Source organism: Chryseobacterium sp. HNCC26DJ239 (assembly GCF_057180445.1).
Window position 1 is genome coordinate 346,030 of record NZ_JBXUGJ010000004.1, and the last position, 115,343, is coordinate 461,372.

The window sequence follows — 115,343 nt, forward strand, 5'->3', positions numbered from 1 at the left end:
TTAATACAATAGATTTTGCACTTGTTTTTTGTTTCTTTTTAAAGACACCAAATAGTTTTAAAAATATGATTATCAAAACAATAAATAAAAATACTATTCCAATAACTAAACTTACTACAGTTGCTTCATCCATTATAATCTGCAATGTTTTTTGCTAACCTGAAAGATTTTTTAATATCATAAATGTAATAAAAAATCATTAACAAGCTTAAAAGCTGAATTGTTCCTAAATTTAAAAATACAATTTCATGAGGTTTTATAAAATCTAAGAAAAACCGAAATAAAAAGTAACTCAACATAAAAACCTGAAAAAGAAATCCTGAATAATATTTTTTTGTTTTCTTCAGTTTAAAAATTACAAAACCTAATAATAGTAAAAATACAATCTCGTATAATGCAACAGGGTGTCGTAAATATTGGTCTCCGAGATGCATCCCAAAAATAGAATCTGTGGGAATTCCGTATGTTTCTTCATAAACTCCAGTAAAAAAACAGCCAACTCTCCCTATAATCATAGCTATTATTAAAGGAAAAACAATCAGGTCTCCTGTACTTTGTTTATGACCAATAACCTTCTTTGCCAGTTCTACCCCCAACAAACCAAATGCTAATCCTCCCGTAATGGTATTACTTGTCCAGAACCTAATAAATGAAAAATCTTTACAAAAAAATACACTAGGTTTTTCTAAATTACCTATTATTTTTGATCCAAGTAGTGCTCCGGCGGTTGCTCCAATTAAAATAATTAAAGAAGAAGTCAACGCCATTTTCTCAGGCGATTTTCTTTTTAAATAGAAGTAAAACCTCATTCCCACAAAAATTCCTAACGACTCTGTGATAGGATGTAATAAAACTTCTTTACCAAAAATTTGAAATGTAACCGGAAAATCCATAAAGTCAAAAATAGGATATTTCATTTGATATGGAAACATTTTTTTATCCTACAGATTACACAGATAATCCCCGATTGATTGCGTAAAAATCTGTTTAAGTTTGCGAATTCATGCCCAATTTAACCATACAAATTATTTTGCAACGAATACACGAATTGATTATTTAACCATAAAATTCGTCATTCGTGGCAATTTTTATATCAATCTTTTTCCTAAATTTATTACATCAACAATATCAACCAAATTAAATGATATGCGAATAGAATATGATATAAAACTAGGCTTCAAAGATGTAATGTTCAGACCAAAACGTTCTACGTTGAAATCGCGTTCAGAAGTAAATTTAGAAAGAGAGTTTACCTTTAGACATACCAAAAAAAAATGGCAAGGAACACCCATTATTGCAGCAAATATGGATACGGTGGGAACTTTTGAAATGGCTGTAGAATTGGCAAAAGAAAAGATAATAACTGCCGTTCACAAACATTATTCTGTTGAGGAATGGACGAATTTTCTAAACGCTCAACCAGAAGAAATTTACCAATACATCGCTTTAAGCACAGGAACCGGAAAAGCAGATGAAGAAAAGATAAAAACCATCCTCGAAAAACATCCAAAAATCGAATTTCTTTGCATTGATGTTGCCAATGGTTATTCTGAGCATTTTGTAGAGTTTGTAAAGAAAGCAAGAGCCAATTTCCCTGATAAAATTATCATGGCTGGAAATGTGGTAACGGGCGAAATGGTTGAAGAGCTTCTTTTGGTAGGCGCAGATATTATTAAAGTTGGGATTGGACCCGGCTCTGTTTGTACAACAAGAGTTAAAACGGGAGTTGGTTATCCTCAACTTTCAGCAATTATCGAATGTGCTGATGCTGCGCATGGTTTGAAAGGTCACATTATTGCAGATGGCGGTTGTAAAGTTCCGGGAGATGTGGCAAAAGCTTTTGGTGGCGGTGCCGATTTTGTGATGCTCGGCGGAATGTTTGCCGGTCACGACGAAAGCGGAGGCGAAATGGTAGAAGAAAATGGCAAAAAATACAAACTTTTCTACGGAATGAGCTCAAAAACTGCGATGGATAAACATTCCGGAGGTGTTGCAGAATATCGTGCTTCCGAAGGAAAAACGGTGAAAGTTTCATACAAAGGTTCCGTTTCAGAAACGGTGAAAGATATTTTGGGTGGTGTTCGTTCAACCTGTACTTATGTTGGTGCTTCAACTTTAAAAGAACTGTCTAAAAGAACCACTTTTATTAGAGTTCAGGAACAGGAAAATCAGGTATTTAATGATTGATTTTGTTATTTAAACCTTAAAATTTGATACAGATCAGAAGATAGAGCAATTTTCTTCTTGCCTCGATAGAAGCGGCATCCTTTTTTGTTATTGCGATGGATAAAATTTTCCAACAAAGAGCTTCTTTTTGTTCGCTATAACAAAAAAGATACAGCGGATAGCGAGATGTAATTGTCTTAAAAAAACAAATTGTGATGCTTCTAAAAAACAAAAAAGACTTTCTAATTTCAGAAAGTCTTTTATATTATTAATTTATTATTAATCAATATATTACGTAAGCATACCTCCACAAACGTTTAATGTTTGCCCAGTAATGTAAGCAGACATTTCGCTTCCTAAGAAAACGCATGCATTGGCAACATCTTCCGGTTGACCGCCTCTTTTCAAAGGAATCCCTTCTCTCCAACCTTGAACTGTTTTTTCGTCTAAAGCTGCCGTCATTTCAGTTTCGATAAATCCTGGAGCGATGGCGTTGCAACGAATGTTTCTAGAACCTAACTCAAGCGCTACAGACTTGGTGAAACCAATTACACCTGCTTTAGAAGCTGCATAATTTGCTTGTCCTGCATTTCCTTGAATTCCAACTACCGAAGTCATGTTGATAATAGAACCAGATTTTGCCTTCATCATCGGCTTAATCACTGCTTTTGTAAGATTGAATACAGAATCTAAGTTTACTTTAATAATGGTATCCCAATCGTCTTTAGACATTCTTAAAAGCAAGTTATCTCTTGTAATTCCGGCATTGTTGATGAGAATATCAATTTTTCCAAACTCAGCCATTACATCGTCTACCAATTTTTGTGCAGCATCGTAATCTGATGCATCAGATTGATATCCTTTAATTTGAGTAACAGAACTTAAAGTCTCTTCTAATTCTTTAGCTTTCTCTACAGAACCTGCATAAGTGAATGCAACTTTTGCCCCATGCTGAGCAAAAACTTCTGCAATTCCTCTTCCGATTCCTCTTGTAGCTCCGGTAATTAGCGCTACTTTTCCTTCTAATAGTTTCATATATTTAAAATGGTAAATTATTTAATGTAATCAATATAATTTGCTCTGCTAAAATAACAATTTAAAACGAGCCATCATATTTCGGCAAAAATAGCATTAATATTATTTAGTACATACTATTCTGATAATAAGTATTATCTAAAATATTTTAAATCGCATTATTTACAATCAAGACAATCTCGCCTTTTAAAGTTTTGCTTTTAGAAAATTCTATTAACTCGTTGATTGTTCCTCTTTTAGTTTCTTCAAATTTCTTCGAGATTTCTCTGCTTAAACTTGCTTTTGTATGCTCTCCGAAGAATTCTTTTATCTGCTCTAAAGTTGTATTAATCTTGTGCGGACTTTCATATAAAACAATAGTTTTTTTCTCTTCTGCCAATTGTTTCAGTTTGGTTTGTCTGCCTTTTTTCTGCGGTAAAAACCCTGCGAAAAGAAATTCATTATTAGGAAGCCCAGAAACCACCAAAGCCGGAATTAAAGCCGTTGCACCCGGAAGACAAATCATTTCAATATCATTATCTGAACCTGCTTTCGCCAATAAATAACCCGGATCTGAGATTCCAGGAGTTCCTGCATCGGTAATAATAGCGATGTTTTGACCATTTTTAAGGTCAGTAATCACCTTTTCTGTCGCTTGATGTTCGTTGTGAAGATGATAAGATTTAAGCGGTTTTGAAATTTCAAAATGCTTCAAAAGAATCCCAGAAGTTCTGGTGTCTTCGCATAAAATATAATCTACTTCTTTCAGCGTATTGATCGCTCTGAAAGTCATATCTTCAAGATTCCCGACCGGTGTCGGTACAAAATATAGTATTCCGCTCATTAATTTAAATATTTGAATCCAAATAATCCTTTGTCAAAATTTACATGAATAGTATCTCCGTGTTTTACTTGATTTAAAGGTTTTTGATGATTCATTTTTCTTTTATCTTCTATTTTTTTGATTATTTCATTGTCGAAAATATCAATCATAGATTTTTGTGTTGTATCGTCTACCAATGAAACAAAATTGTTATGATTAAAAATTTCATAGACAACAATTTTCTTCTCAGTAGATTTAATTTGATTTATAAATAAAGCTTGTGTTGTGATAAAACTATTAAAAAAGATGTAAGTAAAAGCAAAAAAGAGGATTAAATTAATACTTACTTGTCCTATTAACTCTTTTGATTTTCTAACTTTTATCAATAAAAATATTAGCAAAACACCTGCAATAAAAAGATAAATCTTCCAAAAATAGTTTTCTTCAAAATATTCTATATCGCTTTTTAAATATTCAGATTTTATGAAAGGCTGCTGTACAAAACTATAAATAGAAAATACTACAAAAAAAATAGCATAAACTATTAGTTTTTCAAGTTGAAACTCTTTTCCAAAAACTCGGATTTTTCTAGTCATTTACCTCTTACGAAAATCTATTTTCCACCAAAATCCAAAGTCTTTGTGCGTATTCATCTACTTTATCCCACTTTTTGGCATAATAAAGATCGCTAAGATATTCTTTTGCAGATTCTATGTCTTTGAAAGAGTTAAGATTATTCACAACCTCATTCAACTCGCTTTGGCTGTTTCCAAAAAGTGTTTTTGTGAAAGCAATTCTGTCATTCAAATCCAATTTAAACTCTGGTTTTGCTTTTTCTGCTTCCATCGGAGTTGTTGGTAGATTGTTTTTTAGAAGAGTCCCTGTTTCTTCTTTTTTCTCTGGAATTTCTACAAGCTTCGCTTTAGGACTTGGCTCAATCATTTCTCTTTCCAAAGGATCATCATCAAACAATGTCTGAATAGCCTTTAAACCCTTAATATTTGCAAGTTTAATTTTCTTTTCCTGATGATATTTTTCTAAATCTTCGAAACTTTTATCTGAAGGATGATTTTCATTGTCTTCAAATTCTTTTTCTTCAAAATTTACAATCTTTCTTCTGTCTTCATTCGCAACCATGGTTTCTGCACTATCTGCAACTTCTTCCGCTTTTTCGCTTTTAATTTCAGCAATTACTTGGTCTATATTAGATGTTTCGCTCATCATTTCGCCTTCTTCGAAAGTATTTTTATACAAACCTTCATTTTCTTCAACCAAAATTTCTTCTACAGGATTTTCAACATCAAAAATACTTGGAATAACTTCCTTTGCTATTTCTGTTTCATTGCTAAAGTTTTGCTGAAGCTTTTCTTCTTCCTCAAAATTATTGGCAGTTGCTTCTTCCGAAACAACATTCTCAAACTCATTGATTTCATTAAGCTGATTATTAAAATCTGCTTCTTCTTCAATTGTTTCTTCTTTTTCTACATCTTTTACAATTTCTACAACATCATCAAAAATCACTTCTACAGGCTCTTCTTCTTCTTTTAATTCTTCACTAAAATTTACAACAGCTTCGTGCAGCTCAGTTTCTACAATTTCGTTCAGCTGATTATTAAAGATGGCTTCTTCTTCAAAAACCTCCGCAGCAAAATCTTCCATTTCGGCGCCATCAATTTCGTTCAGTTGGTTGTTAAAAATAGCTTCCTCTTCCACCACTTCATTTTCATTTGAAATTTGTGTTTCTTCAGCATTGTAAAAATCTAATTTTTGCTGTAAAAGTTTTAAAAAAGAAATTTTTTCGGCAAGTTCGTTCACAAGATCCTGCTTTTCGATAAGCACATTTACATGTTCAATACGGTCTAAAGCACTGATAATGTTTTTAGATTCAGAAAAAATTCTGTCCTTGAAATCCTGGATGTTGTTCATAAAAGAATCTTGTTAAAATTGTGTACTTTTGAATATCAAAAGATACGGCTAATTTAACAAATGTTTTTAGAAAATACAATTAATCATTCTAAACAGAGTGGGTGGATGGAAGTGATCTGTGGCTCAATGTTTTCAGGAAAAACCGAAGAACTTATAAGGCGATTGCGAAGAGCAGAAATGGCAGGTCAAAACGTGGAGATTTTTAAACCAAAAATAGACGTACGTTACAGTCAGGAAGACGTGATTTCTCATAATCAGACTAAAATAAGGAGTACACCGGTTTCAAATCCTAATGAGATTTTACTATTGGCTTCTCATTGTGATGTGGTGGGAATTGATGAAGCGCAGTTTTTCGATGAAGAAATCGTTTATGTAGCTAATCAATTGGCTAACAATGGAATTCGCGTGGTAATTGCTGGTTTGGATATGGATTTCTTAGGAAGACCTTTCGGGCCAATGCCAAATTTAATGGCGACTGCAGAATATGTAACCAAAGTACATGCTATTTGCAAAAGAACAGGAAATTTGGCGAATTATTCGATGAGAACTTCAGAAGGAAAAGAATTGGTGGAACTGGGTGAAACTGAAGCATATGATGCGGTAAGCAGAAGAGTTTTTGTAGATGAAGTTTTGAATAAGAAACACAATTAAATATCTTAGTTTTTACAATTTTTTATTAGATTTAATAACCGAGAAGAAAGGCACCAATGAATTACACAGTACACCAAATCGCAGAAATTACCCATGCTAAAATTATTGGGGACGAAAATCTTGTCATCAAAAACATCGCTTTTGATAGCAGAATTATCTATTCTACAAAAAATACAGCTTTTATTGCGATTAATACACAGAAAAACTCTGGTGAAAAATTTATAGAATCTGCGATAGATAGAGGGATTACTGTGATAATTTCTGAGCATTATCTTCCTCAATTTGAAAATATAACCTGGATTATTGTAAACAATTCTGTAGAATTTCTTCAAAACCTGGCTCAACATCATTTTGAGCTTTCTCATTTAAAATCCATCGGAATTACAGGAAGCAACGGTAAAACTATTCTCAAAGAATGGCTGTATCAATGTTTGTGGAACGAATTTTCTACAGTGAAAAGCCCAAAAAGTTTCAATTCACAGATTGGATTACCTCTTTCGCTTCTTCAAATAAACGATTCTCATCAATTAGGAATCTTTGAAGTTGGAATTTCCAAGCCTCATGAAATGGAAAAATTGGAAAAAATTTTCCATCCTCAGATCGGACTTTTAACGCATATTGGAACGGCACATTTAGCCAACTTTAATTCAGAAGAAGAGCTTATTGATGAGAAAATAAAGCTTTTTGCAAACTCGGAAGTCATTATTTTTAATGGAGATAACTCTTTGGTTGAAAGTAAAATAAATAAAATCTACTCAAGTAAAAAATTAATTTCTTACGGCTTTAAAGAAACCAACCAAGTCTATTTTAAAAATGTATCGAAAGACGAAAATTTTGTTGTAAAATATTTCGATGAAGAAATTTGTTTTCCTGTACATCAAAGAGATGAAGCAACTTTAACCAACGCTTTAGCGCTCGTTACGGTTTTGAAAGAATTGGGAATTGAAAACCATAAAATCGTCGAGAAAATAAATGCTTTAAAAGCTGTTGAAATGCGTCTGGAAGCGATTGAAGGAGTAAAAAATAACATTATTATTAATGATTCTTTTAATCTTGACCTCGATTCTCTTAAAACTGCCCTTCAATTTCTGAATGAATACAATAAACCTAAAAAATCTTTAGTTTTAACGGATATTGTTGGTGTAAATTCAGATTCTAAAGCATTGTATGAAGAAGTTTCAGACTTGGTGAACGAGCAAAAATTTGATTCTGTCTTTCTAATAGGACAAGAAATATCATATTTTTGTGAATTATTTAAAGCTAAAACTTTTACTTTTATTAATACTCAGGAATTAATTGATAGTAAACATCTTACAGATTTAGAAAATCAGCTAATTTTACTAAAAGGTGCAAGAAAATTCGAAATAGAAAGGCTTAAAGATATTCTTGAACTCAGAAAACATGACACCGTTTTAGAAATAAATCTAAACGCGATTCTACATAATATCAATTATCATAAATCTCTGCTAAACCCCACCACAAAAATGATGGCAATGGTAAAGGCAAATTCTTATGGTTTAGGAAGTTATGAAATTTCTGAATTTTTGCAACATCATCATATTGATTATCTTGGAGTAGCTTTTGTGGATGAAGGAGTAGAACTTCGAAAGAAAGGTATTACAGTACCCATCATCGTAATGAATCCTGAACAGCACAGCTACGAAACTGTTGTAGAATACAATCTTGAGCCGGAAATTTACAGTTTCAGAGTATTAGAATTGTTTTATGAAGCAGTTCAAAAATCTGGTTATGATAAGAAATATCCTATTCATATTAAACTTGAAACAGGAATGCATCGACTTGGTTTTAAAGATTTTGAATTAGATGAGCTAAGCGAAACTTTAGCTCAAAAAAATTTAAAAGTTCAAAGTATTTTCAGTCATCTTTCGTCTTCAGATATGCCGACGGAAAAAGAATTCACGATGCATCAGTTAAAAACTTTTGAAAAAAATTCAAATCATTTAATAGAAAAACTAGGGTACACTCCTATTCGACATATTTTAAATTCTTCAGGAATTACCAATTACACCCATCATCAATACGACATGGTAAGAATTGGCATCGGAATGCTTGGAGAATCACAAAATAGTGAAATACAGAAACAATTAAGATCTGTAGTCAGTTTTAAAACGGTAATTTCTCAAATTTCAGACGTAGAAAAAGGAGAATCAATTGGTTATAGCAGAAGATTTAAAACAAAGCATACAACAAAAATTGCCACAATACCGGTAGGTTACGCAGACGGAATTCCTAGATTAATTGGCAATCATGTAGGAAAAGTTGGCATCCATAAAACTCTTGCTCCAATTGTAGGAAGTATTTGTATGGATATGATGATGATTAATGTAGATCACATACCGAATGTAAAAGAGGGCGATACTGTAACTGTTTTTAATGCAAAACCCAGCCTAAAAGAATTTGCAGAATACTGCAACACCATCACATACGAAGTATTAACCTCCATTTCGCCACGCGTGAAGCGGATTTATGTAAAAGATTAACCTATGAGAAAGCTCCTGACGATTTTATTTGCCTTTCAACTGCTTTTGTTTCATTCGCAGGTAAAAGAAAATCTAAAGATTCCAAAAAACCCAAGAATTGGGCTATCTCTTGCAGGAGGAGGTGCAAAAGGATTTTCTCATGTAGGTGTTTTAAAAGTTTTAGATTCTCTTGGTGTAAAGGTAGACTATATTTCGGGAACAAGTATGGGAGCTATTATTGGTGGATTATATGCTTCCGGATATTCCGGAAAGGAAATCGAAAAAATTGTGATGGATACAGATTTCTATTCATTAATTCTAGACCCAAAAGCAAAACGTCAGGAAACTACTTTTTATAATAAATCCGTAGATAAATATCTTTTTTCTATTCCTATCAAAAACGGAAAAATTACACTTCCCTCTTCTATCAGTTCTGGCCAGAAAAATGTTTATCTTCTGAAAGAGCTTTTCAGAAATGTTTCTACTATAGACGATTTTTCTAAACTTCCCATTCCTTTCATGTGTGTAGCAACAAATTTAGAAAGCGGAAACATGGAAATTTTTGAAAAAGGTGATTTGGTACAATCTATAATGGCTAGTTCGGCATTTCCTTCTTTAATGGATCCAGTAAAAATCGGAGACAGTATTTATATTGATGGTGCGATGTCTGTAAATTATCCTTCAAAACCTTTAAAAGATAAAGGCATTGATATTGTAATTGGGGTGGATCTGAACCAAGATCTTTCAAAAAGAGAAGATCTCACCAATATTATTGCCATTCTAAACCAAATCATAGACTTTGGAATCAAGAAAGATACGAAAAGGCAATATCATTACACAGACATTAATATAAAACCAAATCTTGAAGGAATGACCGCTACAAGCTACGACGAGAAGAAAAAAATACTCGATAGTGGCTATGCTGAAGGGCAAAAATATTCTGCAGTTCTAGATCAATTGCCAAAAAAAGAATTCGAACGCCTTAGACAGGTCATAAACCCAATATATTCTAACGTTTATAAGATTGATAGCATTTCGATAGAAGGCGGTCATATTTACGGTAAAAACTACGTTCTCGGTAAGATGGGACTACGCATTCCATCTATGCAAACGTATGGAAGCATCAACAAAGGTTTAGATAAACTAATTGCCACCAACAATTATCGTTTTATTAATTACGATATTATATCAAATAACGAAAATAATTACTTAAAACTTTATGTAACCGAAGATGAAGCAAGACACTTTCTAAAATTTGGTCTCCATTATGATGAAGTTTTTAAGACAGGTTTACTTTTAAATTACTCAGCAAAACGATTAATCTTTAAAAACTCTAACCTTTCATTAGATGTTGTCTTTGGAGATCAGCCACGTTACTACTTAAATTATTTTATCGATAACGGATATATTCCAGGATTTGGTATCTACTCTTCCGGAACAAGCTTCGCTCTTAAAAATATAGATAATAATACAGTTGATGAATGGGAATGGCTACGAAATGAAGCCTACATACAATCTGTCTGGAAAGATAAATTTGCAATTGGCGCTGGAATTAGCCACGATTACTTTGAAGCAGAAATGAACGGAACAAACAAACGCTATAGCCGTTTTCTTAATCCGTATGTTTTTGTGAAAAGCGATACACAAGATGATAAAGATTTCCCTACAAAAGGTCTTTACCTAAATGCAGAAGGTAAGGTTATCGATTTATTAAAATCTCAGGTTGAAAAAAGACTTGTACAAATAAAAACAGATTTCAGATTCAACCTCCCTATTTCCAAAAAATTTGCATACCGACTCAATCTTTACGGAGGCATTACCATCGGCGAATATCTCCCGGAATTCTACGAATACAGATTAGGAGGAATCTTCGAGCAAAACCTCGTAAATTTTAAAACATTCTCTGGGTTTTATTTTGCGCAGCTTAATACAAATAACGTAATCTACGCATCAAACGATATTCAGTACAAAATAAGTAAAAGCTTTTTCCTAAGCGGAAACTTTACTTTTGCAAACCTTTCAGACGATATTAGTTTTGAAGATGCTGTAAAAGTAAATTACAGTTCATTAGGCGCAACCATAGGATACAAATCTCCTTTTGGACAGGTAAAACTAAACTTTGCGCATTCACTTAAAAATAATCAAAAAGGCATATTCAGTGTAATTTTAGGACACTGGTTTTAACATCATGATACAATTCTTTTACGAAAACCTTCCAGAAACAGTAAATCCTGCCTACAAAATTTGGCTTCAGGAAATCATTACAACAGAAGAAAAAAAGTTAGGAGATATCAATTACATCTTCTGCGACGACGAGTATTTGCTTAAAGTAAATCAAGAATATTTACAACACGATTACTATACCGATATCATTACTTTCGATTACGTAAAAGGCAAAACGATAAGCGGTGAGATTTTTGTATCTTTGCAACGCATTTCAGACAACGCTTCTACCCTATCAAAAGATTATGAAGAAGAATTGAGAAGAGTTTTAGCTCACGGTGTTCTACACCTTTCGGGTTATAAAGATAAAACCGAAGAAGAAGAAAAACTTATGAGAAGCAAAGAAGATTTTTATTTAGCTAAATATAAATAATCAAGAAATAATATCTTAAATTTTAAGTTTAATTTTTAGAAGCTATTTCCCGCTCTTCGCACTCGCTATTTTCTTTTTTTCAAAAAGAAAATGAGCTCAAACAAATGCTACGATCGGGGCTAAAAAAACGAGCAAACAAGCGATTTTAGACACCCAATTCAAACAATGTTTCACGTGAAACATTTGTGAAAAAGACGTAAAATTTAAGGCTTAAAACAAGCAATAAAATGATATCAGAAATATATGATGTAATTGTAGTTGGTGCAGGTCACGCAGGATGCGAAGCGGCAGCTGCAGCAGCCAACTTAGGTTCAAAAACACTACTCGTTACGATGAATATGCAAACCATCGGACAAATGAGTTGTAACCCAGCAATGGGAGGAATCGCAAAAGGACAAATTGTAAGAGAAATCGATGCAATGGGAGGTTATTCAGGAATTATAGCAGACAAATCTGCAATCCAATTCAAAATGCTTAACCTTTCTAAAGGTCCGGCAATGTGGTCTCCTAGAACACAAAACGACAGAATGCTTTTCGCAGAAGAATGGCGACTGGCTCTAGAAAATACGCCAAACCTTGATTTTTTTCAAGATATGGTAAAACAACTTATTATCGAGAATAGCAAGGTAGTAGGAGTTGTTACTTCATTAGGAATTGAGATTAAAGGTCATTCTGTGGTTCTTACCAATGGAACTTTTTTAAACGGATTAATCCACGTTGGAGACAAACAATTAGGAGGTGGAAGAATGGGTGAACCCAGAGCTTTTGGCATTACTGAACAACTCGTTTCTTTAGGCTTTGAAGCTGGAAGAATGAAAACAGGTACTCCACCAAGAGTAGATGGTAGAAGCTTAGATTACTCTAAAATGGAGGAGCAAAGAGGAGATACAAATCCTCAAAAATTCAGTTATTTAGATACTCCCAAGTTAACTAAACAATTAAGCTGTCATATTGTTTACACCAACGAAACAGTACACGATATCTTACGTGAAGGATTCGACAGAAGTCCTATGTTTAATGGTACAATTCAAAGTTTAGGACCAAGATATTGTCCAAGTATCGAAGATAAAATCAATCGTTTTGCAGAACGTAACAGACACCAATTATTTGTAGAGCCAGAAGGTTGGAAAACAGTAGAAATCTATGTAAATGGTTTCAGTTCTTCTTTACCAGAAGAAGTACAAATTAAAGCAATGAAGCATATTCCAGGATTCGAAAATGTGAAAGTTTTCCGTCCAGGCTATGCTATTGAATATGACTACTTCCCTCCTACCCAGTTAAAGCATACCTTAGAGACAAAATTGATAGATAATTTATATTTCGCAGGACAAATTAACGGTACAACAGGTTATGAAGAAGCAGCTGGACAAGGTTTAATAGCAGGAATTAACGCTCACAATAAAGTAAAAGAAAAAGAAGAATTTATCTTAAACAGAGATGAAGCTTATATTGGCGTGTTAATAGATGATTTAATTACAAAAGGTACAGAAGAACCTTACAGAATGTTTACTTCTCGTGCCGAATATAGGCTTCTTTTAAGACAAGATAATGCTGATATTAGACTTACAGAAAAAGCATATAATTTAGGATTAGCCAAAGAAGAACGACTAAAACGTGTACACGAAAAAGTTGCTAAAAGCGAAGAACTCGAAAACTTCCTTCGTGAAACTTCTTTAAAACCGCGTGTTATAAATCCAATTTTAGAGTCAATAGAAAGTAGTCCTGTAGACCAAGCTTACAGAGCTGCACAGATTCTTACAAGACCAAACATGACGTTAGAAAAACTTGACGAAATAGATTTCATCAACGAAGTTTCTTCTAATTTCGATGCTGAAGTAAGAGAACAAGCAGAGGTAAATATAAAATACAGAGGCTATATAGAAAAGGAAAAGGAAAATGTTGCTAAACTAAACCGTTTAGAAAACATAAAAATCCCTGAAGATTTTGATTATTCTAAAATATCTAGTCTTTCAGCAGAAGCAAAACAAAAAATGACAAACGTTAAGCCAAAAACAATTGCACAAGCCGGAAGAATAAGTGGAGTTTCGCCTGCAGACATTAACGTTTTATTGGTTTATTTAGGTCGTTAAATCGATTATGTTTCACGTGAAACATACAATCATAAAAAGAGAAATATAATTGAAATTTGAGGCTAAAAACAGCTTCAAATTTCATTTTAAATTAAGACATACAAAATGAAAATAAAAGATCATTTTCTATCTCAAGAAGTATTTGAAATTATAGAAACTGAAACAAAAGGAGTTTTCAAAACCTCCCCTATTCCATCGAATATTTCTAAATATTATGAAAGTGAAGATTACATTTCGCACCATCAAGATTCCGGAAGTTTAAAAGAAAAATTATACAAATTTTTACAATCTTTTAATTTACAATACAAAAAAACTATTCTTTTGGATAGAATTAAAAAAAGTTCTAGAGTTTTAGATTACGGTTGTGGAGCAGGCGAATTTGTAAAATATATAGAAAATGACTTCGAAACATTTGGTTTTGAACCCAATCCTGATGCAAGAACTGCTGCACAAAATAAAACAATCAAAGCTAAAATTGTAAGTGATATTCTAAGTATTGAAGATCATAGCTTAGATGCCATTACACTTTGGCACGTTTTCGAGCATGTAGAAAATCAAGATGAAATGCTTGAAATATTTAATCGCAAACTGAAAGAAAAAGGATTACTAATAATTGCAGTTCCAAACCCTACTTCTTACGATGCTAAACATTACAAAGAATTTTGGGCTGCTTATGATGTTCCGAGACATGTTTATCATTTTTCAAAAAACGGGATGGAAAATCTTATTTCTAAAAAACCAAATTGGAAACTCAGAAAAATAAAACCTTTAGTTCTAGATTCGTATTACATCTCTATGTTGAGCGAAAAATACAAAAAATCACCACTATTTTGGCTGAAAGCTGTACTCTACGGGACAATTTCTAACGTAAAAGCCCTTTTTTCAAACGAATTTTCAAGTTTGATATATATTATCAAAAAAAAGTAGAAAACCGATTTTTAAGCCATTTCTGAAGGTCAATTTTCACCATTTTTAATAAAAAAACTAAAAACCAGACTGTAATTTGTCTGGTTTTCTTTTTTTTGGCTCTCCCCTACTCTTCAATAATTTTTAAAATTTTAGAAATGACCAGAAATAAAATTATCAAGGGAAAAGTTATGTAAATGCAAAATCCGTTGATTAATTTCAACGGATTTAAAAATCTTATAAAAAGAAATTTCTTAATTATTAATTGCAGCAACTCCTGGAAGCTCCAACCCTTCTAAGCTTTCAAGCATTGCTCCACCTCCGGTAGAAACATAGCTTACTTTATCGTCATAACCAAACTGCTTTACGAAAGCAACACTGTCTCCTCCTCCAACTAAAGAGAAAGCACCAAGTTTTGTAGCTTCAGCAATACTATCTCCTAAAGCAGAAGTTCCTGCAGCAAAGTTCGACATTTCGAAAACTCCGATTGGTCCGTTCCAAAGAATGGTTTTAGAATTTAAAATAACATCGTTGAAAATATCTCGAGATTTTGGTCCTGCATCTAAACCTTGCCAAGCTTCAGGGATTTCTCTGATATCACAAACTTTACTTTCAGCATCATTACTAAAGCTCTCTGCAATAACAACATCAGTAGGCAAATAAATTTCTACATTATGTTCTTTAGCTTTTTCTAAAATACTTAACGCTAATTCTAGTTTATCTTCTTCTACAATAGACTTACCAATGTGTCCTCCTAAAGCTTTAACAAAAGTAAAAGACATACCTCCACCAATAATAAGATTATCTACAGCAGGTAAAATATTCTCAATAATTGTAATTTTTGTAGAAACTTTAGAACCTCCAAGTATCGCAGTTACAGGCTTTTCTCCAGATTTAAGAACTTTATCAATGGCATGCAGTTCTTTCGCCATAAGTAAACCGAAAAATTTAGTTTCTGGGAAAAATTTAGCGATTACAGCAGTTGAAGCGTGAGCTCTGTGAGCTGTCCCAAAAGCATCATTTACATAAGCATCTGCCAATTTAGAAAGCTGCTCAGCAAAGGTTTCGTCTCCTTTTTCTTCTTCATTATGAAATCTAAGATTTTCAAGTAATAGAACCTCCCCTGCTTGAAGTTCTGAAGCAGCCTTTTCAGCCTTTTCTCCCACACATTCTTCTACAAACTTCACTTCTTTTCCTAAAACAGAAGAAACTTCATTTATAATATGTTTTAAAGAGAATTCGTTTTTAGCTTCTCCTTTTGGTCTTCCTAAGTGTGCCATCAAAATTACAGAACCTCCATCTGCTAAAATCTTATCTACAGTTGGCTTTACAGCAACAATTCTCGTATTATCTGTAACTTTTAATTCCTCGTCCTGTGGAACGTTAAAATCTACTCTTACTAAAGCTTTTTTATCCTTAAAATTAAATTCCTGGATTGTTTTCATATATACTGGTTTATTATTATCCTGCATTTTTTTTTCAGCAGACCAAAACACAGACCTCTGCAACAAGCAGCGTCTTTATTTTAAAATTTCTCCTGAATTCTCTTCCACAAATGTAAGATTTTAAAATCTCGCAGAAAATGGAAAGTTTCAAAAGTTTTCCAAAAGAATTCCCGACGACCCAACACTTATTAATCAACAATTTTTTTTTTTTTAAAAAGAAAGAATGTTTCTGTTGTTGAGTGATGTGAGTTTTGGGGATAAGTTTAGACCAAAATCTTGATAACATATAATTTTGAAGAAATTCATATTTAATTCACAATATAATTTGCTGTAAATCTGAATTTTCAGTGGCTTACTAACAAATCTTGATAAGTTTTCCACGATTTGAATTATGAATAACTGAATTATGGAAAAACTAAAGAAATGTCTGAGGAAACTTTTTTGAAAAACTTCAACTTTTTTTTGGAGCCAACTTTCACTAGTGAAATTAGTTTGAATAGAAAAATGTTTTTTCGCCAAACTTATCCACAGTTATTCACATTCCTTTTCACATATTGTTGGTTTTTTACTAACAGAGTTTGCGGAAAAGTGTATTTTTACGTCAAATTATATAGTATGTTGAAAATCAGTATTTTCCTTTGTTTATCGGCATTTTCGCTGTTTTTTAGTCAGGATAACTTTTCGCAGACAGAGGCGAAAATCATAGAAGCTAAGATTTATTCTCAAGGTGGATTTTTAAAACAAAGCTTCTCTGCTGAGATTCTTCCAGGCAAAAATTTTATCGTCGTGAAAAATTTTGGAAGGAACGGAAATGTAGATATTTCTTCCTTCAAGCCTAATAAAAAAGTCACGCTTATTAGATTTGAATATTATCATAATAATGCTAGTTTTTATAACGGAAAATTTGATAAATCTAAAGATCATGTTTCGCTACATGATAGTATTGAATTGTATAAAGCTAAAAATATAATTTTATCACAGGAGCTTGCTCTCATAAAGAATTCTCAACATATTATAGAGAAAAACCAAGTGCTTGAGAATCCTTCCTCCGAAGAAATTTTAAAGTTAATAGATTTTAACCAAGTCACTTTGAAGAAGTATTATGCACAGGAAAAGGAAATTCAAGGAAAAATTGGTGAAAACCAATCCGTTCTTTCTCGTCTTGAAAAAGCAAGGTATTCGTCTGAAAATGAATATAATACAGAAAATCAAAATACTATAGTTCTGCAAGTAAGCAGCGACAGGAAGCAAAATGTGACATTTGATGTAAATCAAAGCATTCAAAGTGCAAGTTGGAGACCTTATTATGTTATAAAATCAGAGGGAATTAATTCTCCATTAAAAATTTCATACAAGGCTAAAATTCAGCAGAATACAGGTTTGGAATTTAAAAATATTCCCATAAAGTTGATTAATGGAAATTTTAATACAGAAGATAAACCCTATGAATTAGACCGTTGGTTTTTGCAAACGCAAACTGATTATTATGTTTCTAATCAAGCATTTCAAAGACAGAGAAGTGAATCTAGCTCTCAAGCTTACAGTGTTGCTGAAGTCTCTGTTACCGGAAATAGAATTTCTCAAAGAACGATGAAAACTGAAATTTCTCTGAGAAAAGATGCTGTTTTACCTTCCGATGTAGAGCTCACAGAAGATTTAAATGATTTTGAAGTAGCTACAGCCTACAAGTATTTTTCTACACCAAAAATTGAAAACAAAACTTTTCTTTTAGCTTCAATAAAAGATTATTCTAAATATAATTTTCTCCCTGGAAATGCTGATATTTATATGGATGACATGCAGATTGGAACAGTTCATCTAGATACCAATCAACTAACAAGTGAGATGATAGTAAGCTTAGGAAATGATACTAATGTTTTAACAAAAAGAGAACTGATTAATAAAGAAACTAAAAATTTAGGTGAAAAAGAAAAAATTGAATCTTACACCTACGAAATTACTATTAAAAACAATAAAGACAGCAATATAAATATGGAGCTAAAAGACCAAATTCCTCTGTCTACTGCTGAAAATGTGAAGATTACACTGTTTAATCCCGACAATGCAAAGTATGACCAATCATCTGGGTTTTTAGTTTGGAATTTTAATATAAAACCTAACGAAACTAAGAAGATAACATTCGGATTTAATGTAACTTTGCCAAAAGATTTAAAAACTGTAGAAATAAGATAATAAGTAAAGTAAAAATGAAAAGAAAAATTGCCATTGCAGCAGACCATGCTGGTTTTGAATATAAAGAATATCTGAAGCAACAACTTCAAGACGAATTTGAGATTCAAGATTTTGGAACACATTCTTTAGAAAGTGTAGATTACCCAGATTTTGTACATCCTGCAGCTTCTTCTGTAGAAAATGGAGATAACGAATTGGGAATTTTAGTTTGTGGAAGCGGTCAGGGAGTTCAGCTTTCGGCTAATAAACATCAAGGAATTCGTTGTGCTTTAGCTTGGATGCCTGAAATTGCGGCATTATCTAAACAGCATAATAATGCCAATATGGTTGCATTACCTGCAAGATTTGTAGCAAAAGAATTTGCTTTAGAAATAGCAAAAACTTTTCTAAATACAGAATTTGAAGGAGGAAGACACCAAAATAGAGTCGACAAAATAGCGTTCTGCTAATAACATAAAGGTCTGCAAATCAAACTGTAGACCTTATTTATTTTTTATTTTCTATCTTTGCAGCATCCAATAGTATTACCAGCTGTTGATTCCGTACAAAAAACTTAGCTGTATTTTACAGAAAGTTTATCTCTCCTTCTCCATTTTTTGTTTTAATTTTATAGAAAACTAAATACAGAAACTTTTTAGATTGCCCTGCATATTGAAGACTTTTGCCTTTACGCAAAGTTGAATATATTATGGTCTAAAGATTGTGTACAAGGGAAAAAATTAAAACACCAAATCTAATTATTAATTTAAAATTATCGAAAAAGAAAGATAATTAAGAAAAAATCAAACAAATTAAAATGGCAAAAAAAAGAAAATATATAAGTCAGAAAAACGATCATAAATTGCAAGAAATTGGGAAACTTATTTTGCGTTTTATGAATCAAAATTCCACGAAAGTCTACAATTATAAGCAGATTTCGGATGGAATAGATTATAAAAATCCAAGACAAAGAGAACTTGTGATTCAGGCTTTGCATAAATTGCAAGGTGCCGAAAGAATAAAAGAAACAGAAAAAGGTAAATACATTGTAAACCTGAAAATTGCAGGAACATTAACAGGATTTATCGATTTTAATCAGTCTGGAAATGCCTACGTAAGCGTAGATGGTTTAGAAGAAGATATTTTTGTACACTCTAAAAACGTAAAAGACGCGTTACAAGGCGATAAAGTACTTATTGTAACATACAATTTTAAAGGTAAAAAACTAGAAGGTTCTGTTATTGAAGTTTTAGAAAGAGTTCGCACGGAGTTTGTGGGTACCTTCCAACTCGTAACACACAAAGAATTTGGTTTCGTAGTATGCGATAAAAAGACGATTAATACGGATATTTTTATTCCGAAAGGGAAAATAAACAGTGCAGAGAACGGGAACAAAGTGGTTGTAAAAATGACAGAATGGAAACCTGGAGACAAAAACCCGGAAGGAGAAATTTTGCAGGTTTTAGGAAATCCGGGAGAACACGAAACCGAGATTCATTCGATTCTTGCGGAGTATGGTTTGCCTTATCAGTTTCCAGAAGAAGTGGAAAGAGAAGCTGATAAAATCGACAGGAGTATTACCGATGAAGAAGCTGCAAAACGTTGGGATATGCGTGATGTTTTAACCTTTACCATTGACCCAAAAGATGCTAAAGATTTTGATGACGCCCTTTCCATGAGACAACTGAAAAACGGTAATTGGGAAATTGGGGTTCACATTGCAGATGTTTCTCATTACGTTGTTCCGGGAACGGTTTTGGATGATGAAGCCTATCAAAGAGCAACGTCTGTTTATTTGGTAGACCGCGTTGTACCGATGCTTCCGGAGGTTTTGAGTAATGATGTTTGCTCACTTCGTCCAAACGAAGATAAATATACCTTTTCAGCGGTTTTTGAATTGAATGACAATGCAGAAATTCAGAAACAATGGTTTGGAAGAACAGTTATTCATTCCGACAGAAGATTTACGTATGAAGAAGCTCAGGAAAGAATTGAAACGAAAGAAGGCGATTTGCAGGAAGAGATCAATGTTTTGGATCGTTTAGCAAAGATTTTAAGAGCAGAAAGAATCAGAAAAGGAGCGATTACTTTTGATAGAAGTGAGGTTCGCTTTAATTTGGACGAAAACAATGAGCCGATTGGAGTTTACTTTAAAATCAGCAAAGATTCGAATCATTTAATTGAAGAATTTATGTTGTTGGCGAATAAAAAAGTATCTGAGTTTGTTTCCCTGAAAAAAGGAAGTCCAAGCGGAAACACCTTTATTTATCGTGTTCACGATGATCCAGACCCAGCAAAATTAGAAGCTCTAAGAGATTTTGTTTCTACTTTCGGATATAAAATGGATTTAGCGAACACCAAAAAAGTTGCCGATTCTTTAAACCGATTGTTGCATGATGTAAAAGGAAAAGGCGAAGAGAATATGATTGAAACTTTGGCAATGCGAAGCATGAGCAAAGCAGTCTATTCAACCGAGCCGATTGGTCATTACGGTTTAGGATTTGATTATTATTCTCACTTCACCTCTCCTATCCGTCGTTATCCAGATTTATTGGCGCACAGATTATTGCAGCATTATTTGGATGGAGGAAAATCTCCCGATAAAAACGATTTGGAAGACAAAGCCAAACATTGCAGTTCTATGGAGCGTTTAGCGGCCGATGCAGAAAGAGATTCAATCAAATTTATGCAGGTGAAATTCATGGAGAAACATTTGGGTGAAGAATTTACCGGCGTTATTTCTGGTGTTGCAGAATTCGGTTTCTGGGTTGAAATTCCAGAAAATGGCGCAGAAGGATTAATTAAATTGAGAGATTTAATGGATGATTCTTACGTTTACGACAAAGCAACACATGCTGTTTATGGCTCAAGAACAGGAAATCGTTATCAATTGGGAGACCAAGTAAGAATTAAAGTAGTGAAAGCCAATTTAATTGCAAAACAGCTTGATTTTAAGATTGTTTAAACAATTTTAAATTTAAAATAATATCAAAGACCGCAAATTTTGCGGTCTTTTTTGTTTCTTCTGATGAAAAAATATTTTCAAGCTTATATCAATTTATTGATACTCTTAGCTACCTAAATATGCTCAACATCCAATAAAACTTTGTGATAAAAAAGCTTTTTAAAGTATCACACAAATTAATTTAATAGAGCAGATTTTTAAATATTTCAGTTTCTTTTGTAAAATCATTGAGAATGATTTATTTAAAAATATTTTCAAGCTTAAATCAATTTATTGATATCCTTAGCTACCAAAAATATGCTCAACATCCAATATAACTTTGCGTTAAAATAATAAAGCCGATTTTTAAATATATCTTCAATCAACAAGAAAGCAAAAATTAATTCCATTCAAAACCCCAATAAATTCATCATTTAAAACTCCAATAAAAATATAATCTTTAAATTTGGGTTTGAAACAAAATATAAATGTTTGAACTCATACTTTCTGCCATTGGATTAGGCTTTATGCTGAGTCTCGTATTTATCGGGCCCATCTTTTTTCTTTTAATTGAAACAAGTTTTTCTCGCGGTCCGAAACACGCTTTGGCATTAGATTTTGGCGTGATTACGGCAGATTTACTTTGCATTATTGCAGCTTATTACGCCAGTGCAGATATTGTACAACTTATCGATAAACATCCTGGTTTCTATAGAATTACCTCGATTCTTATCCTCGCTTACGGAATTATTATGATGGTTACAAAAACCAAAATGCATATGCCTGGAGAAGAAAAAATTATCAATCAGAATTATTTTAAAACGTTTATTAACGGTTTTCTTTTCAACCTTCTAAATGTTGGTGTAGTCCTCTTTTGGTTGGTAACAGTTATCGGGGTTCGAAACCAATATCCTGATACAGACAACGTTATTTTGTACTTGGGAATCGTTATTGCAACCTATCTCGGTATTGATTTCTTGAAAATATTTTTAGCAAAACAATTCCACGATAAACTGACTCAAAAATTGGCAAACAACATCAGAAAAGGAGTTGGCGTGGTTTTAATGGTATTTAGTTTCTTCATTTTCCTTCAAAGCTTTAAAATGTTCAACCAGTTCGACAAACAATTGGAAGAAGCCGAAAAGAAAGAATTAAAATACAAGAAAAACCAATAATAGATTAATTCGTATTTGTGTTCTTAGCTGAGTGAAAATTTGCGTTAAAATTAAATACAACTGATAATGAAAATATTCCCGAAATCCCTCAAAAAAGGTGATAAAATAGCCATTATTTCTCCCGCAGGAGCTGTAGATGCTTCTCAGCTTGAAAAAGGCCTTGAAATGATAAAATCTGAAGGTTTTGAACCTGTTTTAGGCGAACATTTGTACACAAAATACTCAAATGGTTATAATTATGCAGGAACTGAAAAAGAGAGGTTAAATGATATGAATTGGGCTTTAAATGATGATGAAATTTCTGCAGTTTGGGCTTCAAGAGGCGGTTACGGTTGTCAACATTTGTTGGAAGGTTTGAATTTAAAAGGTTTTGAAAAAAATCCAAAATGGTACATCGGCTATTCTGATAATACCGTTATTCAAAGTTATTTGATGAAGAAGGGTTTTGCTTCCATTCATGGGCAAACTATCAAAACTTCTAGTTTTGGGGTTACAGAGGAAAGTTATGATTTAATTTTTGCACTACTAAAAGGTAAAAAGCCGAAATATAGCCTTGCTTCTCATCAATTTAATAAAAAAGGGACTATTGAAGGTGAATTGGTTGGAGGAAATTTAGCCCTAATTTATGCGCTTTTGGGAACAAAATATTCGTTTGATTTTAAAGATAAAATTTTATTTATCGAAGACATTGGAGAAAACTTTTATGCACTCGATAGAATGTTGATGAGTCTTGAATTAGCCGGAGTTTTCAAAAAAATTAAAGGTTTAATCGTAGGCGGAATGACCAATATGGGCGATGAAAAGGAAAATAAACAGTACGAAGAAAGTTTCGATGAGTTTGCCTTTAAACTGATTTCAGACAAAATTTCAAAGTATGATTTCCCGACAGTTTTTGCATTTCCCAATGGTCACATTAAAGACAATCGCCCTTTGATTATAGGAAGTGAGGTTAAGATAAAGGTTGAGGATAAGGTAAGGATTGAGTTTTAAATAAACTCTAAAACACTCAAACCCTACGACTTAACGAACTCTCCCACTCTCAAACTCAAAACATGGCAGACCACAACGAATTAGGAAAAGAAGCAGAAAATCTTGCGGCAGAATATTTACTTAAAAATGAGTACAAAATTCTCGTGAGAAATTTTCGTTTTAAGAAAAATGAAGTTGATATTATTGCAGAAAAAGACAATCTGATTATTGTGGTTGAAGTAAAAGCAAGGTCTACAGATTTCTTCATTCTTCCGCAGGAAGCCGTTACAAAATCTAAAATAAAGGCTATTGTTTTGGCTGCCAATCATTTTATGGAAGAATTTGATAAAAACCAGGAAGTGAGATTTGATATTATTTCGGTACTTCCCGACGAAAACAAAATTTTACAAATTACAGAACATATCGAAAATGCTTTTGAAGCGTTTGATGCAAACTAGCTTCTTGCTTTTAGCAAATAGCTTTTAACTTAATAGAAAGCCAAAAGCCAAAAGCTAATGGCAAACAGCAAAATTATGAAAACAATACTCGTTACCGGAGCAACTTCAGGGATTGGAAAAGCAACAGCAGAGCTTTTAGCAAAGCAAGGCAACAGAATTATTATTTGTGGAAGAAGAAACGAAGTTTTAGAACAGATAAAATCTGAGCTTTCTTCTTTAACCGAAATATTTAGTTTACAATTTGATGTTAGAAATTTAGAAGAAGTAGAAAATGCCATCGCATCGCTTCCTGAAGAATGGAAAAACATTGATGTTCTGGTCAATAACGCAGGAAATGCTCATGGTCTAGACCCGCTTTCTTCTGGTAAAACCGATGATTGGGATTCTATGTTGGACGGAAATGTTAAAGGACTTTTGTATGTCTCTAAAACTTTAATTCCGATGATGAAAGAGAGAAATTCTGGTCAAATTATTAATATCAGTTCGGTGGCGGCGAGACAAACATATGCAAATGGTGTCGTGTATTGCGCTTCGAAGAAAGCAGTAGACGTAATTTCCGAAGGAATGCGAATAGAGCTTACAGAATTTGGAATCCGTGTGACCAATATTCAGCCGGGTGCGGTAGAAACAGATTTTTCTAAAGTTAGATTTAAAGGAGATGAAGAAAGAGCAGCAACGGTTTATGCAGGTTATGAACCTTTAAAAGCGGAAGACATTGCCGATGCAATTGCGTATTGTATTAATGTTCCCGAAAGAATCTCAGTTTCTGATATGACTATTTATCCGAAAGCACAAGCCGAACCAAGAACGATTTATAGAAAAGGGTAATTTTAATTTGAATTGCTTCAATTGGAGTATTTAAAAATGTAAATTATCTTTGCAAAATCAATTATCAATTATCCTTCATCAATTATGAAAGTACTGTACCTCGAAACTTCTTCAAAAAACTGTTCCGTTGCTGTTTCAGACAACGAAAATTTAGTTTGTGTAGCAGAAGAAGTTTCAGAAAACTATAAACAAAGCGAATCTCTACATGTTTTTGTAGAATGGGCTTTAGAAGGCGCAGAAATTTCGTTAAAAGATATTGATGCAGTTTGTTTAGGAAAAGGTCCTGGCTCTTATACTGGATTAAGAATTGGTGCTGCGTCTGCAAAAGGTTTTTGTTACGGACTGAAAATTCCTTTGATAGCTGTAAACTCTATGGAAAGCATGATTGAGCCTTTTTTAGGCGAAAACTACGATTATGTGATAACATTAGTCGATGCAAGAAGAATGGAGGTTTATACAGCCGTTTATGACGGCAAAACAGGAAAAGAACTTGCTGAAACCGAAGCAAAAATTTTAGATGAAACTTCTTTTGAAGAATTTAAAGATAAAAAAGTAATTTTTGTAGGCGACGGAGCGAAAAAGGCGAAAGAGATTTTACAACTTCCAGAGGCTGATTTTAGTGAAGATATTTATCCTTCTGCAAAGTATTTGGTGAGAAGAACCTTAGAGAAAATCGAAAATAAAGAATTTGAAGATATAGCCTATTTTGAACCGTTCTATCTTAAAGATTTTCACGGAGTGAAAAAGAAACAAAAAAGCGAAGAATAATCTTCGCTTTTTTTTATTTTGATTTTACAGGCGCCGCATTCGGATTGCTGTTGTTGTATTTCGGTTGATTGGTCTGGTTTTTCATTTGATTATTCGCAGGAACCGGATTAGAATTGGTTTGAACAGAACCTGGAGCTGCTCCTCCCGGAATTCCCGGTGCTCCATTCAGATTTCCTGCCTGTTGCGGTTGTCCTTGAAAACTTCCTGGTCCAGAACCTGGAGCTTGCGGAAGTTTATTTCCTTTGTTATCTGTTGCCTGAAATGCTAAATCACTTTTGAGATAATTCAGCATTTGTTTTGCTTTTTCTCCTTCAGGCGTTTTAGCGTAGTTTAAAACGATTTGCTCCAGCTGAAGAATCATTACCTCTTTCCCACTCGATTTTCCTGCGTTAAATGCGTTTAAAAGAGATAATTTAGGAACAAGAGCATCTTTAGGATTTTTCTGAATCGCTTGTTCTATAATGGTTTGACTTTCGGTGAATTTTTCTGCTTCATATAACGCAAAAGCGGTTTTATACTCATTTTCTGTATCTGCCGATGATTTTACAAATGTATTATTTTTAGGATTTCTCGCAAATTCAGCATAAGAAGTGTACGGATAATCTTTCAGCAAAATTTGTTTTGCTCTTTCTGCAGCTTGAGGATTTTTCTCATAATTCATGGCAAAAATCTCGTACAAAGCTTGCAGCATTACCTTTTCTTCTGGGTTTACATCTACTAAATCGTACAAAGTTTTGGTAGCTAAAGGTGTATTCGTAAAATAGTTTTGATACATTACACCCAAACCTAAAGAAGCGGTATCTCTATCTTTTTTCAATTGGCCAAGTTTATTGGCTTCTGTCGGGATCTGTTCTATATAAAAAGCAGGTTCAAAACGTCTCGGGTTTGGTGCTGAAGTTACGCCTAAAGCATCGTTTTTCAAATCTTCAATGGTCGCCATTTTTTTAGAATAACGCCAGTTGTCTGAAAGCGCTCTTTCTCCCCAAAGTTGCTTAAATGAAGACGTTCCTTTGCTTACTGTACCTGTATTGCTGAAGTAAAATCCTTTTGTAGTAACACCAAAATCTTCAAAAGAATTTCCAGAATTGGCAAACAGTGAATTGGCGTTGTAATCGCCTGTATCAAAGCCTTTTTGTCTCTCGGCTTTTTTTCTTTCTTGCTCTTCTTTTTCTTCTTTAATTTTAAGTTTTGCAATGTATTTATTGAAGTAATCTGTTTTTTGCTCCGTACTCATTTTAGCCAGCGAAAGAATACTGTCGTTTTTCTTAATGAGGTAGTAGTTTTTCGAGATTTTTTTGATGTAATTTCCTTGGTCTTTCAGAAGAATTTTTGAAGGTTCATACGTCATTACAGCCAAAGCAGAATCATAATAAATTCCTGCACCAATGTAATCGTTTTTGTCTAAATAATGCTTTCCGATTTCGTAATATGTAAGACCTCTCACCTGTCCGTCAGAAACCTTTTCATTAAGCGATTTTTTGAAAAATTCCTGCGCTTCATCTTTTTTACCAGCGTTGTTTGCCATTAAACCTAAAGCATAGTAAAATTCATTTTTTCTAGAGCCGTAAGTTCCTTTTTTACTGATTTTTTCTAAATAATCTCTCGCTCCGTCGTAGTTTCCTTTTCCGCTGAAAGTTTTTGCAATTTGAATTTGAGATTTTACTTCAAACTCGAAATCGTTTGCATATTTATACGCTGCCAAATAACTTTCTCTTGCTTCTTCGTTTTTCCCTAATTCCTGTAAAACTTGTCCGCGTAAGAAAGCAATTCTACTTTTTAGTTTTCTGTTTTTGTTTAGAGCATATGCACGATTAAGTTCTTCAATAGCCTCTGTTTTTTTACCATTATCAAGCAAAGCTTCAGAACGGTATATGCTTAATAGTTTATCATAATCTTTTTTTACGCCTTCACTTTTTACCTTTTCCCAAATCTGTTCAGATTTATGGAAGTTTTCCATTTTGGCATACGCTAAACCTTCATAAATTTTGGCTAAAGGAAGTCTTTTATCTTCTTTCATATGCGTGTAAACGTAGTTTAGCGCGTCTAATGCAGGAAGATATTTACCTTGATAAATTCTAGACTGAACAAGAATCATATACGCATCGAAAATGGTACTGTTTACTTCTTCATTTTTACGAATTACAGAGTATTTATTGATTGCTTTTAAAGCTTTCGCTTCAGAAATTTCAAGAATAGTTGCTCCTTTTTTCTGAGCTGGGTCTTGCCCTGGTTGTGCGCCATTAAAAGAATTACTTCCTGGTGAAGGAGGCATTCCTGGGCGATCTTGTGGCATTCCGTTAGAAGACGGTCGGTTTACTTCAGCCATTTTCATAGAGTTTTCTGCAAAGGCTGAAGATTGTCCCAAATCACTACCTAAAGGTTGGTCTTCGTATGTTAAAATAGGGATGTAAGGCGCATAAAAATTGTCTTTATGGGCTTTATCACGGTTTTCAAACTCTGTATTCAAGGCGTCTGTAGCGTTGAAGAGTGTGTTGTAATATGTAGAAAATCCTTTTAAAAATTTATGTCTAGCTTCAGGCTTTTTCACTTTCGTGCTACACGAAGCGACTAAAATTACAGCTAAAAGGAATATGATATTCTTTTTCATTATTCAATATAACTCTCTAATCTGCTTTTTATTATCGCAGACTGATGATTTTGTAAAAATAATAAAATTTTATTTGGAAAATTTCAGATATTTTTCAAAATATGATAAACAAGATGGGTAGGAAGCCCCATAATGGTATAAAAACTCCCTTTTATGTTTTTAATTTTTGCCATTCCGAGCCATTCTTGAATTCCGTAACTTCCTGCTTTGTCGAATGGTTTATAGTTTTTGATATAAAAATCAATCTCTTCATCAGAAATTTCATCAAATTCTACTTCGGCAACATCGGTTTCAGTAATGGTTTTGTCTAAAGTTTTAATGGTAATTGCCGTGTAAACTTGATGTGTTTTTCCAGATAAAAGACTGAGCATTTTTTTTGCTTCGTTTTCATCTTCAGGTTTTCCGAGAAATTGCTCGTCGATGGCAACAACGGTATCTGCAGTGAGAAGTACTTCATCATCAATAAGATTTCGGAAGGCATTGGCTTTTAATTCAGACAAATAAGCAGCAGACTCTCCTACTTTTATATGTTCCGGAACGATTTCTTCGCAGTCTATTTTTACCACTTCAAAATCAAAACCAAGGCTTGATAATAGTTCTTTTCTTCTCGGAGATTGCGATGCTAAAAGGATTTTCATTAATATTTATAAAGTATTTTTGATAAAAGATAATTGTTTTGGCTCAGAATTACACAGACTGCGTGTTATCGTCATGCCATTTTCCTTGAACTTTCATCACCTGTTCAATTACGTCGCGCACTGCTCCACTTCCCCCTTTTATGGGTGAGATATAATCTGCAATTCCTTTTACTTCAGGAACCGCATTTTCTGGACAAGTTGCAATCGCAGAATTTTCCATCATGTGAATATCGGGAAGATCGTCTCCCATCGTAAGAATTTCTTCGTTTTTCAGGTTGTATTTAGCCTTAAAATCTTCATAATCAATCATTTTATTATGTGATTTTGGATAATAATCTTGAATCCCTAAATAATTGATTCTATGCTTCACCATTTCGTCATTTCCACCGGTGATAACACCAATTAAATAATCGTTTTTGAGTGCTTTTACTACCGCATAACCGTCTAAAACATTCATTACACGAGACATATTTCCTCCCGGCATTAGATAAACGCTTCCGTCGGTAAATACGCCATCTACATCAAAAACAAAGGCTTTTATATTTGTTAATTTTTCTTTATAACTCATGTTGATTTATAAGTGATAAATAATAATTGATGAATGATAATAATTCAAATCAATCCTGTTTATCAATTGCTTTTTATTTTGTTAATTATTTTAATCAAGATTATAGGTAAGTCTTACCGTGATTCTTGCTGATTTTTCTTTACTTGAAGTATCAAAATTTCCGCCATAACTGTCTTCATCGGTAGAACCTTTTGCCGTAATTTGGAAAACGCCCATCGAAGCTCCTTTCAATTTTCCTAAATCTCCATCTGCGCTGTTTACAATTTTCTCTGCTCTTTGTTTGGCATCTTTAGAACCGGCTTCAATTAAGCTATGTTTCAGAGAAGCCAAATCAGAATAGGTGTATTGTACAGACGAAGGTTCAAACTGTACTCCACTGTTGATGAGTTCTGCAGTTTTGTCCATCACCGTTTCAATTTTCTTCATTAATTCTGGGTTCTTTCTAGCTCTGAAAAACACATTTTGTGTCGCTTTATAGCCATCGAAAATACTTTCAGATTTTTCTGAACCATCTGCAGCTTTAGTTGTAACTTCTCGATATGACCTTGAAAAATTCACGCCTCCAAAAGCAAATTCGCCTGCTTTAAAACCTTTACTGTAAAAGAAAGCCTTTACTTTTTCTTTGTTTTGAGAGATTAAATTATAGGCTTCTTTAGCATCCATTGCATTGGCGTCAAAACTTCCGCCCCAACTTATTTCGTCGGAAATAAAGTCTTTAGAACCAAGTCCGGTTACAGAAATGGTGTCTTCTTTCTGGTTTCTGTTTTTAAAACTTGAACCTAAGATACACGCCGTTGTTACGATAGCTGCTCCAATGATGAGAGAACGGATGATGTTGGTATTCATTTTCTTATGTTTTTCTCAAAGTTAAAACTTTATGGCAATCGATACATTTTTTTAATGGAAAGATTTAAAGTTTTATAAATTTCCAGACTTTCGTCTTTTAAAAGCTGTTCATGAAGTTCTAAAATTCTTTTGTCATTTCTTACAGCGGGACCTGTTTGAGCAGATTTTGGGTCTATTTCATGAATTTTCTGTACAGTTTCATCAATTAATGGTAAAAAATAGTCGAAAGGGATTTCTTGCTCATCCGAAATTTCTTTGGCTCTTGCAAAAAGATGATTCACAAAATTACAGGCAAAAACTGCGGTAAGATGAATGTATTTTCTCTTTTCGTGGGTACTTTCCATCACGTTTTGAGAAATTTTTGAGGCTAAATCTAAAAGAATCTGCTTGTCTGCTTCATTTTCTGCTTCTACAAAAAAAGGAATTTTGTGATAATCGAGATTTTTTACTTTAGAAAACGTCTGCAAAGGATAAAAACTTGCAATTCTGTACTCTCCTTTTAAAACTTCTTTCGGTAAAGAACCAGAAGTATGCGCCACCAAACAATCTTTTTTAGAAATTATTTTTGAAACCTCTTCCACAGAATTATCACTCACGGCGATAATGTAAAGGTCTGCATCTTCAAGATTTTCAGTAGAATAAGGAATGTGAAGTTCGGAAGAAATTTTCTGCAGCTCTACTCCATTTCTTCCATAGATTTGAGCGACAGGAATATGGTTTACAACAAATGCTTTTGCCAAATGATAGGCTACATTTCCGGATCCGATGATGACTGTTTGCATCAAACAAAGGTAAGGATTTTGGTTGGGTTCTAGAATGCTGAAGTTTTGTGGTTTTTTGATTTTTAATATATTAGAACCAAATTATTGCACGAAAATTGAATAGTAATTTAACTTTCAGTTATTTTTGTAATCCAAAACAATGAAAGCATCTTATGAAGAATAAAGACGCGGAAATAATTTCGTTGATGCAAGACCCTCGAACTCAAGAAAAAGGAGTTCGTGCTTTGATGGATGCTTATCAAAGCAGATTGTATTGGCATATCAGAAGAATTATTGTAGACGGAGATTTAGCTCAGGATACTTTGCAGGAAACTTTTATTAAAGCTTATCAGAATTTTCATCAGTTTAAAAACGACAGCCAATTGTACACTTGGTTGTACAGAATTGCAACAAATGAAGCGCTGCAGCAAATCAATAAGCTGAAAAAAATGCAAAAAACCGACGAGGATCCCGAATATCACATGCAGAATTTGGTTGCCGATAATGCACAAGGAGATGCTGAAGAAATACAAATATTGCTGCAAAACGCAATACAAAGCCTGCCCGAAAAGCAGAAGCTGGTTTTTATGATGCGGTATTATGATGATTTACCTTACGAAGAAATATCGAAGATTGTAGATATGTCTGTAGGTACTTTGAAGACGAATTATCATTATGCCAAACAAAAAATAGAAGAATATATCAAAGAGAATTACGAAAGATAATTTTTGAGAAAACAAACAATGAAAGATTTTGATCTAGAAAATTTAGAGCGTAAAAACATTTACAAAATTCAGGATGAGCTGTTTCAGAACATTCAGGATAAAGTGTTGGCCGAGGTGAAAGATTTTGATCTTGAAAAACTAGAAAGAAAAAACATTTACAAAGTTCAGGATCATCTTTTTGAAGATATTCAGAATAAAGTAATGGCAGAAATAAAAGGTTTCGATATTGAAAGTCTGGAGCGTAAAAATATTTACAAAGTTTCAGACCAGGTATTCGAAAATATCCAAAATAGAGTAGTAGCAGAAGTAAAAGGAGACGCAAAAACACCAATTTTCAAACTGAATTGGGCGTATGCAGCGGCAGCTTCTTTAGCAATGATTTTTGGAGGAACCTTTATTTATAACAATATTTCTAACCAAAACGAAAATACAACAACACAGGCAATTGTGGCACAAACGCCCAAAACCGATAGCCAAATTGCCTATGAAACATTGCAGGAAGATTTAACATCGATAGAAAATACAAATCAAATAGCTGAAAACCAAACTGTAAAACCTGCGGTGAAAAATGAAGTTGAGGATGTACAGACTACACCAAAAGTAAAAACTGTAACCGCTTCTACAAAACTAAACGAAAAACAGATGAATGAATATCTGGACTCTTTTACAAGCTCTGAAATTGCAGATTTAGCGAGTAATTCTACCCAAGATGTTTATTTAGATCTTTATAACTAAACTGACGATGAAAAAACTTTTTTTAGTACTATTTGCGCTTTTTAGCTTAGGAGTCTATGCCCAGAAAGAATATGACTGGAAAAACATGGATCCGCAAAAACGCAAAGAAATAATCAATAATATGTCTCCGGAAGAAAGGAAAGCATTGCTTACCAAATTCCGAAATAATATGATTATGGAACAGCTGAATCTTGATGCTGATGATAAAGCAGAATTTACACAGCTTTATAATGAATATTTAGACAAACAAAAACAGATAAAATCACAATTTGATTCAAACTTTAATCCAGATACACTATCTGAAGAAGAGGCGAAAGCAAAGCTTCAGCAAAGTTTTGAATTAGGACAAAGACTGTTAGACAATAGAAAAGAGTACGCAGAAAAAATGCAGAAGGTAATCCCTTGCCAAAAGGTTTTGAAGCTCTTTAATGCAGAAGCAATGATGAGAGAAAAAATGAATGAGAGGAAACCACCTCATGGAAAGCATTAAGTATTCATAACCCAAAAGCAGTCTCCATAATAGTTTATTTTTTTAATGTTTGAACGACCCTCGCAATTCATTTGCGAGGGTCGTTTGATTTAAAAGAAATTCATACTTTTGAGAAAAAATAATATAATGAGAAAATTACTTTTCTTCTTTCTTTTTACAATTTTACTCCAAGCGCAAAAAACCGAAACGATTAATCTTTCAACATCTGTAAAAAGTAAAAAAGTAAATTATAAAAGCTTTACTGTAATAGATAATAGAGAGAATAAAGAAATTGGCTCTGTTATGTATCATAATGATCAAGTGAATATGGTATTTGAAAATGACGCAGAAAAAGATTTAAAAGATTGGTTTTATAGTGATAACCCTGTAAGAGGAAATGACGAACTTGTTCTTTTAATAGAAAACATTAAACTTTCTGAAGATAAATATGAGAAATATTCTATAGGAAAGCTAGAAATTCGTGCAAGTACATTTCTTAAGAAAAACGATAAATATCATTTTCTGTACAAAAAAGATACAGTTACAACTGTTTCTTCTCGCGTAACCCCTTATTTAGCGCAAAGTCTTGCGAAAAAATTAAGCATTACATTTAGTGAATTGCTAAAGGGTTCTTACGAAGCTATATCTTGGGAAATACCTGTTACCAAGGAAGAACTTCCAAACTATGCCTCCATATTAAAAGATAGGCTTGAAATTTTAAAAACAGAAAGCTTGAAAGATGGAGTTTATAAAGATTTTTATAGTTTTTTTACCCATAATCCAGAACCAGGTTTTACCATTGAGACCAATAGTAAAGGAATTGCTACAAAAGCAATCAGAGGAGAAGAGAAGAAACCTATTAGGAACTTTTATGCATTTGTACACAACGGAGTTGCATTTAAGGTAATTCCGGTAGGTTACGTAGAGATTTTCAGAGATGAAAAAGGATTGTTTATTGAAGCAAAAAAAGAACAACTGTTTCCACAAAATTATTCTAATGGGGCAGTAATAGGTGGAGCTGCCGGTGGACTTGTAGGAGCCTTGGTTGGCGCAACTATAGATGCTGCAGTTGCAAGTAAAAGAAATAAAATGACAGGTTCCGAGGTTTTTCTTGATCCTTTAACGGGACATTATATCTTACCAGATGATTTTATGAAAAAGTAACTAATTTATAACTAAAAAGAGAGACTTTCGGGTCTCTCTTTTTTATTTGTTCTCCGTAGAATACGAATATGGATAATCTTTTTCGTCGCTTCCTCGTTGTTTATTGGGTTCAGAAGTCATGTCGAAATTTAAAATGGCGCCTTTCATTAATTCAGAATGACTGAGCCAGTTTTTGCTGTATTTTTTACCGTTCAATTTTAGAGAATTTACATATCGGTTTTCTTCGTTGTTGTTTTCTGCTTTTATTTCGATGGTTTTCCCGTTTTCTAAATGAATTCTTGCGTTTTTAAACAAAGGTGCTCCCAAAACATATTGGTCTGTTGCCGGAGTTACAGGATAAAAACCAAGCGCCGAGAAAATATACCACGCCGAAGTTTGTCCGTTATCTTCATCGCCACAATATCCATCGGGTGTTGGTTGGTATAAACGATTCATGGTTTCACGAACCCAATATTGTGTTTTCCAAGGTTCACCAGAGTAATTGTAAAGGTAAATAATATGTTGTGCAGGTTGGTTTCCGTGGGCATATTGCCCCATATTCGCATTCACCATTTCCTGAATTTCGTGAATGGTAGAACCATAATATGAGTTGTCATACATTGGAGGCAATTCAAAAACCTGATCCAGCTTTTTAGAAAATTCTTTTTTGCCACCCATTGCTTTCGCCAAACCATTAATGTCTTGAAAAACAGACCATGTGTAATGCCAAGAATTTCCCTCTGTAAAAGCATCTCCCCATTTAAAAGGATTAAAAGGTGTTTGGAAGTTACCATCTTGGTTTCTGCCTCTTGCCAATTTGGTTTCAGGGTCAATTACTTTTAAGAAATTCTGTGAACGTCTGTAATATTCTTTCCATTCAGATTCTGGTTTCCCGAGAGTTTTCCCGAGTTGTGCGATGGCAAAATCGTCATACGCATATTCTAAAGTTCGGGCAGCATTTTCGTTAATTTTTACATCGTAAGGTACGTAGCCTAATTTTTTATAATATTCAATTCCTAGTCTTCCGGTTGCTTGTGGGCCTTCATTATTTGCGCCATGAAGCAAAGCTTGGTATAAAGTTTCGATATCATAACCCCTTAAACCTTTGATGTAAGCATCTGCAACTACCGAAGCAGAATTGTTTCCAATCATAATATCAGAATAGGACGGGCTAGACCATTCCGGGAGCCAACCTCCTTCTTTATAATCGTTCACAAGCCCTTTTTGCATTTCTACATTAATGTCTTGGTAAACGAGGTTCAGAAAAGGGTAGAGCGCTCTAAAAGTATCCCAAAAACCAGTTCCTGCAAAACGATAACCTTCTTCAGTTTTCCCTGAGTAAGGGCTGTAATGAATTACTTTTCCTGTTTTGTCTACTTCGTACATTTTATGAGGGAAGCAAAGCATTCTGTACAAACAAGAGTAAAAAGTTCTCATTTGGTCAATCGTTCCACCGGCAACTTCTACTCGTTTTAATTTTTCGTTCCAAGAGTTTTTTGCTTTACTAAAAGTTTCGGTGAAGTTATCTTTTCCTAATTCTCTTTGTAAATTGAGCTCTGCTTGTTGTAAACTAATGAAAGATGAAGCGACTCTTAAATGTACTTTTTCACCTTTTTTTGTTGAAAAACCAACAACTGCACCGCAATGGTCTCCGGTAATATCTAAAGCATCTTTTACGAAGTCTTTATCTTTCCACGTAGAAAATTGTGTAAAAGGTTTGTCTGAATAAATAACAAAGTAATTTTTAAAATCGGTTAATTTCCCTCTCGAATATCTCGTAGAATATCCCACGATTTTATTTTCTGAAGGTATGATTTTAATGTGTGAACCTTTGTCAAAAGCATCAATTACAAACCAAGATTGTTCAGATTCTGGATAGGTTAAACGAAATTGAGCCGCTCTTTCTGTTGGGGTAAGTTCTGCCGTTACATTATGGTCTGCTAAATAAACGCTGTAATAATACGGTTTTGAAACTTCAGATTTATGAGAAAACCAGCTCGCTCTTTCCTCTTCATTAAAACGCATTTTCCCTGTGATGGGCATTATGGAAAACATTCCGTAATCGTTCATCCAAGGGGAAGGTTGATGTGTTTGTTTGATGCCTCTAATTTTATCGGCGTCGTAAGTGTATTGCCATCCGTTTCCGTTTTTTCCGGTTTGTGGAGTCCAGAGATTCATTCCGTGAGGAACGGCAACTGCGGGATATGTATTTCCGTTTGAAAGCGAGGGTTTTGAAAGCGAACCAATTAAAGGATTTACAAATTCTTCAGGATTTTGAGGCGCTTTATCAATCCATTGTGATTGGAATTGAGTAAAAGCCGTGGCGAAAAGAATGAAAAGCAATTTTTTCATGATAATTTTTGATTCCTAATTTTGAAAGGGAAAGTTAGAGAATTTAATTGAGAACAAGCGTTTGTCAAAAGGTTATTAAAGATATTGACCATTCATTTGCGAAGCAAAATTCGGTATTTGTATTTTGTGTTCCCATTTCATAGCCCCGATTGAACGGTCTGTCTGAGCTCTTTTTGCAAGTAAAGGCAAAGGCGGATGAGCAAAAAAGCGAGTAGTGAAAGCGGGATACAGCTACAAAAAAAGGAAAGGTTTGAAGCAGTAGATTAATTTTCAGTTCGCTAAAATTAAGAATTCCGTTTTCTCGGGCTTTTTTTTATCTTTGCAAATTACATAGTTCTTAAATGAAAAACATACGAAATTTTTGCATAATCGCCCATATTGACCACGGTAAAAGTACTTTGGCGGATCGTCTTTTGGAATATACCAACACGGTTACCCAAAGAGAATTACAGTCTCAGACGCTTGATGATATGGATTTGGAGAAAGAAAGAGGGATTACCATTAAATCTCACGCCATCCAAATGGATTATGAATACAAAGGGGAAAAATTTATTTTGAACCTTATCGATACACCGGGACACGTAGATTTTTCTTACGAAGTTTCTCGTTCTATCGCAGCTTGTGAAGGTGCGCTTCTTATTGTAGATGCTGCGCAAAGTATTCAGGCACAAACGATTAGTAATTTGTACTTGGCGTTGGAAAATGATTTAACGATTATTCCAATTTTGAATAAAATAGACCTTCCGTCTGCAAATCCTGAAGAAGTAACCGACGAAATCATGAATCTGATTGGTTGTGATTATGAAGATGTTTTGAGAGTTTCAGGAAAAACAGGAGAAGGTGTTCATCACTTATTGGAGCAAATTGTGGAAAGAATTCCAGCTCCGGTTGGTGACCCAGATGCGCCGCTTCAAGCTTTGATTTTCGACTCTGTTTACAACCCATTTAGAGGAATTGAAGCTTATTTTAAAGTCGTAAACGGAAGTATTTCTAAAAACGAAAAAGTAAAATTCTTCGCGACAGGAAAAGAATATGGAGCCGATGAAGTTGGAACGCTGAAATTGAAGCAAGTTCCAAAGAAAACGATTTCTTGTGGGGATGTAGGATATTTAATTTCTGGGATTAAAGATGCAAGAGAAGTAAAAGTTGGAGATACGATTACAACTTTTGAAAATCCTGCTTCTGGACCTATTGAAGGTTTCGAGGAAGTAAAACCAATGGTTTTTGCGGGTATTTATCCTATTGATTCTGAGGATTTTGAAGAGCTAAGATTCTCATTAGAAAAACTAAGATTGAATGATGCTTCTTTGGTTTTCGAACCGGAAAGTTCTGCAGCTCTAGGTTTCGGTTTCCGATGCGGATTCTTGGGAATGCTTCACATGGAAATCGTACAGGAAAGATTGGATAGAGAGTTCAACATGAACGTAATTACTACCGTTCCGAACGTGTCTTATTTTGGATATTCTAAAAGAGAACCCGAAGTTCCAATTTTGATTAACAACCCTTCTGAAATGATGGATCCTACCATTATGGATAGAGTTGAAGAGCCTTTCATTAAAGCTTCTATCATTACAAAATCTGATTTCGTGGGTGCGGTAATGACGCTTTGTATCGAAAAAAGAGGTGAAATCGTTAACCAAAGTTATTTAACGTCGGAAAGGGTAGAATTGGTTTTCAATATGCCTTTGGCGGAAGTTGTTTTCGACTTCTACGACAGATTGAAGTCTATTTCTAAAGGTTACGCATCGTTCGATTATCATCCAATCGGTTTCAGAGCATCGAAATTGGTGAAGATGGATATCTTGATTAATGGTGATATGGTAGATGCATTGTCTTCTTTGATTCACGATTCTAACGCGTATCATATTGGTAAAAAAATGTGTGAAAAACTTCGTGAGCTAATTCCGAGACAGCAGTTTGATATTGCTGTTCAGGCAGCTTTAGGAACGAAAGTTATCGCTAGAGAAACCATTAAAGCGTTAAGAAAAGACGTTACCGCAAAATGTTACGGAGGTGATATTTCCAGAAAACGTAAACTTTTGGAAAAGCAGAAAGAAGGTAAAAAGAAAATGAAACAGATTGGTAGAGTAGAAGTACCACAATCAGCGTTCATGGCTGTTTTGAAGCTGAATGATTAACCATTTTGATGGTTTTAAATAGTAATCCGCAGAATTTTTTCTGCGGATTTTTTTAGGGTAAATATTTGGTTGCTCTCTGCTTTTTGATAATTTTATCAGCAATTGAAATCTCGAATTCTTTTGACTTTGCTTTAAAAAAAGAAATTTTGGCTTTTCTTTTTTGACCTTTTTCAAGATGAGGAAAAGAATAGATTAATATTTCTTGAGGTTTTAATTCAAAATAAAGATTTGTGGGTAATCCTGTAATACAAGTATAATAGTTATTGTTTCTTACATATTGGAAATGCTTATTATTTAAAACATAAAGTGCAACGCTTTTTGCTTCAATAGGTATTTTTAATGTTTTGGTCGAAATATTTTTAATGAAAACTGGGAAGGCTTTATATTTTTTTATCTCCTTTGTTCCATAATCTCTTTTGTAGAGAGGGATTGTGTCATTTTCTTTTACAATAATCGAAATATTTTTATTCGATAAAGAATCATATAAATTTTCTTTAGTTTCTAAAATTTCAATTTCTTCATTTCTAAAATATGGACTTTTAATATGATTTAAAGAATCTCTAAAAGCATTTATTCTTTCAGATAATTTCTTTTCGTTTTCATTGATACTTGGCGGTGGTAAAGGTTCGGGCATCATATTTTCAAAATATTTTACCACAACTATACCGGAATCGTAGCCTTTATAAAGCAAATTTGTTCCCTGTTCGTTTCCGTCTTCATTAAGTTTCTGTATGGTCAGTTTTTCATCCTTCTGAAAGCTTAACACAATATCATCTGCAAACGTTTTTTCCTTGTTGCAAGAAAATAAAACAAGTGAAATTAAAGAGAACAATAAAAACTTCATCGCAATTTTTCTTTAAAATTAAGAATTAAAATAATAATTTTGTGTATTCACAACGCAAATAAAAATGACTTCTCCAAATAAATTACAAGACATAAAAGTTGCCGTAGACGCCGTTATTTTCGGGTATTTTGATAAGAAAGACCTTCAAATTCTTTTAATTCAAAGAAATGTAGAACCTTACAAAGGAGGTTGGGCGCTTCCCGGAGGTTTGGTTTTGGACGATGAAAATCTTGATGATGCCGTAAAACGTGAACTTCACGAAGAAGCAGGCATTAAACCCGATTTTTTGGAACAACTTTATACTTTTGGTAATGTGGGTCGTGACCCTCGAAATAGAGTGGTTTCTGTGTCTTATTTGGGGCTTGTGAATCCTTCTTATCATGAGCTTTTTGCAGATTCTGATGCAGATGATGCGCAATGGTTCAGTATCAATCAGCTTCCAAAGTTGGCGTTCGACCATCAAACGATTATTGATATTGCGTTGAAAAGACTTCGCACGAAAATCCAATATCAACCGATTGGGTTCAATTTATTGAATGAAGAATTTGCTTTTTCAGACCTTGAAAATCTGTATAAAACCATTGTAGGAAAAGAAATAGACCGCCGTAATTTCCGAAAAAAAATAATGAGTTATGGTTTACTCAACGACACCAATACAGTAAAAAAAGAAGGCAGCGGAAGACCTGGAAAACTCTTTACTTTTAATAAAGAAAAATACAAGGAACTGGAAGAAGAAGGATTTTATTTTGAGATTAAATAGTTTCTTAAACACTTATATCACTAATTTTTTATCTCTAAAACCACATTGATAACCTGTAAAATAAGAAATATTTAACAAAGTTATTAGTTCATTCGTGGCGATTTTTCAACTGGATAAATTTCTCGATAAATATTTTTGTTTTGAAAATCAAATAATTATAGGTTTTAGTGTAAAATTGACGCAAATAAATTTGGCTATTAAAATTTTATTTATTTAAATTTGTGTAAAAATAACGCAATAATGAAATTTACTTTAGAAAATACAATTGAAAGATTTCAACAACAAGAAGAGTTGGATTTTTTATTTTTTTGGGGACACACCGTAAAGAATGAAATCACAAAAGCTTGTTTTAGTCAATGGTTTCCTTTGGAATTTACAGAGCAAGAAATCACTTACAAGACTGCAGAACATTTTATGATGGCTTCAAAAGCTAAATTGTTTAATGATGAAACTATTTTAGCAAAGATTTTAAAAGCTGAAACGCCGAACGAAGCCAAAAGTTTAGGGAGAAAAGTGAGCAATTTTGATACTCAAATTTGGGACGAACAAAAATATGAAATTGTAAAACACGCTAATTTTTTAAAATTTTCTCAAAATGAAGAGTTTAAGAATTTTCTACTTTCAACCCATAACAAAATATTGGTAGAGGCAAGTCCGTACGACAAAATCTGGGGAATCGGAATGTTGGAATCGGATAAAAACATAAATAATCCTCTTTTTTGGAATGGTGAAAATCTTTTAGGATTTGCTTTAATGGAAGTGAGAGAGGAGCTACGGAAACGAATAATTACAAGTTAAAGCTATAAAAATCAAATTAAAAAACTATAAAGAACAACTACAAGATTGGCCTGAAAAAGGGCATCACATCATGGCTCAATATGATGATGAAAAAATCATTGTTTATCAGTCGTATCGAAAAGAAATTGGCGAATTTGCGATTAAAAACCAGTATTTTGGTGGTGCATTCAGTCTGGAAAGAATGACTTGGATAAAGCCAAATTTTCTTTGGATGATGTACCGAAACGGTTGGGGAACAAAGGAAGGACAGGAATATGTTTTAGCGATTCATTTAAAGCTTGAAGCTTTTATAAAATATCTAAACAACGCTGTTTATTCAACTTATAATGAAAGGTTGGGAATTTTGAGGGATTTGTGGCAAAAGGAAGTAAAAGAGTCTTCTGTAAGGTTACAATGGGATCCGGATCACGATCCTTTTGGAGCAAAATTAGAACGAAGAGCAATTCAAATTGGATTACGAAACGAGTTTATTAAATCTTTTGCTAAAGAAGATATCATTTTAATTGAAGATATTTCAAAGTTTGTGAGTGAGCAACATCAATTTGTGTTAAATAATGATTTAGATAAATTAATTCTTCCAGAAGAAAAACCTTTACTTTTTGAAGATGAAAATTTGAATTTAAAATTGAGATTAAATGAAACCAGACATTGAATTAATAAAAGGAGACATCACCAAAATAGAAGTTGATGCGGTTGTAAATGCTGCCAATTCTTCATTATTGGGAGGAGGCGGTGTTGATGGAGCAATTCATCGCGCAGGTGGAGCTATAATTTTGGAAGAGTGTAATGAAATTAGAAATAGACAAGGGAAATGTAAAACCGGTGAAGCAGTAGTAACTTCTGCAGGAAATCTTTCAGCAAAATATGTGATTCATACGGTTGGACCCATCTGGAACGGAAACGAGCAAAAAAGCAGTCAATTATTAGCAAATTGCTATCAAAATTCTTTACAACTAGCAGAAAGTTTGGGCGTGAAAACGATTAGTTTTCCTAATATTAGTACAGGAGTTTATAGATTTCCTAAAGAACTCGCCGCAAAAATTGCAATTGAAGAAGTACAAAATTTTAAATCAGATATTATCGAAAAAGTGATTTTCGTTTGTTTTGATGAAGAAAATGTTGAAATTTACAAGGCAAGCTTACCATAAAATCCCCAAAAGAAAGACTGAGAATTGTTTTTTGAAATAAAAGAGTAAATTTTTAATGAAAAACTCAAAACATATAAAAACAAAAACGGCTGAAAATCATAAGATTAACAGCCGTTCTATGTACCCCAGACGGGACTTGAACCCGTACGTCCTTGCGGACACAGGATTTTAAGTCCTGCGTGTCTACCAGTTCCACCACCAGGGCGAGGTGGAGCGAAAAACGGGATTCGAACCCGCGACCCCAACCTTGGCAAGGTTGTGCTCTACCAGCTGAGCTATTTTCGCAAACTGTGCGGATGAAGGGACTCGAACCCCCACGCCTCACGGCACCAGATCCTAAGTCTGGCGTGGCTACCAATTACACCACATCCGCAGTTTTTATTTGTTTATTTTAAAGAACTTCTTTCGTTTTTGTGAGTGCAAATATAGGGCAAATATTTATAACTGCAAGTATTTTTAAACTTTTTTTTCATTTTTTTTAAAATTTTATTTCTCTCTTCCTTTTTACATTTCATTTTACTACTTTTACATCCTTAACATTTAAGATATGGAATTACAAGGAACGGTAAAGAAAATCTCTGAGGTTCAGTCTTTTGCAAGCGGTTTTCAGAAAAGAGAAATGGTGATTTTAACGCAGGAGCAGTATCCGCAGCCGATCAACATAGAATTTTTACAAGATAAAATCAGTTTACTAGAAAATGTAACTGAAGGAGAAAATGTAAAAGTAGGAATCAATATTAGAGGTAGAGAATGGGTATCTCCTCAAGGCGAAACAAAATATTTCAACTCTATTACAGGATGGAGAATTGAAAAAGTTTTTGACAATGGTGCAGAGCCTACTCAGGCAGCTCCAAGTCATGCAGCAGCTCCGGCAGCTTCTAATGCAAATCCTTTTGAAGAAGAAGACGATGATCTTCCTTTCTAAAAATAGACATTAAAAACTTAAATATACAATCCTGCTTTCTTGATAAAGTAGGATTTTTTTTGCATATGGTACGTTTAGATCCTAATGAAATATCCTTTCCAGACCCAGAATTGTATGATGGGCATGAAGGTATTATCGCTTTTGGAGGCGATCTTTCTACACAAAGAATTTGGTTTGCCTACCAAAACGGAATTTTCCCTTGGTTTAATCCAGACGAAGAAATTCTTTGGTGGTGTCCCGATCCTCGCTTTGTTCTTTTTCCTGAAGAAGTTAAAATTTCGAAGTCGATGAAGAAAATTTTAGATAGAAAAGTATTTCAGTTTACCGAAAACCAATGTTTTGAGGCGGTTATTAGAAGTTGTCAGCAGATTAACAGAAAAGACCAAGACGGAACTTGGCTTTCAGAAGAATTAATTAAAGCATTTTTAGAACTTCATCGATATGGTTTGGCGAAAAGTTTTGAAGTTTGGCAAGATGAAGAATTGGTTGGCGGTTTTTATGGGCTTCAAATTGGGAAAGTTTTTTGTGGTGAAAGTATGTTTAGCAAAGTGAGCAATGCTTCAAAAGCAGGTTTTATCAACTTTGTGGAAAGTCATAAAAATCAATTGGAAGTTATCGATTGTCAATCGCACACACCGCATTTGGAAAGTTTAGGAGCGAGAATGATTCCTAAAAGAGATTTTTTACATATTTTAAAACAAAATAATCATTTATAAAAGAGGTGAAATTCACTTGAAAATTTAGAAAAGCAACACTAAAAAAGAAAACAAAATAACACAATGAAAAAATTAGTCTTATTAACTGGCGCAGGAATTAGTGCAGAAAGCGGTATCAAAACGTTCAGAGACGGTGATGGTCTTTGGGAAAATCATAACATTACCGATGTGGCAAGTCCGGAAGGATGGCGAAAAGACCGTGCTCTTGTGCTCGAATTTTATAATCAAAGAAGAAGACAGCTTCATGAAGTTGAACCCAATAATGCTCATAAATTAATTGCTGACCTCGAAAAATATTTCGATGTACAAATTATCACTCAAAATATTGATGATTTGCATGAAAGAGCGGGCTCCTCAAACATCATTCATTTGCATGGCGAGTTGTTCAAGTCGTGTTCTTGCAACAATAAAAATTTAATTTACGAACAAAAAGACGACATCAATATCGGCGATAAAGCGGAAGATGGAGCTCAATTAAGACCTTTCATCGTTTGGTTTGGAGAAGAAGTTCCTTTGATGAACGAAGCTACAAAATTGGCTCGCGAAGCAGATATTTTCTTAGTGATAGGAACTTCCCTGCAAGTCTATCCTGCTGCAGGATTGCTTCACGACATTAAAGACGATTGCCTTCTTGTCGTAATCAACCCCAATGAAACTGGTTTTGGATACGGACAAAGAGCTGTGGTGATGAAGGAAACCGCAACAGAAGGGATGAAGCTTTTATATGAAAAATTAATACAATTAGCTTAAGAAAAGGAGAATTTAAAATTAAAAAAACAAACCATGAACGATACTCAAAAGAAAAAAACGAGCAAATTTCTAAGCTACGTTCTTCGGCATCATCCTGAATTGATTGGGTTACATTTAGACGAAAACGGATGGGCAAATGTGGAAGAAATAGAGTAAACTAACGATAAAAGCCTGCTGTTTAAGAGTGTTAATTTACACTTACCAAATGATAAACTTGTAGATTTGGTTTAGAATTTAGTTATTATAAAGAAATGATATGAATGTATACAAATTTGTTTCTGTACAAGAAATACTAGAATTGGGAGAAAAGAATTTTAAAGAATTTTCGCCCAATTTTTCTCTCTGTTTTTACTTAAACACCAAAACGGAGCAGAATATTGAGAAGGATTTAGTTTTTCTGCTATCTTGCGAAATTTCTGAAGACAACATCATAGATAAAGAAATCGAAAACAACGATCATTTTTTTATCTCCCCTGAAAATTTACCAATCTTTAATCAACTTTTTGACAGAATTAAAATCATCGATCTACTTACAGAAAATATTGATGATGTAGATGATAATTTACAATATTATATACTACATCAAGGTAATTTTCTTAAAGTGCGGTTAGAAGAATTTCTGAACACTAATAACCGAAATATCATTTCTTACGATGATTATTTCAATGACTTGGAAGACGAAACGTTTGCATATGACTCTAATCAGATTTCAGATTCAGAAGAAAAATTTGAAAAAATTAAAAATGAAATTAAAGAATCAACTAAAATTTTAGAAAGGAAAAAAGAAAAGACAGCTTATATAGAAACAATTCAGGAAGCTGTAGATTTTTTGATAAATGAAGATTTGAACTCTGATGAACTTGATTATATTAAAAATGAATCGATTGCCAAGAAACTAGATTCGTCCTTAAATCATTTTGGAATGGGAATGTATCTGAGAAACTTTTTTTTTCATGGTAAAACAAACCAGAAGTTTTTAGATGAAATAAATTCTTATAGTCAATATTATGGTCTCACTACTCGTGGCGAATTCGGAGAAGGAATTATTGATGATTTATTGTGGAGAAAAATAAATAACTGCCATACAACGGCAGAAAATATAATAAAGATTAAAAAAATTGAAGAGGGAATTAATTTAAATACCGGCAGAGATTCATATTATAGCTTGAAAAAAAGAATTCAGTTATTATCTTATAATTTTACAAATGAATCGATTGACAAATATTTTATGCTTAAAGACAAATCAGGAAGAGATGATAACAATTATTATGAATATTCTTTTCAGCAAAAAGCTATTTTAGCAAGATTAAGTCATGCAGATCTGAAAGTTTTTGAGGAGTTACTTCAGGACTATCTTCTTTTTTACAATAACGTGTTACAAAAAATATGAACGATACTCAAAAGAAAAAAACAAGCAAATTTCTAAGCTACGTTCTTCGGCATCATCCTGAATTGATTGGTTTGAATTTAGACGAAAACGGATGGGCAAATGTGGAAGAATTAATAGAAAAATCTACCAACGATTCTCAAGGTTTTTCGTTTGAAGAATTAGATGAAATAGTTCAAACCAACGACAAAAAACGCTTTATTTTTAATGATGATAAAACTAAAATTAGAGCCAATCAAGGGCATTCAATAGCGATTGACTTAGCTTTGAAGCCACAACAGCCACCGGAATTTTTGTTTCACGGAACAGCTCAAGCCAATATAAATTCAATCTTAGAAAAAGGTATTGAAAAAAGAAACAGACAACACGTTCATCTAAGTCAGGACAAAGAGACGGCTACCAAAGTAGGAATGCGCCACGGAAAACCTGTCATTTTAACCATCAAAACAAAAGAAATGTTCAAAGACGGAATTCAGTTTTATTTATCTGAAAACAATGTTTGGCTTACGGATTTTGTGGATGCGAAATATATTTTACCTTAAAATTCCCCTTCTTTGGAGAGTTGGATTAATTTTCAACGAAAATTAAGACGGTGTGGTTTTAAAAACTATCACTTTCGACAAGTTCCCGCCAATTTCTAAACTTTAACTAATTTTAAAGTCTGAAAAATTGCTTTAATGAAACTGAAATATCTCCTGTTTTCCATTGCTTCAACGTTTGTTTTTGCTCAAAAAAATATCCAAACACCTTTTGAAAAAGGAAACGGTAATCAAACCGCAACCTATCAAGAGATGAACGATTTTTACGAAAATTTAGCGCTGGAATTTTCTGCTATTCAATATCTTAAAAAAGGAGAAGACGACAACGGAAAGCCTATTTACGTAGTAGTTTACAACCCTTTTTCAGAGAAAAATATTGATAAATTAAGGAAAGAGAAAGCTATTCTTTTCATCAACAACGGAATTCATCCCGGAGAACCCGATGGAATCGACGCTACAATGATGTTGATGCGAGATTTAGCAGTTGGTAAAATTAAAAACCCTAAAAATTTTGTTGTCGCTGCGATTTCTTCCTACAACATTAGCGGAATGCTGAATCGCGGTCAGTTTTCAAGAGCCAATCAAAATGGTCCGGAACAATATGGTTTTCGTGGAAATGCCAGAAATTTAGATTTGAATAGAGATTTCATTAAAGCAGATTCTAGAAATGCTAAAAGTTTTCAGGAAATTTTTCAATGGTTGAAACCGGATATTTTTATCGATAATCACGTAAGTAATGGCGCAGATTATCAATACACATTTACCTATATTTCTACATTTAAAGAGCGTTTGGGGAAAGTTTTGGGAGAATATTTTTATCACGATTTTCAAGCGAAAAATCTTTCCGATTTAAAGAAAAAAGGATACGAAAGTACGCCGTATGTGAATATTCATGGCGACGTTCCCGATGTTGGTTTTGCTGCTTTTGAGGATTCTCCGAGATATTCTACGGGGTATGCTTCGCTTTTTAATGTGATGGCAACCATGCCGGAAACGCATATGTTGAAACCGTATGACAAAAGGGTAGATGCAACGTATCAATATATGTTGGTAAATCTTCAAAATTTGGATAAAGATTATCAGAAAATTAAAAAATTAAGGTTTGAAAATTTAAAGCAATATGATGCAGGAAAAGAATACGGAATTCGTTGGAAAATAGATTCTACACAATATGCTACGATGGATTTTAAAGGTTTTGAAGGAAGTTATAAACCAAGCGAAATTTCTGGAAAACCAAGGCTGTTTTATGATAGAAATAAACCATTTACAAAGAAAATAAAGCTTTTTAATACAGCTGTTGCAACAGTTTTTGTAACTATACCGAAAACTTACGTTATACCGCAATCTGAGTATCGTGTTTTAGAACAATTAAAGCGAAACGGAATTGAAATGCAAAGAATTTCTAAGGACGAAAAGATGAAGGTTCAGTCTTATGTAATTGATGATTTTAAAACCGTTAAAAATCCGTACGAAGGTCATTTTTTACATTTTGAAACCAAGGTAAAAGCAGAAATGATTTCTGTAAATCTTTCGGAAGGCGATTATTTGGTGCATTCCAATCAGCCAGGGATAAAATACATTTTGGAAACTTTGGAACCGGAAGCGACAGATTCTTTCTTTAACTGGAATTATTTTGATGCAATTTTAGGGCAAAAAGAGTATTTTTCAGCGTATATTTTTGAAGACACTGCCTCAGAACTTCTTAAAAATAATGAAGATTTAAGGAAAAGATTTAATGATAAAAAAGCATCAGATAAAAAATTTGCTGAAGATGGTGCGGCGCAACTCGATTGGGTGTATAAAAACTCAGATTATTTTGAAGCAAAAACGTATAGAAGATATCCTATCTATCGAATTTTAAACTAAAAAAAAGACGTTTCTGCAGAAACGTCTTTTCTATTTATTTTCTTGGAAGTCCTTTTTTTAAGGCATATTCTGCTCTTGCAATGGCTTTCTTTTCTTTCCAATCCATGTATTTCTTTTTGAAGTTTTTCTTCATAATATCGTCAAACTTCCTTTGGAAAGTAAGATTCCAAAGAGAGTGCGCTTTTACTGCCCAAGATTTATCCCAAGCTCTAAGCGATATAGAGAAGCTTCCGTCTAAATACTTCATCCAATGCCACCAACCAGTAGGCATAAACAATGTATCGCCGTGTTCTAGGAAACACTCGATTCCTTCTACGCCATCTAAAGCAGGGAATTTGGTGAAGTCAGGATGCTCAATATCGTAATCTTCCAAAGCGTAAGTAGCATAAGGAATTTGATACAAACGCTCTCTCCATTTATAATCGAAAAGCAAAATGTGCTTTCTTCCATTAAAATGGGTGTGGAAAATATGCGCCATATCGATATCGAAGTGAAGGAAAGTTACCGATCCTTTTCCTCCGAAAAACATATTTGGATATTTATCTAAAAAACCGCCCATTAATTCTTTAGGAGAAATGTAATCTTCTAATAATTTTGGTGCATATTTTATCGGGTCAAAAAGGAAAATCCTTAAATCTGTTGGCTCTTTTTGAATCAGGTCGATATAATCTCCAAATTTCATTTTGGCAGCCGAAGCGTTAATTGGAGCAGCAGGATCTGCTTTCGAGCTATCGTACAAAGGTACTTCTACATCGCCCACAACTTCCTTCATATAGTTCATCGTCCATTTTTGGTACGCCGGCCATTTTCTAGCCATATTCTTGATGACTACAGGTTTTCTGGGCTTCAAATATTTTTCAATAAACTCTTCCTGCGTAATATCATCAACAATATCAATAGGCTTTAAAACAATCCCCATCATTTAAAATTTAATGTTACAAAATTATTAAATAAATATTTATGCAGGTATAGTTAAGATTTTTTTAATCTATGATGTTCATCATTTTTTATTTAGAACTGTAATAAATAAAACAGAATCATTTTGATAATCTTTAAATAGCCTTTTCTGGTTGTGTTGTATCAAATATTATCTTTTATTAATAATTGTGTGGTATGATTTAACTATTTGTAAAAAAATATATCTCTACAACGAGTAACAAATTATTGTTTTTCTAAACTAATACATCAAATAATACTTTTTGAAGAAATATTTTACGTTTTCTAAACGAGAAAAAAGGCTTCAAAGTTTTACCATTAAAAAAATTAAATAACTTGTATGAAACAAAATTTTTTCCTTTTTGTTCTGATGTTCTGTTCTGCGATGTTGTTTTCGCAAAAGACCATTTCAGGGAAAATTACAGATGAAGATGGCATTGGCATTCCGAGCGCCAGTGTAACGGTAGAAGAGCCGGGCAAAGACGCAATTTTAGCGTACGGAATTACCAACTCAAAAGGTGAGTACAAAATTACTTTCAGTTCTTCAGAATCTAACGTAGATTTAAAAGTAAAAGCGTTCAACCAGAAACCGCTTACCAAACAAATCAGCAATTCAGACCAGAATTTGAATTTTAAAATGCAGTCTGAAGCTACTGAAATTAAAGAAGTTCAGCTTAAAACCAAACTCATTACCGCACGTGGAGATACCATTTCGTACGACCTTAAAGCTTTCGATTCTAAAAGCGACCGTACCTTGGCGGATGTAATGAAAAAAATCCCCGGAATTGAAGTAAATACAGACGGAACTGTGTTGTATCAAGGGAATCCAATCAATAAATTTTACGTAGAAGGAAAAGATTTAATGGAAGGTGGTTATGGAACAGTAACCAACTCTCTACCGAAAGATGCGATTGCCAAATTAGAAGTTCTTGAAAACCATCAACCGGTAAAAATGCTTCAAGGGAAAATTCCTTCGGATGCAGCAGCAATCAACATTAAGCTTAAAAAATCGGTTACCATGACGGGGAGAGGCGAAGTAGGTCTTGGTGCAGATCCTTTATTGTGGAACGTGAAACTTACCCCAATGTTTTTCAGTAAAACAAGTCAGTGGGTGGCAACTTATAAAACCAATAATGTTGGAGATCAGGTAGAAAATGAAGGAAATATTTTAGGAAGTTTCAACCCATGGGAAGGAAGAAGAGGCAATGTTTCTCAAACCGATTGGCTGAATGTGGAAACCGCAGGAACGCCAAGTACGCCGATTAAAAGGTATTTGTTTAATAATGTACATTACGCATCAGCAAATTATTTAACAAACATTGATAAAGCTAAACTATGGGAGCTTAAAGCGATTGCAAACTACACCAATAATGCTGTAGAGAGAGAAGATTACAAAGAAACAACATACCAAACAGGAGCTTTGGCGGGTAATAAAGTAATTAATAGTAAAAGAAACGATTTTTATACAGATAAGATAAGAGGAGAATTAATTTTTACTAAAAATGCGAAAAAAGGATTCTTCAAAAACTCAACAAGTTTCAGTCAGTTTTCAAACGGAGACCGTGCGAATGTAATAAGAGACGGAAGAAACTCTGCACAATCTGTAGAATCTCCAACCACGAATTTCCAAAACTCTTTGAGTACTATTATCCCTTGGAAGGAAAAGATGGTTAATTTGAGATCATACATCAATTATCAAGACGATAAACAAACTTTGGAAGTAGATCCTGCAAGTTACCTTAGACTTCCTTATGCTTTACCAAAGGTAAACCCAACAGATTCTACAAAATATGCTTACACTAATTTTGCTGAAGGAAGTAGAGCAATTCAGAATTTTAGAATGAAAACTTTTGATACTTCGCATACGGCAAATATCAGTTTTACTAAAAAAGGATGGACTTTCACTCCGGCTGTAGGATTTGATTATTCAACAGATAAATTGAATACCAATTTTAACGGAACAGCAGTTACAGATCCTTTAAATCCTACTGCAGTACAGCCCAATTTCGATAGCCCTGCTTACGAAAATAACTTAAAGTTTACAGAAATTAATCCAAACGCATCTCTTGGTGTAAACTACAAAACAGATGTTTGGAACGTTTTTGCCAACTTTCCTGTCAATTTTAATAATATTACAGCGGAAGATGATGTAAGAGGAGTTTCAAAAAAACTAAATAAAACGACATTTACGCCTAACATTTTTGCCCAATATACATTCGCGTCATTTTGGAAAGCGAGTGTAAATACAAGTATCAGTAATAATTTTGGAGACATTCAATCGGCGTATGCAGGTTACATTTTACTTTCACCAACAGGATTTAATGTAATGGATCCCAATAACCCGATTCCGCAAACAAAAACATCTACTGCAGGAACGAGATTAGAGTATAGAAATCCATTAAACAACCTATTCTTTAACATTAACTACTCGTATAGCGATAGTAAGAAAAATCTATTATCAGCGCCAATTCTTGATCAAACAACAGGGTTTACTTTAACGCAGTATTATGAGCAAGAAAATCATTCAAAATCGAATAGATTCAGTGCTGAAGTTGGGAAATATTTTCCTAGTATTAAAACCAACGCATCAGTAAATTATAGAAATACAGATACAGTTTCAGATGCTTTCTTAAACAACCAAGCCTTTAAGAACAAAAACAACAGCCAATCTTATGGTTTAAAGGTTAATAATACTTATTTCAGTTGGATGAGTGTAGATTACTCCATGAGTATTTCAGACACGAAACAAGAGGGTTTCACAGGTTTATTGCCGAAAACTAAAGGATATAGTCACAATCTTGCCACATTCTTTTATCCATTAGAAAATCATACAATAGGTTTTGCATGGGATCAGTTGAATACAACCAATAACGGAACTGCTTATAAAAACCCTTTCTTCGATCTTTCTTATCAATATTCATGGTCTAAAAAGAAAATCGATTTTGAATTAAAATGGATGAACATCAGCAACAGAAAAGTATTTGAAACTTACGATTTAAATGCACAGTATAACTCGCTTACGTATACTAAAATTCAGCTAAGACCAAGCCAGGTAATGTTTACCGTGAAGTTTAACTTCAAATAATATAAAATTCCCCTTTCAGATTTGAGAGGGGATTTTTTTATCACTAAATTTTACAAAAAACTGTAACATTTTACCGCTTTTAAATACTAATGGTTTAAACATTTACATTAAAATGAAAAAGCTACTTTCAGTATTTTTAATCGCTACCGCAGTTTTTGCCAATGCGCAAGACTCTAAAGAAACGGCCAACAGATTTTTTTACGAATTAAATTTCAAGCCTAAGAAAGATTCTGCTAAAATCGATAAAGTAATTACCATTTTAGATATTACAGATAAAAACAGATCCGTTTATCAGGATTATACCATTATTGCTCAAGATTCTATAATGAAAGTAGAAATTGAGGCGATGCAAAAAGCAGGGCAATTTAAAGACATTTCAAAAATGATGAAGCAGCCCAAAATATCTGCAAGAGTGTATAAATTTTATCCATCGATGAAGGTTCAGTTTGTAGAAAAAATTGCAAGCGGTTTTACTCCTGCAAACATTGGATATGCAGAAGAGCCAAAATTTGCTTGGAAAATTCTTTCAGACAAACAAAAAATTGGTGAATACAATACGCAAAAAGCAACCACAGAATATGGAGGTAGAAAATGGACTGCTTGGTTCAGTACGGATATTCCTTTTCAAGATGGGCCTTACAAATTTTCAGGACTTCCCGGTCTTATCGTAAAAATCGAAGATTCGGAGAAGAACTATTCTTGGGTGCTTCAAGGGAACAAAAAAGTGAATGATTATTCTGAATATTCTTACATTGAAGGTTTAATGCAGGCAAAAGGAGGGAAAGTAAACGAAATGCCAAGAGATAAATTTGAAAAGAAATTTGGTGAATTTAAAAAAGACCCTTTCGCAACGATAAGACCCATGATGACGCAGGAAATGATGTCTAAAACAATTCCTGGAATGGACGGCACCATTGGTGATATGATGAAGAAGCAGGAAAAGCAATACAAAGATTTCTTCAATTCTACAGATAACGAAATAGAGCCAGACCACGGAAAACTAAGCGTAGGTGAGGTGGAAAGAACAGGAATAGAGAAATAATTAGATTTCATATTTAACTACATTATATTTCAAATAAACCCAAATGCAGCAATGTGTTTGGGTTTGTTGTAAAATCTAATTTAGATTTAATTTAAATAGCGTATATTTGCACGACAAAATTTCAGCTTTGAAACAGACTCATCCACAGAAACTTAGTCACTTTCCGAAGAATATCAAAGGTATTATCAAAGGGTATGATAATGAGCAGTTTACCATGCCGTCAAAGATTATAGAGATGGGTTTACTGCCCGAAACTTGTTTTAGAATTTTATATCAAGCTCCTTTTAGTGGGCCAATTTATGTGGAATTTGGCGAAGAAAAAAGCAGAATCGCTCTTAGAGTAGAAGAGGGAGATTTTATTATTGTTGAAGAATCGTTGTGATGCAGGAAAAGATAGAAAAACACATACTTTTGGTGGGAAATCCCAACGTGGGAAAGTCTACGCTTTTTAATGCCATTTGTAATACCACTCAGAAAACCGGAAACTACGCCGGTGTTACCGTTTCAAGCCATTCCGGAACGTATTGCTACAAAGATGAGAAAGTAGTAATTACCGATTTGCCGGGCTCTTACAGTATTTATCCCAGTTCAGAAGACGAAGCTGTTTTCTCGAGAGCGCTTCTCGACAAGAAAAATTACGCTGGAGTTATTTACATCATCGAAGCACTCAATATTAAACGAGGAATTCTTTTATTGCAGCAGATTTTAGACGCGGGTTTGCCGATGATTGTGGTAATTAATCAAATCGATCAGGCTAAAAGAAGAGGGCTTGAAATTGATGTTAAAAAATTAGAACAAAATCTTGGTTTAAAAGTAATTGAAACCAATGCCAAAGAGCAAACTGGGATTGAAGATTTGAAGAATGCAATTTTAAATAATGAATTTAAAAAAGCAAACAAACCTTTCTTCGAAATTCCTGCAGAACATAAAAATATCGTTGAAGATTGGGCTACAGAACAAAAAAATGAGAATCTTTACCAAGCTTGGTTAGACCTTTCTCTGAAAACTGAACAGGTTGCGGCGTCTTCCAACGAAAAAATAAAATCATTAATTCCTAAAAGAATTCAAGTGCAAGAAACGGTAAGAAGATACCAATCTGCAGACCAATTGCTTCAAGGGATTATCACTAAAAAACAAAATGCAAAAGAGCTTCTTACCGAGAAACTCGATAAAATTTTGGTACATAAATTTTGGGGATATGTCGTGTTTTTATGTATTCTCTTAATTATTTTTCAATGCGTATTCTTCCTTGCAGAATACCCAATGAACTGGATTGATGAGCTTTTTGCTTGGCTTTCCGCAACTTCTTCAGAACATCTTCCTGAAGGACCACTCAATTCGTTAGTTGCGAATGGAATTATTCCGGGAATTGGCGGAATCGTAATTTTTGCACCGCAAATCGGGATTTTACTTTTCTTCTTGTATCTTTTAGAAGATTCAGGATATATGGCGAGAGTTGTCTTTTTAATGGATAGATTTCTCCGTCCTTTTGGGCTCAACGGAAAAAGTATTGTTCCGCTGGTTTCAGGAACGGCGTGTGCGATTCCTGCAGTAATGTCTACCAGAAATATCGAGAACTTAAGAGAAAGATTACTAACGATTTTGGTAACACCTTTTATGACGTGCTCAGCAAGACTTCCGGTCTATAGTATTATGATTGGATTGATTATTCCAGATGGTCATTTTTTAGGAATTTCATATAAAGCTTTGGTGCTTTTAGCGATGTATTTGTTAGGATTTTTTGTGGCGCTTTTGTCTGCATTTATCCTTAAAAATTTCATTAAAGCTAAAGGAAAATCTTATTTAATTATGGATTTGCCAACGTATAAAAAACCTCTTTTCTGGTACGATTTTAAATTGGTTTTAGGGAAAGTTTGGGATTTTATTACCGGTGCAGGAAAAATTATTTTTGTCGTAAGTATTATTATTTGGGTTTTAAGTTATTTCGGACCTAAAACTCAAAAAGATGAATTGGTTTCGACGGATGTTGAATTGGACCATTCGTATCTTGCAAGAATGGGTAAGACCATAGAACCGGCCATTGCGCCGCTCGGATACGACTGGAAAATGGGAGTAGGAATTCTTACAAGTTTTGTCGCTCGGGAAGTTTTTGTGGGCACAATGTCTACTCTTTATAGTTTGGATGATGATGCGCCAGAAGGAAAAGTGATTGATAAAATGAGGCTGGATGTAAAACCGAATGGAGAAAAAGTCTTCAGTTTTGCAACAGGAATTTCAATTCTTCTTTTTTATGCTTTTGCAATGCAATGCGCTTCTACAGTTGCGGTTGTGTATAGAGAAACCAAAAGTTGGAGATGGACAGGTTTCCAATTGGTTATGATGACAGGTTTGGCGTATTTTGTTTCTTTAATTGCTTATCAGATTTTGAAATAATGGAAACATCATTAATTTTTCAGTACGTTATTCTTGGAGCAGTCTTTATTTTGGCTTGCTATTCTTTGTTTAGAATTTTAAAGAAAAACTTCGCTCCAAAGAAATTTGATTCAAAACGAACCCATTGCGATAAAGATTGTGGGTGTTCATAATTTGATAACATTCTTGTGGAAAAATAAAAACTCTAAAAATTTGACTTTTACGTACTTTTGTAGCATAAAATACAAAATGATATGAAAAAAGAGCTTATTGAAGAGTTGTTTTTGAAATTCGAGAATGCTTCTTATAATTACCAAAATATTGAGTGTTGGAGCGCTCGAGATTTACAAGAAATTCTTAGTTATGCCAAATGGGACAATTTCTTAAAAGTAATTGATAAAGCAAAAAATGCTTGTGAAAATGCTGGAGGAAATATTGTAGATCATTTTGCCGACGTCGGGAAAATGATAAGTTTAGCAAAAGGAGCTCAGCGGGAAATTCAAGATATCGCTCTTACTAGATATGCATGTTATCTAGTTGCTCAAAATGGTGATGGTTCTAAAAGTGAAATTGCTTTTGCTCAAACTTATTTTGCTGTTCAGACTAGGAAGCAAGAAATAATTGAAAAAAGACTTTTAGATGTAGCAAGAGTTACGGCGAGAGAAAAATTATCAAAAACAGAAAAGAAGCTCTCTGGTATTATTTATGAAAGAGGTGTTGATGAGAAAAGTTTTTCAATAATTAGGTCAAAAGGCGATAAAGCATTATTTGGCGGTTTTTCTACGAATGAAATGAAGAAAAAAATGGGTGTTCCGCAAACAAGACCTTTAGCAGATTTTCTTCCCACATTAACGATTAAAGCTAAAGATTTTGCGACTGAACTTACAAGCCATAATGTTGTTGAGAAAGATTTAAATGGAGATGTTCAAATTACAAAAGAACATATTGAAAACAATCTTGCAGTGAGAAATATGTTGAACGAAAGAGGCATAAAACCGGAAAATCTTCCGGCCTTAGAAGATGTGAAAAAAATACAAAGACAACTGGAAAGCGAAGAAAAGAAAATTTTAAAACAACCAAAGAAAAAATAAAATGTCATTAATAAAATCAATCTCAGGAATCCGTGGAACAATCGGAGGTAAAGTAAACGATAATCTTACACCTCTTGATGTAGTAAAATTTGCTTCGGCATTTGGAACCTGGCTTCAGAACAATAAAAATAAAAAAGACCTTACTTTAATTATAGGAAGAGATGCAAGAATCTCTGGTCAAATGGTTTCTTCTTTGGTTACAGCAACTTTGCAAGGTTTGGGAATCAACGTTGTAGATTTAGGACTTTCTACAACGCCAACAGTAGAAATTATGGTTCCTGAATTGAACGCAGATGGAGGAATTATTTTAACCGCTTCTCACAATCCAAAACAATGGAACGCTTTGAAACTTTTGAATGATAAAGGAGAATTTATTAGCGGAGAAAATGGGGCAGAAGTTTTAGCTTTGGCTGAAAGCGAAGACTTCAATTATGCAGATGTAGACAATTTAGGAAGCTACGAAACGCGCGATGATGCTTTTGATACTCACATTAAGCAGATTTTAAATTTGCCAATGGTAAACGTAGAAGCCATTAAAGCTAAAAAATTCAAAGTCGTTTTAGATGCTGTAAATTCTACGGGAGGGATTGCAATTCCGCAACTTTTGGAAACCTTAGGCGTAGAAGTTGAAAAACTATATTGTGATCCAACTGGTGATTTTCCACACAATCCAGAGCCTTTAAAAGAGCATTTGGGAGATATTTGTGACTTAGTGAAAGAAGTAGGTGCAGACCTTGGAATTGTGGTAGATCCAGACGTAGACAGATTGGCTTTAATTGACGAAAAAGGTGAAATGTTTGGCGAAGAATATACTTTGGTTGCCGTTGCAGATTATCTTTTGAAGAATAAAAATGGAGTTGCGATTTCAAACCTTTCTTCAAGCCGCGCTTTGAGAGATGTTGCTATAGAACACAATTCAGAATACTTTGCAAGTGCCGTTGGAGAAGTAAATGTAGTGACTTTAATGAAAGAAAAGAACGCCGTAATCGGTGGTGAAGGAAATGGAGGAATTATCTATCCAGATCTGCATTACGGAAGAGATTCTTTGGTAGGAATTGCTTTGTTTTTAACGCATTTGGCGAAAGAAAACAAAACAGTTTCGGAACTAAGAGCAGGTTATCCTGCGTATTTTATGGGGAAAAAGAAAATTGAATTAACCCCAGAAATTGATGTAGATGCACTTTTAACTAAAATGGAAAAAGAGTATCAAAATGAAGAGGTCTCTACTGTAGATGGCGTTAAAATAGATTTTGAAAATAATTGGGTTCATCTTAGAAAATCGAACACAGAGCCTATTATCAGGATTTATACAGAAGCAAAATCTCAGGAAGAAGCAGACCAATTAGGAGATGATATGATAGCTAAAATCAATAGTTTAATCTAAAAATTTTAACATCATTTTCATTATTCCAAACAAATTAATTATTAACTTTATAGTATTAAGATTTTCAGAAACGGGCATTTGTACATCTCAACTCTCTGGTCTTAAATCTTAAAACGATTGTATATTGGAAGAATATTTTGAAAATGAACTTGTAAAAAAGTTCGAAGAAATGGTTGAAAATAATGATGAATTCTACTACGATACAGAAGAGTTGGAAGACATCATTGTTTACTATCTTGAGCTGGGAGACTTTAATTATGCAGATATTGCAGTAAATTACGGTCTTAAGCTTCATCCAAATTCTTTGGAAATAAAAATTAAAAGACTTGAAGTTTTACTCGAGTGGGAAGATTATACTACCGCAAAAGAACTTATCGATGAGCTGAAAGGTTCTTCGATGGAAAATACCGATTTCTTGGTATGCTATGCGAAATTTTATTCTAATCTGGGTAATCCTAAAAAGTCTATAGAAATTTGTAAAAAAGCCTTAGAACTGGGTGAGGAAGAGAATTTTCTGAACAACTTTATTGCAGATGAATACATTAATCTAGGAGATCCTTTTAATGCCTTGAAATACTATCAGAATGCTTTGAAAGATGATCCTACAGACGAGTATTCTCTAGAGAATATCATGGTTTGCTTCAGTGAGCTTAGTAAACACGAAGAAGCTATCGCATTCTTAAACTCATATCTCGATGATTTTGCTTATTCAGAAGTTGCTTGGAGCGAGTACGGACAGTATTATTTCAACAGAAAAAATTACGAAGAAGCGATTCGCGGATTCGATTATTTGTTGGCAATCAATTCTAATGCAGTAGGAGTTTATGCGAGTAAAGCGGCGTGTTACGAAGCTTTAGGACAATACACTAAAGCAGTTGAAGTGTACGAAGAAATGCTTGAACTTGAATATACAAAAGCCTTTACGTTTTACCGAATTGGTCTTTGTTTTAAAGCTCAAAAGCAACTTTTTGTAGCGCTTACTTATTTCCAGAAGTCTTTGAGAGAAGATCCGCAATTTTATCTTGCGATGATGGAGCAGTCTTATCTGTATGAAGAAATGGGAGCTATGGCAGAATCTCTGCATTTTGCAAAAGAAGCAACCCATCTTAATGAGAATAATTTAGACTATCAAAAAAGATTGGCTTTCCTTTTTATTGAATCGGGAAGATTTGAAGAAAGTTTAGCTTGTCTGAAAAAATTGGTAGATACAGAACCATCAAGATTTTATAATTGGTATGCTTACAGTGAAGTTTTGATGTTGGTTGGTGAATATGAAGAAGGAGTTAAGGTTTTAGAAAAGGCTTTAAAATCGCACGAAAGAGCAGAATTGTATTACCAACTTAGCAATTGCTGGTTCAACCTTAGAAACCAAGAAAAAGGTGCTGAAACTCTACAAAAAGCTTTAGAATTAGACGCTACTTTAGTTAGCGACATGCAAAAAAAGTATCCGTTTATTAAAGACGAGGTTAAGAAAGCCAAATCTAAAGTAAAAAAGAAGAACTAATACTTTTATAAATAATAATCCCTCCAGAAACGTGGAGGGATTTTTTATGCTTTAATTTACTTTCTAAACATTTCCGTATGCGGAATATTGTCCTCCAAATACTTTTTGCCAGTATCTATGAAGCCAAATTCTGAGTAAAATCTCAAAAGATAATCTTGTGCAGAAATTCTTACCTCAGTGGTTTTAAAGCGGTTTTCAATAATTTCGACTGCGTATTTTATAAGTTGTCTTCCTAGGTTTTTTCCTCGTGCCTGTTCTGTGGTAAGAACTCTCCCGATGGAAGTTTCAGGATATTTTATTCCTTTGTCGAAAATTCTGCAATTGGCTAAAACAACGCCATTTTCTTCCGCCCAAAGATGAATTGCTTTTTGGTCATAATCGTCCAAATCAGGATAAGGACAGTCTTGTTCTACAACAAAAACATCAACTCTAGCTTTTATAATGGCATAAAGTTCAGGAACGGTAAGTTCGTCAAAAGTTTTTACTTTCCAGATTATATTACTCATCAAAACTTACATTATTATTCACTAAAAATTCGTTGGTGGTTTGTATGAAATTTAAAATTTCGTCGCCACCTTCCTTTTTTTCTGCCGAAGTAATGTAAAGTTCAGGTAAATCTGCCCAAGTTTTATGAAGCTCTGTTTTATAATCTTCAACGTTTTTAATAACAGCATTGGGCTTTAGTTTATCTGCTTTCGTGAAAACGATAGAAAAAGGAATTCCGCTTTCGCCACACCATTGTATAAACTCCAAATCAATCTTTTGAGGATTGTGTCTTACGTCTACCAAAACAAAAAGATTCACCAAATTTCTTCTGTTGAGAATGTAATTGGTAATCAGTTTTTCGAAATCTTTTCTAATTACTTTTGAAACTTTCGCATATCCGTATCCCGGTAAATCGGTAAGATACCAGTTTTCATTCACCAAAAAATGATTGATAAGCTGTGTTTTTCCTGGCGTTCCGGAAGTTTTAGCTAAATCTTTATGATTCATCATCGCATTAATCAAAGACGATTTTCCAACGTTTGATCTTCCGATGAAAGCGTATTCAGGCAGGTTTGGATCTGGACATTCTTGCCATTTTCCGCTACTTTTTACAAAGGTGGCTGTTTTAATAACCATAGTGTGTATTTTAGAAAAACAAGCCATTAAGAGAGGTCTTAATGGCTGTTTTGTATTGTTTTTAGACTTTATCTTTTAACCAGTTATAAAGAATTTCATTGAATTCGTCTGGTTTTTCCATCATCGCTGCATGACCACATTTGTCGATCCAAAATAAATCTGAATTTGGGATAAACTTGTTCATATCTTCAGCAACTTCCGGAGGTGTTACATTATCTTGTTTTCCCCAAATAAGGCAAGTTGGCGTTGTGATCTTCGGAAGATCGTTCAGCATATTGTGTTTAATAGCACTTCTTGCAAGCATTACGGTTTTAATACCTTTCATTCTGTCGTTTACCACAGAAAAAACTTCGTCTACTAAATCTTCTGTTGCTACTGCGGGATCATAAAAAACTTCTTCGGTCTTTTTCCTGATGTAAGAACGGTCGTTCTTTCTTGGAAAGCTGTCACCAAAAGTTCTTTCGTATAAACCGGAACTTCCAGTAAGAACTAGGTTTTTTACCAAGTCTGGTCTTGCCAAGGTAAGAATCAAGCCCACATGTCCGCCCATAGAATTCCCCACGATAGTAACGGGTTTCCCAATATGAGCTTCAATGAAGCCAATTATATATTTTGCCAACGTTGTTAAGTTGGTATTCAGTACCGGTAGATCATAGATCGGAAGTTGTGGCACGAAGACTTTGAATCCTCTATCAGAAAAAAAGTCTACCATCTTATCAAAATTGCTAAGCCCACCCATCAGACCGTGTAACAGTACCAATGGATGCCCTTCTCCCGCTTCTATAAAGGTAAATTTCTTCTCTTTTCTTGTTTTAAATATCATAAATATGCTTTAAGAAAGCCCTGCAAAAATACAAATTAAAGCTCACAAATATTTTGCCATCTCTAATTTAAAATAAAAATAATATAATGGAGCATATTTTCTTTCTTTTTTTCTTAAAGTCTTATGTAAAGCGTGTTTCTTGAAATTTGCAACTCTCAAATTATCAATGTTTAAAAGGGTTTGTTTAATAAGTAAGTAAAACTTATTAACATTAAGTCAAAAAGTGGGAAAAAGTGGGAGATTTTGGAAATTATTATATAAATTTGCTCCAAATGAAAAATTTCATTGGGACATATGAGTGTAAAATTGACGACAAAGGACGTCTAAAGGTGCCTTCTTCTCTAATTAAGCAGATGGAGAACTTTGATGATAAAACTTTTGTAGTTAAAAGATCTGTGTTCCAGAAGTGTCTAGAGGTTTATCCTATGGAAGCGTGGGATAAAATGATGGACAAAATTAATAAACTCAACAGATTCAACAAACAGAATGCTGATTTTATTAGGATGTTTACGGCAGGAGTGAAAACTGTAGAGTTGGATAATGCCGGAAGATTACAGGTTTCAAAGGATCTTACGTTGTACTCAAATCTTCACAAGGATATTGTGGTAACAAGTGCAGGAGAACTTTTTGAAATCTGGGATAAAGAAGCCTACGAAAGCGTGATTTCTACCAATGAAGCCGATTTCGCAAATCTCGCAGAGCAAGTAATGGGTTCTTTTAATGATGAGTAAAAACCGTCTTTTTTATTGAAAGAGGTTTAATTGAAACACAAATTTAGACATGTATCATAATCCCGTTTTATTAAAGCAGAGTGTAGATGATTTGGTGACGAATCCAGACGGAGTATACGTAGATTGTACTTTCGGAGGAGGAGGTCATTCGAGAGAGATTTTGAGCAGGCTTTCAGAAAAAGGAAGGTTGTTCAGTTTTGATCAGGATTTGGATGCGCTAAAAAATACAATCGACGACCCTAGATTTACGCTTATTAATCAAAACTTTAGATTTCTGGAGAATTCTTTGCTGATGTATGGGATTTCACAAATTGATGGTGTTTTGGCGGATTTGGGTGTGTCTTCTCATCAGTTTGATGAAGCAGAAAGAGGTTTCTCTACCCGAAGTAATGCGCCTTTGGACATGAGAATGAATGTAATGCAAGGTTTGGATGCCAAAAGAGTAATCAACGATTATGATGAGGAGCAACTTGCAGATATATTCTATTATTATGGTGAATTGCGTGAGGCTAGAAAATTGGCGCGCGACATTGTTCATCACAGAAAAAATAAAACGATTGAAACGACAGAAGATTTGAAGAAATTATTCAGCTATCTTCCGCCTCATAAGGTCAATAAATTTTATGCGCAGTTGTTTCAAGCCATTAGAATTGAAGTAAATCAAGAGTTGGATGTTTTAAAAGAAATGTTGGTTCAGTCTTTCAATGTTTTAAAACCAGGAGGAAGATTGGTGGTAATTTCTTACCATTCCCTTGAAGACCGTTTGGTAAAAAGATTTTTGAAAAACGGAATGTTTGAAGGCGAACCGGAAAGAGACATCTACGGAAATTATAAAAAAGCATTTGAGCTTGTAAAGAGTAAAGCGATAATTCCTGATGATAAGGAAATCGAAGAAAATTCCAGAGCAAGAAGTGCAAAAATGAGAACAGGAATAAAGATATAAGTAATGTGCAATGAGTAATCAGCAGTGATAATTACTCATTACCTATTATTTATTACCCATAAAAGAGACGTGGCAAAAAGAAATACATACAAACCTCAGAAAAGACTCACTTTTATAGATATTGTAAAAGGGAATTTTCTAAATCGTGATGAAGTAACCGTTCATTACAAGTATTTTTTACTGGTCTTTGTATTGATGATGGCGATGATTTATACCAATCATTTGGTGAATCAAAAAATTAAAATTGTAAATGCTTTAAAAGAAGAAACAGAAGAGTATAAATCGAGAAACGCATACGCACAAAGCAAACTCATTAAAGTAAAAATGGAGTCTGAATTGGGAAAAGAAGTGGCGCAAGATTCTCTAATGACGCTTGAAAGTCATCCTCACAAGCTTTTAATAAAACTAGATAGTACAGATGCAAAAGCTAAATGATTACGATAACAAACGTAAGAAAACATTACGTTGGGGCTACCTCTTTGCAGTGGTGGCTTTGTGCGTATTTGTACTGTTTATCGGAAGAATTATTTTGCTGCAGAACACTAATGTTCAAGAGATTAAGGACGATTACATTAATAAAAATTACAGAACTGCCACTTTAAAAGCCGCAAGAGGGAATCTTTTCGCTTCAGACGGTTCTATTTTGGCAACAACGGTAATGCGTTACGACATCTATCTGGATTTTAAAACGATGCGCGATACCATTTATACCAACAATATTGGAGCGCTTACAGATTCTTTGAGCAAAATGTTTGGCAAACCTAGAGCGGAGTATAGAAAAAGGTTTGATGAGCAACGCAGAAAAAAAAATCAATACTATGCTTTGGTAAAAGGATTAGATTTTGACCAGTATGATAGAATCAGAAAATTCCCAATCTTTAAAAGAGGGAAAAACAAAGGAGGCTTCATTGTAGATAGAAATTACAAGCGAGAATTGGCAACTTCAGAAATCGGTTCCGGAACGATAGGAATGGATAATGGAGAGTACACTTCAGGTTTAGAAGGAGCTTTCTCAAAATATTTAAGAGGAAAAGACGGAAAACGTCTTGAGCAGAGAATCAATTCGTCACAATGGAAACCAATTGATTTTTGGAAAGTTGAAGAGCCTGTTGATGGACAAGATGTTTACACAACTTTAGACCTTAGAATTCAGGATATTGCGCACTCAGCTTTGGAAAAGCAGTTAATGAATTTTGAAGCAAAACACGGTACCGTTATCGTGATGGAAGTAGAAACAGGTAAAGTTCGTGCCATGGTAAACCTTAAAAGAGGGGATGATGGAAATTATGTCGATTCTTACAACTATGCCATCAAGGATAATATTGAACCGGGTTCTACTTTCAAGGTAATTTCGCTTTTGGCGGCAATGGATGATGGTTTTATCGATGAAAATACCACGGTAAATGTAGGAAACGGAATTTGGGTTTATGCAAAGCAGCGAATTTCTGACGGTCACGGTGGCGGAACATATGATATTTCTGATGTTTTAGCAAAATCAAGCAACGTTGGAACAGCAAAATTGATTACGCAATACTACGCAGAAAAGCCTCAAATCTTCTTAGACCATTTAAAAAGATGGAAGCTTTTTGATAAAATGGATATTGAATTGCCGGGAATTACAAAACCTAAAATTCTTACTCCAGAACATAAAAGATGGAATGCCGCAACATTAGCATCTATTGGATACGGCTACTCTACGAATATTAATCTTCTGCAGTTGGCAACTTTTTACAACGGTGTTGCCAATAAAGGGAAAATGGTAAAACCATTATTCATAGAGAAAATAATGCATAACGGAAAGTTGACCTTTGAAGCGCAACCTCAGATTTTGGTAAAGAAAATGGCTTCTGATAAAGCTTTACAGATGATGACTGATGCTTTAACAAAAGCGGTAGAAAAAGGAACGGGAAGAAGTATTTTCACTCCAAATTTAAAAATGGCAGGAAAAACAGGTACCGCAAGATTTGAATATTGGTTGCCTGGTCCAATGAAGTATAGAGCGTCATTCGCAGGATTTTATCCGGCAGACAACCCGAAATATACTTGCTATGTGATGATTAGTGAGCCAAATCCTTCAAAAGGGTTTTACGGAGGAACCGTTTCTGCACCGGTGTTTAAAGAAATTGCGGGAAAAACATTCTTAAAAACACCAATGAATGTTGAAAAAGAAATGTTGGTAGATAAAAAGGTAAACCTTAATAAAATGGTTGAACCTAATGTAAAAGTGGCTGTCAACAATAAGCAAATGCCAAGTGTAGTGGGTTTAATTGGAAAAAACGTTATTCCACAACTTGAAAATTTAGGCTATCGTGTAGAATTTAAAGGAGTTGGAAGAATTAGAGAGCAATTTCCTTTGGAAGGAACTACCATTAGTAAAAATCAGAGAATTTATTTGACTCTGCAAAATTAAAATAGAATTGTAATAGCTGCAGATTTACTAAAGGAAATAGGATGTAGGAAGCGGCGAAGCCGCGACATGTTGGTAGAATTTAAAAAAAATATTAGAAAAAGAGGTGCGAAGCACCGAAATATAGATAAATGGAACTTAGCAATTTATTAAATAGAATCCCAGTTCTCGAAACTAAAGGAAAGCTTACACTTAGCGAAGTCGAAGTGTCAGAATTGGTATTTGATAGCAGAAAGGTTACCGAAAACTCATTGTACATTGCGATGAGAGGAACGGTTGTGGATGGGCATTCATTTATCACATCGTCTGTAGAAAAAGGGGCAACAGCAATTGTTTGTGAAGAATTTCCTGAAAATATTGATGAAAAAGTTACTTACGTTAAAGTAAAAGATTCTTCGAAAGCTTTGGGGCATTTGGCGTCTAACTTTTACGGAAATCCATCAGAAAAGTTAAAACTTATCGGGGTTACCGGAACCAACGGAAAAACTTCTGTTTCTACTTTGCTTTTTGATGTTTTCAAAAATTTAGGATACGAATCAGCTTTGCTTTCAACAGTTGAGATTAGAATTGGCGAAAAAGTAATTCCGGCAACGCACACTACTCCAGATGTAATTACCATCAACAAAATTCTTGCACAAGCAGTAGAAGAAGGTTGTGAATTTGCTTTCATGGAAGTAAGTTCGCACGGAATTTCGCAAAACAGAATTGAAGGATTACACTTCAAAATTGCAGGTTTCACCAATCTTACGCACGACCATTTAGATTATCATAAAACGTTTGATGAATATTTAAAAACGAAGAAAAGGTTTTTTGATGAATTAAATTCTGATGCAGTTGCCATCACCAATGTAGATGATAAAAACGGAAATGTAATGCTTCAGAATACAAAAGCTACGAAAAGAACGTACGCTTTGAAGACGATGGCAGATTTCCACGGAAGATTATTGGAGGTTGATTTTAATGGAATGCTGTTAAACTTCAACGGAAAAGAATTTTGGACAACCATTACAGGGAAATTTAATATTTATAATTTGCTTTTGGTTTTTGGAATTGCTTCTGAATTAGGTTTTGAAGCAGACGAAATTCTTCAGGCAATCAGTACATTGAAAAGGGTTTCCGGAAGGTTTGAAACTTTCAAATCAGGTGGCGGAATTTTCTTCATCGTAGATTATGCGCACACGCCGGATGCTTTAGAAAATATTTTGGATAGCATTAATGACATCCGAACTAAAAATGAAAGATTAATCACTGTTTTTGGTTGCGGAGGCGACAGAGACCACGCAAAAAGACCTGAAATGGGAAATATTGCGACGAAAAAATCTACGTTGGCAATTATCACTTCAGACAATCCAAGAACAGAAGACCCGCAAACAATTATCAAGGAAATTGAAGCAGGTGTTGAATCTCAAAACTTCAGCAAATACACTTCAATTCCAGATAGAAAAGAGGCAATAAAGATGGCAATAAAATTTGCCGAGCCTAAAGATATTATTCTCGTTGCCGGAAAAGGGCACGAAAATTATCAAGAAATCAACGGAGTGAAACATCATTTTGACGATAAAGAAATGATTGAAGAGCTTTGGAAATTGATGAGCAAGTAAGAAAGTTAAGTAGAAAACTTTAAACCCTAAACTTTGAACTAAATGCTATACTATCTATACGAATATTTAACCAATCACGGAATTCACATTCCCGGCTTAGGAATGCTGAAGTACATCTCGTTCCGTGCAGGGATGGCAGTTTTGCTTTCTCTTACCATTGCTTTGGTGTATGGTAAAAGAATCATCAATTACCTAAGAGCAAAGCAAATGGGAGAATTGGTGCGCGATTTAGGTCTAGATGGACAAAAACAAAAGGAAGGAACTCCTACAATGGGAGGTCTCATTATTATTATTGCGACTTTAATTCCGGTTTTGTTGTTTACCAGAATTACCAATGTTTACATTGTTTTGCTGATTGTTTCGGTTATTTGGATGGGCGCCATTGGTTTTATTGATGATTATTTAAAAAAGGTAAAAAAGAATAAAGACGGTCTTAGCGGAAAGTTTAAAATCGTTGGGCAAGTTGGTTTAGGCTTAATTGTAGGCGTTACCATGTATTTTCACTCAGATATTACGGTAAAAAGAAAATATGCCGACGCAAAAGTGGTGAATAGAAATAATGTGGAGCAAAACTTTATGCCAACAGAAAAAATCACTGTTTCTACCGTTCCTTTTACTAAAAATAACGAGTTCGATTACAGCGGAATGCTTTTTTGGATGGACGATGCCGAAGCTCACAAATGGGCGTGGATTGTTTTCATTCCAATCGTAATTTTTATTGTAACAGCCGTTTCAAATGGAGCAAATATTACCGATGGAATCGATGGTTTAGCTGCAGGAACAAGTACAATTATTCTTCTCGCATTGGCGTTTTTCGCGTATGTTTCAGGGAATATCATTTTTGCAGATTATCTCAACATCATGTTCCTTCCGAATATGGGAGAAACCACCATTTTTGCCGTCGCAATGGTAGGTGCGGTTATCGGATTTTTCTGGTACAACACGTATCCGGCGCAGGTTTTTATGGGAGATACAGGAAGTTTAATGTTGGGCGGCGTAATTGCGGTTTTAGCAATTATTTTAAGAAAAGAATTATTGATTCCTGTATTATGCGGAATCTTCCTTATCGAAAACATCTCGGTAATGTTGCAGGTAGTCGTTTTCAAATACAGAAAGAGAAAATTTGGGTTAGAATATGCCCAAAATAATAGATTGTTTAAAATGTCACCACTTCATCATCATTATCAAAAAAGCGGTTTCCACGAAAGTAAAATCGTAAACAGAATGATTATTATTGGGGTTATGTTGGCAATTGTGTGTCTCATCACTTTAAAAATGAGATAAAAAGCATAAAGCTGTTGGCAAAAAGCCATTAGCAAAAAGCAAAAAGCAGATTTTATGAAAATAGTTGTTTTAGGAGGAGGCGAAAGCGGATGCGGAGCTGCTTATCTGGCGAAGAAAAAAGGTTTGGAAGTATTTCTTTCAGACAAAGGAGCCATTAAGGATAGCTACAAGCAGTTTTTGAACGATAATGAAATTGAATTTGAAGAAGAGCATCACGACGAAGAAAGAATTTTAGCCGCAGATTGGATTATCAAAAGCCCAGGAATTCCTAAAAAAGCCGAAATCATCCATAAAATTCATGAAAAAGGCATTAGACTTTCTTCTGAAATTGAATTTGCTTCCGAGTTTACCGATGCCAAAATCATCGCCATTACAGGAAGTAACGGGAAAACAACTACCACGTCTTTAATCTACTACATCCTGAAAAATGATGGGTTAAATGTAGGTTTAGGCGGAAACATTGGGTACAGCTTTGCAAAACAGGTTGCCGATGAAAATTTTGATTATTATGTGTTGGAAGTAAGTTCTTTCCAATTGGATGATATTCAGCATTTTAGACCATATATTTCTTTGTTGTTGAATTTGAGCCAAGACCATTTGGACCAGTACAATTACAACTATGAAGAATATGCTTTAGCAAAATTCAGAATTACTGAAAATCAGGAAAATGATAATTTCTTCATCTACAATAAAGATGATGAAATGAGCAAAAACATCCTTGAAAAGCTTGAAATTAAAGCGAAAATGATTCCGTTTTCAACCAAAGAAATTTTAGGAGAAGGTGGTTTTGTTCAGGATGATAAAATTGTTTTAAAACTAAAAGATGAGTTTTCGATGAAAATTGAAGAATTGTCTTTGTTAGGAAACCATAATGTTGCGAATAGTTTGGCGGCGTCTATTGCGGGGAAAATTTTAGAAATCAATAATGAAAGCATCAGAAATTCATTAATGACTTTCCAAGCCGTAGAACACAGGTTAGAATTTGTAACAGAATTAGAAGGTGTAAAATACATTAACGACAGTAAAGCAACCAATGTAAATGCAACGTATTACGCTCTGGAAAGCATGAAAAACCCAACCGTTTGGATTGTAGGAGGCGTAGATAAAGGAAATGACTACACCGAAATTGAAGATTTAGTAAAAAGAAAAGTAAAAGCAGTTGTTTGTATTGGTCTTGATAATCAAAAAATTATAGACTTCTTTAAAGATAAAAAAGAATTTATTTACAGTACTTCAAGCATGGAAGATGCGGTTAAAATTTCTAAATCTTTAGCTAAAAAAGGAGATACCGTATTGCTTTCACCTTGTTGTGCAAGTTTTGACCTTTTCAAAAACTACGAAGACAGAGGAAAACAGTTTAAAGAGCAAGTGTTAAAGCCAATCGCAAATAGCCAAAAGCCAACAGCATAAAATATGAACGAACAGATTACAGAGAAGAAAAATGAATTTCTAAGGGGCGATAAAGTTCTTTGGATGGTTATTATTTTAACCTCCATTTTCTCTATTTTCCCAGTGTATTCTGCGAGTTCAAACTTAGAATATATTGTTAATAATGGTACTACAACCAGCCATGTTATTAAGCACATGGGGTTTGTTGTATTAGGTTTAGGAATTATGAGAGGAATTGGAGCTTTCAAGTATGAACATATTGGAAAACTCAGCAGTATTCTTTTGGGATTGATGATTATTTTGCTCATTGTAACGATGTTTACAGGGCAAACTATCGATGGAGCGAGTGCTTCGCGATGGCTTAAAATTCCGGGAACGCCTATTTCTTTTCAGCCTTCTTCTTTTGCTTTTTTAATGTTGATTATTTATCTGTGTAGATATTTAACCAAGAAAATTACAAGAGAAAGATTGCCAATTGAGAACATAATGTACATTTTCGGGCCTATTTTGCTGGTTTTTGTATTGGTAGCAAAAGACAATGGTTCTACGGCACTGATGATTCTTATGGTTTCAGTGGTGGTTTTAATTATTGGCCAACTTCACTGGAAATATATTGCAGGGTTTATCTCTACATCATTTGTAGCGATTGTTTTGTTTTTATTAGTTGCTTTAAACACAAATTTAATCGGTGGAAACCGTGTCCATACTTGGATGAGCCGTATCGAAACTTTCACCTCAAGCAAAGCAAAAACAGCCGATGTAGATGATGAAAGCGTAAAAGCTAAAAACTACCAAGTAATGCAGGCGAAAGCAGCCATCGTTCATGGTGGTGTTACGGGAATGGGACCTGGAAAAAGTGCGTTGAAGCAAATGCTTCCACAATCTGCATCCGATTTTATTTTCGCCATTATTGTGGAAGAATATGGGATTTTAGGAGCCGGATTTCTCATCACAATGTACATGATTATGATTATTAGAATTGTAATTATAGCCAGTAAAATGCCTGCGTTTTTCGGGTCGTTGCTGGTGTTAAGTATAGGCGTGATGATTTTCGTACAGCTTGCTGTAAATATCGCCGTTGCAGTGAATTTAATTCCCGTTACGGGACAGCCTTTACCGCTCATAAGTTATGGAGGAACCTCGATGTTGGTTACCTACATTCAGCTTGGTTTGGTTTTGAGTGTAAGCTCTAGAATTCAGGTGTATGATGAAGAGGGAATTGGTAAAAAACAAAGCGTAGCGGAAATTAATGATATAGCGTAAAATAAATGATGAATGATAATTTATAAATGATTTTCTTATCGCTTATCAATCATCATTAATCAATAATATAAAAAAAATGAACAATCAATCAGGCAAAAGCCAAAAGCCAAAAGCTATACGCGTTCTCATGAGCGGGGGCGGAACAGGTGGTCACATCTTCCCGGCAATCGCTATTGCAGACGAAATCAAGAAAAGATTTCCGGATGCTGAATTTTTGTTCATCGGAGCCAATGGTAAAATGGAAATGGAAAAAGTTCCACAAGCCGGCTACAACATTGAAGGAATTGATATTGCAGGAATAGACCGAGGAAATATGCTTTCTAATCTTGGCTTGCCTTTTAAGATTTTAAAAAGCCTTTCGAAATCTAAGAAAATCATCAAAAAGTTTGCTCCCGATTTTGCGGTAGGAACTGGTGGTTTTGCTAGTGGACCGGCTTTGTATGAAGCAAGTAAACTTGGAATTCCGATTTTTATTCAAGAACAGAATGCGCATGCAGGAGTTACGAATAAGATTTTATCTAAAAAAGCTAAAGCCGTATTTACCGCTTACCCAAAAGTAGACGGTTTTCCGGCAGAAAAAATAAAGTTTTTGGGGAACCCAATTCGTTCGACAATTGTTTCGGGAATGCAAAATTCATCGGAAGCAAAGGAAAAATTAGGTTTGGCTCAGGATAAACTAACGATTTTATCAGTTGGTGGTTCTTTAGGTTCAAGAACATTAAACAATGGTTGGAAAGACAACCTGGAAAAGCTACAAGAAAAAGGCTATCAATTAATCTGGCAAACCGGAAAATTGGATTATAAAGAGTTGAATAATGAATCTCAAATCTCAAATCTTAAATCTCAAATCCAGTTGAAGGAATTCATCAAAGAGATGGAAACCGCTTATTCTGCAGCTGATGTTATTGTTTCTAGAGCGGGAGCAATTGCGATTTCAGAATTAGCAGTGGCGCAGAAACCGGTGATTTTGGTGCCGTTTCCTTTTGCGGCAGAAGACCATCAAACCAAAAATGCGATGAATTTGGTTGAAAAAAATGCAGCAAGAATGGTAAAAGACTCAGAAATGAATGAAAAATTCTGGTCTACTTTATCAGAAATCTGCGAAAACGAAGAATTAAGAAAAGAAATGTCTCAAAACCTGAAATATTTTGCCAAGCCAAACGCCGCAAAAGAAATCGTGGACGAGATATTTAAAGTGATAATATAATGTCAATGGAGCTTTCTACATATAGAAAATTTATATATAAGGATGATGCTTTAAACTTAATAAAAGTTTTAGAGGAACATCAAATTACTTATGAATTGGCAAATAATTCTTCACAATTAGACTCAAGTTTTGGTGGAGATATCAACACTAAGCAATTTGAATTAAAAATTCAAAAAGAAGATTTTGCTAAAGTTGAGAGTTTGGAAGAAGATTTAATTAAAAATGATGTTGAAAATGTATCGGAAGATTATCACCTTTTTGAATTTTCAGATGAAGAGCTGCTGGAAATAGTTACCAAAAAAGAAGAATGGAACAAATTTGATTATTTGCTTGCTCAAAAAATATTAAAACAAAGAGGAAAAGAAATTAATACTGAACTTTTAAATGTAATTTATAAACAAAGAATACAAGACCTTTCCACTCAAGAAGAAAGCCCAACTTGGCTAATCATGATTGGCTATGCCGCTGCATTATTAGGAGGTTTTTTAGGCGTTTTTATCGGAGGGTATCTTATGTATTATAAAAAAGCTTTGCCAAACGGAGATTCAATATATGGTTTCAGCAAAAGAGATAGAAGCCACGGACAAAATATTTTAATTATCTCTGCAATAGCATTTTTTGTTTGGATTGGGTTTAGGATTTTTAGTGATTAAAATATAAATCTGTAATAGCGTGTTATTCTGTCTGGAATTGAGTCAAATTAAAGAAACTCAACAATGAGATTTCTCGTTCCTCAGAAGCACAAAATGATTTTTAAAATAATAAAATAGAGATAAAATACGAATAAGGGATTCATGAATTTCAAATCTCAAACTTCAAATCTCAAATTAAATAAAATGAACAATTTAAATACATATCAAAATTTTTATTTCGTAGGCATCGGAGGAATCGGGATGAGTGCTTTGGCGCGCTATTTCCACGCTTCTGGTAAAAACGTTTGCGGATACGATAAAACCAACACCAAACTGACTCAAACGTTGCTTAGTGAAGGAATTGATATTGTTTTTGAAGATGTTATTGATGAGAAAATTACTTCTTTAAACAAAGAAAATACGTTGGTAATCTACACACCGGCAATTAAAAAACTGGGGATTTTAGATTATTTTAATGATAATCAGTTTGAAATTTTAAAACGCGCAAAAGTTTTAGGACTAATTACTGAAAACACAGATTGTATTGCTGTTGCAGGAACTCATGGGAAAACAACAACTTCTACTTTGGTTTCGCATTTGTGCAAAGAAGCCAATTTGCCTTTTTCATGTTTCTTAGGTGGGATTTCAGAGAATTTTAAATCTAATTTTCTGTACAACGGAAATCAGTTTTCTGTAGTGGAAGCCGATGAATATGATAGAAGTTTCCTAAATCTGTCACCAGATTGGGCAGTAATTACCTCGATAGATGCAGACCATTTGGATATTTATGGAGATAAAAACACAATCGAAGAAGGTTTTAGAGAGTTTGCAGCATTAGTTCCGAAAAATAAACAGCTTTTTGTAAGAAAAGGCATAGAGATTGGAAGAGAACATCAAACTTACGCAGTAAACGAAAAAGCCGATTATTACTCGGATAATCTGAGAATGGAGCATGATAAAATCTATTTTGATTTTCATACTTCTACAGAAACGATTAAAGATTTTGTTTGGGAAATTCCGGGCATTCATAATGTGGAAAATGCAACGGTTGCTATTGCAATATTACACAACTTGGGAGTTGATTTTGATATTTTAAAAAAGGCGATTGCCAACTTTAAAGGCATTAAAAGAAGATATACAAAACATATTTATCCGACAGGAAAGATTTATATCGACGATTATGCACATCATCCAACGGAAATTAATGCAGTAGTGGGTTCTATTAAAACTTTTTATCCAGACAAAAAGCTTTTGGTGGTTTTCCAGCCGCATTTATTCAGCAGAACCAGAGATTTTGTGGATGGTTTTGCCGAAAGTTTAAGCAAATCTGATGAATTGATTTTGCTGGATATTTACCCAGCAAGAGAGCTTCAGGAGAATTTTGAAGGTGTTACTTCAGATTGGCTTTTAGAAAAAGTAAGATTAGAAAAGAAAGAAATATCGTCATTAAGCGAAACTTTCAATAAAATAAAAGAAAAAGAATTTGATATCCTTCTCACAGTAGGCGCAGGAAACATAGACACGCTGTACGACCCTATTTGTGAGTGGTTGAATAAATAAAAGATAACTCGGAACTCTAAGCACGAAACCCGAAATTCATTTATGAAAAACAAATACAGAATTTTAAAAATTGCCATTACAGTAATCATCTTAGGATTTCTGCTGAGCTTTTCTTTGAAGAAATTTAGCGGACAGAAGATTACCGACAATAAAATTTCTGTAAAGCTTAATGAGAAGACGCCGGTTTATTTTATTGATGAGAAAGATATTCTGGAGATGGTAAATAAAGCCAATCCTTCTCGAAAAGTGGGAGAGCTTAATATTCCGGAATTGGAAAAGAAAATTAATGCTCTTCCTGCAGTAGATAGCGCAAATGTATATTTAAATTTAAATGGAAATTTAAACTTAGATATCAAGCAAAGAGTTCCTGTTTTTAGATTAAATAATAACGGAAAAGACTTCTATGTTGATGAAAAAGGAGTTGAATTTCCAATCTCGAAAACATATTCTCATCCATGTATGTTGGTTACAGGAGAGGTAAAAAAGGATGAATACGAGAAATTAGCTGAACTGGTTGAGAAAATCGACAAAGATGATTTCAGTAAAAAGTATTTCATCGGAATTTCAAAAGCGAGAGATGGCGATTATAGTCTTTTAACCAGTGAAGGAAATTACAGAGTAGAGATAGGTGATCTTGAAAACATAGATTTTAAAGTAAAAGGTTTTAAAACTTTTGTTGAAAAATATTTGGTGTATCAGGATCCAGTGAAATACAATATGGTTTCAGTAAAGTATGACAATCAAATTGTAACGACACTAAATCCGAATTTCAAAGAAAACGACAGCATTTTGAGAGTTGCAAAATTGGAAGCCGCAAAAGCTCCTTCTGCAGCAAGTTCGCCTCAAACAGCTTCTAAACCTAAAAAATCGGAAGAAAAGAGAGAAAGACCGGTAGAGAAAAAAACACAAACTGCGAAACCGGTACAAAAAGCAAAGGTGAAAATAGAATAAACGATAAGGTAACACTTATCAACTTAAAATAGGAAAAAAAATCAAATCGATACAAACAATGGAAAATCAAGAGTATTCAGTAGGTCTGGACATTGGTACGACCAAGATCGTTGCCATTGTCGGAAGGAGGAATGCGCACGGGAAAATAGAAATCCTCGGTGTAGGAAAAGCTAAAAGTCTCGGTGTTCACAAAGGTATTGTGAATAATATTTCACAAACCATTAATTCAATTAAAGCAGCTGTGTCTGAAGCACAGTCTAGCGCAGGAGTTCCCATTCGTAAAGTTACTGTAGGAATTGCAGGAAAGCACATTCGTTCTCTGCAACATTCCGATTATATTATGCGTGAACATCCGGATAGATTTATTACCGACGACGATATTGAAGCATTAAAAGATCAGGTTAAAAAGCTGGTTATGCTTCCGGGAGAAGAAATTATCCATGTTCTTCCACAAGAATATAAAGTAGACTCTGAAGGAGAAATTCAGGAGCCAATTGGGATGCACGGAAGCCGTTTGGAAGCAAAATTCCATGTGGTTGTTGGGCAAATGGGAAGCATTAGAAATATCGCAAGATGTGTGCGCGAAGCCGGTCTTGAGATGGAAGCGCTCACCCTTGAACCCCTCGCATCTTCAGAAGCTGTTCTTACTAAGGAAGAAAAAGAAGCCGGTGTTGCCATTGTAGATATTGGTGGTGGTACCACAGATATTGCCATTTTTAAAGACAGTATTATCCGCCATACTTGTGTAATTCCTTACGGAGGTGGTATTATTACCGAAGATATTAAAGAAGGATGCTCAATTATTGAAAAACATGCGGAGCAATTGAAGGTGAAATTCGGCTCTGCCGTTCCAGAATTGGAAAAAGACAGCACTTATGTTACCATTCCTGGGCTTCATGGAAGACCAGATAAAGAGATTTCGCTAAAAACTTTAGCACAGATTATCAATGCAAGAGTTGAAGAAATTTTAGACCTTGTAAATACTGAATTGAAAGCTTACGGAGCATTCGAACAAAAGAAAAAACTAATTGCCGGTATTGTACTTACAGGAGGTGGGTCCAATTTGAAACACTTACGTCAATTGGCAAACTATACCACTGGTTTTGATAGCAGAATTGGTTTTGCCAATGAATACATTGCGAACGATAAAAATCAGTATCTTAAAGGGCCTGAATTTGCAACTTCTATTGGTTTGCTGATGGAAAGTTTAAAAATTAGAGACAAAAAAATTAATATTACTGAGGAAGAGGATGTTGTAGTAGAGCAAATGAAACCAAAAGCTGTAAATGACACTGTTTCTGAAGCAGATAATGTTCCACAAGAAGTAGAGACAGAGCAGAAAAAAACAGCAATTACCGAAGAAACACAAGTTCCATCAGAGCAAAAGCCGTCTAAACCAACCTTTGGACAGTCGCTAATGGAAAAAGTAAAAAAATTCTTTGAAGAAGTAGAATAAAACATAAATGAATGTTGATAAACGATGAAGAATTTCATTCATTATCGATAGTCAATTATCAATTTAAAAAAAATAAAAGCATGGAAAATATCGAAACACAAGGATTTTCATTTGATTTGCCAAAAGGAAATTCATCAATTATAAAAGTTATTGGTGTTGGTGGCGGTGGGAACAACGCACTAAAGCACATGTACGAAAAAGGAATTCACGGGGTAGATTTCGTGATTTGTAATACAGACGCTCAAACCTTAGATAATAACCCGGTTGCCAATAAAGTGCAGCTTGGAACAACCATTACTGAAGGTCTTGGTGCAGGAGCCGATCCTGAAGTAGGTGAAAAATCTGCAATCGAAAGCATAGAAGAGATTAAAGCTGCTATGGGGCAAAATACCAAAATGGTATTCATTACTGCCGGAATGGGCGGTGGTACAGGAACCGGTGCGGCTCCTGTAATTGCTAAAGTTGCAAAAGATATGGGAATTCTTACCGTAGGTATTGTAACTGTTCCTTTCAGCTTTGAAGGGAAAAGAAGATTAGAACAAGCAGAAAACGGTCTTGAAAAACTTAGAAATAATGTAGACTCTTTAATCGTTATCAACAACGATAAACTAAGACAGCAATTTGGAAATCTTGGTTTCAAGCAAGGGTTTTCTAAAGCCGATGAAGTATTAACCAACGCTGCAAAAGGAATGGCGGAAGTTATTACAGGTTATTTTGATGTAAACATTGACTTTAGAGATGCTAAATCTGTTCTTCAAAATTCGGGTACAGCATTAATGTCTACAGGAATTGCTTCAGGCGAAAATAAAGCGGAAGAAGCGGTGAAAAAGGCGCTAGATTCTCCATTGTTGAACGACAACAAGATTACAGGTGCTAAAAACGTCCTTCTATTGATCAGAAGTGGTGCAGAAGAAGTAACGATGGACGAGATTGGTGTAATCATGGATCATATCCAAAAAGAAGCAGGAAATACCGCAGACATTATCTTCGGGGTGGGTGCAGATGAAGAATTAGGAGATTCTGTAAGCGTACTTGTTATTGCAACAGGTTTTTCTAATGACAATAAAAAATTTTCGGGTCCCACTGAAAAAATAAAAATCAGCTTAAACGACGGGGCAGAAATATCAAGAGAATCACCTTTCAAGACTAAAGAAGAGAGAAATGTAGTTTCCGAAGAAAACCTTCACGATTTTGGAGGGAAAAACCTTTTCAGATTGGATGATGAAGAAAGCGATGTGCCACAATTTGGTTTTTCGTCTTCTGAAAAAAAAATGACTATTGAGAAAGAAGCTCCAAGAGCAGAAGTGAATTTCTTTGATAAAGAGGAAGATACGCAAGATCACGCTGCACAAAGCTGGAAAAACGAAGAAAACGACGATACAGAATCATTTAATCTTTTCTCTATTGATGAAGAAGAAGATCAACACGATTTGGAAGTAGAGTCTTTTAAATTTGATTTTACAGAAAGAAAAGAAGAGCCAATTAGTAATACATTTCGTGGGGCTTCTGAAGAAGAACCCGTAGAATTTACATTTTTTGTAAATGATAAAACATCGGAAAGCAGAATCGAAATAGAGCAGCCAAGAAACGAGTTTAGATCTGAATTAGACGTTCAGGTTCAAATAAAGGAAGAAACAGTTACAGAAACTTTTTATGCAACAAAAGAAGAGCCTGTACAAACGTATCAGCCAAAAACTGAAATCGAAACTCCAAAAACAAATGAATCTGAATTTACTTTCGTAAACAAAGTGGTAGATCAGGAGAAAATTTTTGAAAGAAGAAACAAACTAAAAGAGTTTAATTCTCGTTATCAAAACTTCGATAAGCACGATGATTTCGAAAGTGTACCTGCGTTCAAGAGAAAAAATATTTCGATTGAAGGCAGCAACGCTTCAGACCAAAATATTCACAACTATATGTCTGAAAACAATGATGGCTCTATACAAATTAGAGAAAACAGGTTTTTGAATAAAGATGTAGATTAAAATAATATAACAATGTAGAAATGTACCAATGTAACAATTTTAAAGTGTCAAGCAGAGCTAGTCGAAGCATCTCATGGGTAAACTGTTACATTGATACATTGTTAAATTAATAAAATATGAGCTTAGAACTTACCATAAACGAAGCTATAAAAACAGCGATGAGAGCCAAAGATAAAGTCGCTTTGGATTCTTTAAGAGCTGTAAAATCGCAAATACAATTGCTGAAAACGGAAACTTTAGGAGCTGAAGTTTCTCCAGAGCAGGAAATCGCTATTCTCCAAAGAATGGTAAAACAGCGTAAAGATTCTTTTGATCAATTTACCGCTCAAGGTAGAAATGATCTTGCTGAAGTTGAAGACGCACAGATGAAAATTATTGAGCAATTTTTACCAAAACAACTATCTGCAGAAGAATTGGAAACAGAAATGAAAAATATTATTGCCGAAGTAGGTGCAGAATCTTTAAAAGATTTGGGTAAAGTAATGGGAACAGCATCTAAAAATTTAGCCGGAAAATCTGACGGAAAAAGTATTTCTGAGATGGCTAAAAAACTACTTTCGTAGGGGTTTCGAGTGACGAGTTTCGGGCTTCGAGGTTTAATCTCGAACTGCGAATCTTTTATTAACATATCTCGCAACCCATATTAACAAGGATATTCAACCTTTGCATATCGATTTGATTAAAGAAGCCCGGAAATTTTTTTCCGGGCTTCATTTTTTTTTTGGAACCTAATGATTCAAATTATAGTATTGAGGAAAGTTTATTATTTGAAGAATAGTGTTCACAAATGTTTAATTTTTAATAATTGATTTTTTTTCATGTATAGTTGGCTTTAGAATCTTCTCAAATATAAGAAAAATTTATCAATAACCAAATTATATTATATTATTGCTAATATCGTTTAAGATAAAGTAATCAATAGTTTTTATGTATCGTTCAAAAAAGATAATTATCGTAAATTTGTAACGAATTAGAAAATAAATTAAAATATGTATCCAGTAGATTTAGTAATGCCAATGAAGGCGGAGCTTACAGATAAAGGTTTTGAAAATTTAGATACTCCTGCAGAAGTAGAAACTGCACTAAAGCAAGCAGGAACAACACTTTTGGTTATTAATTCTGTATGTGGTTGTGCAGCAGGAGCTGCAAGACCAGGAGTTGTTTACTCTTTAACAGGAGATAAAAAACCGGATCATCTTACAACAGTTTTTGCTGGGTTTGATGTAGAAGCTGTAGCAGAAGCTAGAAAACATTTGGCACCATTCCCGCCAAGTTCACCTTGTGTAGCGCTTTTTAAAGACGGAGAATTGGTACACATGCTTGAAAGACACCACATCGAAGGAAATCCTGCAGGAGCCATCGCTGCCAATCTTCAGGCTGCTTACGACGAGTATTGTTAGTAATATTTTTAATAATCTCAAAACCGCTTTGTAATTTTTTCGAAGCGGTTTTTTTGTGTCTAAATATTTCCTGCATTTTCAAGAATTGTTATATTTGTTGTACATGGCAACAAAGGCACTTTTCAACACGGTAGTCAACTGGTTTATCAAGCAAAGGATAGATCAGATTCAGCATTTTATCGACAATCCGATAGAAACTCAAAAGGGAATTCTTTTCTCGCAGCTTTTTCATTCGGAAGACACCGAGTATGGGAAGAAGTATGGTTTCAATTCTATTTCCAGTTATCAGGATTTTAAAAATAAAGTTCCTGTGGCTACTTATGAAGATTTTGAGCCTTACATTGAAAGAGCAAGACAAGGTTATAAAGATGTAAGCTGGCCTGGTTATATCAAGCATTTTGCGAAATCTTCGGGTACAACTAATGCAAAGAGTAAATTTATCCCTATTTCCGCTGAAAGCTTAGAGTATTGCCACATGAAAGCGGGAAAGGATATGGTTTCTATTTATGCCAATAATCATCCTGAAAACCAGCTTTTCACCAACAAAAACTTACGTCTTGGAGGGAGTTCGGAGCTCTACGCAGATTTTAATACCAAGTTTGGAGACCTTTCTGCTATTATTATTGATAATCTTCCGTTTTGGGTAGAAATTACTACCATTCCAAGCAAAAAGGTTTCTTTAATGTCTGAATGGGAATCTAAGCTGAAAGCTATCGTTTCTCAGGTTAAAAACGAAGATGTAGGAAGTATTCTTGGTGTTCCTAGTTGGATGATGGTGCTTTTACAAAGGGTTTTGAAAGAAACTGAAGTGGGAAGTATTTCGGAATTGTGGCCAAATCTTGAAGTTTTTTTTCATGGTGGCATTAGTTTTAAGCCGTATCGAGAGCAATATCAAAATATTATTGGTAAAAAAATTAATTATTACGAAATATACAATGCTTCGGAAGGTTTTTTCGGAATTCAAGACCAGTCGAATAGTGATGAGATGCTTTTAATGCTCGATTACGGCATTTTTTACGAGTTTATTCCGATGGAACAGTTCCATCTCTCAAATCCTAAAGTTTTAAGCTTAGAAGAGGTAGAAAAGGGCAAAAACTATGCAATGGTAATTACGACCAACGGCGGTTTGTGGCGTTACTTAATTGGAGATACGGTAATGTTTACGTCTACAAGTCCTTTTAGAATAAAAATTACAGGCCGTACCAAACATTATATTAATGCTTTTGGAGAAGAATTAATGATTAATAATGTAGAATCTGCATTGGCAAAGGCGTGTGAGCATACTAAAGCAAGCGTTACCGAATTTACCGGCGCTCCTGTGTTTATGAAAGAAAATGAAAGTGGTGCTCATGAATGGATTTTTGAGTTTAGTGCGCCTCCGGAAAATATGGAGGTTTTTATCGATTCTTTTGATAGACATCTAAAATCTGTAAACTCGGATTACGAAGCGAAAAGATACAACGATATTACGCTAAAAAGACCAGTTGTGCATATTGCAAGACCTAATCTTTTCTACAATTGGCTAGAATCTAAAGGGAAGCTTGGTGGGCAAAACAAAGTGCCTCGTTTAAGCAACGACAGAGAATACATCGATGTTCTTTTGGAGCTAAATAAAAAATAAAATAGTCCTGTTCAAACGAACAGGACTATTGTTTTATCTAAAAAGTTCTTATTTTTTCAGATCTTCTTTTAGTTTTTTTGCACTTTCTTCAATTTTTCCGGCGCCTTCTGCAGCAGCGTCTTTTAAATCTTTTCCAGCTTCATTTAGTTCTTTCTTAGTTTTTTCAGCTGTAGCATCAATTTTTTCTTTTGCTTCATCTGCTTTTTCGTCAATTTTATTTTTCGCGTCATTTATTTTTGCGCTGTCTACAATTCCGGAAGTTGTTTCTGTAGTGGTAATTGTAGTTGTAGAGCCGTCTGGATTTTCAATTTTTTCTGTTTCTGTCTTCGATTTTGTACAAGAAGCCATCAATCCTGCTACAGCTACTGCAATAATGAGATTTTTTTTCATAATTATATATATTAAAAAGTTTGTTTATTCGGTTTTGCTTTCGGTTGTTTTGTTTTCTTGCTCAGTCTTTTTCTTTTCTTCCTCTTTCTTTTTTTCTTCTTTTTCAAGAGCTTCATTAATCTTTTTCTCTTCTTCCTGAAGTCGGATAGCTTCGCGTAGAGAATCCTGATATTGTTTTGAAGACATTCTTATTTGCCTTGCTATATCTACAGAAACAGCTCCGGGAGAAAAAGAGTCTATAGCCGTCGTATCATAAGTTGCATGACTTTCATCTACAGTAGTTGTAGCTACGGGCTTTTCTTTTTTGCTACAAGCCAAAAAACACAATGTGCAGATAAATAAAATAAACGAAACAATATTTTTCATAAATATTCTTTTGGGGTGAAGCAATTTTTTTGCCACGGATAAATTTACTGAGAAATTTTGAATGTTGCCACAACCGGATAATGATCTGAAAGATTTACCGATCGATTTACCATGTAAGAAATTGGCTCTACAGGATCAGAAGTAAAAATGTAATCTAAACGTAAAGGATATTTATAGTCGTGAAAACTGGTTGCGCTGCCTCTTCCCGTTTTTACAAATGCATCTTGCAGGTCTTTACCGAGATGAAAATATTCGTAAGAATTAGGAACAGCATTGAAGTCTCCTGCAAGAATTATTGGGTAAGGAGAATTGTCGATGTATTGTCTAATGGTATCAATCAATTCCTGATGTTTTTTAAATGTAGGAATCAATTTTTTTACAATGTTTTTTACTTTCCTTTCGTCGTCATAATTGTCTGGTTCAAGCTTTACCATACTTTTTTCAAACTTAAAAGGTTGGAGATAAACATTTACAATCCTGTAGATTTTACCATTAATCTTCAAATCGGTATAATCTGCAAACGTGTTAAAGTCTTCGCTGTATTGCCCCTCAAAAATCTCTTTATACGCAATAATTTCGTTGTCTTTTTTGGTGTAAAGAGTAATGATTGGTGTGTGATGAGCTCTTTTTAAGGATGAAAAATTAAAGTCGATATTGCCATCTTCTTGAAGTAAAACCAAATCTGCGTTTTGACGGTTGATAAACCCTTCAATTTCTTCTTGATTTGCTCTTCCTCCTTTAATATTGAAAGAAACAATTTTAAGGTTTGCGCCTTCTTTTTCAGTTGTAAAATTAATCCATCGTTGCGTTGCAGAAATGAAAAACAAACCGAAAAACATAAAAACAAACGCTCTTTTTTTCCACATAAAAATCCATAAAAGAGTAAGGATACAATAGATAGAGATAAGAAGAGGAAATCCCAAAGATATAAGATTAAACCAAGGAAAAACCTTAGGAGGGACATAAGCATTTAGTAAAACTCCAAACAAAAGCAATAGAGTTCCTAAATGAATCAAAAGAAGAACAAGCCTTACAACTTTCATACTTTAATTGAAACGATAAATGTGTTTTCTCCAGTTTCGTGCCAAGATCCATCCCACAATTGCACCACCAACATGAGCAAGATGCGCAATTCCTCCCACGTTTCCTGTAACACCTAAGTAGATTGAGCCAATTACAACGACGGGAAGTACATATTTAACTTTTACTGGAATAGGGATGAACATGATACCAATTTTAGCTTCTGGATAAAGTGTTGCAAAAGCTGCAATAACCCCAAAAATAGCACCGGAAGCACCAACCATTCTTCCGAAAATAATAGGATTTAATTTTTCAATCAGCTCTGCTGTTGAATTGCTTACTCTTGTGTTTGCAAAGCTTTCAGGGTCAGAAATATAACCGTTAATGTCAAATCCTGCATCCGTTAATTGGGTGTAAATTTGTTGATATTCTACAAAATTCCAAATATTAAATAGAAGAAAAGCTCCGAAACCACTTAGAAAATAGAGAATTAAATATCTTCTGTCTCCTAAACTTTGCTCTAAAATAGGTCCGAAACTAAAGAGTGTAAACATATTAAACAAAATATGCGTAAAACCTCCATGCATAAACATGTGTGTTACGATTTGCCAAGACTTAAAATCTGGAGATAAAGGAAAGTATCCTGCAAGATAATAGTCTAATTGAGGCATAAGTAAAGCCGCAATAAAGACAATGATGTTTAAAATAATTATATTTCGTGTAATTGGCGGTATATTATTAAACATAATGCTTAAAATTTATTTTTAAAGTCATTAAACGGAACTTCGAAAAAGCAACGTTTTCCGTTGGGTAAAAATTCCGGGAAACCTAATGTGGTAAAGTCTTTAATGAGCTGTTCTGCATCTTTTTTATAGATAAAATCGAAGCGAGATTTTGTCTGCATTTTGTTCCATTGGTTTTGGTAAAACTGCATAAATTCTTCTTCGGTTTTATACTCAAGTATTTCAAAAAGATTTTCTAAGAACTTCATTACTTGTGTTTCTTTCAAGCCTTCAGGAACGCTGTCGATTCTTAACACGCTTTCGTGTGCAATTTTCATGTCGAATCCAAGCTCGGGAAGGTATTTTTTTATCGAACGATACTTGTTTTTTTCAATCTCGTTCATGTGATATTCTAGAGAGAATAGCAATGCATGACTTGCCGAGCTCGCCTTTTTTTCAGATTTATTATTTTCTGAAACCACAAGACGATGCATTCTTCCCAAATCAAGCATCAACGTACGATCTCCTTTATTGAAAAGCCAATATCCATTCGGAAGCCTCATTAAATCTTCATCAAAATCTTCATCTTCAAAAAGATTAATTTTTGAAGGTTCTGCAGCAATGTTTTGATGATACATTTCTGCTAAATTCTGAATTTCGGTTTTCGTAACCTGTTTTTCTTCCAAGAAAGGATTGTAATCTCTGTCTACAATAATTTCGGGCATTTTTACAGGCGCATTTCCTTTGCTTGGAAAGCTTTTCTGCATCATTTGATCTAACTGAGGATCTCTTTCGAAATCCAAACTTGGCGCAATATTGTAAATTCCTAAAGATCTTTTGATTGTAGAACGAATAAGCGCAAAAATAAGATGCTCGTCTTCAAACTTCACCTCTGTTTTTTGAGGATGAATGTTTACATCAATTTTCTCCGGTTCAATTTCAAGGAAAAGGAAAAATGTTGGGATAAAACCTGGTAAAAGCAATCCTTCAAACGCTTCCTGAACCGCTTTGTTGAAGTAAGCACTTTTGAAAAATCTACCATTTACAAAAAGAAATTGCTCACCTCTTGTTTTTTTAGCACCTTCAGGTTTTGCCACAAAACCATGAAGTTTACACCAAATAATATCTTCTTTTATCGGGATAAGCTGTGGTTGTAGTTTTCTTCCGAAAATGTCTACAATTCTTTGCATTTGGCTTCCTTTTCTCAGCCTAAAAACAGCTTCATCATCATGGAAAAGAGAAAATTCAAGATTTTCATGAGCCAAAGCTACACGTTGAAATTCATCAATAACATGACGAAATTCGATGTTGTTATTTTTAAGAAACTTTCTTCGAGCCGGAACGTTGTAGAAAAGGTTTTTTACTAAAAAATTAGAGCCTTCCGCTGTTTGCGCAGGTTCTTGAAATTGAAAAATTCCGCCTTCTATGTAGATATTTGTGCCCACTTCGGAATCTTTCTGCTTGGTTTTAAGCTCTACTTGAGCTACCGCAGCAATTGAAGCTAAAGCTTCCCCACGAAATCCTTTCGTAGCAATTTTAAAAATATCTTCTGTGCCACGAATTTTTGAAGTGGCATGTCTTTCGAAAGCCATTCTTGCATCTGTCTCAGACATTCCTTTACCATCATCTACCACCTGAATAAGGTTTTTTCCGGCTTCACGTATGATGAGTTCTATTTTTGAAGCACCTGCATCAATAGAATTTTCCAGAAGCTCTTTTACAATAGAAGCGGGTCTTTGTACGACTTCTCCTGCTGCAATCTGGTTGGCTACATGATCGGGTAAAAGCTGAATGATATCTGACATATATGATAAATGAACTTACAAAAATACTGAATCGAAATAAAAATGAAACATTTTGAAGTTTAAATTAAAATTTAATTTTCCACATATAAACAATGTCTGTTGCTTTTTAAACTAGTTCATAATGTGGAGTAAAGTAAAATCCTCCGTTTTACTTCGGAGGATTTTGAAAAAAACTAACTATATACAAGTAAAATACTTTCGATTCTTATGCGCTTAGAAGTTTTAATCTTCAAAAGCCAGTTTTGTTTTGGGTTTATGGAGTGTTTTTTTGTTTTGTATTACGCTGTCTCCGTGAATTTTATCGTAAAATACAGAGATGATGTTTGGTTTTCTGTAAATCTTTGAATATCGGTATTGTGTGTAAAAGTGTCTTAAATGAATTTTATAAAAATCGTATCCAATCACGACAAAGAGACATGCACTAATTACAAAAAACACTTTAAACTCTAGAAGATAATACGTAAGACCTGAAAACACAGCACCAGAAACATATGCAACCATGATACTGAAAAGCAGTTTTGCTTTTGCAACCAATTCTGGATTTTTTCTAAATCTTTTTTGGGTAAACATCGAAAAAAGAATTCCTAAATCGGTTGTTGTACCGGTAAGGTGCGTTGTTTTTACCGAAAAGTTTGAAATACTCGCAGTAAGACCATTCTATAAACCCGTTGCATACAGCATTAGACCTACTAAAATCTCTGCTTCTTCTATGGTTTTTTCATAATAAAACTGTCCGTAAATTCCTACGGTAACGAGACATAAAATTTCAACTATTATCGGTGTTGCATGAGCGAGGTATTGATTTTTTTTATGAAGGTGAATTACCGACATGTTGGAGGTGAAACTTCCGAAAAAGAACAAAAAGATCCAAATTCCTACAACGAGAACCTGCGACCAGTTTCCTTTACTTATTTCTGCTGCAAAAACAGCGTAATGTCCCGTTACATTTGATGTGAAAGAAAGAAATATAAGCAGCGAGGCAATGTTTATAGTTCCTGCCACAAAAGCAGTCAGTGTTCCTAACTGTATATTTTCTTTTAGCGTTCGGCTGTTACTATAATTTCTTAACATGGGGTTTCTATTTTGTGATGAGGTGATGGTGTTACTTTATACTTCTACAAAGACTTCGGCAATTTTTCCTTTTTCGGGAAGAAATTCCGGGCTGTGCATTTTTATTTGTTTCGCATCTAAAAACGTGGTTTTTTTAAGGAAAGGTGCAAGATCAAATTTTCTGTTGTGATTGCTGTGTTTCAGAGAATCTGAAAAATATGCTTCATCAATTTCAGATGTTTTTAAATATTGATCGAAGGTTCTTTGGAAATTTCCGGTAAAGACATCGCAAACTATTTTACTTATTAAGTCTGGATATTTGTTTTTGATGATATTGCATGCCTCAACAAATTCCGTAGGTCTTATCTTGCTGAATATTTTAGCTTTGTTGCTGAAAAGCAAATCACGAATAGATTCTCCTGAATCGTAGCCAGAAACGAGCAAGATTTTATACTGAAATGTATTGTCTACAGAGTTTTTTTCTCGCAAAACCTTCTTCATTATATTTAGAGAGTCTAAAGAAAAATCTGTCGCAATTAAAATGGTTTTGATCATAAGATTGTGATTTGGTTAATAAATTCTAACGTTTACTAAACAAAAGTATGATCGGTATATTAAAAGGATTTTGGAAATAAATTAGAATGTAATTAAGAGTATTAAAATGTGATTAGAATAAAAAAATTAAGCTTAAATTATTGTTTCTTCTGCTTTTAAACTTGCATAAAGTGTAGGGAATCTTAGTTGTACAGTTGTTCCCTGATTTTCAAAAGAGCTTACGGTAAGTTCGCCATTGTGCATTCTCACAATGTTTCTTGCTAAAGGCAAACCAATGCCGTATCCTTCGTAGTTTTTTGTATTAGAAGCACGGAAAAAAGGATCGTAGATTTTATGCATTTCAGACTCAGGAATTCCGATTCCGGTGTCTTTTACAATAATGTAGACATCAGTATCTGTAGCGCCAATCGAAACTTTTACTTGCTCAAAATTTGAATATTTGCAACCGTTGTTAATGATGTTGGTAATTGCAAGATGAAGCAATTGCTCGTTTCCTAAAACTTTCAATTTTTTAGGATTATCAGGAAGCATACTAATGTCGAGATAAATATTATTTCGAGAATCAATTCTTCTAATGGTTTCAATGGCGTCCCAAATGAGTTGGTCCATCCTTACTTTATCGATTTTCTGTATTTTTCCATCAAAACCAGTTTGAGCGATTAAGAGGAGTGCTTTAATTTTTTTGTCTAATTTTTCGGCTTCGTTTAGGATAATTCCTAGTGTTTCTCGGTATTCTTGGTTGCTTCTGTCGATAGAAAGCGCCACATCTGCTTCACCCATAATTGAGGTAAGAGGCGTTCTTAATTCGTGAGAGACGTTTCCAATTAAATGATTTTGGGTTTCAAAAGAGGTTTCAAGCCTCGTTAACATGTTATTGAATGTTTCTACAAGCTCATTCAGCTCTTTATTGTCGGGTTGTGGTTCAAGTCTTAAATGAAGGTTTTCTGAGGTAATTTCCTGTACTTTACCTGTAATTTTCAGGATGGGTTTAAATAAAGTTTTAGACAAATAAAAAGAAAAAATCATACTGAAAAACAAAGAAAGAACGATGCAGGTAATAAGCGTTCTCTTTAAAAAGCCTAAATAATAAATTACGTAATGGTTTTTTGCGGAAGCAATCGCAATGTAGCTTTTATTATTATATCGAAAACTTTGCCCGATATAGTAAAACTCGTTGTCGTTATAATTAGACTCTCCTTTTCTAAGCACATTTCTGAAAAAAGAATCAGGAATATGTACTTCTGAAGATATTTTGGTAAAGTTTGAATCTTCCGGAACGGCAAAAACATAATCTCTTTCCATCGGAAGTTCTTCGTCATTCAAACTATTAAGGATGTGATTTTCGGGAATGTCTAGTTTCTTTTTGCTTTTTTCGATCTGAACAATGGTGGTCGTTCTGATTTTTAAAAGTTCATAAAATCTTTGATGCGAAAAATTTACGATCGAGTAGTACACCAAACCTCCAAACAGCAAAATAACGGTAGCAAAAACTACCATCAAAAGAATCATTGTTTTGGTTTGATTGTTTATTACTCTATTGAACATTTTATTAAGTTTTTTTCAAAACGTAGCCCATTCCAATTACCGTATGGATAAGTTTGTTGTCTTCCTGATTGTCTATTTTTTTTCTGAGATAATTTACATAAACATCCACTACATTGGTTCCCATGTCATAATTTACGCCCCAAACTGCTTCCAGAATTTCTGCTCTGGAAATTACTTTTTCTGGATTGTTGAGGAAATATAGAAGGAGTTTATATTCTGTAGAAGTAAGAGAGATTTCTTCTCCGGCACGAGTAACGGTTTTGGTGTAATCATTAACTGAAACGTCTGAAAATTGGTAAATATGCTCACTTTGAACATCTTTTTCTTCTACTTCATTCGCGTTGTTGTTGCCACTTCTTCTCAATAAAGATTTTACTCTCGCAACGAGTTCGATAAACTTAAAAGGTTTTACCAAATAATCGTCTCCACCGCTTTCAAGACCGAGAACAATATTTTCTGAAGTTCCTAAAGCGGTTAAAAATAGAATAGGAACATTGGTTTTGGTTTTTCTAATTTCTTTACAGACTTCCAGTCCGTTCATTCCGGGAAGCATGATGTCTAAAATAACCAAGTCGAAATCGTTTTCTTTAACGAGTTTTACGCCGGTAATACCATCAAAAGCTACCGAAATTTCGTATCCGTTTTCCTGAAGTCCTTTTTTTATGAAAGAAACGACGCTGCTTTCATCTTCAATCAGAATTATTTTTTTCATAACAGTTCCTAATTACACAAAAATATGAATTTCATTTGAGGTGATGAGAGATTTTGCCTTTCTGAATGCATGAAAATTATGTTAAATAATTAGGTGGTTTTTAATTTAAAGCAAAAAAAATGAGCGGTTGCGAAGAACCACTCATTATATATATTCGTAAAGTTGAAATTAAAACTCAATATCAACTTCTAGTTTTTCAGCTAAAAGCTTAGAGATTTTTTCTTTCAAAGGTTCGATGTCGATATTTTGCATTGCATCATTAGCGAAAGCGTATAAAAGTAACGCCTGAGCTTCTTTTTTAGAAATACCTCTTGCTCTTAAATAGAACAAAGCATCATCGTTTAATTGCCCAACTGTACAACCATGCGAACATTTTACATCGTCTGCAAAAATTTCAAGCTGTGGTTTTGTATCAATTGAAGCGCCTTCGCTTAGCAAAACGTTGTTGTTTTGTTGGTAAGCGTTGGTTTTTTGTGCAATTTTATCTACGAAAACTTTCCCGTTGAAAACACCGTGAGATTTTCCGTCGTAGATTCCTTTGTAATTTTGATAACTTTCACAATTTGGGAAGTTGTGGTGTACCGCAGTATGGTGGTCTACAGTTTGGTCTTTCCCGATAATGGTGATTCCGTTCATAAATGAGTTGATATTCGACCCATTTTGAATGAAATCTAAGTTGTTTCTTACTAATTTACCTCCGAAAGAGAACGTGTTTACAGTTGTTAAACTGTCTTTTTCCTGCTTCGCGAAAGTGTTATCAATTAAATAAGAAGTATCGTTATCGTTTTGCAATTTATGCCAATCTGCTTTTGCGTTTGGATACGTGAAAATCTCTGTTACAGAGTTTGTTAGCACGTAAGAATTGTCAAAATTATGATGGCTTTCGATGATTTCTACTTTTGAACCTTCTTCTACAATAAGTAAGTTTCTTGTATTGTAAAATGTGTTCTCTTCTTGGTTTTGAGAGATGTAAAAAACGTGAATTGGTTTTTCAATCACCACATTTTTAGGAACTTTCAAGAAGAAGCCATATTTGCAATAGGCTTGGTTTAAGTTGGTAAAAGCGGATTGATCTGCTGCAATAGTATTGAAATATTTTTCAAAAACATCTCTGTGTTTCTCGTCATTTAAAGCATAATTAAATGAAAGAAATTCAACATTTTCAATCGAAACTTTTGATAATTCTTTGTGAAGTTTACCGTTTACGAAAGTAATCCAGTCGAAGTTTTCTTCGCCCAAATGCAGCTGTTCTAGCTGTTCTTTGGTGATGTTGTGGTTTTCTTTCGGAAAAAAGTTGTACGTTTTTTCGGTAATCTCTTTAAGGTTGGTGTATTTATATTCTTCGTCTTTTTTAGTCGGAAAACCAGCTTCTTCAAATCTTTGAAGTGCCGTTTTTCTGTCTTCATCTAAAAACCTGTGATGAAGCGAGTTTAAAAAGTCTTTGTGATTACTTAAAATTTGTTCGTGTAATGTCATAACCAATATTTCGGTGCTTCGCACCTTGTTTTGTTCGGCAGCTTAATTTACCTACATTTCGCAGCGTGGCTGCTTAAACTTTGAACGTTAAACTTTGAACTTTAGATTAATTCAAAAGCCAGTCGTACCCTTTTTCTTCAAGCTCTAGAGCAAGAGATTTATCACCAGTTTTGATGATTTTTCCGTTTGCTAAAACGTGTACGAAATCTGGTTGAATGTAGTTTAGCAATCTTTGATAGTGTGTAATCAAAAGAACTGCATTTCCTTCATTTTTAAAGGCATTTACACCGTCTGCAACGATTCTTAAAGCATCGATATCCAATCCAGAATCGGTTTCATCAAGAATTGCCAATTTAGGGTCAAGCATCATCATTTGGAAAATTTCGTTTCTTTTCTTTTCACCTCCCGAAAAACCTTCGTTTAGCGACCTTGAAAGGAAATCTTTTTTGATTCCTAATTTCTCAGACTTTTCACGAATCATTGCCAACATTTCTTTTGCAGGCATTTCTCCTAATCCGTTTGCTTTTCTGTTTTCGTTCATCGCAGCTTTGATGAAGTTGGTTACAGAAACACCCGGAATTTCTACCGGATATTGGAAAGAAAGGAAAATCCCTTTGTGTGCTCTTTCTTCAGGAGCATCTTCTATGATATCTTCCCCTCTGAAAATGATTTCTCCATCGGTAACTTCGTAATCTTCTTTCCCTGCAATTACAGAAGAAAGAGTAGATTTACCAGCTCCGTTTGGTCCCATAATAGCGTGAACTTCTCCTGGTTTTATTTCAAGATTGATACCTTTTAAAATTTCTGCGCCGTCTTCAATTTTGGCGTGCAAGTTTTTTATCTCTAACATACGTTTAAATTTATCGCAAGGCTAGACTAAGATTTTTTAATCTCCTTTGCTTTTTTAAGATAAACAAAGGCGCTAACGCTTATCAATGAAATACTATTTCTTAATTAAATTTATATCTAAAATTATTCAAGACCATTTGCGATTCTCATGACACCATTTTTAAACAGTTGAGAATTGAAATTGATAAGCATTCCTAACTTATAATTTCCTAGCCGTAAATAATTTTTTAATTGTGATGCGTGAAAATTGTTTAAACTTTCAACAGATTTAATTTCTAAAACAACCATGTTTTCAATTACTAAATCCATTCTAAAAGCATTTTCTAGCAACAATTCTTCATATTGGATGTTCAGAGTTTTTTGTCTTTCAACTTTTACTCCTGCTTTCTTCAATTCATAGAAAAGACATTCTTCATAAATGCTTTCATATAAGCCAGTTCCTAATTTTCTATGAATTTTTAATCCGCTTTCAAAGACAATCTTTGAAATTTCATTTTCAGTCATTTGTGTAAATTTTCGCAAAGATACACAAGTTAATTGTAGGAACTCAATTTAAAACTTGTCTTACTTTCCTAAGCGTTAGCGCCTTTGTTTACCTTTGAAATAAACAGTTAGCAATTAAAAAAAACTTAGTTTTACTTTGCGATAAAAAGATTATCCTACAGAACCCTCTAGTGAAATCTCCAGTAATTTTTGGGCTTCAATAGCAAATTCCATTGGTAATTTATTTAAAACTTCTTTACTGAAACCATTTACAATCAAAGCAATTGCTCTTTCTGTATCAATACCTCTTTGGTTGCAGTAGAAAATCTGGTCTTCACCGATTTTTGAAGTTGTTGCTTCGTGCTCCAATTGTGCAGTTGGGTCTTTTATCTCGATGTAAGGGAAAGTATGTGCACCACATTCATTACCCATCAACAGAGAGTCACATTGTGAGAAGTTTCTTGCTCCTTTTGCAGAAGGCATCACTTTTACTAAACCTCTGTAAGAGTTGTTAGATTTTCCTGCAGAAATACCTTTAGAGATAATGGTAGATTTTGTGTTCTTCCCGATATGAATCATTTTTGTTCCTGTATCGGCATATTGGTGGTTGTTGGTTACTGCAATTGAATAAAATTCTCCCACAGAATTGTCGCCTTTCAAGATACAAGAAGGATATTTCCAAGTTACGGCAGAACCTGTTTCAACCTGTGTCCAAGAGATTTTTGCATTCTTTTCACAAAGCCCTCTTTTTGTTACGAAATTGAAAACACCTCCTTTTCCTTCTTCGTTTCCTGGATACCAGTTTTGAACGGTAGAATATTTAATTTCAGCATTGTCCATTGCAATCAATTCTACAACGGCTGCGTGAAGCTGGTTTTCGTCTCTCGACGGAGCAGTACAACCTTCAAGGTAAGAAACATAACTTCCTTCATCTGCAATGACAAGTGTTCTTTCAAACTGACCTGTTCCTGCCTGATTGATACGGAAATAGGTTGATAATTCCATGGGGCATCTTACACCTTTTGGAATGTAGCAAAAACTTCCGTCGGAAAATACCGCAGAATTCAATGCTGAATAGAAGTTGTCTCCTCTTGGAACTACTTTACCAAGATATTTTCTTACTAAATCGGGGTGATTTTTAATGGCTTCAGAGATAGAGCAGAAGATAATTCCTTTCTCCATCAAAGTATCCTGGAAAGTTGTTTTTACAGAAACAGAGTCTATCACGATATCCACAGCAACACCGGCAAGTCTTTTTTGCTCCTCAATATTGATTCCTAATTTTTCAAAAGTCTTCAACAATTCAGGGTCTACTTCATCTAAGCTTTCAAGCTCAGGTTTTGCTTTTGGTGCTGCGTAATATTTAATTGCCTGAAAGTCTGGTTTTTCATATTTAATGTTTGCCCAGTCTGGCTCTGCCATTTTCAGCCAGATTTTAAAAGATTCCAAACGCCATTCAGTCATCCATTCTGGTTCTTCTTTCTTAGCAGAAATCGCACGGATGATATCTTCGTTTAATCCTGTCGGGAAATCTTCGTAATCGATTTTGGTTTCCCAGCCGAATTCGTATTTTTTATTTTCTAAATCGACTCTTAGATCGTCTTCTGTATATTTACTCATTAGATTTTTTTAGATTTTCAGAACTTTTTTGTCGCTGAATTTCTTAATAATTAAATTTTAAAGAGAAAAACTTTCTCCACAACCGCAAGTTCTTGCAGCATTTGGATTGTTAAAAACAAATCCTTTTCCATTAAGACCTCCAGAATACTCTAGAATAGTTCCTGCTAAATAAAGGATTGATTTTTTTTCGACGATTACTTTCACGCCGTTGTCTTCGAAAACTTGGTCTGTTTCACCTTTTTCGTTGTCAAATTTCAAGACGTATTCAAGCCCGGAACAACCGCCGCTTTTTACGCCAACTCTTATATAATCGGTCTCAGGATTGAAGCCCTCTTCTGTCATCAACTGAGCCGCTTTTGCTTTTGCCTGATCGCTAACTTTTATCATTGTTTTTATTTAGAATGATTTCAGGTTGCAAATTTACGACTAATAATTAGTAAATAAAAATTGGCGTTTTTATTTTTAACTATTTTTATCATTGATAGTTTTAACTTTGTTGTCAGATAACTATCAAAACAATAAATTAACGGGAATGAAAAAAATTTTCTTTGTAATGACCTGCCTCTTTGTACAGAATATGAGCGCTCAGGTCAACAGGTTTGTTTATCAGGTTACCATGAAACCTAATGCAGAAAATAAAACAGAAGTTAAAACTGAAAATGCTTACCTAGATATTACGAAGGATAAGTCTCAGTTTTATTCGGAAAATAGAATCAAAAGAGATTCTGTAATGCAGGCGATGTTCCAAAGTGGTGGAGCAAGAGGGTTTAATAGAGAGCAGATGGAAAGCCTTCAGTCTAATATTGATTATTCAATTGAAAAAGATAAAGCGACACAAAAAGTTGTCTTCAAAAATCGTATCGGTAGAGACACCTATACTTATGAGGAAGAAAGACCAATAAACTGGAAAATGCTTTCCGAAACCACTAAAATAGGAGAATATAAAGTACAAAAAGCAGAAACAGATTTCGCAGGTAGAAAATGGACGGCTTGGTTTACTACAGATCTTCCTTATCAAGATGGACCGTATAAATTTTCTGGGCTTCCAGGTTTAATTGTTAAAATTGAAGACGATAAAGCAGAATATTCTTTCGATTTAATGAAAAACTATAAAATTGCCGAACTTCCGGATCTTACCAATCGTTTCGGAAACGCAATGAAAGTAAAACGTAGCGATTATGTAAAGCAAGAAGAGAAATTCAAGAAAGATCCTGTTGCTTTTGTTACTCAACAGAGAAGTAGTGGTGACGGTGGCGGCGGAATGAGAATGGCTCCACCACCACCGAGTGGAGGTGGAGGTCAGAATGGCGACTTCAGAAAAAGAATGGAAGAACGTATGAAAGAGCAAGTGAAGAAAAACAGCAACCCAATTGAACTGAACTAATATATGAACCGAAGTGAAAAGCTTCGGTTTTTTTGTGCTTCTTTTTATGTTTTTCATCATAAAAAGAAGGTTTTTTCATTACATTTACAAAATATTCACAGGTGAGAGTTTTTATTCTGTTGTTTTTAATGGTTTCGCAGTTTTCTTTTGCTCAGCAAGCAGAAGAATTTAGGAATGTGAAAAACTATTATAATAAATATAGAGCGATGCTTAATAAAGAGTTTCAGAAGAAATTTGAAGCTGAGAAAAACGACATTAATAAAAACGCGATAAGAAATGATTTTGTATTCTTTATGAAGAAGATGGATAGCGTGGAAAATGTAGCGCTCATCGCAGCTCTTCTTAAGACAAAGAATATTGAAGATTTAAAAAAAATAAATAAAGCACAAATTATAATTCAGAATAAAGAAGAAAGCTTAAAAGCAAATGACAAAGAAGTAGATTATCCAGGCGGAATTAATGCTTTGCGACAGGAAGTCGCCAATCTTTTTTACACAGAAGGTATTTATACAGAAGTAAAAGACATAAAAACGCAGGTTATTTTTATCGTAGAACGAGATGGAACCATTTCCAACGTAAAAGCTGAAGGAGATAACTTCACTTTTAACCGACAGGCAGAGATTGCTTTGTACTCTATTGGTGGAAAATTTACACCTGCCGTTATAGACGGAAGTCCTGTGAGAAGTCGTTTTAGGCTGCCTCTGAGTTTTAAATTGGAGTAAATGAAAAAATAATTTTGCCGTTTCATCAGAATGATTATTTTTACGAAAAATTGATTTCATGAAAAAAATTATTTCAGCTTTACTTATTGTAATTGCCTTGTTTAATTTGAACGCTCAGGAGTTGAACTCTAATCAGGAAAGCGGTTCAGAAAGAAAAAATGACGTTACTTTAGATCCTTTTCTACTTATTGCCATTCCAATGCTTAACGTTTCTTACGAAAGACTTATTGATAAAAAAATGGGGGTAGGTGTAAATGCAATGATTGTTTTGGATGATAATGAAAGTGATTACTTTACACAGTTTTCTCCTTACTTCAGATATTATTTGGGAAAAAAATATGCTTCAGGATTTTTCTTTGAAGGGTTTATACCAGTAACGATGCAGAGAGAGTGGCCTTACGCGTGGGTGTATAATGAATCTACCAATATGTACTACACGGTTGATAGTGGAGAAAAAACGTTTACAACTGTAGGTTTTGGTTTTGGAGTTGGAGGTAAATGGGTAATTAAAAACCGACTGGTTATTGAAGCAAGTGGAGGTATCGCTAGAAGATTCGGTAATTTTGATCGAAATGATTTTAGCCCAGTTACAGGAAAAATCATGGGCGGAATTGGGTATAGATTCTAAAGGTTCTAAAAAAATATATTGAAAAGCTTAGTTTTGCACTAAGCTTTTTTTTATTGAGGTAGTATTTCAGGAGAATGTTTATTTTTGTGTAAAACTAACTACATGAAAACATTTATTACCGCTTTTTTATTGTTTTTTGCGCTGTTTAATGGTAATGCGCAAGAAGTTAATTCAGAAATACAGCTTTTAACTGAAAGAAAGAATGATATTATTTTAGATCCACTACTTTTAATTGCGGTTCCCATGATTAATATTTCTTATGAACGAATTCTAAAGCAAAATATGGGAGTTGGAATAAATGCAATGATTGATTTAAGTGGGGAAACAGACGAAATAGCTCAAATTTCTCCATATTTTAGGTATTATCTGGGAAAAAAATATGCTTCAGGATTTTTCCTCCAAGGTTTTGCTCCAATTACCGTAAGTGAATTTAGTGCTGGTTTAGGATTGGGTTTTGGTGGGAAATGGGTTCTCAAGAAAAGATTGGTTTTAGAGGTGAGTGGAGGAGTAGCTAGAAGGGTTTTTAATGATCCTGGTTTTGATGAAGTTACAGGAGTATTTATGACTGGAATTGGCTATAGATTCTAAAAGTTCTAAAAAAATATATTGAAAAGCTTAGTTTTGCACTAAGCTTTTATTTTTTATGTTTACCGACGAATATTTTATGAAAATGGCTTTACAGGAAGCCGAAATCGCTTTAGAAAAAGATGAGGTTCCGATTGGTTGTGTGGTGGTTTCAAATAACCGCATCATTGCAAGAGCTCACAACCTTACCGAAGCTTTAAACGATGTTACAGCTCACGCCGAAATGCAGGCAATTACTTCCGCTGCAAACTTTCTTGGCGGGAAATACTTGAAAGATTGTACACTTTACGTTACTTTAGAGCCTTGTGTAATGTGTTGCGGAGCGTTAAGTTGGGCTCAGATTTCTAAAGTGGTGATTGGCGCAAGAGATGAGCAGCGAGGTTTCATCAATAAAAACCTGTCGCTTCATCCAAAAACTGAAATCGTTGTCGGGATTATGGAAAATGAATGTTCTTCTATTGTAAAAGAGTTTTTTAAATCTAAAAGATAGACTGAGATTAAGGTTAATGCTGAAAAGTTCTCTGAACTTAGCCTTAACCTTAACCTCAATCTAAATATCTTTCCCTAAAAAATACAATCCTTTTAAAGTATGCAATCGGTCTGCAAGATGAATTTTCTCCGTTAATGGCTTGTAAACATGCGAAACTCCGCCAGTTGCAATTACGAAACAATCGTCGTTTACCTCATCATTAATGCGGTCTACAAAACCTTCTACCATTCCTAAAAAACCATAAACCATCCCACTTTGCATACATGTAACAGTGTCTAAGCCGAGAACAGACTTGGGTTTTACCAGTTCTATTTCCGGAAGTTGTGCGGTTTGATGGATTAAAGAATTAAGCGCCGTTACAATTCCCGGAGCAATAATCACTCCTAAACACTCGCCGTTTTCGGCTACACAACTTGCGGTAAGAGCGGTGCCAAAATCGAGAACAATTTTTTTCTTTCCTGGGTAAAGATTGTGTGCTGCAACCAAATTGGCGTAGATGTCGGTTCCCATCTGTTTAGATTTAGCCTGAACTCCAGAAGGGGTTGTTCGGTCTACCATTACCGGAGCAATCCCGTGAATTTTTCTTATAGCAGACGTTATTTCTCTGGTTAATTGAGGAACAACAGAGCCTACAATTATTTTGGAAATATCTTTTGGGTTGATTTTATAAGTTTGATACAGTATTAACATTTGACCATGCAATTCGTCTGCTGTACGGTAAGGTTTTGTATTGATTACCCACGAAATATCGCAGTTGTCGCCATTAAATAGTCCGAATCTGATGTTGCTGTTTCCAACATTAATCACGATAGAATTCATGCCTTTATATTTTCTTCAGTATATTTCTTTACACTGAAATTTATTTTTCGGGCTAAAATTAAGGAATTCGTTGCTTTTAAAGAGCAGAATGTTAATTATTTTGAATGGAAGGGGAATGATTTATTCCATGTTTTTGCTTTGGTTTATCAATCAAAAAACCCAAAGAATTGCTCTTTGGGTTTTTTATTTAATCTTTTATTTGTTTGAAGTATCATAAATCTACTTCACTTCAACAAAATTATCTGCCGGATTTACATCTGCCATTCTTTGGCTAAAATCAATTCCTAAAACCGATAATTGAGACTTGCTGTAAGGTACCGTAATACTGTATTCTTTCTGTGTCCAAGGCCAATAAGGCATCGTTTTGAAATCTCCGTACGCATCTTTCGTTTTCCAAGTATGCGTCATATTCATTGGGATTTGGTATGTGATGATTTTTTTATCAGTCGTCATTACAGAAAAATCAATAGGCATCGGGATTTGACTGTTGTTTACCAAAGTAATTGTGGTAGATTTTGAGTCGTATTTTACGTCTTTAATGGCGTAATCGATGGTTTTGGTAGTATTAATCCAATAATGTTGAAACCACTTCAAATCCATCCCAGAAACTTTTTGTGCAATATGTAAGAAATCTCTGTCTGTAGGATGTTTCAAATTCCATTGTTCGAAATATTCTTTCATGATTTTTGCTAAATTTTCTTCACCTACGATGTAGCCCAATTGTACCAAATACAATTCTCCTTTTACGTAACTCGCGAAAGAATAAGCCGTTCCGTTGTCATGGTGGTCACCTAGCCAAATTGCAGGTTCCTCAATGCCTCTTTTTACAATGTTTCTGTAAGCATCAATTTTAGAAACAAAAGGATTTGGAGTATTTTCTTTTGGTGGGAAAAGTTCATTCATTACCACACTTTCTGCGTAGCTTGTGAAACCTTCGTCCATCCAAGGTCTTAAAGGCTCGTTGGTTGCCAATATTTGCTGATACCAAGAGTGAGAACCTTCGTGTACCATTAATCCCATTAAATCTTCAATGCTTTCTGCTTCACCTAAAATCATCGTGCACATTCCGTATTCCATTCCGCCATCGCCACCTTGGATGAAAGCGTATGAAGGATAAGTGTATTTACCAAAACGATTATTCATGATTTGGTAGTATTTTGTGATGTAAGGTTTTGCTTCGCTCCAGACTTTAGTTTTATCATTTTTTTGATAGACTAAAAACACTTTCGGACCTTGCGGAACATCGAAACTTTCCACAGAATAATCTTTATCTGCAGCCCAAGCAAAATCGAGCATATTCTTCGCTGTCCATTTCCAGGTTGCTTTGTTTTTATCGACTTTAATTTTTGCAGAGGCATCATAACCTTTCACTTCTGAAGGGTTTTGAAGAATTCCTCCCGCTCCAACAACATAATCTTTATTGATTTTAATTGTTACATCAAAATCAGAAAAAGGAGCATGGAACTCTCTTCCAACATAGTCGAAAGTTGCCCATCCATCGTAATCGTATTCTGCAATTTTAGGGTACCATTGCGTCATCGTCATATCAACACCTTCACGGTTGTTTCTTCCACTTCTTCTGATTTGTTGAGGGATTACAGCATCCCATTCCATGGTGAAAGTGGTTTTTGAATTGGGTTTGATGGGTTCTGAAAGGTAAACCTTCATCACTGTTTCCTGGATTTCAAATTTTACGTCTTTTCCGTTTTGCTTAATCCAGTGAATATTTTGTGCGCCTTCTTCGTTTTTAGGAATCGAAGCCAATCTCGAAACGCCGTTTTTTTGCAATCTCGAATCTCCGTTTTTCCCTTGTCCGGCAACTCTTTGGTCCATCATCGAGTTGGGTTTAAAGGCGTTCCAATACAGGTGAAAATACACCACATCGAGCTGGTCTGGCGAATTGTTGGTGTAATTTAAAGTTTGAGAACCTTCGTAAGTGAATTTTTCTGCGTTTACATCAATATCCATTTTATATTGTGCAAACTGTTGATAGTAGGCGTTTTGCTGAGCCTGAAACTGCGCCAAAATAAACGCAAAAATGAGGACAAGCGGTTTTTTCATTGATAAAATTTATTTTTCTAAAGGTAAGTAATTTTAATTTTATTGCCATGAATACACGAATATTAGGTGGGTTTTTGTGAATTCGTGGCGGTTTTATATGAAAATTCTGCGCAAATCTTTAGAAAATAAAAATCCTTCAGGTTTAAAACCTAAAGGATTATATTATTAGTAATTATTCAAATTTATTTCTTAGTAGAAACTTCTTTCTTTACGCTATTCAAAATCTTTTCTAAAATTCTTAGCGTGATAAGGTAGGTTGGTTTTACCCCTGTTAATCCTAAACCTCCTGAAGAAAGGGTAGAGCCGGTTTCTAGAGGATTATCTGAAGCGTAATACGCGTACATCACAAATAAATCTGGCGAAATGTGGTGTCTGATTTTTGAAGCTACCTGAATTGCTTTTTGGTAATGTGCTCCTTCCATTTCCAGCCCAATTGCTTTCCAAGACGTGTTCATAAAATACGAAAGAATATCTCTGTTTTGAAGCGAAGTTCCCAAAACGGTAATCATTGGTCCTTCGAAAGCTTTAAGCTCGTCGTCTACAAAATCATCAAGTTTTAAAGCGTTTTCAAACGGATAATTATCTGCTGTTCCTTCAAAAATATGAGAAGTCGGAATCATAATGTCGCCTTTTCCTCCGGCTAAAATCCCTGCTTTACCCATGATGGAAACAGATTTTACTTTCATCATATACACTTCGCCTTTTTGTTCGAAAGGTCTTAGTAACTCGTCCATTACTTCGAAAGCCTGTTCTCCGAAAGCGTAATCGAAAACCAAAACTACATCGTCTCCATTGAATTTTGTATCGCTGAAAGGGGTGTTTTTTAAATCAACTTTAGAAAGGTCAATAATTTGAACATCGATATTACTTCCTGTGTTGTCATCAATATAAATAAGCCCCTGCTCTAAAGAATATTTTAAAACTTTATCTCTGAGTTCTTTTTTGTTTGAGATTTCTTCATACAAAGAATAATCAACCTCTTTCGATTGTTTTTTCTTAAGTGCATCGTTGGCGTAGAGCATGTTTTTCACCGAATGCATATTTGCCGAAATAATATGAAGCGGTCTCATGTGAAGATTGTTTTCAAATAAAACATCTTTCACTTTATTGGCCCATTTTTCGCCGAAATAATGATGCCCCACTCTTTCTCTTAAGATGGCAGAAAAATGAATTTCTCTTTCGCGGCTTTGTTTTGCGTCTTCAAGACTTACTTTTCCTAAATGATAAATAATTTTGAATAATCTATCCGGGTTTTGGTCGTCGCCAAACGTGTTGTAAGCATTTAAGGTTTCGTCGAAAGTTCTTCCTATTAAAGAAGAAAGATGTATTAAGGCAACTTCTTTTTCTTTTCTGCTGAATTTTTTCTCGCCTTTTACAACCTCTTCAATAATTTTGAACGCACGTGTCGGTTTCCAGTTTTCATCCTGAATGAAAGCTAGGTTACGAATTTTGTCTGCTTCAATAAATAAAAAGGTAAGGTGGGTAAGAATATCATAGATTTCGGAACGACCTAGAAGAACCTCGATGTTCATTTGGTGCTCATCGATTCTGTAGCAGTTTCTTCTTCTCTTTTTGGGAACTATAGGTTCGAAGCTACCTTTATCAAACCCTTCATCTGAAGTAAGGTGGATGAAAGCACATTCTTCAATTCCTTCCGGAAGTCTGTCTAAAACATACATTAAACCATTGAGTTCTAATTTACTTGGAACGTTCATGGTTCCGTAAATCTCTGGGTTAATGGTTTTTAACAAACTTCTGATACTCTCTCCTGAAACTCCACCGGGTTTAAAAAAACCTCTGTAAAAGAGGTGTCTCATAGAAATATACAATCTTTCAATTGCTTCCGTGGTTTCTCTTGCTCTGGAATTTGTCATAAATTTAATTTCACGCAAATATACGAAATCCTCCGTCAACTATATTTTAAGTATTATTTAATAAATAGCTTATAATGAATGTTTTTGAAGTTTTTTTCTTAATTTTAGATAATTAAATCTTCGAAATAAGAAGTTTTTTTATTCTCACCAAATATCCTCAATTTCTTTTGTGGATGATTTCCTATTGTGAAAAACTATCCTGTTGAAAAAAAATAACTATATTTTTCATAAGTACCCCTAAAATTTTAGGGTAAAAATATTTTGGTTTTATTTTTTTTGTAAATTTGCCCCATCAAAAATTCAACCTAATATGTCAACTTTAAGATTTAAAGCGTTAGAAACTTTACCATTCAAGGACTTTAGAAGAGATAATTCTGTAGAAGTTCCTGTGAAATTGTCAGAATTATTCTGTCAAAATGTTTTCTCAGAAGAAACAATGAGAGAATATTTAACTAAAGAAGCGTTCCAGTCTATTATGGATGCGGTGAAAAAAGGAAGCAAAATCCAAAGACACATCGCAGACCAAGTTGCAGTTGCAATGAAAGATTGGGCAATGAGCAAAGGTGTTACGCACTACACTCACTGGTTTCAACCTTTAACAGGGAGCACGGCTGAAAAGCACGATTCATTCTTTACTCCAATTGAAGGAGGTAGAGCGATTGAAAGATTCAGCGGGAATTTATTGATTCAGCAAGAGCCAGATGCATCTTCTTTCCCGAATGGTGGGATTAGAAACACTTTCGAAGCGAGAGGTTATACAGCTTGGGATCCTACATCTCCGGCATTTATTATGGGAACTACATTGTGTATTCCTTCAATTTTCATCTCTTATACTGGGGAAACTTTAGATTATAAAGCACCTCTTTTAAGAGCGTTGAACGCGGTAGACGAAGCTGCAACAAATGTAATGCAGTATTTCGACAAAAACGTAACAAAAGTAACTCCTACTTTAGGTTGGGAGCAAGAATATTTCTTGGTAGATTCAGCGTTATACCAATCTCGTCCAGACCTTGTATTAACAGGGAAAACTTTGCTTGGACACTCTCCTGCAAAAGGACAGCAGTTAGACGACCACTATTTCGGTTCTATTCCTACAAGAGTAATGAACTTCATGAAAGAGTTGGAAATCGAATGTATGAAATTGGGTATTCCTGTTACAACAAGACACAACGAGGTGGCGCCAAACCAGTTTGAGCTAGCTCCAATGTTTGAAGAGGTGAACGTTGCGGTAGATCACAACTCTTTGTTGATGGACGTAATGGCAAGAATCGCTCACAGACACCATTTCCACATTTTGTTCCACGAAAAACCATTCGCAGGAGTAAACGGAAGTGGAAAACACAACAACTGGTCTTTAGCTACAGATACAGGTGAAAACCTTTTAAGCCCAGGAAAAAATCCTAAGAAAAACTTACAGTTCCTTACTTTCTTCGTAAACACAATTAAGGCAGTTCACGAATATGCAGACCTTTTAAGAGCAAGTATTGCTTCTGCAAGTAACGACCACAGATTGGGTGCAAACGAAGCTCCACCGGCGATTATTTCTGTATTCATCGGAAGCCAGTTGTTCAGAGTTTTGGAAGAGCTTGAAAAAGTAACAGAAGGGAAACTTTCTCCAGACGAAAAAACAGACCTTAAATTAAATGTTGTAGGAAAAATTCCTGAAATTTTGTTGGATAATACCGATAGAAACAGAACTTCTCCTTTCGCATTTACAGGAAATAAATTTGAAATCAGAGCGGTAGGTTCAGCGGCAAACTGTGCAGAATCTATGACGGTAATGAACACAATTGCTGCAAAACAATTGATGGATTTCAAAAAAGAAGTTGATGCTTTAATTGAAACTGGTCTTAAGAAAGATGAGGCAATCTTCAACGTATTGAGAGAATACATTAAGCAGTGTAAAAACATCATGTTTGAAGGTGATGGTTATTCTGATGACTGGGCAAAAGAAGCTGAAAAGAGAGGTCTGAATAACTTGAAGACTACTCCAGAAGCTTTAAAACAAGAAATGGATGCAAAATTCTTAGCTCTTTACGAAGAAATGGGAATCTTCACTCATAGAGAAGTTGAAGCAAGAAACGAAATCAAATTAGAAAAATACTCAACAGTAATCGATATTGAAGCAAGAGTTTTAGGTGATATCGCTAGAAACCACATTATTCCTTCAGCTTTAAATTATCAAAACAGATTAATTGAGAACGTAAAAGGTCTTAAAGAAATTTTCGGAGATAAAGAATTTAAATCTTTAGCTAAAGAGCAAATGAGCTTAATTACAAGCATTTCTGAAAACGTATCTAAAATTAAGCTAGGTGTTGAAGATTTGATTAGAGCTAGAGAAGCTGCAAAAGCAAATTCAGACAGTCAAAAACAAGCAGAAGAGTACTGTAACAAAGTGAAGCCTTTGTTTGATGTAATTAGAGAAGCTTCTGACGACTTAGAAATGATGGTTGATGATGAGCTTTGGCCAATGACGAAATACAGAGAAATGTTATTTACAAAGTAACATTTGTAAAGTTCCATATTAGTGAAAATTCCCTGCCGAAAGGCGGGGAATTTGTTTTTTATATTATCTTAGAATAATGATGAGGTTTGAATTTTAGACAAAAGAAAACCCTTTCAACATTTTAAACTTTGAAAGGGTTGTTTTATAAAATATGATGATTTCGAAATTAAGAGAGCATTCTTTGTGCTTTTTTTACACCTTCTACCAACGCATCAATTTCTTCAAAAGTATTATAAACGGCAAAACTTGCTCGTACGGTTCCTGCGATATTAAAGAACTCCATAATTGGTTGTGTACAGTGGTGTCCTGTTCTCACAGCAATGCCCAATTTGTCGAGAATCATCCCAACATCTGAAGAAATACCAATTCCTTCAAGATTGAACGAAACAACGCCTGTTCTGTGCGCTTTTTCGCCGTAAATTTTAATTCCTTCCAGTTCTAGTAAATGTTTTTGAGCATAATCTAACAAAGCATTTTCATGATTTTGAATATTTTGCTGTCCTACTTTTTCAATGAAATCAATAGCGGCTCCTAAAGCAATATTTCCACCAACATTAGGAGTTCCGGCTTCGTATTTAAAAGGCAAACCAGCGTAAGTTGTTGCATCGAAAGAACAAGTTGCAATCATTTCACCACCACCATGAAACGGGGGAAGTTCTTCCAAAATGTGCTGTTTTCCGTACAAAATTCCCGTTCCCATCGGTGCATACATTTTGTGTCCTGAAAAAACAAAGAAATCGCAGTCTAATTTTTGAACATCAATTGTAAAGTGAGGGGCAGATTGTGCGCCATCAATTACGATATATGCATCAGAATTGGCTCTTGTTTTAGCGATAATTTCTTCGATAGGATTTACAACTCCTAAGGCGTTTGATACTTGGTTTACAGAAACAACTTTCGTTTTTTCGCTTAAAAACTGGTCTAAATAATCAAGTTGAAGAATACCGTTTTCGTCGATGGGGATTACTCTAAGTTTAGCTCCGGTTCTTTCGCAAAGCATTTGCCACGGAACTATATTCGAGTGATGTTCGAGGTAAGAAATAATGATTTCGTCGTCTTTTTTTAACTTCGGAGTTAAAATGTAAGAGATGAGGTTTAGTCCTTCCGTTGTTCCTTTGGTGAAAATTACTTCAAAATCTTCTTTAGCATTGATGAATTTCTGAACTTTTCTTCTCGCAAGTTCCATTTCTTCGGTTGCCAATTGGCTTAAAGTATGGATTCCTCGGTGTACGTTGGCGTTAATTTCTGTATAATATTGATTCCAGATTTGTAGTACAGAATCTGGTTTTTGAGAGGTTGCCGCATTGTCTAGGTAAACCAATGGTTTTCCGTTTACTGTTTCGTTTAATATAGAAAACTGACTTCTTATTTCTTGAATGTCAAACATTGTTTTTGAATTTTTGGGTGTTCTAAATTAGAATGGTTCAAATTTACGTCTTTTTTTACATCTGACTTCAGCGATAACTTGTGAAAAATTTCATAAAAAACAATGAAAGTGGTGTTTGAGGCATAAAAAAACCTGCCATAAATATGACAGGTTTGTATTTTTGAGATAAGAAATTCTTATTCTGCTGCTGGAGCCTCTGCTGCTGGAGCTTCGCCTTCTGCTGCTACTTCTTCTTCATCTTCATCGTCATCTTGTGCACCTGCACCTGCTTTCATAGCATTTCTAGACATCTTAACTGCTACAACAACTGCGTTGTCTGGGTGCATGAAAGAGTATCCTTCAGTTTTGATAGCACCGATGTAAAGTTTGTTACCAATTCTTAATGGAGTAACATCTACAACGATTTCGTCTGGCAAGTTTGCAGGAATCGCTTTTACTTTCAATTTTCTGAAAGATTGACGAAGAACACCACCTGCAACAACACCTTTAGAACGACCTGTAATTCTTACAGGAACCTCCATGATAACTGGCTTATCGTCAGATAACTGATAAAAGTCGATGTGAAGAATTTTGTCTGTAATCGGGTGGAATTGGATGTCCTGAAGAACAGCTGGAATTGTTTGACCGTCAACTTCAATAGATACCGTGTGTGCTTCAGGAGTATATACTAAACCTTTGAAAGCTTTCTCTTCAGCAGAGAAGTTCAATGGTTCTGCACCTCCGTAAACAACACAAGGAACTAATTCAGCATCACGTAAAGCTTTTGTAGACTTTTTGCCCACGCTTTCTCTTTTTGTACCTTGAATTGTAATAGATTTCATTATGAATGAATTTTATAAAAATTAGGGTGCAAAGATATGATTTATTTTAGAAATTAAAAAATGAAATTATCAGCAGTTTAGAATTTTATGAAAAATCTGCGGCAGTACTTGTCATTAAAAGAAATTCGAAAGAGATGGTTTTTAAAAAAGAAGAAAATACTGACTCTAATGCTTTCAAGATAATCGCTCTCTCAGTTTATTTTTGCTTTTTTTTGGCCTTGAAAATAAAAAATCTTTCTTTTTCTTTTTTAAACCAACAAAATTTAGAAAAAATTGTAATGTTTAAAGTAAGAAAAAGAAAGACTGTATTTTAAGTAGGCGATTTGCTTAGATAATAAATTTGCTGCTAATAGATTGGTGCTCATGAACCATCTTCATTACGTCTGCAAATAATGGTGCACAAGATAATACTTTAATTTTTGAAGATAAATCTGTTTTCACAGGGATTGAATCTGTTACAATAACCTCCAATAATTGAGATTTTTCGATGTTTTCATAAGCTTTTCCTGAAAGAACACCATGTGTAGCCATTGCTCTTACAGATTTTGCTCCTTTTTCCATCAAAATATCTGCTGCTTTGCAAAGAGTTCCAGCTGTATCAATCATATCATCGATAAGAATAACATTTTTGCCAACAACATCACCAATTAGGAACATCTCTTCTACAACGTTTGCCTTTTTTCTCTCTTTGTAAGCGATTACAACGTCTGCGCCTAAATGACCTGCGTAGTTTTTCGCTCTTTTTGCTCCTCCCATATCTGGAGATGCAATCGTAAGATTTTCAAGGTTTAGAGATTGTACGTATTCTACGAAAATAGAAGAAGCGTACAAATGATCTACAGGAATTTCAAAGAATCCTTGGATTTGATCTGCGTGAAGATCCATAGTCATGATTCTTGTTGCTCCGGCTGCAGTTAAAAGGTTTGCTACCAATTTTGCACCAATAGGTGCTCTTGGCTTGTCTTTTCTGTCTTGTCTTGCAAGCCCGAAGTAAGGAAGTACTACTGTAATATTTTTAGCTGAAGCTCTTTTTGCGGCATCAATCATTAAAAGTAATTCTAATAGATTGTCTGCTGGTGGAAATGTAGAGCCAATTAAAAATACTCTTCCTCCTCTTACCGATTCGTCTAAAACAGGTTCAAATTCACCATCGCTAAATTCTTGAATAACGATTTTTCCTAATTCTTGCCCATAATGAAGAGCAATTTTTTCTGCAAGATCCTTACTCGTTCTTGTTGAAAACAGATAACTTAACTGATCGGCCATTTTTACATTTTTATAGATTTTGCAAAAGTAAAAAAAAACCACAAGAAAATCTCTTGTGGCTTTATAAAGTTTTTAATTTGCTGGTTTTAAGGGAATTTTACACCAGAATATTTACTTGGATCAACCTGTGGTAAAGTAGAATTATACTTTAGATTGATTGCTTTAATAAATTCGTTTGCAACAACAGCATATCCTCTTCCGGTAAGATGCACACCATCTAAAGAGAATGTTCCTCCGGTGATGAATTTAGCATTGTATTTTACACCATCCCAAATAATACCTGAAGCACCGTTAAGTTCCACCATTTTAGCATTTGCGTCAACAAAAGCTAAGCCGTATGTTCCTGCCAGTGTTTTAATTGAAGCATTGTAAGCGTCCGTTGCAGTTTTTACGTTGGCAGCCTCAATTTTTGTTAAAATATGTTGGTTCTGAAGCGGATAAGAAATTCCATATACATTTACAGATGCAGGAGCGCCTGTAACAGTGGTTCCAATTACTGATCTTGTAGATAAAAGAATATAATCGTCTGCAGTTGTTTGTCTTGCTTGTCCGTAAATCTGCCCAAAAGCTGTTGCAGTTGCAAGTCCTAATGAAGGGGTAAGAGCCGCCGTAAGCTGAGCCGAAAGATCTGTTAGAGAAGCATCTTTTATCAATACAGGGTTTGAAGCTGTTGATGAAAGTAAATTGATTCTGCCTCCTGCTCCAAAAGCATTTAGAGCCTGTTTAAGTGGTCCATAAAGACTTGTGTTCAAAGCGGTAATGTTTGATCCTAAAGCTGCAGGAGTAAGCGGATTGTAAGGAACAGTTGTAAAGAAAGGAATTGAAGTTACGTAAGGAATATTTGCAATTACCCCTTTTGTTGCTCCTTTTGCCTTTAATTTTTCTAAAACAGATTGAATTGATGCTGCTACAACGGTTGGGCTAGAAATATCATTAGAACCATACGTTGCAGGATTTGTATTTGTTGCTTGGTTTACACCCGAGCCACCAGTTGTTGCGTAGCTTAAAACATCGTTATTTCCTATCCATAAAGAGAAGAATGTTGGGTTTCTGTTTGCAGCATCGTCTGCAACAGTAGAAGTTGTGCTAGATGAGAATCTTACATAATAAGGATTCGCAGTCCCTGCAAGAATTCCCGCCGCATTTCCATAGCCAGGAGTGATTAAGTGGAAAGATTTAGCTCCAGGAACTCCAAAGTTATTCAAATTCCCCGTAACTTTTGTTGTAACGCTGGTTGTAGGTGTTGCTGCAACAGTTTCAATAACAGGCGAACCGTTTACAAACGATTTAATATAAAGCTTTGTCGCTAAAATTTGAGTAGTTCCCAAAACCATTCCGCCATTATTGTCTGCCATTAAAGGCTGAAGGAAGTCTCCTCCTCCTGCAAGTTTCATTTGTGCGGCAATCATGCTTGGATATGATTCGTTTTGCCCATCGATATATAAAGCACCATCTCTGTAGCCCGATGTAAGTGAGTTTCCTAAGGCTACGTATGTCGAGAAATTTGCTTCACCGCTAGAAACAACAACGTCGTTCACGTCTGTGTCAAAATCTGTTTCGCAGCTTGTTGTAAAGAACAATGCGGAAACAGCAAGAGTAGATATTATTATTTTTTTCATGTGATAATCAAATTAAAAAGGGTTGTATGATACTCCTAATCCACCATAGAAAGCTTTTGCTTTTGCTTGGCCATAAAAGCCAAGATAGCTGTTGTTTACACTTCTGCTTTGTGGGAAAGCATAACCTCCTGCCACGTCTACCCCAAATTTATTAAGCTTAAAGCCTAAACCTCCGGTTAAAACAAATGTGTTGAATGAAGGTGTTTCTGGGATAAAGTTGTCGTCCGTATAAGGAGATTCGTCATAATAACCTCCAAGTCTTCCGTAGATTGCGTTAGTGAAGGCGTATTGAGTTCCTAATCTGAATGTTTTAGTATTTCTAAAGTTTTTAGGAGAGACTAAAATAGTATTGTCGGTCTGGTTTCCAACGGGAGCTTTAGCGAAATCAAGAGTTAATTTGCTGTATCTTTCCCAACCGTGATAGTTGAAATCTGCTGAAATTAACCATTTTGGAGTTACCTTATAAGTCATACCGATCGTATATTCTTCAACCAAAGGTAGAGTTGCATTGAAGTTGTCTATACCGTCTGTACCTAAACCAAGTAGTCCGTAAACAGATTGTGATGGGAAAGAGAATGTTGCAGTAGCATCTTTCGCTTTCATATCAACGGGTGAGCGGTAAGCAACACTTGCTTCAAAGTTTTTATCTGGTTTGAAGTAAAAACCAAATCCAAAGCCTTGTCCTGTTGCATCTTCACTTTTAAGATTTACTTGTCCACCAAATTGTGTTACAGCTTTATCCCAATTTACAATCCCGGTTGCGTAGATATAACTTGCACCAAAGGCCAACCAATCTGCCATTTTCACAGAAACCATCGGTTGGAAATAGAAGCTCTTAAGTTCTAATTTTTGTACGATCTCTTTGCCTTCCCAATCGTAAGGATACTGAATTGTGCTACCAAAAGGAGTAGAAAAACTGAAACCTATCGATAGTTTGTCGATTGGTTTGTAAGCAATCGCAGCATAGATAGGAGTTCCGGTAGGGTTGTCGGTAGAAGTGCTTTGTAAAGTGTTTAAATTTTGAAATGTAATTTTGTTACTTGCAGCAAAGCCTCCTGCAACAATACTTAGTTTTGACGGAATGAAAGACATTCCTGCAGGGTTAAAGAATGCAACACTCGCATCTTCTGTGTGTGCACTTGTATGTGCCATGGCCAATTGTTTCACCCCTTGCAGAGAAACTCTAAAGCCTCCTGCGTATGAGAGAACGCCCGCCAGTAAAGCAGTTGATACTAATATTTTTTTCATAGGGCATATTATATTATTAAGCCAAATATAGAGTTATTTTACAAACGTTTGTTAATAAATTGCCAAAATTTAAACAATAAGGCTAAAGAAAATTATGTTTAAAATAACAGTTTGAAATCTTTATTGATAAGTGATTAGCTACAAGTATTTTAACATGGAGAAATAAAAATATGGTCAAAAGCGTTTAAACTTAAACAATTCAGTAAGATAATAATTGCTATTTTTGGAATTGCGTAAAAATAAAAATCGATAAATTTGCAAATTAAAATTATATAAAATATGAGTTGTGGATGCAAAACATCCGGCGATTCTACCCACTCTTGCGGACCGAAAAAAACCGCGAGTGGCTGCGAAAATGTAAATACCTGTGGTAATAGTTATAAATTAAGTGTTTTTGACTGGCTATCTAACATTCAAAACCCCGCATCAGAGAGGTGCGACTTTGTAGAAGTTAGATTTAAAAATGAAAGGAAAGCGTTTTTTAAAAACGTAAATAACCTTCCCTTGCATATAGGTAGCGTAGTAACAGTAGAATCAAGTCCCGGACATGATGTAGGTGTAGTAAGTCTCACCGGAGAACTGGTAAAGATTCAAATGAAGAAGAAGAAAGCTTCTGAGGAAGTTGCTCTTAAAATATACAGACAAGCCAACCAAAAGGATCTTGAAGTATGGCAAGAAGCCAGAAATAAAGAAGAAACTGTAAAAGTAGAAGCTAGGAAAATCTCTCACAAACTTGGCTTGGAGATGAAAATTACCGACGTAGAATACCAAGGTGATGCTTCTAAGGTTACTTTTTATTACACAGCAGACAGCCGTGTAGATTTTAGACAGCTCATTAAGGAATATGCAGCTGCTTTCCGCACCAAAATCGATATGAAACAAATCGGCTTCCGCCAGGAAGCTGCAAAAGTTGGAGGTATTGGATCGTGCGGAAGAGAATTGTGCTGTTCGACTTGGCTTACAGATTTTAGGTCTGTAAATACTAATGTCGCTCGTTATCAGCAGCTTAGTATCAATCCTCAGAAATTGGCAGGACAATGTGGCAAACTTAAATGTTGCTTGAATTATGAATTGGATAGTTACCTTGATGCTTTAAGTCATTTTCCATCTTCTTCAACAACTTTAGATACAGAAAAAGGAAAAGCTTTTTGTATTAAGATTGACGTCTTCAAGAAAAAAATGTGGTTTGCCTATGTAGATAATTCGATGGCTTGGTACGATTTCGATATCGATTTGGTGAAAAAACTGATTGGTAAAAATAAAAGAGGTGAAAAAATTGAACCTCTTGAAGATCTAAAACAGCCAGATTTTGCGACAACTACGGTGGATTTAATTCAGGAAAATAATGTAGATCGTTTCGAAAAGAAAAACCGAAACAACAGAAATCGCAATCAGAATAAAAACAACAACAACAACAACAACAACAACAACAACGGGCAGCGCAATAAAAATCGTTCTGAAAGACCTGAAGGAGAAAAAAATACCGAGAGAAACCAAGAAAGAAACTCAGGGAAAAATAATCCTCAAAACAAGAATCAAAACCAGCAACGACCTCAGAAAAACCAACAGCCAAAAGCTCCAATAGAAAAGGTTGAGAAAACCGAAGCTTCTACAAACTCTGAGAAACCGAAACCGCAAAATCCGAACAAAAAGAATTTTAAAAAGAAGTTTCCTCCCAAAAAAGACAACAACAATAATGCGTAATTTTTTAGGATTATTAATTTTTGCCCTATTCATAAGCTGCAATTCTTCTTCTGAAGAGGTGATTATGAATTCTGTAAACGGAAAATGGAACAGAAAAACCACTCAGAAATACAATCTGAATGTTTCTGATAACCAGAATCCTAAAAATATTATATTTGTTGTAAGAAATAATAACGATTATCCTTACAGCAATATTAGATTTATTGTAGATTTTAAGGATCTTCAGACTAAAAAAACTGAAACTGATACCTTGAATTACATTCTCGCAAAGCCTAATGGAGAGTGGTTAGGAACAGGTTTTGGTGATACAAAGGAGACTTTGTTCTTGTATAAAGTAAATTATAGATTTCCTAAAAACGGGAAATACGAAATCAGCGTAAAACAGGCAATGCGAAATGATAATTTGGCTGGCGTTGAAGATCTTGGTGTAAAAGTAGAAACGGCAAAACCGTAAACATACATGGAAGAAAATAAAAATAATAACGGAAGCAAAGGGAAAACATTTCCGCTTCCGCCTAAAAAAAAGAAAGATACAGGCTGGAAAAGATGGGTGAAATTCATCTGGATTGGTTTCTTGGCTGTGGTTTTAGGAATTGCAGGTTTATTTTTCGCAGTTTCCCAAGGTTTCTTGGGCGAAATGCCGGATGTAAAAGAGCTTGAAAACCCTGATATTTTTGTGGCTTCAGAGATTATTTCTTCGGATGGAGTTACTTTAGGAAAATTCGAAAAAGAGAAAACTCAGCCGATTACGTATCAAGAGTTGCCTCCTTACCTTATCTATGCGCTTCAAGCGAAAGAAGACGAGCGTTTTTCTGAGCACTCAGGAATCGATTTACAGTCTGTAGCAAGGGCCGTAGTTTATGGAGGTAAAAGAGGTGGTGGTTCTACCATTACGCAACAGTTGGCGAAGCTGTTGTTTACAGGAAACGCCTCTCAGAATAAGTTTCAGAGAGGTTTTCAGAAATTAAAGGAATGGGTGGTTGCTGTAAGTCTTGAAAAAAGATATACGAAGCAGGAGATTATCGAACTGTATTTCAATAAGTTTGATTTCCTTTTTAATGCGAATGGTGTGGAAATGGCTTCAAGGATTTATTTTAACAAAAAAACTTCTGAACTTACACTTCCTGAAGCTGCAACTTTTGTTGCAATGCTAGAAAATCCTCGAAAAAATAACCCGTACAGACATCCTGAGAAAGCGAAGGAAAGAAGAAATGTGGTTCTTGAGCAAATGGTGAAAACCGGATATATTGATGATGCAACTTACCAAAAAGCAATAGCTGCACCGGTTGTAGTAGATTACCATCCAATAAAAGATGTTACAGAAGGATATTCAGCATACTTTAAGTTTTATCTTAAAAAAGAAATTGATAAATATCTTGATGATTACGAAAAGGAAACAGGAAAAAGACTTAATCTTTACAAAGACGGGTTAAAAATTTATGTTACCCTAGATTCTAAAATGCAAAAATATGCAGAGGAATCAATTAAAGAACATCTTACAGATCTTCAAAAAAGATTTGATGCAGAGCAGAATAGAAGAAAAAACAGACCGTTCTATTATCTAAATGATCAGCAGGTAAATGATGTAATGATGCAGGCGGTGAGAAGAACCGGAAGATATAAATTGATGAAGGCAGATAATATGCCAGAAGATTCTATCATGATGGAGTTCCACAAGCCAATCAAAATGTCAAGATTTACTTGGAATGGTGAAGAAGA

General features: G+C 34.5%; 102 protein-coding genes, 3 tRNA genes and 1 pseudogene (1 of these 106 running past the window's edge). 64 read left to right on the plus strand and 42 right to left on the minus strand.

Annotated elements, in window-relative coordinates; all coding sequences use genetic code 11:
- Positions 1-125: 125 nt before the first annotated feature.
- A complete protein-coding gene (locus AC2A1D_RS10770) occupies positions 126-917 on the minus strand; it encodes a prolipoprotein diacylglyceryl transferase (RefSeq protein WP_484043643.1) in 792 nt (263 codons plus the stop codon).
- A 229-nt stretch (positions 918-1,146) separates the two neighbouring features.
- Here AC2A1D_RS10770 and AC2A1D_RS10775 point away from each other — a divergent pair, with 229 nt between their 5' ends.
- The gene (locus tag AC2A1D_RS10775) at positions 1,147-2,187 is read left to right on the plus strand and encodes a GMP reductase (protein WP_484043644.1); all 1,041 of its coding nucleotides are present in this window, start codon (positions 1,147-1,149) and stop codon (positions 2,185-2,187) included.
- 270 nt (positions 2,188-2,457) lie between these two features.
- On the opposite strand, the gene fabG is transcribed toward AC2A1D_RS10775, so the two are convergent.
- The 4 genes from fabG to AC2A1D_RS10795 form a co-directional block, all read right to left on the minus strand.
- A complete protein-coding gene (gene fabG / locus AC2A1D_RS10780; protein ID WP_484043645.1) occupies positions 2,458-3,201 on the minus strand; it encodes a 3-oxoacyl-[acyl-carrier-protein] reductase in 744 nt (247 codons plus the stop codon).
- 148 nt (positions 3,202-3,349) lie between these two features.
- Positions 3,350-4,024 carry a 16S rRNA (cytidine(1402)-2'-O)-methyltransferase gene (rsmI, locus tag AC2A1D_RS10785; RefSeq protein ID WP_484043646.1) on the minus strand — a complete coding sequence of 225 codons (675 nt, stop codon included), beginning with the start codon at positions 4,022-4,024 and terminating at the stop codon, positions 3,350-3,352.
- On the minus strand, positions 4,024-4,599 hold the full coding sequence (locus AC2A1D_RS10790; RefSeq protein WP_484043647.1) for a hypothetical protein: 576 nt from the start codon (positions 4,597-4,599) through the stop codon (positions 4,024-4,026). The genes rsmI and AC2A1D_RS10790 overlap by 1 nt, the downstream gene beginning before the upstream one ends.
- Positions 4,600-4,606: 7 nt before the next feature.
- Positions 4,607-5,929, minus strand: coding sequence for a hypothetical protein (locus tag AC2A1D_RS10795; RefSeq protein WP_484043648.1), 1,323 nt, complete (start codon positions 5,927-5,929; stop codon positions 4,607-4,609).
- A 60-nt stretch (positions 5,930-5,989) separates the two neighbouring features.
- Here AC2A1D_RS10795 and AC2A1D_RS10800 point away from each other — a divergent pair, with 60 nt between their 5' ends.
- The 6 genes from AC2A1D_RS10800 to AC2A1D_RS10825 all read left to right on the plus strand — a co-directional run bounded on the left by AC2A1D_RS10800 (position 5,990) and on the right by AC2A1D_RS10825 (position 14,673).
- Entirely contained in the window at positions 5,990-6,580 is a 591-nt protein-coding gene (locus AC2A1D_RS10800) for a thymidine kinase (RefSeq protein ID WP_484043649.1), read from the plus strand.
- A gap of 56 nt (positions 6,581-6,636) precedes the next feature.
- A complete protein-coding gene (locus tag AC2A1D_RS10805) occupies positions 6,637-9,081 on the plus strand; it encodes a bifunctional UDP-N-acetylmuramoyl-tripeptide:D-alanyl-D-alanine ligase/alanine racemase (RefSeq protein ID WP_484043650.1) in 2,445 nt (814 codons plus the stop codon).
- 3 nt (positions 9,082-9,084) lie between these two features.
- A complete protein-coding gene (locus tag AC2A1D_RS10810) occupies positions 9,085-11,244 on the plus strand; it encodes a patatin-like phospholipase family protein (RefSeq protein WP_484043651.1) in 2,160 nt (719 codons plus the stop codon).
- Positions 11,245-11,248: 4 nt separating this feature from the next.
- On the plus strand, positions 11,249-11,656 hold the full coding sequence (ybeY, locus tag AC2A1D_RS10815) for an rRNA maturation RNase YbeY (protein ID WP_484043652.1): 408 nt from the start codon (positions 11,249-11,251) through the stop codon (positions 11,654-11,656).
- Between the two features lie 227 nt (positions 11,657-11,883).
- Positions 11,884-13,746 carry a tRNA uridine-5-carboxymethylaminomethyl(34) synthesis enzyme MnmG gene (gene mnmG / locus AC2A1D_RS10820; protein ID WP_484043653.1) on the plus strand — a complete coding sequence of 621 codons (1,863 nt, stop codon included), beginning with the start codon at positions 11,884-11,886 and terminating at the stop codon, positions 13,744-13,746.
- Between the two features lie 105 nt (positions 13,747-13,851).
- Positions 13,852-14,673 (plus strand): class I SAM-dependent methyltransferase, encoded by an 822-nt coding sequence (locus AC2A1D_RS10825; RefSeq protein WP_484043654.1) that lies wholly within the window; start codon positions 13,852-13,854, stop codon positions 14,671-14,673.
- 233 nt (positions 14,674-14,906) lie between these two features.
- Here AC2A1D_RS10825 and AC2A1D_RS10830 read toward each other — a convergent pair whose 3' ends face one another.
- On the minus strand, positions 14,907-16,097 hold the full coding sequence (locus AC2A1D_RS10830) for a phosphoglycerate kinase (protein ID WP_484043655.1): 1,191 nt from the start codon (positions 16,095-16,097) through the stop codon (positions 14,907-14,909).
- Between the two features lie 615 nt (positions 16,098-16,712).
- Here AC2A1D_RS10830 and AC2A1D_RS10835 point away from each other — a divergent pair.
- From AC2A1D_RS10835 to tsaB, 8 genes are all read left to right on the plus strand, one after another.
- The gene (locus AC2A1D_RS10835) at positions 16,713-18,290 is read left to right on the plus strand and encodes a DUF4139 domain-containing protein (RefSeq protein ID WP_484043656.1); all 1,578 of its coding nucleotides are present in this window, start codon (positions 16,713-16,715) and stop codon (positions 18,288-18,290) included.
- A gap of 14 nt (positions 18,291-18,304) precedes the next feature.
- Positions 18,305-18,739 (plus strand): ribose 5-phosphate isomerase B, encoded by a 435-nt coding sequence (rpiB, locus tag AC2A1D_RS10840; protein WP_484043657.1) that lies wholly within the window; start codon positions 18,305-18,307, stop codon positions 18,737-18,739.
- Between the two features lie 347 nt (positions 18,740-19,086).
- Positions 19,087-21,234: a ribonuclease R gene (rnr, locus tag AC2A1D_RS10845; protein ID WP_484043658.1), complete on the plus strand. Its 2,148-nt coding sequence runs from the start codon at positions 19,087-19,089 to the stop codon at positions 21,232-21,234.
- Positions 21,235-21,701: 467 nt separating this feature from the next.
- Positions 21,702-22,388 carry a LysE family translocator gene (locus AC2A1D_RS10850; protein ID WP_484043659.1) on the plus strand — a complete coding sequence of 229 codons (687 nt, stop codon included), beginning with the start codon at positions 21,702-21,704 and terminating at the stop codon, positions 22,386-22,388.
- A 66-nt stretch (positions 22,389-22,454) separates the two neighbouring features.
- Complete coding sequence (locus tag AC2A1D_RS10855) at positions 22,455-23,378, plus strand: S66 peptidase family protein (RefSeq protein WP_484043660.1); 924 nt, start codon at positions 22,455-22,457, stop codon at positions 23,376-23,378.
- A 62-nt stretch (positions 23,379-23,440) separates the two neighbouring features.
- Positions 23,441-23,815 (plus strand): YraN family protein, encoded by a 375-nt coding sequence (locus tag AC2A1D_RS10860; protein WP_484043661.1) that lies wholly within the window; start codon positions 23,441-23,443, stop codon positions 23,813-23,815.
- Positions 23,816-23,890: 75 nt separating this feature from the next.
- On the plus strand, positions 23,891-24,643 hold the full coding sequence (locus AC2A1D_RS10865) for an SDR family NAD(P)-dependent oxidoreductase (protein WP_484043662.1): 753 nt from the start codon (positions 23,891-23,893) through the stop codon (positions 24,641-24,643).
- A gap of 84 nt (positions 24,644-24,727) precedes the next feature.
- Positions 24,728-25,411, plus strand: a complete 684-nt coding sequence (tsaB, locus tag AC2A1D_RS10870; protein ID WP_484043663.1) for a tRNA (adenosine(37)-N6)-threonylcarbamoyltransferase complex dimerization subunit type 1 TsaB — start codon at positions 24,728-24,730, stop codon at positions 25,409-25,411.
- 13 nt (positions 25,412-25,424) lie between these two features.
- Here tsaB and porW read toward each other — a convergent pair whose 3' ends face one another.
- From porW to AC2A1D_RS10895, 5 genes are all read right to left on the minus strand, one after another.
- On the minus strand, positions 25,425-28,019 hold the full coding sequence (gene porW / locus AC2A1D_RS10875; protein ID WP_484043664.1) for a type IX secretion system periplasmic lipoprotein PorW/SprE: 2,595 nt from the start codon (positions 28,017-28,019) through the stop codon (positions 25,425-25,427).
- 83 nt (positions 28,020-28,102) lie between these two features.
- On the minus strand, positions 28,103-28,657 hold the full coding sequence (locus AC2A1D_RS10880; protein ID WP_484043665.1) for a Maf family protein: 555 nt from the start codon (positions 28,655-28,657) through the stop codon (positions 28,103-28,105).
- 49 nt (positions 28,658-28,706) lie between these two features.
- Positions 28,707-29,225, minus strand: a complete 519-nt coding sequence (locus AC2A1D_RS10885; protein ID WP_484043666.1) for a KdsC family phosphatase — start codon at positions 29,223-29,225, stop codon at positions 28,707-28,709.
- A gap of 90 nt (positions 29,226-29,315) precedes the next feature.
- Entirely contained in the window at positions 29,316-30,071 is a 756-nt protein-coding gene (locus tag AC2A1D_RS10890; RefSeq protein WP_484043667.1) for an SIMPL domain-containing protein, read from the minus strand.
- A 29-nt stretch (positions 30,072-30,100) separates the two neighbouring features.
- Positions 30,101-30,853: a Rossmann-like and DUF2520 domain-containing protein gene (locus tag AC2A1D_RS10895; RefSeq protein WP_484043668.1), complete on the minus strand. Its 753-nt coding sequence runs from the start codon at positions 30,851-30,853 to the stop codon at positions 30,101-30,103.
- Between the two features lie 152 nt (positions 30,854-31,005).
- Here AC2A1D_RS10895 and AC2A1D_RS10900 point away from each other — a divergent pair, with 152 nt between their 5' ends.
- The 4 genes from AC2A1D_RS10900 (at position 31,006) to AC2A1D_RS10915 (ending at position 33,925) form a co-directional block, all read left to right on the plus strand.
- Positions 31,006-31,557, plus strand: a complete 552-nt coding sequence (locus tag AC2A1D_RS10900) for an RNA polymerase sigma factor (RefSeq protein WP_484043669.1) — start codon at positions 31,006-31,008, stop codon at positions 31,555-31,557.
- A gap of 18 nt (positions 31,558-31,575) precedes the next feature.
- The gene (locus tag AC2A1D_RS10905) at positions 31,576-32,292 is read left to right on the plus strand and encodes a hypothetical protein (RefSeq protein ID WP_484043670.1); all 717 of its coding nucleotides are present in this window, start codon (positions 31,576-31,578) and stop codon (positions 32,290-32,292) included.
- 7 nt (positions 32,293-32,299) lie between these two features.
- Positions 32,300-32,782 (plus strand): hypothetical protein, encoded by a 483-nt coding sequence (locus AC2A1D_RS10910; protein ID WP_484043671.1) that lies wholly within the window; start codon positions 32,300-32,302, stop codon positions 32,780-32,782.
- Positions 32,783-32,890: 108 nt separating this feature from the next.
- On the plus strand, positions 32,891-33,925 hold the full coding sequence (locus AC2A1D_RS10915; protein ID WP_484043672.1) for a hypothetical protein: 1,035 nt from the start codon (positions 32,891-32,893) through the stop codon (positions 33,923-33,925).
- A 42-nt stretch (positions 33,926-33,967) separates the two neighbouring features.
- Here AC2A1D_RS10915 and AC2A1D_RS10920 read toward each other — a convergent pair whose 3' ends face one another.
- On the minus strand, positions 33,968-36,256 hold the full coding sequence (locus AC2A1D_RS10920; protein WP_484043673.1) for a GH92 family glycosyl hydrolase: 2,289 nt from the start codon (positions 36,254-36,256) through the stop codon (positions 33,968-33,970).
- Between the two features lie 341 nt (positions 36,257-36,597).
- Here AC2A1D_RS10920 and lepA point away from each other — a divergent pair, with 341 nt between their 5' ends.
- The gene (gene lepA, locus AC2A1D_RS10925; RefSeq protein ID WP_484043674.1) at positions 36,598-38,394 is read left to right on the plus strand and encodes a translation elongation factor 4; all 1,797 of its coding nucleotides are present in this window, start codon (positions 36,598-36,600) and stop codon (positions 38,392-38,394) included.
- A gap of 52 nt (positions 38,395-38,446) precedes the next feature.
- Here the strand turns inward: lepA and AC2A1D_RS10930 are convergent, their stop codons facing one another.
- Complete coding sequence (locus AC2A1D_RS10930) at positions 38,447-39,238, minus strand: hypothetical protein (RefSeq protein ID WP_484043675.1); 792 nt, start codon at positions 39,236-39,238, stop codon at positions 38,447-38,449.
- A gap of 64 nt (positions 39,239-39,302) precedes the next feature.
- Here AC2A1D_RS10930 and AC2A1D_RS10935 point away from each other — a divergent pair, with 64 nt between their 5' ends.
- The 4 genes from AC2A1D_RS10935 (at position 39,303) to AC2A1D_RS10950 (ending at position 41,944) form a co-directional block, all read left to right on the plus strand.
- Complete coding sequence (locus AC2A1D_RS10935) at positions 39,303-39,998, plus strand: NUDIX hydrolase (protein WP_484043676.1); 696 nt, start codon at positions 39,303-39,305, stop codon at positions 39,996-39,998.
- Positions 39,999-40,238: 240 nt separating this feature from the next.
- Positions 40,239-40,796 (plus strand): NADAR family protein, encoded by a 558-nt coding sequence (locus AC2A1D_RS10940; RefSeq protein ID WP_484043677.1) that lies wholly within the window; start codon positions 40,239-40,241, stop codon positions 40,794-40,796.
- Between the two features lie 70 nt (positions 40,797-40,866).
- Entirely contained in the window at positions 40,867-41,448 is a 582-nt protein-coding gene (locus tag AC2A1D_RS10945; RefSeq protein WP_484043678.1) for a DUF4291 domain-containing protein, read from the plus strand.
- Positions 41,432-41,944: an O-acetyl-ADP-ribose deacetylase gene (locus tag AC2A1D_RS10950; protein ID WP_484043679.1), complete on the plus strand. Its 513-nt coding sequence runs from the start codon at positions 41,432-41,434 to the stop codon at positions 41,942-41,944. Before AC2A1D_RS10945 ends, AC2A1D_RS10950 begins: the two co-directional genes overlap by 17 nt.
- A gap of 121 nt (positions 41,945-42,065) precedes the next feature.
- Here AC2A1D_RS10950 and AC2A1D_RS10955 read toward each other — a convergent pair.
- The 3 genes from AC2A1D_RS10955 to AC2A1D_RS10965 form a co-directional block, all read right to left on the minus strand.
- Positions 42,066-42,149 (minus strand) — tRNA-Leu (locus tag AC2A1D_RS10955).
- A 4-nt stretch (positions 42,150-42,153) separates the two neighbouring features.
- A tRNA-Gly gene (locus AC2A1D_RS10960) sits at positions 42,154-42,229 on the minus strand.
- A gap of 6 nt (positions 42,230-42,235) precedes the next feature.
- Positions 42,236-42,317 (minus strand) — tRNA-Leu (locus tag AC2A1D_RS10965).
- A gap of 174 nt (positions 42,318-42,491) precedes the next feature.
- Between AC2A1D_RS10965 and AC2A1D_RS10970 the strand changes: the two genes are divergently transcribed.
- The 7 genes from AC2A1D_RS10970 to AC2A1D_RS11000 all read left to right on the plus strand — a co-directional run bounded on the left by AC2A1D_RS10970 (position 42,492) and on the right by AC2A1D_RS11000 (position 48,127).
- Entirely contained in the window at positions 42,492-42,869 is a 378-nt protein-coding gene (locus tag AC2A1D_RS10970) for a DUF3127 domain-containing protein (RefSeq protein ID WP_484043680.1), read from the plus strand.
- Between the two features lie 65 nt (positions 42,870-42,934).
- Complete coding sequence (gene aat / locus AC2A1D_RS10975; protein ID WP_484043681.1) at positions 42,935-43,585, plus strand: leucyl/phenylalanyl-tRNA--protein transferase; 651 nt, start codon at positions 42,935-42,937, stop codon at positions 43,583-43,585.
- A gap of 63 nt (positions 43,586-43,648) precedes the next feature.
- Entirely contained in the window at positions 43,649-44,335 is a 687-nt protein-coding gene (locus tag AC2A1D_RS10980) for an SIR2 family NAD-dependent protein deacylase (RefSeq protein ID WP_484043682.1), read from the plus strand.
- Between the two features lie 33 nt (positions 44,336-44,368).
- Entirely contained in the window at positions 44,369-44,491 is a 123-nt protein-coding gene (locus AC2A1D_RS10985; protein ID WP_484043683.1) for an RNA 2'-phosphotransferase, read from the plus strand.
- 100 nt (positions 44,492-44,591) lie between these two features.
- Complete coding sequence (locus tag AC2A1D_RS10990; RefSeq protein ID WP_484043684.1) at positions 44,592-45,725, plus strand: hypothetical protein; 1,134 nt, start codon at positions 44,592-44,594, stop codon at positions 45,723-45,725.
- On the plus strand, positions 45,722-46,264 hold the full coding sequence (locus AC2A1D_RS10995) for an RNA 2'-phosphotransferase (protein WP_484043685.1): 543 nt from the start codon (positions 45,722-45,724) through the stop codon (positions 46,262-46,264). Before AC2A1D_RS10990 ends, AC2A1D_RS10995 begins: the two co-directional genes overlap by 4 nt.
- Before the next feature lie 135 nt (positions 46,265-46,399).
- On the plus strand, positions 46,400-48,127 hold the full coding sequence (locus AC2A1D_RS11000) for a M14 family metallopeptidase (RefSeq protein WP_484043686.1): 1,728 nt from the start codon (positions 46,400-46,402) through the stop codon (positions 48,125-48,127).
- Between the two features lie 34 nt (positions 48,128-48,161).
- On the opposite strand, the gene AC2A1D_RS11005 is transcribed toward AC2A1D_RS11000, so the two are convergent.
- Positions 48,162-49,046: a cupin-like domain-containing protein gene (locus AC2A1D_RS11005; protein ID WP_484043811.1), complete on the minus strand. Its 885-nt coding sequence runs from the start codon at positions 49,044-49,046 to the stop codon at positions 48,162-48,164.
- Positions 49,047-49,403: 357 nt separating this feature from the next.
- Between AC2A1D_RS11005 and AC2A1D_RS11010 the strand changes: the two genes are divergently transcribed.
- The 7 genes from AC2A1D_RS11010 to AC2A1D_RS11040 all read left to right on the plus strand — a co-directional run bounded on the left by AC2A1D_RS11010 (position 49,404) and on the right by AC2A1D_RS11040 (position 59,542).
- On the plus strand, positions 49,404-52,148 hold the full coding sequence (locus tag AC2A1D_RS11010) for a hypothetical protein (protein WP_484043687.1): 2,745 nt from the start codon (positions 49,404-49,406) through the stop codon (positions 52,146-52,148).
- A gap of 112 nt (positions 52,149-52,260) precedes the next feature.
- Positions 52,261-53,190, plus strand: coding sequence for a GLPGLI family protein (locus AC2A1D_RS11015; RefSeq protein WP_484043688.1), 930 nt, complete (start codon positions 52,261-52,263; stop codon positions 53,188-53,190).
- A 127-nt stretch (positions 53,191-53,317) separates the two neighbouring features.
- The gene (locus AC2A1D_RS11020) at positions 53,318-53,572 is read left to right on the plus strand and encodes a FeoA family protein (RefSeq protein WP_484043689.1); all 255 of its coding nucleotides are present in this window, start codon (positions 53,318-53,320) and stop codon (positions 53,570-53,572) included.
- Complete coding sequence (gene feoB, locus AC2A1D_RS11025; protein ID WP_484043690.1) at positions 53,572-55,584, plus strand: ferrous iron transport protein B; 2,013 nt, start codon at positions 53,572-53,574, stop codon at positions 55,582-55,584. The genes AC2A1D_RS11020 and feoB overlap by 1 nt, the downstream gene beginning before the upstream one ends.
- 233 nt (positions 55,585-55,817) lie before the next feature.
- Positions 55,818-56,654 carry a DNA damage-inducible protein D gene (dinD, locus tag AC2A1D_RS11030; protein ID WP_484043691.1) on the plus strand — a complete coding sequence of 279 codons (837 nt, stop codon included), beginning with the start codon at positions 55,818-55,820 and terminating at the stop codon, positions 56,652-56,654.
- A 1-nt stretch (position 56,655) separates the two neighbouring features.
- On the plus strand, positions 56,656-58,038 hold the full coding sequence (glmM, locus tag AC2A1D_RS11035; protein ID WP_484043692.1) for a phosphoglucosamine mutase: 1,383 nt from the start codon (positions 56,656-56,658) through the stop codon (positions 58,036-58,038).
- Between the two features lie 124 nt (positions 58,039-58,162).
- Entirely contained in the window at positions 58,163-59,542 is a 1,380-nt protein-coding gene (locus AC2A1D_RS11040; protein WP_484043693.1) for a tetratricopeptide repeat protein, read from the plus strand.
- 56 nt (positions 59,543-59,598) lie between these two features.
- On the opposite strand, the gene AC2A1D_RS11045 is transcribed toward AC2A1D_RS11040, so the two are convergent.
- From AC2A1D_RS11045 to AC2A1D_RS11055, 3 genes are all read right to left on the minus strand, one after another.
- Positions 59,599-60,048, minus strand: a complete 450-nt coding sequence (locus AC2A1D_RS11045) for a GNAT family N-acetyltransferase (protein ID WP_484043694.1) — start codon at positions 60,046-60,048, stop codon at positions 59,599-59,601.
- Positions 60,041-60,664 (minus strand): ribosome biogenesis GTP-binding protein YihA/YsxC, encoded by a 624-nt coding sequence (yihA, locus tag AC2A1D_RS11050; protein WP_484043695.1) that lies wholly within the window; start codon positions 60,662-60,664, stop codon positions 60,041-60,043. Before yihA ends, AC2A1D_RS11045 begins: the two co-directional genes overlap by 8 nt.
- Before the next feature lie 61 nt (positions 60,665-60,725).
- Positions 60,726-61,487: an alpha/beta fold hydrolase gene (locus tag AC2A1D_RS11055; RefSeq protein ID WP_484043696.1), complete on the minus strand. Its 762-nt coding sequence runs from the start codon at positions 61,485-61,487 to the stop codon at positions 60,726-60,728.
- Positions 61,488-61,759: 272 nt separating this feature from the next.
- Between AC2A1D_RS11055 and mraZ the strand changes: the two genes are divergently transcribed.
- The 17 genes from mraZ (at position 61,760) to AC2A1D_RS11140 (ending at position 81,917) form a co-directional block, all read left to right on the plus strand.
- Complete coding sequence (mraZ, locus tag AC2A1D_RS11060; protein ID WP_484043697.1) at positions 61,760-62,218, plus strand: division/cell wall cluster transcriptional repressor MraZ; 459 nt, start codon at positions 61,760-61,762, stop codon at positions 62,216-62,218.
- Between the two features lie 49 nt (positions 62,219-62,267).
- Positions 62,268-63,161: a 16S rRNA (cytosine(1402)-N(4))-methyltransferase RsmH gene (gene rsmH / locus AC2A1D_RS11065; protein WP_484043698.1), complete on the plus strand. Its 894-nt coding sequence runs from the start codon at positions 62,268-62,270 to the stop codon at positions 63,159-63,161.
- Positions 63,162-63,230: 69 nt separating this feature from the next.
- Positions 63,231-63,596 carry an FtsL-like putative cell division protein gene (locus tag AC2A1D_RS11070; RefSeq protein WP_484043699.1) on the plus strand — a complete coding sequence of 122 codons (366 nt, stop codon included), beginning with the start codon at positions 63,231-63,233 and terminating at the stop codon, positions 63,594-63,596.
- Positions 63,580-65,571 (plus strand): penicillin-binding transpeptidase domain-containing protein, encoded by a 1,992-nt coding sequence (locus AC2A1D_RS11075; protein ID WP_484043700.1) that lies wholly within the window; start codon positions 63,580-63,582, stop codon positions 65,569-65,571. The genes AC2A1D_RS11070 and AC2A1D_RS11075 overlap by 17 nt, the downstream gene beginning before the upstream one ends.
- A 128-nt stretch (positions 65,572-65,699) precedes the next feature.
- Positions 65,700-67,169 (plus strand): UDP-N-acetylmuramoyl-L-alanyl-D-glutamate--2,6-diaminopimelate ligase, encoded by a 1,470-nt coding sequence (locus tag AC2A1D_RS11080; RefSeq protein ID WP_484043701.1) that lies wholly within the window; start codon positions 65,700-65,702, stop codon positions 67,167-67,169.
- 42 nt (positions 67,170-67,211) lie between these two features.
- Positions 67,212-68,453, plus strand: a complete 1,242-nt coding sequence (mraY, locus tag AC2A1D_RS11085; RefSeq protein WP_484043702.1) for a phospho-N-acetylmuramoyl-pentapeptide-transferase — start codon at positions 67,212-67,214, stop codon at positions 68,451-68,453.
- 54 nt (positions 68,454-68,507) lie between these two features.
- Positions 68,508-69,863, plus strand: coding sequence for a UDP-N-acetylmuramoyl-L-alanine--D-glutamate ligase (gene murD, locus AC2A1D_RS11090; RefSeq protein WP_484043703.1), 1,356 nt, complete (start codon positions 68,508-68,510; stop codon positions 69,861-69,863).
- A gap of 3 nt (positions 69,864-69,866) precedes the next feature.
- A complete protein-coding gene (locus tag AC2A1D_RS11095) occupies positions 69,867-71,105 on the plus strand; it encodes an FtsW/RodA/SpoVE family cell cycle protein (protein WP_484043704.1) in 1,239 nt (412 codons plus the stop codon).
- Positions 71,106-71,181: 76 nt separating this feature from the next.
- A complete protein-coding gene (gene murG / locus AC2A1D_RS11100) occupies positions 71,182-72,312 on the plus strand; it encodes an undecaprenyldiphospho-muramoylpentapeptide beta-N-acetylglucosaminyltransferase (protein ID WP_484043705.1) in 1,131 nt (376 codons plus the stop codon).
- Positions 72,313-72,317: 5 nt separating this feature from the next.
- Entirely contained in the window at positions 72,318-72,965 is a 648-nt protein-coding gene (locus AC2A1D_RS11105; protein WP_484043706.1) for a hypothetical protein, read from the plus strand.
- Positions 72,966-73,148: 183 nt separating this feature from the next.
- On the plus strand, positions 73,149-74,504 hold the full coding sequence (murC, locus tag AC2A1D_RS11110) for a UDP-N-acetylmuramate--L-alanine ligase (protein WP_484043707.1): 1,356 nt from the start codon (positions 73,149-73,151) through the stop codon (positions 74,502-74,504).
- A gap of 42 nt (positions 74,505-74,546) precedes the next feature.
- A complete protein-coding gene (locus tag AC2A1D_RS11115; RefSeq protein WP_484043708.1) occupies positions 74,547-75,455 on the plus strand; it encodes a cell division protein FtsQ/DivIB in 909 nt (302 codons plus the stop codon).
- Between the two features lie 58 nt (positions 75,456-75,513).
- The gene (gene ftsA / locus AC2A1D_RS11120; protein ID WP_484043709.1) at positions 75,514-76,911 is read left to right on the plus strand and encodes a cell division protein FtsA; all 1,398 of its coding nucleotides are present in this window, start codon (positions 75,514-75,516) and stop codon (positions 76,909-76,911) included.
- A gap of 80 nt (positions 76,912-76,991) precedes the next feature.
- On the plus strand, positions 76,992-78,896 hold the full coding sequence (ftsZ, locus tag AC2A1D_RS11125) for a cell division protein FtsZ (protein ID WP_484043710.1): 1,905 nt from the start codon (positions 76,992-76,994) through the stop codon (positions 78,894-78,896).
- Positions 78,897-79,012: 116 nt separating this feature from the next.
- On the plus strand, positions 79,013-79,459 hold the full coding sequence (locus AC2A1D_RS11130) for a GatB/YqeY domain-containing protein (RefSeq protein ID WP_484043711.1): 447 nt from the start codon (positions 79,013-79,015) through the stop codon (positions 79,457-79,459).
- 426 nt (positions 79,460-79,885) lie between these two features.
- Positions 79,886-80,296, plus strand: coding sequence for a BrxA/BrxB family bacilliredoxin (locus AC2A1D_RS11135; protein ID WP_484043712.1), 411 nt, complete (start codon positions 79,886-79,888; stop codon positions 80,294-80,296).
- Between the two features lie 103 nt (positions 80,297-80,399).
- Positions 80,400-81,917, plus strand: coding sequence for a GH3 auxin-responsive promoter family protein (locus AC2A1D_RS11140; RefSeq protein WP_484043713.1), 1,518 nt, complete (start codon positions 80,400-80,402; stop codon positions 81,915-81,917).
- 48 nt (positions 81,918-81,965) lie between these two features.
- Here AC2A1D_RS11140 and AC2A1D_RS11145 read toward each other — a convergent pair whose 3' ends face one another.
- The 14 genes and pseudogenes from AC2A1D_RS11145 to AC2A1D_RS11210 form a co-directional block, all read right to left on the minus strand.
- Entirely contained in the window at positions 81,966-82,307 is a 342-nt protein-coding gene (locus AC2A1D_RS11145; protein WP_484043714.1) for a hypothetical protein, read from the minus strand.
- 24 nt (positions 82,308-82,331) lie between these two features.
- A complete protein-coding gene (locus tag AC2A1D_RS11150; protein ID WP_484043715.1) occupies positions 82,332-82,673 on the minus strand; it encodes a hypothetical protein in 342 nt (113 codons plus the stop codon).
- A gap of 44 nt (positions 82,674-82,717) precedes the next feature.
- On the minus strand, positions 82,718-83,716 hold the full coding sequence (locus tag AC2A1D_RS11155; RefSeq protein WP_484043716.1) for an endonuclease/exonuclease/phosphatase family protein: 999 nt from the start codon (positions 83,714-83,716) through the stop codon (positions 82,718-82,720).
- 3 nt (positions 83,717-83,719) lie between these two features.
- Positions 83,720-84,439: a rhomboid family intramembrane serine protease gene (locus tag AC2A1D_RS11160; RefSeq protein WP_484043717.1), complete on the minus strand. Its 720-nt coding sequence runs from the start codon at positions 84,437-84,439 to the stop codon at positions 83,720-83,722.
- Positions 84,440-84,444: 5 nt separating this feature from the next.
- Positions 84,445-86,220 carry a DNA mismatch repair endonuclease MutL gene (gene mutL, locus AC2A1D_RS11165; protein ID WP_484043718.1) on the minus strand — a complete coding sequence of 592 codons (1,776 nt, stop codon included), beginning with the start codon at positions 86,218-86,220 and terminating at the stop codon, positions 84,445-84,447.
- Between the two features lie 222 nt (positions 86,221-86,442).
- Positions 86,443-87,291: pseudogene (locus tag AC2A1D_RS11170) on the minus strand (YoaK family protein).
- A gap of 36 nt (positions 87,292-87,327) precedes the next feature.
- Positions 87,328-87,825, minus strand: a complete 498-nt coding sequence (locus AC2A1D_RS11175) for a hypothetical protein (protein ID WP_484043719.1) — start codon at positions 87,823-87,825, stop codon at positions 87,328-87,330.
- Positions 87,826-87,957: 132 nt separating this feature from the next.
- Positions 87,958-89,370, minus strand: a complete 1,413-nt coding sequence (locus AC2A1D_RS11180) for a sensor histidine kinase (protein WP_484043720.1) — start codon at positions 89,368-89,370, stop codon at positions 87,958-87,960.
- Between the two features lie 4 nt (positions 89,371-89,374).
- Positions 89,375-90,082, minus strand: a complete 708-nt coding sequence (locus AC2A1D_RS11185; protein WP_484043721.1) for a response regulator transcription factor — start codon at positions 90,080-90,082, stop codon at positions 89,375-89,377.
- 168 nt (positions 90,083-90,250) lie between these two features.
- Positions 90,251-91,558 (minus strand): Fe-S cluster assembly protein SufD, encoded by a 1,308-nt coding sequence (gene sufD, locus AC2A1D_RS11190; RefSeq protein ID WP_484043722.1) that lies wholly within the window; start codon positions 91,556-91,558, stop codon positions 90,251-90,253.
- A gap of 106 nt (positions 91,559-91,664) precedes the next feature.
- A complete protein-coding gene (gene sufC / locus AC2A1D_RS11195) occupies positions 91,665-92,408 on the minus strand; it encodes a Fe-S cluster assembly ATPase SufC (protein WP_484043723.1) in 744 nt (247 codons plus the stop codon).
- 122 nt (positions 92,409-92,530) lie between these two features.
- Positions 92,531-92,911 (minus strand): GxxExxY protein, encoded by a 381-nt coding sequence (locus tag AC2A1D_RS11200; protein WP_484043724.1) that lies wholly within the window; start codon positions 92,909-92,911, stop codon positions 92,531-92,533.
- A gap of 150 nt (positions 92,912-93,061) precedes the next feature.
- Positions 93,062-94,510, minus strand: coding sequence for a Fe-S cluster assembly protein SufB (gene sufB / locus AC2A1D_RS11205; protein WP_484043725.1), 1,449 nt, complete (start codon positions 94,508-94,510; stop codon positions 93,062-93,064).
- Positions 94,511-94,567: 57 nt separating this feature from the next.
- Positions 94,568-94,897 (minus strand): HesB/IscA family protein, encoded by a 330-nt coding sequence (locus AC2A1D_RS11210; RefSeq protein WP_484043726.1) that lies wholly within the window; start codon positions 94,895-94,897, stop codon positions 94,568-94,570.
- 145 nt (positions 94,898-95,042) lie between these two features.
- Here AC2A1D_RS11210 and AC2A1D_RS11215 point away from each other — a divergent pair, with 145 nt between their 5' ends.
- From AC2A1D_RS11215 to AC2A1D_RS11235, 5 genes are all read left to right on the plus strand, one after another.
- A complete protein-coding gene (locus AC2A1D_RS11215; RefSeq protein ID WP_484043727.1) occupies positions 95,043-95,894 on the plus strand; it encodes a GLPGLI family protein in 852 nt (283 codons plus the stop codon).
- Positions 95,895-95,995: 101 nt separating this feature from the next.
- Complete coding sequence (locus AC2A1D_RS11220) at positions 95,996-96,616, plus strand: energy transducer TonB (RefSeq protein WP_484043728.1); 621 nt, start codon at positions 95,996-95,998, stop codon at positions 96,614-96,616.
- 58 nt (positions 96,617-96,674) lie between these two features.
- Positions 96,675-97,244, plus strand: a complete 570-nt coding sequence (locus tag AC2A1D_RS11225) for a hypothetical protein (RefSeq protein WP_484043729.1) — start codon at positions 96,675-96,677, stop codon at positions 97,242-97,244.
- Positions 97,245-97,346: 102 nt separating this feature from the next.
- Positions 97,347-97,832, plus strand: a complete 486-nt coding sequence (locus tag AC2A1D_RS11230; protein ID WP_484043730.1) for a hypothetical protein — start codon at positions 97,347-97,349, stop codon at positions 97,830-97,832.
- Between the two features lie 55 nt (positions 97,833-97,887).
- Entirely contained in the window at positions 97,888-98,319 is a 432-nt protein-coding gene (locus AC2A1D_RS11235) for a nucleoside deaminase (protein WP_484043731.1), read from the plus strand.
- Between the two features lie 60 nt (positions 98,320-98,379).
- Here the strand turns inward: AC2A1D_RS11235 and AC2A1D_RS11240 are convergent, their stop codons facing one another.
- The 3 genes from AC2A1D_RS11240 to AC2A1D_RS11250 form a co-directional block, all read right to left on the minus strand.
- Positions 98,380-99,138 (minus strand): type III pantothenate kinase, encoded by a 759-nt coding sequence (locus AC2A1D_RS11240; protein ID WP_484043732.1) that lies wholly within the window; start codon positions 99,136-99,138, stop codon positions 98,380-98,382.
- Between the two features lie 219 nt (positions 99,139-99,357).
- Positions 99,358-101,199, minus strand: a complete 1,842-nt coding sequence (locus AC2A1D_RS11245; protein ID WP_484043733.1) for a M1 family metallopeptidase — start codon at positions 101,197-101,199, stop codon at positions 99,358-99,360.
- A gap of 182 nt (positions 101,200-101,381) precedes the next feature.
- The gene (locus tag AC2A1D_RS11250; protein WP_484043734.1) at positions 101,382-103,073 is read right to left on the minus strand and encodes a DUF6909 family protein; all 1,692 of its coding nucleotides are present in this window, start codon (positions 103,071-103,073) and stop codon (positions 101,382-101,384) included.
- A 310-nt stretch (positions 103,074-103,383) separates the two neighbouring features.
- Here AC2A1D_RS11250 and AC2A1D_RS11255 point away from each other — a divergent pair, with 310 nt between their 5' ends.
- The gene (locus AC2A1D_RS11255; RefSeq protein WP_484043735.1) at positions 103,384-105,579 is read left to right on the plus strand and encodes a glutamine synthetase III family protein; all 2,196 of its coding nucleotides are present in this window, start codon (positions 103,384-103,386) and stop codon (positions 105,577-105,579) included.
- 166 nt (positions 105,580-105,745) lie between these two features.
- Here AC2A1D_RS11255 and AC2A1D_RS11260 read toward each other — a convergent pair whose 3' ends face one another.
- From AC2A1D_RS11260 to AC2A1D_RS11280, 5 genes are all read right to left on the minus strand, one after another.
- A complete protein-coding gene (locus AC2A1D_RS11260) occupies positions 105,746-106,966 on the minus strand; it encodes an aminotransferase class V-fold PLP-dependent enzyme (RefSeq protein WP_484043736.1) in 1,221 nt (406 codons plus the stop codon).
- A 176-nt stretch (positions 106,967-107,142) separates the two neighbouring features.
- Entirely contained in the window at positions 107,143-107,787 is a 645-nt protein-coding gene (locus AC2A1D_RS11265) for a 50S ribosomal protein L25/general stress protein Ctc (protein WP_484043737.1), read from the minus strand.
- Positions 107,788-108,114: 327 nt separating this feature from the next.
- Positions 108,115-109,053, minus strand: coding sequence for a ribose-phosphate pyrophosphokinase (locus AC2A1D_RS11270; RefSeq protein WP_484043738.1), 939 nt, complete (start codon positions 109,051-109,053; stop codon positions 108,115-108,117).
- Positions 109,054-109,139: 86 nt separating this feature from the next.
- Entirely contained in the window at positions 109,140-110,672 is a 1,533-nt protein-coding gene (locus AC2A1D_RS11275) for a G-D-S-L family lipolytic protein (RefSeq protein ID WP_484043739.1), read from the minus strand.
- A gap of 12 nt (positions 110,673-110,684) precedes the next feature.
- The gene (locus tag AC2A1D_RS11280; RefSeq protein ID WP_484043740.1) at positions 110,685-111,920 is read right to left on the minus strand and encodes an OmpP1/FadL family transporter; all 1,236 of its coding nucleotides are present in this window, start codon (positions 111,918-111,920) and stop codon (positions 110,685-110,687) included.
- A gap of 279 nt (positions 111,921-112,199) precedes the next feature.
- Here AC2A1D_RS11280 and AC2A1D_RS11285 point away from each other — a divergent pair, with 279 nt between their 5' ends.
- The 3 genes in view from AC2A1D_RS11285 to AC2A1D_RS11295 are tightly spaced (at most 6 nt apart) and all read left to right on the plus strand, a layout consistent with a single transcriptional unit that may run on beyond the window.
- Positions 112,200-113,624 carry a PSP1 domain-containing protein gene (locus AC2A1D_RS11285; RefSeq protein WP_484043741.1) on the plus strand — a complete coding sequence of 475 codons (1,425 nt, stop codon included), beginning with the start codon at positions 112,200-112,202 and terminating at the stop codon, positions 113,622-113,624.
- Entirely contained in the window at positions 113,617-114,078 is a 462-nt protein-coding gene (locus tag AC2A1D_RS11290) for a gliding motility lipoprotein GldH (protein ID WP_484043742.1), read from the plus strand. Before AC2A1D_RS11285 ends, AC2A1D_RS11290 begins: the two co-directional genes overlap by 8 nt.
- Positions 114,079-114,084: 6 nt before the next feature.
- Positions 114,085-115,343, plus strand: the 5' portion of a protein-coding gene (locus AC2A1D_RS11295) for a penicillin-binding protein 1A (RefSeq protein ID WP_484043743.1). It continues 1,117 nt past the right edge of the window; 1,259 of the gene's 2,376 nt are visible here — the first part of the coding sequence; the start codon lies at positions 114,085-114,087; the stop codon falls past the right edge of the window.

Coding starts and splice junctions, on each gene's coding strand:
- AC2A1D_RS10835 (WP_484043656.1), top strand. CDS start 16,713: ATGTTGAAAATCAGTATTTTCCTTTGTTTATCGGCATTTTCGCTGTTT.
- rnr (WP_484043658.1), top strand. CDS start 19,087: ATGGCAAAAAAAAGAAAATATATAAGTCAGAAAAACGATCATAAATTG.
- AC2A1D_RS11150 (WP_484043715.1), bottom strand. CDS start 82,673: ATGAAAAATATTGTTTCGTTTATTTTATTTATCTGCACATTGTGTTTT.
- AC2A1D_RS11230 (WP_484043730.1), top strand. CDS start 97,347: ATGAAAACATTTATTACCGCTTTTTTATTGTTTTTTGCGCTGTTTAAT.
- AC2A1D_RS11155 (WP_484043716.1), bottom strand. CDS start 83,716: ATGAAAGTTGTAAGGCTTGTTCTTCTTTTGATTCATTTAGGAACTCTA.
- AC2A1D_RS10860 (WP_484043661.1), top strand. CDS start 23,441: ATGGCAGACCACAACGAATTAGGAAAAGAAGCAGAAAATCTTGCGGCA.
- feoB (WP_484043690.1), top strand. CDS start 53,572: ATGCAGGAAAAGATAGAAAAACACATACTTTTGGTGGGAAATCCCAAC.
- AC2A1D_RS10895 (WP_484043668.1), bottom strand. CDS start 30,853: ATGCAAACAGTCATCATCGGATCCGGAAATGTAGCCTATCATTTGGCA.
- murG (WP_484043705.1), top strand. CDS start 71,182: ATGAACAATCAATCAGGCAAAAGCCAAAAGCCAAAAGCTATACGCGTT.
- mnmG (WP_484043653.1), top strand. CDS start 11,884: ATGATATCAGAAATATATGATGTAATTGTAGTTGGTGCAGGTCACGCA.
- AC2A1D_RS10910 (WP_484043671.1), top strand. CDS start 32,300: ATGAAAAAACTTTTTTTAGTACTATTTGCGCTTTTTAGCTTAGGAGTC.
- AC2A1D_RS10795 (WP_484043648.1), bottom strand. CDS start 5,929: ATGAACAACATCCAGGATTTCAAGGACAGAATTTTTTCTGAATCTAAA.
- AC2A1D_RS11095 (WP_484043704.1), top strand. CDS start 69,867: ATGAACGAACAGATTACAGAGAAGAAAAATGAATTTCTAAGGGGCGAT.
- AC2A1D_RS11285 (WP_484043741.1), top strand. CDS start 112,200: ATGAGTTGTGGATGCAAAACATCCGGCGATTCTACCCACTCTTGCGGA.
- AC2A1D_RS10855 (WP_484043660.1), top strand. CDS start 22,455: ATGAAAATATTCCCGAAATCCCTCAAAAAAGGTGATAAAATAGCCATT.
- porW (WP_484043664.1), bottom strand. CDS start 28,019: ATGAAAAAGAATATCATATTCCTTTTAGCTGTAATTTTAGTCGCTTCG.
- sufC (WP_484043723.1), bottom strand. CDS start 92,408: ATGTTAGAGATAAAAAACTTGCACGCCAAAATTGAAGACGGCGCAGAA.
- AC2A1D_RS10890 (WP_484043667.1), bottom strand. CDS start 30,071: ATGAATACCAACATCATCCGTTCTCTCATCATTGGAGCAGCTATCGTA.
- AC2A1D_RS10805 (WP_484043650.1), top strand. CDS start 6,637: ATGAATTACACAGTACACCAAATCGCAGAAATTACCCATGCTAAAATT.
- ftsA (WP_484043709.1), top strand. CDS start 75,514: ATGGAAAATCAAGAGTATTCAGTAGGTCTGGACATTGGTACGACCAAG.
- AC2A1D_RS11185 (WP_484043721.1), bottom strand. CDS start 90,082: ATGAAAAAAATAATTCTGATTGAAGATGAAAGCAGCGTCGTTTCTTTC.
- AC2A1D_RS10980 (WP_484043682.1), top strand. CDS start 43,649: ATGAAAAAATTAGTCTTATTAACTGGCGCAGGAATTAGTGCAGAAAGC.
- AC2A1D_RS11105 (WP_484043706.1), top strand. CDS start 72,318: ATGGAGCTTTCTACATATAGAAAATTTATATATAAGGATGATGCTTTA.
- AC2A1D_RS10850 (WP_484043659.1), top strand. CDS start 21,702: ATGTTTGAACTCATACTTTCTGCCATTGGATTAGGCTTTATGCTGAGT.
- mraY (WP_484043702.1), top strand. CDS start 67,212: ATGCTATACTATCTATACGAATATTTAACCAATCACGGAATTCACATT.
- AC2A1D_RS11265 (WP_484043737.1), bottom strand. CDS start 107,787: ATGAAATCTATTACAATTCAAGGTACAAAAAGAGAAAGCGTGGGCAAA.
- glmM (WP_484043692.1), top strand. CDS start 56,656: ATGTCATTAATAAAATCAATCTCAGGAATCCGTGGAACAATCGGAGGT.
- murD (WP_484043703.1), top strand. CDS start 68,508: ATGAAAATAGTTGTTTTAGGAGGAGGCGAAAGCGGATGCGGAGCTGCT.
- dinD (WP_484043691.1), top strand. CDS start 55,818: ATGAAAAAAGAGCTTATTGAAGAGTTGTTTTTGAAATTCGAGAATGCT.
- AC2A1D_RS11015 (WP_484043688.1), top strand. CDS start 52,261: ATGAAAAAGCTACTTTCAGTATTTTTAATCGCTACCGCAGTTTTTGCC.
- ybeY (WP_484043652.1), top strand. CDS start 11,249: ATGATACAATTCTTTTACGAAAACCTTCCAGAAACAGTAAATCCTGCC.
- AC2A1D_RS10830 (WP_484043655.1), bottom strand. CDS start 16,097: ATGAAAACAATCCAGGAATTTAATTTTAAGGATAAAAAAGCTTTAGTA.
- AC2A1D_RS10825 (WP_484043654.1), top strand. CDS start 13,852: ATGAAAATAAAAGATCATTTTCTATCTCAAGAAGTATTTGAAATTATA.
- rsmH (WP_484043698.1), top strand. CDS start 62,268: ATGTATCATAATCCCGTTTTATTAAAGCAGAGTGTAGATGATTTGGTG.
- sufD (WP_484043722.1), bottom strand. CDS start 91,558: ATGACATTACACGAACAAATTTTAAGTAATCACAAAGACTTTTTAAAC.
- ftsZ (WP_484043710.1), top strand. CDS start 76,992: ATGGAAAATATCGAAACACAAGGATTTTCATTTGATTTGCCAAAAGGA.
- AC2A1D_RS11140 (WP_484043713.1), top strand. CDS start 80,400: ATGGCAACAAAGGCACTTTTCAACACGGTAGTCAACTGGTTTATCAAG.
- mraZ (WP_484043697.1), top strand. CDS start 61,760: ATGAAAAATTTCATTGGGACATATGAGTGTAAAATTGACGACAAAGGA.
- AC2A1D_RS11115 (WP_484043708.1), top strand. CDS start 74,547: ATGAAAAACAAATACAGAATTTTAAAAATTGCCATTACAGTAATCATC.
- AC2A1D_RS10930 (WP_484043675.1), bottom strand. CDS start 39,238: ATGAAGTTTTTATTGTTCTCTTTAATTTCACTTGTTTTATTTTCTTGC.
- AC2A1D_RS10800 (WP_484043649.1), top strand. CDS start 5,990: ATGTTTTTAGAAAATACAATTAATCATTCTAAACAGAGTGGGTGGATG.
- aat (WP_484043681.1), top strand. CDS start 42,935: ATGGTACGTTTAGATCCTAATGAAATATCCTTTCCAGACCCAGAATTG.
- AC2A1D_RS11270 (WP_484043738.1), bottom strand. CDS start 109,053: ATGGCCGATCAGTTAAGTTATCTGTTTTCAACAAGAACGAGTAAGGAT.
- AC2A1D_RS10920 (WP_484043673.1), bottom strand. CDS start 36,256: ATGAAAAAATTGCTTTTCATTCTTTTCGCCACGGCTTTTACTCAATTC.
- AC2A1D_RS10865 (WP_484043662.1), top strand. CDS start 23,891: ATGAAAACAATACTCGTTACCGGAGCAACTTCAGGGATTGGAAAAGCA.
- AC2A1D_RS11005 (WP_484043811.1), bottom strand. CDS start 49,046: ATGGGGATTGTTTTAAAGCCTATTGATATTGTTGATGATATTACGCAG.
- AC2A1D_RS11235 (WP_484043731.1), top strand. CDS start 97,888: ATGTTTACCGACGAATATTTTATGAAAATGGCTTTACAGGAAGCCGAA.
- rsmI (WP_484043646.1), bottom strand. CDS start 4,024: ATGAGCGGAATACTATATTTTGTACCGACACCGGTCGGGAATCTTGAA.
- AC2A1D_RS11010 (WP_484043687.1), top strand. CDS start 49,404: ATGAAACAAAATTTTTTCCTTTTTGTTCTGATGTTCTGTTCTGCGATG.
- AC2A1D_RS10775 (WP_484043644.1), top strand. CDS start 1,147: ATGCGAATAGAATATGATATAAAACTAGGCTTCAAAGATGTAATGTTC.
- AC2A1D_RS10935 (WP_484043676.1), top strand. CDS start 39,303: ATGACTTCTCCAAATAAATTACAAGACATAAAAGTTGCCGTAGACGCC.
- AC2A1D_RS10995 (WP_484043685.1), top strand. CDS start 45,722: ATGAACGATACTCAAAAGAAAAAAACAAGCAAATTTCTAAGCTACGTT.
- AC2A1D_RS11045 (WP_484043694.1), bottom strand. CDS start 60,048: ATGAGTAATATAATCTGGAAAGTAAAAACTTTTGACGAACTTACCGTT.
- AC2A1D_RS11250 (WP_484043734.1), bottom strand. CDS start 103,073: ATGACAAATTCCAGAGCAAGAGAAACCACGGAAGCAATTGAAAGATTG.
- AC2A1D_RS11000 (WP_484043686.1), top strand. CDS start 46,400: ATGAAACTGAAATATCTCCTGTTTTCCATTGCTTCAACGTTTGTTTTT.
- AC2A1D_RS11210 (WP_484043726.1), bottom strand. CDS start 94,897: ATGATAAAAGTTAGCGATCAGGCAAAAGCAAAAGCGGCTCAGTTGATG.
- AC2A1D_RS10880 (WP_484043665.1), bottom strand. CDS start 28,657: ATGAAAATCCTTTTAGCATCGCAATCTCCGAGAAGAAAAGAACTATTA.
- AC2A1D_RS10905 (WP_484043670.1), top strand. CDS start 31,576: ATGAAAGATTTTGATCTAGAAAATTTAGAGCGTAAAAACATTTACAAA.
- AC2A1D_RS11175 (WP_484043719.1), bottom strand. CDS start 87,825: ATGATCAAAACCATTTTAATTGCGACAGATTTTTCTTTAGACTCTCTA.
- AC2A1D_RS10900 (WP_484043669.1), top strand. CDS start 31,006: ATGAAGAATAAAGACGCGGAAATAATTTCGTTGATGCAAGACCCTCGA.
- AC2A1D_RS10885 (WP_484043666.1), bottom strand. CDS start 29,225: ATGAGTTATAAAGAAAAATTAACAAATATAAAAGCCTTTGTTTTTGAT.
- AC2A1D_RS10985 (WP_484043683.1), top strand. CDS start 44,369: ATGAACGATACTCAAAAGAAAAAAACGAGCAAATTTCTAAGCTACGTT.
- AC2A1D_RS10970 (WP_484043680.1), top strand. CDS start 42,492: ATGGAATTACAAGGAACGGTAAAGAAAATCTCTGAGGTTCAGTCTTTT.
- AC2A1D_RS10940 (WP_484043677.1), top strand. CDS start 40,239: ATGAAATTTACTTTAGAAAATACAATTGAAAGATTTCAACAACAAGAA.
- AC2A1D_RS11080 (WP_484043701.1), top strand. CDS start 65,700: ATGGAACTTAGCAATTTATTAAATAGAATCCCAGTTCTCGAAACTAAA.
- AC2A1D_RS11135 (WP_484043712.1), top strand. CDS start 79,886: ATGTATCCAGTAGATTTAGTAATGCCAATGAAGGCGGAGCTTACAGAT.
- AC2A1D_RS11130 (WP_484043711.1), top strand. CDS start 79,013: ATGAGCTTAGAACTTACCATAAACGAAGCTATAAAAACAGCGATGAGA.
- AC2A1D_RS11255 (WP_484043735.1), top strand. CDS start 103,384: ATGTCAACTTTAAGATTTAAAGCGTTAGAAACTTTACCATTCAAGGAC.
- AC2A1D_RS11055 (WP_484043696.1), bottom strand. CDS start 61,487: ATGATATTTAAAACAAGAAAAGAGAAGAAATTTACCTTTATAGAAGCG.
- sufB (WP_484043725.1), bottom strand. CDS start 94,510: ATGAGTAAATATACAGAAGACGATCTAAGAGTCGATTTAGAAAATAAA.
- AC2A1D_RS11290 (WP_484043742.1), top strand. CDS start 113,617: ATGCGTAATTTTTTAGGATTATTAATTTTTGCCCTATTCATAAGCTGC.
- AC2A1D_RS11240 (WP_484043732.1), bottom strand. CDS start 99,138: ATGAATTCTATCGTGATTAATGTTGGAAACAGCAACATCAGATTCGGA.
- murC (WP_484043707.1), top strand. CDS start 73,149: ATGAACAATTTAAATACATATCAAAATTTTTATTTCGTAGGCATCGGA.
- AC2A1D_RS10810 (WP_484043651.1), top strand. CDS start 9,085: ATGAGAAAGCTCCTGACGATTTTATTTGCCTTTCAACTGCTTTTGTTT.
- AC2A1D_RS11260 (WP_484043736.1), bottom strand. CDS start 106,966: ATGTTTGACATTCAAGAAATAAGAAGTCAGTTTTCTATATTAAACGAA.
- rpiB (WP_484043657.1), top strand. CDS start 18,305: ATGAAAAGAAAAATTGCCATTGCAGCAGACCATGCTGGTTTTGAATAT.
- AC2A1D_RS10990 (WP_484043684.1), top strand. CDS start 44,592: ATGAATGTATACAAATTTGTTTCTGTACAAGAAATACTAGAATTGGGA.
- yihA (WP_484043695.1), bottom strand. CDS start 60,664: ATGGTTATTAAAACAGCCACCTTTGTAAAAAGTAGCGGAAAATGGCAA.
- AC2A1D_RS11160 (WP_484043717.1), bottom strand. CDS start 84,439: ATGTTTAATAATATACCGCCAATTACACGAAATATAATTATTTTAAAC.
- AC2A1D_RS10945 (WP_484043678.1), top strand. CDS start 40,867: ATGGCTCAATATGATGATGAAAAAATCATTGTTTATCAGTCGTATCGA.
- AC2A1D_RS11180 (WP_484043720.1), bottom strand. CDS start 89,370: ATGTTCAATAGAGTAATAAACAATCAAACCAAAACAATGATTCTTTTG.
- AC2A1D_RS11075 (WP_484043700.1), top strand. CDS start 63,580: ATGCAAAAGCTAAATGATTACGATAACAAACGTAAGAAAACATTACGT.
- AC2A1D_RS10790 (WP_484043647.1), bottom strand. CDS start 4,599: ATGACTAGAAAAATCCGAGTTTTTGGAAAAGAGTTTCAACTTGAAAAA.
- AC2A1D_RS11280 (WP_484043740.1), bottom strand. CDS start 111,920: ATGAAAAAAATATTAGTATCAACTGCTTTACTGGCGGGCGTTCTCTCA.
- AC2A1D_RS11215 (WP_484043727.1), top strand. CDS start 95,043: ATGAAAAAAATTTTCTTTGTAATGACCTGCCTCTTTGTACAGAATATG.
- AC2A1D_RS11145 (WP_484043714.1), bottom strand. CDS start 82,307: ATGAAAAAAAATCTCATTATTGCAGTAGCTGTAGCAGGATTGATGGCT.
- AC2A1D_RS10950 (WP_484043679.1), top strand. CDS start 41,432: ATGAAACCAGACATTGAATTAATAAAAGGAGACATCACCAAAATAGAA.
- fabG (WP_484043645.1), bottom strand. CDS start 3,201: ATGAAACTATTAGAAGGAAAAGTAGCGCTAATTACCGGAGCTACAAGA.
- tsaB (WP_484043663.1), top strand. CDS start 24,728: ATGAAAGTACTGTACCTCGAAACTTCTTCAAAAAACTGTTCCGTTGCT.
- AC2A1D_RS11200 (WP_484043724.1), bottom strand. CDS start 92,911: ATGACTGAAAATGAAATTTCAAAGATTGTCTTTGAAAGCGGATTAAAA.
- AC2A1D_RS11225 (WP_484043729.1), top strand. CDS start 96,675: ATGAAAAAAATTATTTCAGCTTTACTTATTGTAATTGCCTTGTTTAAT.
- AC2A1D_RS11245 (WP_484043733.1), bottom strand. CDS start 101,199: ATGAAAAAACCGCTTGTCCTCATTTTTGCGTTTATTTTGGCGCAGTTT.
- mutL (WP_484043718.1), bottom strand. CDS start 86,220: ATGTCAGATATCATTCAGCTTTTACCCGATCATGTAGCCAACCAGATT.
- lepA (WP_484043674.1), top strand. CDS start 36,598: ATGAAAAACATACGAAATTTTTGCATAATCGCCCATATTGACCACGGT.
- AC2A1D_RS11275 (WP_484043739.1), bottom strand. CDS start 110,672: ATGAAAAAAATAATAATATCTACTCTTGCTGTTTCCGCATTGTTCTTT.
- AC2A1D_RS10770 (WP_484043643.1), bottom strand. CDS start 917: ATGAAATATCCTATTTTTGACTTTATGGATTTTCCGGTTACATTTCAA.